Origin of the sequence: Acidovorax sp., assembly GCF_027492855.1 — a bacterium.
Taxonomy (GTDB): Bacteria; Pseudomonadota; Gammaproteobacteria; order Burkholderiales; family Burkholderiaceae_C; genus Acidovorax.
Genome location: NZ_JAPUDY010000051.1, coordinates 56,248 through 171,590 on the forward strand (window position 1 = coordinate 56,248; position 115,343 = coordinate 171,590).

A 115,343-nucleotide genomic window follows, 5' to 3' on the forward strand; every position below is an offset into this window, starting at 1 on the left:
TTCATGCCCGCCACGGGCAATTATTTCGACTTGAAGCAGAACGCCTTCCGCGACGACCGCCGCGACGTGCTCGCATCCACGCGCGCCGCGCTCGACTACCTGCAAAAACTCCACAACATGTTTGGCGACTGGCACCTGGCCCTGGCCGCCTACAACTGGGGCGAAGGCAGCGTGGGCCGGGCCATTGCCCGCAACCAGAAGCAGGGCCTGGGCACCAGCTATACCGATCTCACCATGCCGGCGGAAACCCGTTTGTATGTGCCCAAGCTGCAGGCCGTGAAGAACATCGTGGCCAACCCCGATGCCTTCCGCACCGAGTTGCCGCTCATCGAAAACCACCCGTACTTCCAGAAGGTAGACATCACGCACGACATCGACGTGGCCCTGATCGCCACGTTGGCGGGCATCCGCGAGGAAGACTTCCGCGCACTCAACCCCTCCTACAAGCGCCCCGTGATCCTGGCGGCAGGCACGCCCCAGGTCTTGCTGCCCTGGGACAACGCCAAGGTGTTCCGCCGCAACCTCGAAGCCCGCCGCGAAGGCCAGTACGCGAGCTGGACCGTGTGGTCCGTGCCTACCACCATGAGCGTGGCCGATGCCGCGCAGCGCGCGGGCATGAGCGAGAGCGACCTGCGCCAGGTGAACAACATCCCGCCGCGCATGCTGATCAAGGCGGGCTCGGCGTTGATGGTGCCGCGCGCCACCACCACGCGGCAAGACGTATCGTCCCACCTGGCGGACAACGGGCAGCTGGCCCTCACCCCCGAGGTCGTCACGCGCCGCACCACGGTGCGCGCCCGCAAGGGCGAAACCGTGGCCAGCATTGCGCGGCGCTACAAACTTGCCGCCGCCAGCGTCGCAGACTGGAACGATGTACGCGCCAACGCGGCCTTCAAGGTGGGGCAATCGGTGGTCGTGTACCTGCCGGTTCGGCAGGCGCGGGCCAGTGTGCGCGCGTCTTCAGGCAGCAGCAGCAAACGTGCTGCAGCAGCCCCCTCGCGCAAGGGCGGCCAGCCCTCGAAGGTCAAGCGCCGCTGATAGTCACTGTATAGGCCGCCATGGCCCGCCGCTCAGCGGCTCAGAACCTGAGGGTGTGCATGCCCAGCAACCCCAGGATGCCCATGATGATGAGATAGAGCGCCACGATGGTGCTGAGCAGGCGCGGCATGACGAGGATGAGAATGCCCGCGATCAGGGAAACGAGCGGGCCGATGCTGAGGCTCAGCGACATGACAAAGTCCTTGGTGAATTGACGAAATAGAAAGAAGGCAGCTTGCAGGTTGCAGCGCGGAGTGCGCCGCGCCAGCGCCATGGCCCACCACTGTAGTCCAAGCCCCCTACTCCGCCTGCGGGGTTGACCCCGCCAAACGGCTCAGACGTTGTACTTCTGGCGCGCCTTGCGCACCAGATCATTGGTGAAGGTGCGCGCCAGTTCCACCTTGGCTTCGGCCAGTTCAGGCTTCACCCGCGAGAGCACGCGCAGCGCGGTGGCCGGGCCATCGTCCGGCATCATGCCGTTGGGCGAGAAGGTCTCCCGCACACGATCAAAGGCCGCCAGGTACAGGCCTCGGTCGCCCATCAGATAGGCGGCAGGCACCGCCTTGACCAAATCGGCCGGAGCCGCCGTCTGCAGCCACTTGAGCGCGTGCACCATGCCGTTGACCAGCGCCTGGGCCTGCGCGGGCTGCTTCTGGACAAAAGCCTGGGGCGCGCAAAGGCAACCGCCGGGCATGGCGCCGCCCAATATCTCTTGCGCGGCCTTGAGCGAGCGCAGGTCGCCCACGATGCGCGTGTCCGCCTTCTGCTCCAGCAGCGTCATGATCGGGTCGGCATGGCACAGCGCATGCACCTGGCCCGAACGCAGCGCGTTCATGGCGTTGGCGCCCGATCCCACGCCCACAAACGTCACGTCCCGTGGCGAGACCCCTGCGCGCACCAGCATCAGGCTGGCCGTGAGGTGGGTGGACGAGCCGATCGACGACACGCCAATGCGCCGCCCCATCAAGTCACCCAGGTCTTTGTATGCAGGCAGCGACCGCAGCGAAACCCCCAACGCCAGCTGGGGCGCACGCCCCTGCAGCACCAGCGAGCGGTAGGCCTGCCCCCGCGCCTGCGCCCGAAGCACATGCTCGAAAGCCCCCGAGCAGACATCGGCCACGCCGTCCTGCACCGCCTGCAATGCCAGCGCACCGGCAGAGAAGTCATGCACCGACACGTCCAGCCCCTCAGCCCGGAAGTAGCCCAGAGAGTCCGCCAGGGCCAGCGGCAGGTGGTAGAGCGCGCCCTGCCCCCCCACCGCCACGGTGATATGCCCCAGCGCCGTGCCATCCGCTTGCGCCCGCAGGGCTGCAGGCGCGAACACCGCGGCCGCCGACACGGCGGACACGGCGCCAAAAGCGCGGCGGCTGAGTTTGGGCAAAGACATCGGATCAGGACAAAAGGCAATGCTGCATTGCAGCAATCGTGCCGCAGAGAGCGTGCCACCGCATCAGGGAGATTCCCTGCGGGTTTCTACGTAAGGAGGAAAAACCAGCGCCGCTGCGCCGCGACGCCGCTGCGGGCCACGCGCTCAGCGATACCCGATGAAGAGAATCGCCACATTGACCAGGAAACCCGCCGCCCACACAGCGCTGCGGACCGTGGGCATGTCGGAGACATACATCATGATGTAGAAGATACGCAGCATGACAAACAGCAGCGCCAGCATGTCGAGCAGCGTCTGCCCTGCGCCCAACTGGTGCGCGATGATGACGGCGCCGATAAAAAACGGCAGCGCCTCAAAACTATTGGCCTGGGCCGCATTGGCCCGCCCGCGCCAGTCGGTCTGCCTTGCCATCCAGGCGCGCGGGTCGTGGTTGTCAAAACCGCCGTCCTTGCGCGCCTTGCCCCGATTGCCGCTCTTGGCCAGCCAGGCACAACCCATGGGCAGCAGCACGGCGATCAGCACGCACCAGTAGGCCACTGTGAACCGCGCAACATGCATGGTGGTATTCATTTTTTAAGCCTTTTTGGCCTCTAGCGCTTGATAGACAAGCGCTACCAGCTATTAAATTGTGAGTATTCTAGCGGCCAACAGATGCAGTGGGATACGGCGCTGTCACCGGCGGTCCACCAGCGCATGCGCGATGGTGCCCAAATCCACGTACTCCAGCTCGCTGCCCACAGGCACCCCGCGCGCGAGCCGCGTCACGTGCAGCCCCCGGCTCTTGAGCGCCTCGCTGATCACATGGGCCGTGGCCTCGCCCTCGGCATTGAAATTGGTGGCCAAAATCACCTCCTGCACCTCGCCATTGGTAGCGCGCTCCATGAGCTTTTGCAGGCCGATGTCCTTGGGGCCGATGCCATCGAGCGGGCTGAGCCGCCCCATCAGCACAAAATAAAGCCCTTTGAAGGCCCCCGTGCGCTCCAGCGCCGACTGGTCCGCCGGGGTTTCGACCACACACAGCCGCGTGGCGTCGCGCTCCGGATCCAGACAGGTGCTGCACACCTCGGCCTCAGTAAAGGTATGGCAGCGCGCACAGTGCTGCACCGTGCCCACCGCCTCCGAGAGCGCCCGCGACAACGCCAGCGCCCCCTCGCGGTCATGCTGCAGCAGATGAAACGCCATGCGCTGCGCAGACTTCACCCCCACCCCCGGCAGACGGCGCAGCGCCTGGATCAAGACATCAAGGGAGTTGGTGGTGGACATGGGTTAGCAGGCGATGCGAATGAGCGGGGAAAGAGCGGTGCCAGGCTTCGACAGGCTCAGCCCGAACGGTGGTTGGGGCACTAAGCAAACTCTCAGAAGGCTTTCACACCCCGCCCTCAAGGGCGTAGCGAGCGCCTGCCAGGCTAGGCGGACGGAGCACAGCAACCGGAACGTACTTCCTGTACGTGAGGATTGCGAGCACCGCCCAACGACGCATGGCTGGCGCGCAGTAGCCAACCCTCAGAAAGGGAATTTCATGCCGCCGGGGAGGCCTGGCATGCCTTGGGTGAGCTTGCCCATCTTCTCCGACGAGGTCTCTTCCGCCTTGCGCACCGCCGCATTGAACGCCGCCGCCACCAGGTCTTCCAGCATGTCCTTGTCTTCGGCCAGCAGGCTCGGGTCGATGGTGATGCGCTTGACGTCGTGTTTGCAAGTCATCACCACCTTCACCAGGCCCGCGCCCGATTCGCCCTCGACCTCGACAAAAGCCAGCTCGTCCTGCGCCTTCTTGAGGTTGTCCTGCATGGCCTGGGCTTGTTTCATCAGGCCGGCAAGTTGTCCTTTGTTGAACATGGTGTGGTTTCCTTTGCTTCTTTCTGGTTGATCGATTCCCACGAGGGGACTGAGATTCGGAGTCCGAAATTCACAGTATTGTGCTGTGCACCGTCGGCGCGCCGTCGAAACTGCCGCGGCCTAGGCCAGTGCCCCCGCGCAAGGGCCGCCCCGCCGCGCTGGGGGCGTCCCCCTCCCGCGAAGCGAGAGAGGGGGAAGGCGCGAAGCGACTCAGGGGGTGCTTCATCTCACGCGGGTTTGATGCTGCCGGGCACGATTCTCGCGCCGTAGTCGCGCATCAGCGACTGAACAAAAGGGTCGTTGTTCACGATTTCCTCGGCGCGGCGCTGGCGTTCGGCGGCGGCGGCGGCGTTGCGGCGGGCGGGGCTGTCGATGACGTTGCCCACCTCCACGCTGATCTGGGTGGCATGGCCCGCAGCCTCCAGCGCAGCACGCAGGCGCTCGCGCGCCGTGGGCTGGTTGAGCGACTCGCGCTCGACGCGCAGCAGCCAGTGTGCGCCGTCGCGGGCGACCAGCTGCGACTGCAGGGCCAGCTCCCGCACCAGGGCCGTGATGGCCTCGGCCGCCACCATCTGCCGCACCGTGGCATGCCATACGTCGCCCTCCTCGGTCGGCGTATAACGCGCGGAGACAGGGGTCGGCGCAGACAGCGGCAGCGGTTGCAGCCGCTCGCCGGGCTCGGGCGATTCACGCACCGGGATTGCTACAAATTCAGGAGCTGCTTGCGCTTTACCAGCGGGCGCCAGGGCCCTATTTCTATCAAAATCACCCGTGCTACGCACCGGCAACGTGGTCGTGGCAGTTGTCGCCGCCGCGCCCACGGCACCGGGTTCATCCGAGCCCGGCCAGGGAGGCGGTTCGGAGGCCTCGGGCACATCGGAAGGCATGTCGTCTTGCGCCACAGCCGTATCCGATGGCTGCGCAGTCTGCGCCAAGGGCGCGGGCACTGGCTCGGCAACAGCCGATGGGATCTGCGGCGCGGGCGTGGCAAAAGCGACAGGCGCTGCAGCCGCAGGGCGAGCCGCAGGAGCCGGAGCAGGCCTCCCCGCCGCACCCGAAACCGCCGCTTCAGGCCGCGTCAGAGTTTTTTTTTCAGCCGGTTCGCCAACACCACCTTCTGGCTTGAAGGCCAGCAGGCGCAGCAGCACCATGGTCAGCGCCGCGTATTCGTCCGGCGCCAGGCCCAGCTCGCCGCGCCCGTGCAGGCACAGGCTGTAGAGCAACTGGGTTTCGTCGGCGGGCATCAGGGCCGACAAGCGGGCTGTCTCTGCCGCCTCGGGGTCGTCGGCGTCCACGGCGCCTGCCATCTGCGGCACGGCCTGGAACACGGCCATGCGCTGCAGCACGGCGCTCATTTCTTCAAGCGTGGAGGCGGCCGACAGGCCATTGAGGCGCAGTGCGTCCGAGGTCTCCACCACCGTCTTGCCATCGCCCTGTGCCAGGGCCTCGATAAGGCGGAACACATAGGAGCGGTCCACCGCGCCCAGCATCTGGCGCACACCCGCCTCCTGCAACTGGCCGCTGCCAAAGGCGATGGCCTGGTCGGTGAGCGAGAGCGCATCGCGCATGGAGCCCCGCGCCGCGCGCGACAGCAGGCGCAGGGCCTGGGGCTCGGCCGACACGTTCTCGGCGGCCAGCACCTGCGTGAGGTGCGACAGCACGGTCTCGGGCGCCATGGGGCGCAGGTTGAACTGCAGGCAGCGTGAGAGGACGGTGACCGGCACCTTCTGCGGATCGGTCGTGGCGAGCACGAACTTGAGGTACTCGGGCGGCTCTTCCAGCGTCTTGAGCATAGCGTTGAACGCCGTGTTCGTGAGCATGTGCACTTCGTCGATCATGAAGACCTTGAAGCGCCCCTGCACCGGCTTGTACACCGCCTGCTCCAGCAGGCTCTGCACCTCATCCACGCCCCGGTTCGAGGCGGCGTCCAGCTCGGTGTAGTCGACAAAACGGCCGCTGTCGATGTCGGTGCAGGCCTGGCACACGCCGCAGGGTGTGGCGGTGATGCCGCCCTGCCCATCCGGCCCCTGGCAATTGAGCGACTTGGCCAAGATGCGCGACACCGTGGTCTTGCCCACGCCGCGCGTGCCTGTGAACAGGTAGGCGTGGTGCAGGCGCTGCTGGGTCAGCGCATTGCTGAGGGCCTGCACCACATGCTCCTGCCCCACCATTTCGGTGAAATTGCGGGGGCGGTACTTGCGGGCGAGCACGAGGTAGGACATGCGGGTGATTCTACGGGCTGGGCCACACGCACCCGGCGGCGCCAGGGCAAACAACAAATCCCCTTTCGGGAAATCAGTGCGCCCATCCGACGTACAATTGCCAGTGACGGGCCTCCTCGCATGGTGAAGCGGCCAACCGGGTCAGGTGGGGAACCAAGCAGCCCTAACTGTGGAGTCAGTGCCGGGGGTAAGGCTCGTCAACTTTCTTTTTCAAGGCGAATCAAGGCGCCAAAACGCAATCTGCAACGGATTGCCCGGCCTTTCTTCCCAACGCCGCAATCTCTGACCTACGCGGGCACGCCCAAAATCACGCTTGACGCCTTGAACAGGGCCGATGCTGCAACACCCTCAGCAAGGCCCAGCGATTCGCTGCTTTCGTTGGTGACGATGGCCGCCACCGCGCCGCCGTCCGGCAGGCCGATGGTGACTTCGGTGTTCACCGCCCCCTTCTGCACGCGCAGCACCGTTCCATGCAGCCGGTTGCGCGCGGAGAATTTGGCGCCGCCGTCCTCCGTCACCACGATGATGGTCGATGCCTTGACCAGTGCAAACGCCTCGGCCCCAGGCGCCAGGCCCAGGTCCACGGCGCTTTCGTGGGTCACGATGGCCACGATCTTCTGCATGCCGGGTATGTCCAGCTCGATCTCGTCATTCACGGCACCGGCGACCACGCGCGACACCTTGCCAAAAAACTGATTGCGTGCGCTTGTTCTCATGCCCATCCTCCGTATCAACAAAAAATCGTCGAGCACACCATCCGCCTGGTCGCTGAGCTGGTCCACAAAACGGCGGTGCGCGCTCTCGATGCGCCCGAAGTTGCGCACCAGTTGGTCGCCCCGCTGCGTGAGCCGCGTGCCCCCGCCGCCCTTGCCACCCACCAGCCGCTCCACCAGCGGCTCGCCGGCCAGGTTGTTCATGGTGTCGATGGCGTCCCAGGCGGCCTTGTAGCTCATCTTCATGGCCTTGGCGGCCTGGGTGATGGAGCCACATTCGGCCACCCGCGCCAGCAGCTCAATGCGGCCGGGGCCGCCCAGGTTTTGGCCGCCCACCGTCATCCAGACGGTGCCGCCGAGTTCAATGCGTTGTGGGTCGTTGGAAGGCATCGGGCGAGTGTAGGCCAGGGTTTGCAGGGCTACGCAGGCGCAATCTGTACCCCGATGTCGGCGGGCGGCGCATGGTGCAGGCTGCTGGTGACCAATGCATCAACGCCGGTGGCCGCATAGTCGGCGGCATTGCCAGCGTGCACGCCACCGGCCGCCAGCAGCGCCAGGTGCGGGTGCTGTTCACGCAGCGGTGGGCACCATTGGCGCAGTTGTGCGGGCGTGGCTTTGTCGAACTGCACCACATCAGCACCGGCCTGCGCGGCACGCAATGCCTCGTCCAGCGTGTAGGCCTCGATCACACATTTCTTCTCGGCCAGTGCCGGTGTCACTGCGGCCAGGCGGGCCTGCAGTGCGTCCCAGCCACCCATCAATGCGCGGTGCTGCGGAAACACCAGCACCGTCTCGCCCACGCTGAGCCGGTGCGGAAACGCACCGCCGCTGAGCGTGGCCTTGAGCGCAATGCGGCGCAAGCCGGGCGCATGCTTGCGCGTGGTCAGCACCGCCACGCCGGGGGCAACCTGCCGCACCGCCTGCACCAGGCTGGCCGTGGCACCCGCCACGCCGCAGGCATATTCGAGCAGGTTCTGCGCCACCTTCCAGGCACGCAGCAGGCCCGCTGCCTGGCCGGTGGCGGCCAGCAGCACATCCCCCGCCGCCACGGGCGTGCCGCTGGGCAGGCAGCGCTGCACCTGGCCGCCACAGTGCTGTACCACACGCGCTGCCTCTTCGGTGCACGCAGCCACCGCATCGCCGCGCACCGTGAAGTCCATACGCGCCTGCCCCTCACCCAGGGCCAGCAGATGGGTGGTCAAGTCCAGTAGCGGCGCGTCTTCGGCAATCCAGGCGTCGATGGCGGCATGGTCGAAAAAAACGGAATGCATAAATCACACCTGCTGCGGCAAACGCAAGTTGACGCGCTCCACCGTCTTGCCAAAAAAGTGATAGCCCGATCCACCTTCGGCCAACACATCAAGCAGGGCATCGGGATGGAGCACACGCGTACCCCCCACCACGGTGACGCCACGCCGTGCGTAAGGCTCGCAGACCAAGGTGGCGGTCGGGCCGATGACGGCGGCCTCGGCCCCCGGCCGCAGCAACTGCAGAAGACCGTCGAGGGTGCCGTTGATAAGCGTGGTGCCGGTCGTGATGAAAACATCGGCGTGCGGGATCACCTCGGGTGCCCGTTCTGCGGGCACATAAAACGGCAGCTCCTCGGGCTTGAGCGTGGAGTGATCGAGTTCCAGCACGTTGAACGGCTGCCCGCGCCTGCGCAGCTCGCGCATATAGGGTGGAAAGGCCCCCACCAGGGCCACCTGCTGGCCAGGCTCCAGCAGCAAGGCGTCGAATGCATCGCCGCCATGCAGTTGTGCATCGGCTGGCGGTCCATCGCGCAGCCACAGGGTTTCGGCCAAGGCATTGAGGGTGGCGATGGCCAGCGCGCGGCGCAGGTCCTGCGCGCGGTACAAGTCGTCCAGGAAATCCACGGCGCGGCGCCCGGCAATCTTGCCCGGCGTGGGCATCGCCATGGCCGAACTGGGGCAGCACACAGCCTCAGGCACGCTTTTGATGGGCGTGGCGCACAGACCGCCCGCGCCATTGTTGAGTTTCACGCCGGTGAAGAAGATGCCCACAACGGCACGCTCGATCACCAGGGTTTCGACCTGATCGCCCAGGCGCTCGCACACAGCGGCGTGCAGTTCAGACAAGAGCGAGGTCACCTGGGGCTTGTTGGGGGTTGCGATATTTGGCATGGCGCACTTTCAACAATCGTATTCATCGCCTGGGCGGCGAGCGACATGGAAAAGACCGGGATTTTTCTCCCACGAAATAAAGGCCCAGCGCATCGGCACGCCCTGGCGCTGCTCTGGTGAGGCGCCCTCGTACCAGGCGCGCAGGCGTTCCGTCTCGTCGGCATTCAGCCCGCCCATCGACCACGCCACGCGGCGCGCGAAGTCGTCGAAATCGGTGGCATCGGCCAGGCGGTTTTCGTGGGCGATGTAGTCCAGGCGCGGGTGGATGCCCATGCGGTGCAGTATGTTGATCAGATAGATGTAGTCCGGCACCGTGGGCATGCGGCGGCCCACAGCGGCCTGTATGGCCGGGTCGGTGAAGTCGCCGCCGACCAGGTGCGTGAGGTACACGCGAAGGCGCGCCTTGGCATGCAATTGGGCCAGCGCGCTGGCGATGTCTTCCACCGTGGTCGAGCGCGAGGCCACAACGATGTCGCACACGGGCACGTCGCTCCAGTCGTCCTCCCAGGCGCGGTGTAGGGTCTGCACCACCTGGCCCATGCCCATTTCGGCCGCCTTGGCCTGCATGACGCCCAGCATGGCGGCGCTGTAGTCCAAGCCCACCACGCGCTCCAACTGATCGGCCACCGCCAGGCCGATGGTGCCGGGGCCGCAGCCCACGTCGAGCAGCGAGATAGCGCCGGTCAGATCCATGCGCGCGACGAACTCGGCGGCGTAGTTGCTGCGCAGTGCCTTGCTGGCCATGCCGGGGGCACGCTGGTCCCAGTCGCTGGCGTTTTTGCGTGTGCGGGTGGTGGTGGCCAGGTGGTCGCGATAAAGGCGGGCGAAGTCGATGGCGGCAATGGTCATGGTGGAGTGGTTTCAGTTTGAATGGCAGCGCCCAGGCTGGCCGCCACAGCGCTGGCGCTCACGCCGTACAGGGCGGCCAGGCGTTCGGGCGTGGCGGTGCTTGCGGGTGTGCCCACTGCCGCCAGGCGCCCGCCGCCCAACAGGGCGATGCGGTCGGCAATGCGCAGCGCGTGCTCGGGCTGGTGCGTGGACATCAGCACGGCCATGCCCTGCTGGCGCAGTTGGCCGATGTGCTCCAGCACACGGATCTGGTTGCCGAAGTCGAGGCTGGCGGTGGGCTCGTCCATCACCAGCAACACGGGCTCTTGCGCCAGGGCACGCGCAATCAGCACCAGTTGGCGCTCGCCGCCGCTGATGGCCGTGTAGATGCGCTGGTGCAAATGCGCCACGCCCAGCGTTTGCAAACAGTGCAGCGCACAGGCGCGGTCATGGTGCGAAGGCTGGGCAAAACGCCCGATGCGCGCAGCCCGCCCCATCAGCACCACGTCTTCGACGGTGAAGGGGAAGATGCTGGTGTGCGCCTGCGGCACATAGCCCACATGGCGCGCAAAGGCGGTGCGCGACCACGCGGCCACGGTGTCGCCCAGCACACGCACCTCGCCCGCCTGCGGGGGCAGCAGGCCCAGCAAGGTCTTGAACAAAGTGGTTTTGCCGCTGCCGTTGGGGCCGAGCAGGCACAGCACTTCGCCCGGCGCCATGGCAAAGCCGATGTCCTGGCCCACACGGCGCCTGCCGTGGCCGATGGCCAGGGCGCTCACTTCCAGCACGGGAGCGGCGTCCATCACTCGCCCCGCCCCGGCCGCGCCAGCAAGAACAGGAAGAACGGCGCGCCGACCAGCGCCGTCAGGATGCCCAGCGGCAGCTCGATGCTGGCCACGGTGCGCGCCAGCGTGTCGGTAGCCACCAAAAAGCCCCCACCCAGCAGCAGCGAGGCAGGCAGCAGCCGCGCAAAGTTGGGGCCCACCAGGAGCCGCGCCACGTGCGGCACCACCAGCCCGATCCAGCCGATGATGCCGGTGAGCGACACCGCCGCCGCCGTGGTCAGCGTGGCAGCCGCCACCAACAGCAGGCGTAGGCGCCGCACCGCAATGCCCAGCGCCTGGGCCTCTTCATCGGCCAGGCCGAGCAGGTTCATGCGCCAGCGCAGCAAGGCCATGGGCACCAGGCCGAGCAGCAGCATCGGCGCCGTGACCGCCAGGTCTGCAGGCGTGACGGCGTTCAGGCCACCCAGCAGCCAGAAGGTGATGGACGGCAACTGCGTGGTGGGGTCGGCCAATATCTTGATGAGCGAGATGCCCGCGCCCAACAGCGCGCCCACGGCGATGCCCGCGAGCACCAGCACCAGCACCGGGTCGTGCCTGCGCACCAGGCCCGCCACGCCGACCACCGCGCCCACGGCCAGCAGGCCACCCACAAAAGCCAGCACCTGCACCACGGCCAGCGGCAGGCCCATGAAGATGCCCAGCACCGCGCCCAGGCCCGCCCCGGCCGACACACCCAGGATGTCGGGCGAGACCAGCGGGTTGCGGAACATGCCCTGGTAGGCCGCGCCCGCCGCCGCCAGCGCAGCGCCCACCAGCAAGCCCGCCGCCACGCGCGGCAGGCGGATGTTCCAGACCACCGTGTCCACGGCGGGTGGCAGGCCCGAGGGGGTGCCCGTCAGGCGCGCGGCGATAGAGCGCAGCAGGTCGGCCGGTGGAATCGGAAATTTGCCCAGCGAAAACGCCGCCACCAGCACGGCCAGCAACAACGCGCAGGCCAGCAGCCAGCGCAACGGCATCGCACCTGCCGACTCTTGCTTTTCAGCCATTGTTTGCTATAAAAACAATAGCTTCTTGCGCTTTATCAATAAGCACTAGAGGCCATTTTGATGCATGAATCACCGTACATCCTCCAACAGTGTTGCGGCGGCTGCCAGCGTGAGATCGGTGCCGTAGAACAAGCGGTAGAAGCGTTGCGCGGCCTGCGACAGGGTTTCCTGCGCGCGCACGGCGGGGTGCGCGGGGTGCAGGCGCGCCAGCAGCCAGTGCACACCAATGAGCCGGTTGACGCCGGGCGGGCCGTCGAGCCAGCCAAAGGGCAGCACCGGCGCGCAGTGCACGCGGCCGGTCTGCACGGCGCGGATGGCGCGCCACAGCGGATCGCTGCGCACGCGGTGTGCAAACTCGGGCTCTTGGGTGACGATGACCTCAGGGTTCCAGGCCAGGATCTGCTCCAACGACACGCGCGTGATCGAGCCCTTGCCAGCGGCCGCCGCCACATTACGGCCACCGGCAAAGTCCAGCAGCTCCACGTTGATGGAGCCGTCCAGCCCGGTCTCCAGCCCGTCGGCGCCGCGCCCGTAGTACACGCCCGGGCGCTGCGCTGCGGGCACGCTGGCGCGCACCTGCGCGGCCAGGGCGATGGTGGCGTCTGCATACGCGGCCAGGCGCTCGGCATGCTCAGGCACACCCAGCAAGCGGCCTACTTCGCGCAGTTGTGCGGCATGTTCGGCCAGGCGGCCCTGCACCAAGAGGGTGGGCAGGCCGGTCTGCTCGCTCACGCGGCGCGCGGCCGAGACATAGGTGGCATCAGCAGTGCCTGCGTCCAGAATCACGTCGGGCCGCAGTTGCAGCAGCGTCTCGACCGACACCGTGCTGCCCCGCCCGGCCAGGCGGCCCAGAAACGGCAGCGCACTCGGCACCGGGCCCAACGCCGCGCGTGCGGCTGCGTTCAGTTGCATCGGCCAGCCCAGCAACTTTTCGGGCGCCAACGCGGCCACCAGCACCCCGGCGGGGGCACCAGCGGCAAAGACGCGCTGAATGCGCGCAGGTGGCGGCAGCGCGCCAAAGGTGGCGGCGATGGTGGTTGTGGAGGCAACCGCGTTCTGGGGCGCCTGCGACCGGGCCCAGGCGGGCCACAGCGCGGCGGCAGCGGCGGTTTGCAGCAGTTGGCGGCGTTTCATGCCGGGCTTTCCCGTGCTGGCGTGGTGCTGGCCGTGGGCGCATCTGCCTGCAGTCGATCAAACCAGTCGCACAGTGCCTGCAGGGGCTGCGGCATGGGCAGCTCCTGCCCCAGCGGGCCTGTCAGCGCACGCCAGGCTGGCAAGTGCGCAGGCGCAACGATGGTCAGCACCGGAATACCCGCTTCCGCCAGGGCGGCGATTTCGGCCACGAAACCGCCGCCCTGCGCCTCCAGCCCCCCAAAACGATTGATGACCACAGCGTCCACCCGGTCTGCCAGCGCCTGGCGCAGCACGCTGCTGGCCTGCGCCACGCCCGCCGGGTCGAGGCAGCAAGACCGGGCCTGCGGCCCCAGGTCTTGCGAGATGTCGAAGGCCTGTGCGCTGCGCACGTCCAACAGTTGCATGCGTTTGCCGCCTCGGGGCCAGGTGGTGAAGTGCTGCCGCAGGCCGCCCACGCGCCAGCCTGCGTGCTGCAGCGCCTGCACCCAGGCGGCTTGCAGCGCGTCAGCGTCGGTGTCGGAAGAGGTGCTGGCATCGGCCTGCACGATGGCAGCCAGGCGCGCGAATGGCTCTGGCTCGGTCGCAGTGGTGGGGTTCATGGTGCCTTTTCTACCAGCGGCGGTGCCTGGCGGACATGCGCTGGCGCAACCGGCACGCTGGCCGCGCCAAACAGCCACGGCCCGCCAGCTGCGCGGTCGGCCTCGGCCAGCGCGACCTGCCCCTCGGGCGACACCAGGTAGTCGGCCAGGCGCAGCGCCTGGCGCCGGGCCTGCGCACCGGCCGGATGGCGCGGGCCGGGGGTGAGCACCACATAAGGGCGGCGCATCTGCGGGTCGCCCTTGAGCAGCACCTGTATGCCGGACGCGGCCATCTTGCCAAAGGCCACCGGGATGTGCCCCACCACGGCATAGGCGCCCAAATCAACCGCCTGCTGCAACACGGCTTGCGGCGTGGCGCCGGTGTCGATGTGCGCCCAGCGCGCATCAGGCCGGATGCCCGCGCGCCGCCACAGGCGCTGCACCACGGTGTAGCTGCCGGGGTCGCGAAAAGCGATGAAGGGCGCAGCGGTGTCGGCAATGCGGCGCAGGGCGTCTTGCCCGTCGCGCGCGCTGCGCACCTGGGCCGGGTCGGCGGCGGGGCCGACGAGCACGTGTTCGTTCCAGGCCCACACGCGCACGGGCGCCGCGTGGCCGCTGGCCTGCAGGCCCAGGGCTTCGTCGCTGGCATGGATGAGCAGCACCTCGGCATCGCCGCGCTCGAACACCGGCACCACGCCTTCTTTGGGGTTGGCGGCCACGGTGTCCACCTGCAGCACAAGCGCCTGCCCCGCCTGCTGCGCCAACCGGGGCCATACGCCGCTGAGCACCAGGCCACCAACAGCGGCCACGCGCACGGTGGGCGGGGGTGCTGGCGCAGACTGCGCCGCCACGTTGGCAGGCCCCAAGGCCAGCAACGCGGCGGCGAGCGCAACCCCCCTCCCCACCAGACGGGTCTTAAAAACGGTAAGTGCCATGGATGAACCAGCTTCGACCAGGCATGGGCAGGCCGTCGCCCAGCTCATACCATTTGTCGCCCAGGTTGTTCACGCCAAAGTCCAGCGCCATGTCCTTGCGGGGCTTCCAGGTGGCCTTGACGCCCAGGATGGCAAAACCGCCCAGGTCGCGGTAGCTGCTGCGGCCCGAACCCGCGAAGGGCACCGTGCGACCCTGCTCGCTCTCGACGGAGGCGCGCACTTCCCAGGCGTCGCTGGGCGTCCAGTTCAGGGCGGCGTACAAGCGGTGGCGGGGCGTGTCGGTGAGGCGCACGCTGGCGTCGCTCAGGTTGCGCCGGGCCAGGTAGGTATAGGCACCGCCCACGGCCCAGTGGCTGCCGAGCGACTGCTGCAGCGACAGCTCCAGCCCGGCGCTGCGCGCCTTGCTGATGTTCTGCACCTGCTCGCAGGTGGTGCTACCCCTGCCGCAGGTGCCCACCGGGGCGGCGACGATGGCGTTTTGCATCAGGTCGGTGATGCGGCTGTAGAACACGGCCACCTGCCCCTGGCCACCGGCCCAGGGCGAGCCCTTCAGGCCCGCTTCGAGGTGGTTGGCGACCTCGGGCTTGAGGTCGGGGTTGGGCAACGCCCGGCCCATGCGCGCGGAGTAGCGGTCCTTGATGGTGGGAAAGCGCGTTTTGTGCGAGGCCACGGCGTACACCTCGGTGCCGCGCGTGTCCAGCGTATGCGTCAGCTCCAGCACGCCGTTGGTGGCGCTTGTTGCGCCCAGTGGCCAAAAATAAACCTCCTTGGCATCGCGCTTGTCGTGCGACAGGCCCGCGCGCAGGCGCCAGTTGGGCGCCAGGGCGATGGTGTCTTCCAGCGCCAGCGAGGTGGTGACGTCACGGTAGTTTTTGGTGTCGGACGAGGGGTTGCTGTCCTGGTGCTTGTCTTCCTTGACGTGCAGCGCCACACGCAGCTCGTGGTTGTTGAGGCTGTAGTTGGCCAGCTCCAGCGCCACGCCGTTCGAGGTGTCGTTGTAGACGCTGGGAAAGCTGGTGTTGTTCAGCGCCTGCGCATACGTCCCGTCGGTGAAGGCATCGAGCTTGTTCTTGTAGGTGTCGTGGAACACGCGCGCCTTGAGCACGTTGTTCTGGCCCAGGCGTGTGCTGCTGATGAAATACAGGCTGTCCTTGTCCCAATACGGCCACTGCCAGTAGCGGATGCCGCTGGTGGAGCGGCCGGTGTACACCGGGTTGCCCTTCTCGCCCTCCTGGCGCACATAGCCCAGCGCGTATTCGTCGGTGGCGTTGGGCGTGAGGCCCAGCTTGAACGACAGGCGCTGGTCGGTGCGGTAGGCGTTTTCGCGCTGGCTGCCGGTGTCGGTAGGCTGGGCCTTGTAGTCCTTGAAGCCCTTGGGCAGCGGAAAGCTGTCGGCATCAAGGGCCGAAGCCCCCAACTGGAAGTACCACATCCCCTGGTTGGAGCCGATGTTGACCGCTGCCTTTTTCTCACTGCCCGAGGCCAGGCCCAGGCGCACATCGCCCTCCCACGCCCGCACCGGCTTGCGCGTGACCAGGTTGATGGCGCCGCCCAGCGTGTTGGGGCCGTACAGCAGCGAGGCACCGGCCTTGGCGACGCGGATCTCGGCCAGATCGAAGGTGGTGAAGCGGGCGAAATCGACATAGCCGTCGTAGGGCACATACAAAGGCACACCATCGACGAACACCGGCACCTGGCGCGCATCGAAACCGCGCAGATAAACCAGGTCTTCGTTGCGGCTGTTGCGGCTGAGCGCCATGCCGGGCAGCAGCGACACGGCCGCGCCCACCGTGTCGCGGTTGTCGCGCTCGATCGCAGCCTTGTCCAGCACCGCCTCGCTGCTGGGCGCGGGCTCGGCGCGCGCGCCGACCACCGTCACCGTGCCCAGCTCGAACGTGCCATCCGCCGCGCGGGCCAACCCCGCCGAGACCAAAAGCGCCAGCAGCAAAGGAGCTGCCCCACCTGCGGGCCGCAGCCCTCGCCCCATCGCCGTTGTTGTCGCTGCCATCGCACCCCTTCCTATCGTTATATACAAAAATACATAGCGGTCGACAAAAAAAAGCCACGGCGTTCAAAACCCGTGGCAATACCCCATCGCCAACGCAATATACGTAAATATATAACGAATACCAACAAACGCCTGTGGCCGAAATTTGCTCTGGATCAATTCATGTGCGAGGTTGCAGCCAGCGCAGCGCGCCCTCGCCCGCTACCCGGCCACTGGCCATGCTGGCGGTGAGCAGGTAGCCGCCGGTGGGGGCCTCCCAGTCCAGCATCTCGCCCGCGCAGAACACGCCTGGCAGAGCCGTGGCCATGAGGCGCGCATCCAGCGCCTCGAAAGCCACACCGCCAGCGGTGCTGATGGCCTCGTCCAGCGGGCGCGCAGCCACCACGGTGATGGGCAGGGCCTTGATGGCGTGGGCCAGGGCCACGGGGTCGTTCATGCCGTCCTTGCCCAGGTGTTCGTACAGGATGCCGGCCTTGATGCCGTCCAGGCCCAGGCGGCTCTTGATGTGGCTGGACAGCGAACGCGAGCCGCGCGGGTGGCGCACCTCCACCAGCACGCGTTCGGGGCTGTGGTCGGGCAAAAGATCAAGGTGGAACGTGGCATGGCCGTGGGCTTCGACCTCATCGCGCAGCAGGTGCGATGCGGCGTAGACCAGGCTGCCCTCCACCCCCGTGGCCGTGACCACGAACTCACCCCGGCGGCTGAAGCCATCGCCTTGGCTGTTGGTGAAACTGAGCGCCACGGTCTTGAACGGCTGGCCTGCAAAACGCTCCACAAAATGGGGCGTCCAGCCCACGGCGGGCGCGGGTGTGCGGCCCAGCAGCTCTTGCAAAAACGCGCGGCGCGTCTCACCCACGGGCGCATCGGCGCGCAACACGTCAAACCCGCAGTTGGACGGACGCAGTGGCGCCACGGCCACGCCGCGCTGCGCCAGCAGCGGCGCCCAGGCACCGTCCGACCCCAGGCGCGCCCAGCTGCCGCCGCCCAGCGCCAGCACCACGGCCTTGGCCGCCACCGGAACCTCGCCCGCTGGCGTAGCAAACCGCAGGGCGCCATCGTCGGCCCAGCCCAGCCAGCGGTGGCGCATATGGAACAACACACCCTGCCCGCGCAAGCGCTGCAGCCACGCGCGCAGAAGGGGCGCGGCCTTCATGTCGGCGGGGAACACGCGGCCCGAGGTGCCCACAAAGGTCTCCACCCCCAGACCCTGCGCCCAGGCGCTCAGCTCAGGCCCGCCAAAAGCCTGGATCAGCGGCTCGACCTGTTTTTCGCGCCCGGCGTAACGGCCTACAAAGGGCTCGTGCGGCTCGGAATGCGTGAGGTTGAGCCCTCCCTTGCCTGCCAGCAAAAACTTGCGTCCCACCGAAGGCATCGCATCAAACACATGCACGGCCACACCCGCCTCTCCCAGCACCTCGGCCGCCATGAGGCCCGCCGGGCCGCCGCCGACGACGGCCACGTCGCAGAGCAGGGCTGCAGTGGGAGCAGCGGGTGAAGAGGAAGACATGGAGGAAACGGTATGGAACACAGGAGGGCCTTGCAAAATGGGGGGGCGCGAAATGCCGATTCGCTCAACCCGTTCGCCCTGAGCCTGTCAAAAGACTTTTTCCAGGGAGCGCCCTGGCTTCGACAAGCTCAGCCCGAACGGTTTTTTGATTCATTGAAGGCATTCGGCGCTGCTGGGGCATTGAACCGAAGCGCCGCTCAAAACAGAGAGCCTTGCGAAGAGTCTTTAGCCCCCGTTGCAGCAGCGGGGGCGAGAGTATGCCCCACGGCGGGAGTCCGGGCAGCCAACGGGCCTACCGCACCCGCAGCGGATGCGCCGTCCAGCAGCACCATGCGCCCATCACCCGTGAGAAAGGCCGCGTGCACCGCCTCGCCCGGCATCAGCGCCTGCACGGCCTCGCGGTAGCGCTGCAACTGCACCATCAGCGCCTGCTGGCGCTGGGGCTGGGCGGCGCTTTTGTAGTCCAGCACCCACCAACCGGCTGCGGCGTCGCCTGCCTGTGCGGCGCGGCGCAACACCAGCCGGTCGATGCGCAGGCTCTGGCCCTGGTAGTGCAGCGGGGCTTCGTTGATGGCGGTCTGCACCCAGGCCGGGTCCCACGCCCAGGCGCCCTCGCCCGCCAGGATGCGTTGGGCCATGCGCGCGGCCAACTCGGCGGCGGCGGGGGCGATGTCGTGGTCATGGCCCAAGCGGGTGATGCGCGCGGCGGGCCAGCCGTGGGCGCGCACATCGGCCAGCGGCGCGCCCGCCACGCCGGCTTGCTCCAGCAGTTGGTGCATGGCGTCGCCCTGGCGCGACAGCGGGGTAGAGTCGCCATCGCCCGGCATGGCCACCGGGGTCTCGCTACCCACCGGGGCGGCGGCCTGCACGCGGGCGCTTTGCAGGGCCTCGGGCAGTGGGGGCAACACGGCGATGGTGAAGGTATCGGTGGCGGCGCCCGCGCCATCCACCGACGTCGGCGCGGCAATGGCGGCTGCGTCCACCTCGGTCACCAACGGGGCCAGCCGGTTCCACCAACTGCCAGGGGCCGAAGTGCCGGGCTGCACGGACGACAGCGCCAGGCAATGCTTGGCGCGCGTCATGGCCACATAAAGCATGTTCAGCTCTTCACGGCTGCGGGCCTGCTGCTCGGCGGCGAGGGCATCCACCGCGCTGGGTGGCGGGTTCGATTCGCTGGCCAAAAAGACGAAGGCCGAGGGCACGGCCTGCTCGCCGGGCCAATCCACCAGCACGCCCATGGTTTCGGCTTTTTGTGAACGGGTGTCGGTGTCGAGCAACAGCACGCAGTCGGCCTCCAGCCCCTTGGCGCCGTGCACGGTGAGCAGGCGAATGGCCTGCGCATCGGCCCGGCCAGGCGCACGCACGCCGCCTTTTTTCATGGCCCGCACAAAGGCATAGGGCGTGAGGTAACGGCCGCCATCGTGCTGCAGCGATGCCGCCAGCAAAGCGCGCAGATTGGCCAACACGGCCTGGCGCTGGGTGGCGGGCGCGGCGGCGGCAAAGCGGGCCAGCACATCGCCATGCTCGTAGATGGCCTGCAACGCATCGTGCGGCGGCAGGCTGCCCACCCAGGCCTGGTATTGAGTCAAAACGGGGCCTAGCGCTTGGTATTCAAGCGCAAGAAGCTCACTTTTTAATAGCAAATCAAACCAACTACGGCCCGCATGCTCGGGCTGGCGGCGCAGCACGGCCAGGGCCACCAGGGCGTCGTCATCCAGGCCGAACAGGGGCGACTTGAGCGCGCGGGCCAGCGACAGATCGTGTGTGGGCGAGACAAGCGCATCCAGCAGCGCCACCATGTCCTGCACCTCGGGCGCGTCGAACAGGTCGGCTTTTTCGGGCTGTACGCAGGGCAGGTGCAGGGCGCGCAGCGCGTCTTGCATGGCGGCCAGGCGGTCGCGCTTGCGGGCCAGCACCAGCACCTCTTTGGGCGGCGTGCCGCTGGCAATCTGCGCGGCCACCCAGGCGGCGGCCTGGGTGCATTCGCGCATGCGCAGGGTTTCCTCGGCCTCGTGGCGAGGCTCGGTCAGGCTGTCGCGCCAAGCCAGCGGGTCGCGGCCTGTGCCTTGGCTGTTGTCGTCCGCATCGGTGATGGCGGGCAGGCGCAGCAGCTGGCCGGGGTGCTTGGATTCTGTGGTGTGGTCGCGAAAGCCGCTGGTCTCGTGCTGCGCCTGGGCCTCGCCCATCACGGCGTTGACTGCGCCAATCACGCCCTGCGCGTTGCGGCGCGTGTGATCGCAGCTGAGCAGGTCGCCGCCCAGGCCATCGCGCACAAAGGCCTGCGCGGCAATGAACACCTGCGGCTCAGCACGGCGAAAGCGGTAAATGCTCTGCTTGGGGTCGCCCACAATGAACACGCTGGGCGCCTTTTGCCCGCTGTTACCGCCGCCCGCGCCCGCGTAGCCCGACAGCCAGGCATGCAGCGCCTGCCACTGCAGCGGGTTGGTGTCCTGGAACTCATCGACCAGCAGGTGGCGAATGCGCGCATCCAGCCGCTCCTGCACCCAGCCGGAGAGCACCGGGTCGGCCAGCATGACCAGGGCGGTGCGCTCCACATCGTTCATGTCCACCCAGCCATGCTGCTGCTTGACGCCCACAAACTGCGCCATCAGGCAGCGCGCCAGCCGGGCCATGCGCTGTTGGTGTTGCCAGGCCTCGTGCTGGCGGCGGGCGGTGAGCAGGCGCAACAGCTCGGGCTCGGCCTCTTGTGCGGCGGGGAACTTCTCCAGGTTTTTCGACAGGCGGTCTTCCTTGGCCACAAACAGCGCTTTGCGCAGCATGTCGAGCCGCTGGTTCAGGTCGGTGCAGGTCAAGGCGTCGATGATGGCGTCGGCCGCCTTTTGCGGGGTCTTGTTGGTCTCAGCGCCCAGGGCGCTGGCGCGGCTGCGCCAGCGCTGCTGGCAGGCATCGCTTTGCAAGGCCTCAGCAGGCTCGCCAAAAGCAGCCAACTCAGGGTAGGCCTGCTGGAACGGCGGCACCGAGGCATCGACCACACCCGCTTCGTCGGCCAGGTCAAACTCCACGCGCTTGGCCAGCGCCGCTGCCAGGGCCTTGTGGGTTTGCGAACGGCCGTGGCGGGCCACCACGGCTTCGTAGTCAGAGCGCAGGCTGGCGCTGTCGGCCACGGTCTGCAAAAACGGCGGCCAAACCTCGCGCACGGCCTCGGCGTCGTCTTCGAGCAGCTCGAAGTGCGCGGGCAGGCCTTGCTGTTGCAACAGCGCCAGTGGCGCCGTGCCCAGCAGCGCGGCAAACCAGCTGTGAAAGGTGCGGATCTGTACCGGGCGGCCCGCGGTGAGCAGCTGGCGGTATAAATTTTGTAGCGCCTCGCGCTTATCCGACGCGCCCTGGGGGCTGATTCCCCTTGCAATCAGCTCGGCAGTGAGTTCCTCCAGCGGCTTGTGGCTGAATTCTTCCAGCCACTCCTGCAAACGCTGGCGCATTTCACCGGCGGCTTTTTTGGTGAAGGTGATGGCCAGGATCTCGTGCGGCGCGCAGCCGTCGAGCAGCGCACGCAGCATGCGCGAAACCAGCATCCAGGTCTTGCCCGCACCCGCGCAGGCTTCGACGGCCACGCTGCGCGCAGGGTCGCAGGCGATGGCGTAGAAGGCCTCGCGCGAGACGGGGCGGCCGTTGTGTTCGTAGGCGGCCTGTTTCATCGCCGGGCCGCCCCAAGATGAAATGCGACCCCCTTGGGGGGCAGCGACCACACGAAGTGAGGGAGCGTGGGGGCTCTATTCATTCCCAAAAGTCCTTTCGACACAGCCCGCGCACGGCGCAGTAGTCACACACCGAGCCCTCGCCCAGCGCAGGCAGCGGCGCGCCATCGGCAATACGTGCCATGTCGTGCTGGATGCCTTCGACCAGCACATCGCGCAGGAGCACCACCTCGTCCTGTTCGTGCATCTGCGTCTCTCCGCGCTCGCCCACGTTCACATAGGCTGCGCGCAAGGTGTCGTGGCTCAGCAAAGCGGCGTAGAAGGCTAGTTGTGGGTCCTCGGTCCCGGCCTTGATGCGCTGGCGGGTGACGCTGTCGCTTTCGGTCTTGTAGTCGATCACCAACACCGTGGGCTCACCGGTGCTGGAGACGCCATCAATGCGGTCGATGGTGCCGATCAGCTCCAGGCCGCCCAGCGGCTGACGTGCCTTAACTTCAGCTTGGCGGAATGTGGCGCCCTGCTGCTCGTGCACACCCAGCCAGTGCTGGTAGCCGTCGCGCAGTTGCTCCCAACCTGCGGCAAAAGGCAGAAAGTCGCCGTCTTGCAGGTGCTGTTCGCGGGTGACGACCTCGGCAGCTGCATCCATGCGGGCACGGCGCTGCGGCAGGTCGTCGGTCGGATCGGCCAGCAAGGTTTCGTGAAACCGCTGCAGCACGGCATGCAGCCAGGTGCCGAAGTCGCGCTTGTCGACTTCAGCGCCCAGCTCGTCGGCCTCGCGCAGACCCAGTTGGCGCTGGGCGAAAAAGCGGTAAGGGCAATGGCGCAGGTCGGAATACGCGGTGGACGACAGATGCGCCACCGGCAGTGCCTGACCCACGGGCAGGGGGCGCAGCGTGGGCGTGGCGGCCACTGTGCGCGCGGCACGGTCGTCAGCGCCGAGCGTGGCGGCGCCGTCCAGTTGCAGGGCCAGCACCAGGGCACTGGCCAGCAGCGGCTCGCCGCCCTCGTCGCCCGTGCGCCACAAAACATCCACCACGGGGGTGCGCAGGGCGTGGGCCCAGGCAGCGCGCTGGGCGGCTTCGAGCGACTGGCGCGTGGGCAGGCCCCAGGCTTCGCGCTGGGTTTGCGACCAGTCGCCCGTGGGCTCAGGGGCGGCCTGCAGGCGCTTTTCGTCGCAGCCCGGCAGCACGGCGGCGGCAAACGGGCGGGCCAGCAACTGCGGCATAGGCAACACCACCACGGGCGCATCGGCGGCTTGCGCGGCCACGTAGCGCCCTGCTTCGAGCACGTCTTTGACCCAGCGGGTGAATTCGGCCAGCGTCATGCGGCGGCCTGCGTTGTCGTCACCCCAGCCCTCCAGCTCAGCCTGCTGGCCGTCTTGCAGGCGCAGGGCGGCCAACACGCGCATACCGGCGGGGTCGGCCGAGAGACCTTGCCATTGGCCGGCCTGCTCCAGCACAGCGCGCAGGGCAGGCAGCCATTGCGCCAGCGGGCGCGCAGCGCGCAGGGTGTCGCGCCAGGCCTCGACAGTGGCCACAGTGCGGGCCAGGTGGGGTTCTGCGCTCAGGTCGCGCGTAGCGGCGGCGCCCCAATGCTGCACCGCGCCTTTGCGCAGCCACTGCTCCAGCCGGCTCACATCTTCGGAAGCCAGTGAGGGCGTGTGCTTGATCCAGTCCAGCACGGCATCGGCTGAAGCATTCCACTCCCCGGCCTGCAGCGCGGCCATCGTCCGCGCGGCGGCACGCGTGGTGGACAGAATCCAGCCACCTTCATCGCGCACCAGCACGCCGCTGCCGTCCAGGTGGGCGAGCACGCGGCGGATCAACGCCCGGTCGGTGGCAGCCAGCGCCACAGGTACCCGGCCTTGGCGGATGTGGGCCAACACGCAGGCGGCGGCGCGGTGGGCTTCGTCTTCGGCATCGGTGGCGGCTTGCAGGGCGATCCGTGGCGGCTCGAAAACCCCACTGGCCAGGGCGGGCAGCGCAACGCAGGCGCCCTGCTCGCCCCAATGGGCCAGCAGGGCCTGGGGCAACGCGTCAGACTGAAAGCCCTCCAGCACCACCAGCGCATCCACCGCAGCACGCACACCGGGCTCGAACAGCACATCGGTGGCGTGGCGCGAGGCCAGCACCCATTCCAGCGCCAGGCGCGCCACCAGGGCCTCGTAGTGCCGGCTGCTGCCCTCGTCTGCGGTGGCCAGCAGTTTGCGGGCCTCGTCGCCCCAGGCCGCGCGCTGCGCGGGTGGCACGGCCGCGACGGCGGGGGCCAGCTGGGCGGCGGCTTCTTGCAGGGGCGTGGCCAGCATGTCGCGGTGCGCGCCCTGCCCCACGCGGTCGAGCAGGGCGCGGGCCGTGAGGATGTCACGCGCCACATCGCCCGCAAAATCATCCGCCGAGGGCTCGAAACCCTGCAATTGGTGCGCCCAGCTGCGGGTGGTCTCGAAACGCGGAGCAAAACCCTGCGGAAACTGCTGCGCCCAGTGGCGCTGCGCCCAGGGCATGAGCTGGGCATAGGGCACCAGCACCACGGTACGGGCCAGGTGCCCCCCCTGGGCCTGAACATGCCCGGCCACCTGGGCCAGCGCCCGCTGCCACAGCGCGGCGCACGGGGCGGCATAGTCGGCGCCCTGATCGCTTTTCGCTATGACTGTCATAGCGTCGCAAGCCCCGGCCATACCGGCGTACGTGGTATTGGTTTCTGTCACAATGCCCTGACTTTAAACGTACACCGGTCCCAACCCGCTCAAAAACAAGGAATCCGCCATGGCCAGCGAACTCATCAAACATGTCTCTGACGCCAGCTTTGAAGCCGACGTGCTGAAAACCAGCACCCCTGTGTTGGTGGACTACTGGGCCGAATGGTGCGGCCCCTGCAAGATGATTGCCCCCATCCTGGACGAAGTCGCTGGCACTTACCAGGGCAAGCTGCAGATCGCCAAGATGAATGTGGACGAAAACCGCGAAATCCCCGCCAAGTTCGGCATTCGCGGCATCCCCACGCTGATGCTGTTCAAGGACGGCCAACTGGCTGCCACCAAGGTCGGCGCCATGAGCAAGGCGCAACTGACCGCCTTCATCGACCAGCAACTGGCCTGACCTCCGGCGCCCCGCCCGCATGCTGCTTGCGGGGCGTTTTTTGGGGTGCATGTGGCGCAAGGCCGGTCATCTTGACCGCCTTCATTACGGCCCCATGAAGCCCCTGGATTTTTTCCTGTCATAATTCCCCACAGATCACCGGCCTGCACGCATTGGCAGCCGGGCCAAGATCCCCCGGCGAGCCGGACCTGCAAACAGCAGCCCGTCCGGCCCAAGCCCAACTTCTCATTTTCCCCAAGATTCTTATCAGCTCCGCCTCAGGAGTCATTCCATGCACTTAAACGAACTCAAGGCACTGCACGTGTCTGAAGTCCTGAAGCAGGCCGAAGAACTCGAAATCGAAAACACGGGCCGGATGCGCAAACAGGAGCTGATGTTTGCCATCATCAAAAAGCGCGCCAAGGCGGGCGAACAGGTGTTTGCGGATGGCGTGCTGGAAATCCTGCCCGACGGCTTCGGTTTTCTGCGCAGCCCCGACACCAGCTTCACGGCAAGCACGGACGACATCTACATCTCGCCCAGCCAAGTGCGCCGCTTCAACCTGCACACCGGCGACATGATCGAAGGCGAAGTGCGCACCCCGAAGGACGGCGAGCGCTACTTTGCCCTGACCAAGCTTGACGCCGTCAACGGCGGCCCGCCAGAGCAGAACAAGCACAAGGTGATGTTCGAAAATCTGACGCCCCTGTTCCCCAAGGAGCAGATGCGCCTGGAACGCGAGATCAAGGGCGAAGAGAACATCACCGGCCGCATCATCGACATCATCGCGCCCATCGGCCGCGGCCAGCGCGCACTGATCGTGGCCCCGCCCAAGAGCGGCAAGACGGTGATGATGCAGCACATCGCCCACGCCATCACGGCCAACAACCCCGACGTGCACCTGATGGTGCTGCTGGTGGACGAGCGCCCTGAAGAAGTGACCGAAATGCAGCGCACGGTGAAGGGCGAAATCATTGCCTCCACCTTCGACGAGCCCGCCGCCCGCCACGTGCATGTGGCCGAAATGGTGATCGAGCGCGCCAAGCGCCTGGTCGAGCTCAAGAAGGACGTGGTGATCCTGCTCGATTCCATCACCCGCCTGGCCCGCGCCTACAACAACGTGGTGCCGTCGAGCGGCAAGGTGCTGTCGGGCGGTGTGGACGCCGCCGCGCTGCAGCGCCCCAAGCGCTTCTTCGGCGCTGCGCGCAAGGTCGAGGAAGGTGGCTCGCTCACCATCATCGCCACCGCCCTGGTCGATACCGGCAGCCGCATGGACGAAGTGATCTTTGAAGAATTCAAGGGCACGGGCAACTGCGAAATCCACCTGAACCGCCGCCTGTACGAAAAGCGCGTGTTCCCCGCCATCGAACTCAACAAGAGCGGCACGCGCCGCGAAGAGTTGCTGCTGGCACCCGAGATCTTGCAAAAGACCCGCATCCTGCGCCAGTTCATGTACAACATGGACGAGATCGAGTCGATGGAGCTCATGATCAAGAACATGAAGGCCACAAAAACGAATGTGGACTTCTTCGACATGATGAGGCGCGGAGGCTGATTTTCAGCCTGTGCCATAATAGAGGGCTTTTTCTTGCGGAAAGTACATCGGAATGGCCGGTGCGGCTCCCGCAGTTGACTCAAAGGAAGATCATGAAAGAAGGCATTCACCCCAACTACCGCGAAGTTCTGTTCTCGGACCTGTCCAACGGTTTCAAGTTCGTGACCCGCTCGTGCGTGAACACGAAGGAAATGGAAACCTTCGAAGGCAAGGAATACCCGCTGTTCAAGCTGGACACCTCCTCCGAATCGCACCCCTTCTACACCGGCACGCAAAAGTCGGTGGACAACATGGGTGGCCGCGTCGAGCGCTTCCGCAACCGTTTCGGCAAGACCGCAGCGAAGTAATTCGCCCCTGCGTTCCCGCCAAAAAGGCAGCCCGGGCAACCGTGCTGCCTTTTTCTTTGTTTTTGCCCTTATTCTCGGTGGCTCCTTCGCCCTGCTGCCCACTGACGCGTGACCCCACCCACCCCCGCCATCGTTACCCAGAATGCCGTGAAGCCCCTCCCCCGCTGGGCGCGGTTGCTGCTGTGCATTGCCTACGTGGTACCAGGCTTCGTCGGGCGTGACCCTTGGAAGAGCGCCGACGTCACGGCCTTTGGCTACATGCTGGAGCTGGCCCAGGGCCGCACCCCGTGGCTCGCCCCCCTGCTGGGCGGCATGCCACCGGAGACCGAGGGCCTGCTGCCCTACTGGATCGGGGCGTGGGCCATGCAGATCGCACCGCCCTGGCTGCCAGCCGAAGTGGCGGCGCGCATTCCTTTTGCGGGCCTGCTGGCCCTCACGCTCATTGCCACCTGGTATGGGGTGTACTACCTGGCACGCAGCCCCGGCGCCCAACCCGTGGCGTTTGCGTTTGGCGGCGAGGCCCCGCCCCTGGACTACGCCCGCGCCATCGCCGACGGCGCGTTGCTGGCGTTGATCGCCTGCCTGGGCCTCGCACAACTTTCGCACGAGATCACCAGCTATCTGGTGCAGCTCAGTTGCACCGCACTGCTCTTCTTCGCGGTGGCCGCCATGCCGCACCGCACCGTGGCACCCGCCCTGGCGCTGGTTGCCGGCATGCTCGGACTGACACTGGCAGGAGCCCCGGCGCTGACCGCCTTGCTGGGCGCGGGCAGCATGGTGCTGGTGGTGCTGGCCCCTGGTGGCCGTGCCGACCGCCGATGGCACTGGGCGCTGGCGCTGATGGCCGTGACGCTGGCAGCCGCCTGGCTGGCCTGGGCGCTGGACCTGTGGCGCTGGCGCATTGTGGGCGCCGGTGCGGGTGGCAAGGAATGGCAAAGCCTGGTGCGCCTGCTGATATGGTTTGGCTGGCCCGCCTGGCCGCTGGCGTTGTGGACGCTGTGGCGCTGGCGCAAGCAGATCATCAGCCGCCAGGGCCACCGGCACCTGCTGGTGCCGCTGTGGTTCGTGGCCGTGTCCATCGCCGCCACCATCACCACGCAGCCCGCCGACCGGGCCTTGCTGCTGAGCCTGCCTGCCATGGCCTCGCTGGCGGCCTTTGCGCTGCCCACCCTGCGCCGCAGCGTGGGCGCACTGATCGACTGGTTCACCCTGCTGTTCTTCACCGTGTCCGCACTGGCGATCTGGGTGATCTGGATTGCCATGCAAACCGGCGTGCCCGCCAAACCTGCGGCCAATGTGGCCAAGCTCGCGCCGGGGTTTGAGCCCCAGTTTTCAGCCCTGGCGCTGGTGGCGGCCCTGGCCGCCACCGTGGGCTGGTGCAGCCTGGTCTGGTGGCGCGCATCGCGCGACCGTGCGCCCATCTGGAAAAGCCTGGTGCTGCCCGCCGGGGGCGCCGTGCTGGGCTGGGTGCTGCTGATGACGCTGTGGCTACCGCTGCTGGACTATGCGCGCAGCTATGGCCCCCAGGTGCGCAGCGTTGTGGAGGCCCTTGGCCCCACGCCGGGATGCATCCAGACCGTGGGGCTCAACCGCGCCCAGGTGGCCGCCTTGCAATACCACGGCCAGCTCTCGCTGCAGCGCGCCGGCTTGCAGGATGAGTGCGAGTGGCTGCTGGCGGACATTGCTTCGTGGCCTGCCTCCGAGCGCATGGTCAATGCCGCGCGGTGGGAGCCCAAGGCCACCCTGCCCCGCCCGACGGACAAGAACGACCACCTCCTGCTGTTCCGCCGCACAGGCCCGGCACGCTGATGTCGGAGCAATCCACCATCACCCGGCATGCACTCACCGTGCTGGCCGGGCAACTGGCCGTCATGGCGTTCGGCGTGACGGACACCATCGTCGCGGGCCGCTACAGCGAATCCTCGCTCGCCGCGCTGTCCGTGGGCTCGGCCATTTTCATCAGCGTCTATGTGGCGCTGATCGGTGTGCTGCAGGCGCTGCTGCCCGTGTGGGCCGAGCAGCGCGGCGCGCGTGAGACCGAAGCCGTTGGCCGGTCACTGCGCCAAGCCCTGTATCTGTGTGGCGCGGCCTCGCTGATCGGCATGGCAGTCTTGTTGTCCCCCGGCCCCATCCTGCGCTGGACCGAGGTGCCGCCCGCCCTGCGCACCGAGGTGGAAAACTACCTGGCGGTGCTGGCGTTGGCGCTGCCCCCGGCCCTGCTGTTTCGCATCTACAGCACCCTGAACCAGGCCCTGGGACGGCCCCAGTTGGTGACTTGGCTGCAGGTGGGCTCGCTGTTCATCAAGCTGCCGCTGTCGGTGTGGTTCACGTTTGGTGGTGCGGGCCTGCCCGCGCAGGGCGTGGTGGGCTGCGCCTGGGCCACACTGGTGGTCAACTGCAGCATGCTTGCACTGGCCATCTGGCTGCTGCGCACGCAAGACCTTTACGAACCCCTGGGCCTGTGGCGCCGCATGGAGCCGCCGCACTGGCCCACCATCGCGGGTTTTGCGCGGCTGGGTATTCCGGCGGGGCTGGCCGTGATGGTCGAGGTGACATCGTTCACGCTGATGGCGCTGTTCATTGCGCGCCAGGGCACCACCGCCTCTGCAGCCCACCAGATCGCCTCCAACCTGGCCGCCGTGCTCTACATGGTGCCGCTGTCGCTGGCCATCGCCACCAGCGCGCGGGTCAGCTACTGGCTGGGCGCAGGCAACCCCGTGCAGGCCCGCCAGGTGGTATTTATAGGTTTTAGGCTCTCAGCGCTTATGGGATTTGCGCTAGCAGCTATATTATTAATAGCAAAAGATCACATTGGCAGTATTTACACGGCCAACGCCAGCGTGGTGGCAATGACAGGGGGCGTGCTGGTGTGGGTGGCTGCGTACCACGCGGCCGATGCGCTGCATACCCTGTGCGTGTTCGTGCTGCGCTGCTACCGCATCACACTGGCCCCGCTGGCCGTGTACTGCGCTTTGTTGTGGGGCGCGGGCCTGGGCGGCGGCTATTGGCTGGCCTACACCGGCCACGGCCCCTGGGCGGGGGTGCCATCGCCCACACCGCTCTGGGCTGCCAGCGCCGCTGCGCTGGTGGTGACGGCTGCGCTGTTTGTCGCCATGCTCTGGCGAGCCATCAGCCCGGCAGGGCAAAACCGCGCAGCCGGTTCGCCGGGAAGGTAACCGAAAACACCGAGCCCTTGCCCAGGGTACTGGCGATGTCCAGCGTGGCGCCGTGGCGCTGCAGCACATGTTTGACGATGGCCAGCCCCAGGCCTGTGCCGCCGGTCTCGCGCGAGCGGCTGCGGTCCACCCGGTAAAAGCGCTCGGTCAGACGCGGAATATGTTCAGGGGCAATGCCGGGGCCCGTGTCCTGCACCGAAAAAACGGCGCGACCATCACCCTTGCGTTCCCACAACACGGTGATGAAGCCACCTGCGGGCGTGTAGCGCACAGCGTTGTTGACCAGGTTGGACAAGGCGCTTTGCAGCTCGGCGGGCACACCCGCGATGTCGCCCTCGTTGTGCAAGACCTCGGCTACCGGGAACCGGATCTCGTGCATGCGCTGCTGGTTCTGCGTGAGCAGGGATGACAGAGCGCGGCCCTCCTCCTCGCAACGCTGCATCAGCGACTGCACCGGCGTCCACTCGGTCATGCCGGGCAGTGGACTGCCCTCCAGGCGCGATAGCGTGAGCAGGTCTTTCACCACGCTTTGCATGCGCTGGGCCTGCTGCGCCATCATGCCCAGGTAGCGGGATCGCTCATCGGCACTCAGGGGCAGGGTCTGCAGTGTTTCGACAAAACCCGTCAGCACCGTGAGGGGCGTGCGGATCTCGTGCGACACGTTGGCCACAAAGTCGCGCCGCATGGCATCGGCCTGCTCCAGCGCCGTGACATCGCGCGACAGCAGCAAAGTGCGCCCGTCGCCATAGGGGTGCAGATGCACCGAAATGCGCACTGGCCGCGAGGGCGTGCTCAGGCGCCCCTCCAGCACCACGTCATCAGAAAAATCCTTGGCGGCGAAGTAGGCTGTGAACTCGGGGTTGCGCAGCAGGTTGCCAATCGACTGCATCACATCGCGCTGGGCATCAAAACCGAACTGGCTGGCCGCCATCTGGTTGCACCACTCGATGCGCCCCTGGGCATCAAGCAGCACCACGCCGTTGGGCGATGCCTGCAGGGCGGCCAGAATCTCCTGCAATCGGCCTTCGCTTTGATGGACCAAGGCCTCCTGCTTGCGCAGCAGGCGCCGCGCGCGGTCTGCGGCCTCGCCCCAGATACCGCGCATGGACGGAACCGCCGCCAGGTCGCCCGTGCGCAGCCAGCGCAGCACACGCGCGCCGCGCGACAAGTCCCAGATAAACCATATCCAGGCAGCCACGGCCGCACCCAGTGCCGCGCCCCAGGGGCCGCTGTACCACCAGCCCACAGCTCCACCCGCCAACTGCCACAGCAGGAAATACGAAATACGCCACAGCATGCGGATAACAAAGCCTTCTCAGAAAACCAGGGACGCAGCACACGCGCCCATTGACCGCATCAAAACCACCCCATCAGGCCTGTAATTGCACCTGCGGCTGGGCCGTCAGCCGATAACCCGCGCCGCGCACGGTTTCCACCATCACGGACGCAGCACCCAAGGCTTCGCGCAAGCGCTTGACATGCACATCCACCGTCCGCTCTTCGATGAAAACATGGTCGCCCCACACCTTGTCGAGCAACTGGGAGCGGCTGTGCACGCGCTCGGCATGCTTCATCAAAAAATGCAGCAGCTTGAACTCGGTAGGGCCGACCTTGAGGGGCTGCGCCTGGAACGACACGCGGTAGGTCGCGGCATCCAGCACCAGCTCGCCAATGGTCACGCTGTCGCTCACCTGCTCGGGCGCGCGGCGGCGCAGCACGGCCCGGATGCGGGCCAGCAGCTCCTGCGTGGAAAACGGTTTGGTGATGTAGTCGTCGGCGCCAGCATCCAGCCCCGCGATCTTGTCGGGCTCGTCGCCACGCGCAGTGAGCATGAGGATGGGGATGGGCTTGGTGCGGCTGTCCGCACGCCATTTGCGGGCCAGCGACAGGCCGCTTTGCCCAGGCAGCATCCAGTCAAGCAGGATGACATCGGGCAGCACAGCATCGAGCTCGCGCTGGGCAGAGTCGCCGTCTTCCGCCCAGAAGGGCTGGAATCCGTTGTGGCGCAAGTTCACTGCAATCAGCTCGGCGATGGCAGGTTCGTCCTCCACGATGAGGACACGGGGGAGCTTTCTCATAAATGTGCCAACGCCCTCTGTTACAGCACGGTCGACTCGATCTCGTCGAGGGCAGTGTGGCGCACATCCTTGCCTTTGACCAAATAGATAATCAGCTCGGCCACGTTCTTGGAATGGTCTCCGATGCGCTCGATGGCCTTGGCCAGGAACAGCAGGTCCAGGCTGGGCGAGATGGTGCGCGGGTCTTCCATCATGTAGGTGATGAGCTTGCGCACGAAGCCGTCGAACTCCTTGTCGATGAGGTCGTCTTCCTTGAGGATGGCCACGGCGGCCTTGACGTCCAGCCTTGCAAATGCATCCAGCGTCTTGCGCAGTTGGCCCGAAGCCAGATCGGCCGCCACACGCAGATCGCTGGAGGGCAAGGAGCGCGGCGCACCACCTTCAATGATGGAGCGCACCATGCGCGCCATCTTGTTGGCCTCGTCGCCCATGCGCTCCAGGTTGGCCGTGGCCTTGGAAAAGGCCAGCAGCAGGCGCAGGTCGCGCGCTGTGGGCTGGCGGCGGGCGATGATGGAGGACAGCTCCTGGTCGATCTCGACCTCCATCGCATTCACACGGGTTTCCATGGAGGCAACGGTTTCCACGGCCTCCAAACTGAACTGGGACAGGGCATAGACCGCCTGGCGGATCTGCGACTCCACCAAGCCGCCCATTTCCATGACGCGGGCGGAGACGCTGTTGAGTTCGCTGTCGAACTGCGAGGAAAGGTGTTTGTCGGGCATTGGGTGTACAACCTCACGGTTATGAATCAAATCTGGCTCCAGCGCTTATTTATCAAGCACAAGCAGCTATCAATAACATAGCAATCAACCGATCAACCGAAACGGCCGGTGATGTAGTCTTCGGTTTCCTTGCGCTCAGGCTTGAAGAAGATCTGTTCGGTGGCGCCAAACTCGATCATCTCGCCCAGGTACATGTAGGCGGTGTAGTCGCTGCAGCGCGCGGCCTGCTGCATGTTGTGCGTCACGATGGCGATGGTGTAGTCGTGCTTGAGCTCGTCGATCAGCTCTTCGATCTTGGCGGTGGACAATGGGTCCAGCGCCGAGGTGGGCTCATCGAGCAGCAACACCGAAGGCTTCACCGCCACGCTGCGCGCAATGCACAGGCGCTGCTGCTGGCCGCCAGAGAGCGACAAACCGCTTTGGTGGAGCTTGTCCTTCACCTCGTTCCACAGCGCGGCCTTGGACAGCGCCCATTCCACGCGGTCGTCCATCTCGCTCTTGCTCAGGCTCTCGTAGAGCTTCACACCAAAGGCGATGTTGTCGTAAATGGACATGGGAAACGGCGTGGGCTTCTGGAACACCATGCCGATGCGCGCGCGCAGCAGGTTGATGTCCTGCTTGGGGTCCAGAATGTCCTGGCCGTAGAAGCTGATGGAGCCCTCGGCACGCTGGCCGGGGTACAGGCTGTACATCCGGTTGAGCGTGCGCAGCAGCGTGGACTTTCCGCAGCCCGAAGGGCCGATGAAGGCAGTCACCTTGTGCTCGGCGATGTTGAGGCTGACGTTGCGCAGGCCCTGGAACTTGCCGTAGTAAAAACTCAGGTTGCGCAGCTCCAGCGCATTCTTGCTGGCGATGGCGGTAGCGGTGGCATTCATTGTCGAATCCTGAAAATAGAGGCGATCTGGTCGATGGACGGGATCAAACCCGGTTTTTCTCGCGCAGGAAGACCCGCGCCACGATGTTGAGAATCAGCACCGACAGCGTGATGAGCAGCGCCCCGCCCCAGGCCAGGCGCACCCAGTTTTCGTAAGGGCTCAGCGCAAACTGGAAGATCACCACGGGCAGGTTGGCCATGGGCGCATTCATGTTGGTGCTGAAGAACTGGTTGTTGAGCGCCGTGAACAGCAAAGGCGCCGTCTCGCCGCTGATGCGGGCCACGGCCAGCAGCAGGCCGGTCATCACGCCGCTGCGGGCCGCACGCAGGGTGACCATGGTGGACACCTTCCAGCGCGGCGCACCCAGCGCAAAGGCCGCTTCGCGCAGGCTGCCGGGCACCAGGCGCAGCATGTTCTCGGTGGTGCGCACCACCACGGGCACAGCAATCAGCGACAGTGCCAAGCTGCCAGCCCAGCCAGAGAAGTTACCCACCGTGGCCACGGCAATCGCATAAACGAACAGACCCAGCACGATGGAAGGTGCCGACAACATGATGTCGGTGACGAAGCGGGTGAGTTCGGCTGTCTTGCTGCGGTCGCTGTATTCCGCCAGGTACACACCTGCCAGCACGCCGATGGGGGTGGAGACCAGCACCGTGAAACCCACCATCATCAGGCTGCCCACGATGGCATTGGCCAGGCCGCCACCTTCCGAGCCAGGGGCCGGGGTGGACTGGGTGAACATGTTCCAGTCCAGTGCGGCAAAGCCGTTGGACAGCAGCACGCTCAAAATCCAGAGCAGCACGAACAGGCCCAGCACCATCGCGCCCAGGGACAGGGTCAGGCCGATGGCATTGGAGCGCTGGCGCTTTTTGTAGAGTTGTTGGTTGAATTCCATGGGCATATCTCAATAGCGAGGATTCATCGACTCGGGGTCAGAGGCCCTTGGCCTTCTCGGCGCGCAGCAGCATGATCTTGGCGGCGGACAACACCACGAAGGTGATCACGAACAGCAGAAAGCCCAGTGCGAACAAGGTGGACAGGTGAAAATCCGCCGCCTCGCCAAACTCGTTGGCCAGGGTCGAAGCGATGGAAGTGCCTGGCGAGAACAGCGACGTGGGCATGCGGTTGGCATTGCCGATCACAAAGGTCACCGCCATGGTCTCACCCAGCGCGCGGCCTAGGCCTAGCATCACGCCGCCAATCACACCCTTTTGTGTGTAGGGCAGTACCACGCGGCGCACCACTTCCCAGGTGGTGCAGCCCAGGCCGTACGCGGACTCGCGCAGGATGGGCGGCACGATCTCGAACACATCGCGCATCACGGCCGCCACAAAGGGCAGCACCATGAAGGCAAGCACGATGCCCGCCGCCAGGATGCCAAAGCCGTTGGTGCTGCCACCAAACAGAAAGCCCACCAGCGGCATGGAGCCCAGCAGCTTTTGCACGGGCATCTGAAAGTAGTCGGCAAACAACGGTGCAAACACGAACAGGCCGAACATGCCGTAGATGATGGATGGCACGGCCGCCAGCAGCTCCACCGCAGTGCCCAGGGGGCGGCGCAGCCACACCGGGCAGGTTTCGGTCAGAAACAAAGCGATGCCAAAGGCCAACGGCACTGCGATCAGCAGCGCAATGCCCGCGCTGGCCAGGGTGCCCACGATGGCGATGGCGGCACCGAATTCTTCGTTGACGATGTCCCACTCCACACGCCAGATGAACTGGACGCCGAACTTGTGAAAAGCCGGCCATGCGTAGATGAAAAGCGAGACGATGATGCCGAGCAGCGCGGCCAGCACCAGCAAGGAGAGGCTCTGGGTCAACCGGTGGAAGAAGATGTCCTGCAGGCGCTGGCGTCTGGCAATCGACACCATGGTTTTAGTGGGGACGTCCGTCGTCTTGACGGACACAGGTTGCGAACTCATGGTGGTTCCCACGCTCATGTTGACTCCCATCTGGCTTCTGGAAGCCCCAAAAACCAGCACCCATCGGCCAGGCGCGCCGGCCGATGGGGGGTATTCTGGGGCAAACGACCTTATTTCTTGATTTGCGACCAGACCTTGGAGCGGATCTCGGCGGTCAGGCTGTCTGGCAGGGGCACATAGTCCAGATCTGCCGCCATGCCCTTGCCGCTCTTGAACGCCCATTCAAAGAACTTCAGCACCTCGGCCGACTGGGCCTTGTCTGCCGGGTCTTTGTACATGAGGATGAACGAGGCCGTGCTCACCGGCCAGCTGTTGGCGCCCTTGGCATTCACCATCGAAATACCCATGCCCGGCGTGCTGAACCAGTCAGCGCTGGCGGCCGCCGCTGCAAACGTGGTGTCGTCGGGGCTCACGTACTTGCCGTCTGCGTTCTGGAGCTGCAGGAAGTTCATGTTGTTCTTCTTGACGTAGGCGTATTCCACATAGCCCACAGCGCCCTTCACGCGGGTCACGTTGGCGGCCACGCCCTCGTTGCCCTTGCCGCCCACCGAAGAGGCCGCAGGCCACTTCACGGCCGCGCCCTTGCCCACGGAGTCAGCCCATTCCTTGCTGACGGACGAGAGATAATCGGTCCAATTGAAGGTGGTGCCAGAGCCGTCGGCACGGTGCACCACGGTGATGTTCTGGTCGGGCAGTGTCTTGCCGGGGTTCAGGGCGGAGAGCTTGGCGTCATTCCACTTCGCGATCTTGCCCAGGAAAATGTCGGCCAGCACAGGGCCGGTCACACGCAGCTCGCCGGGCTTGAAGCCTTCCAGGTTGATCACAGGCACCGTGCCGCCGATGATGGCGGGGAACTGCACCATGCCGTCTTTTTCAAGATCTGCGCCCGACACGGGTGCGTCCGTGGCGCCAAAAACAACGGTCTTGGCGCGGATCTGGCGAATGCCACCGGAGGAGCCGATGGACTGGTAATTAAGGCCCGTGCCCGTTTCCTTCTTGTAGGCTTCGGCCCACTTGGCATACATAGGGAACGGAAAGGTTGCGCCTGCGCCGGTGATGTCCGCCGCAAAAGCACTGCCGACAGCCATGGAAGCCAGTGCTACTGCGACGGTTTTGAGAAATGTGCGTTTCATTGATGACCTTTCGGCTAGGGTTAACAGGAACAGCACGAACTCTAGGGCCCCAAGATGACAATTCAGTGACACACAAGGGCCGTCTTCGGGTCATTGCCACAAACGCACCAGGCTGCACCCTGGGCCGTCACTCATTTGTCATAAATTCGGCACAGACTCCCAAGGCTCATTTCCCCCTCCCACCAGCGACGGCCGCAGGGTTTGGCCACCGAAAGCTCGCGGTACGATGCTGAACGACGCTTCCACCAAAAAAACATGCAGAACGGCACACGCCTCGCCGCGGTCGACCTCGGCTCCAACAGCTTTCGCCTTGAAATCGGGCGCTATGAATTCGGTCACATCCAACGGGTGGAATACCTCAAGGAAACCGTGCGCCAGGGCAATGGACTGGACGAAGACCGCAACCTGACACGCGATGCCATGGAGCGCGGCTGGGCCTGCCTGGCGCGGTTTGGCGAGCGGCTGGCCGGGTTCCCCCGCGCGCAGGTCCGGGCCGTGGCCACGCAGACCCTGCGGGAAGCCCGCAACCGCGAGGAGTTTCTGTCGCGCGGCAGTGAGGTGCTGGGCTACCCCATCGACGTGGTGTCCGGCCCCGAAGAAGCCCGCTTGATCTACCAGGGCGTGGCGCGGCTTCTGCCGCAATCGGACGAGCGTCGGCTGGTGATCGATATCGGAGGGCGCTCCACCGAGCTGATCCTCGGCCAGCAGTTCACTCCCCATGCGGTGGCGTCATTTCGCGTGGGCAGCGTCGCCTGGTCCCAGCGCTACTTTGCCAACGGCGAGTTCACTGCCAAGGCCTTTCTGGCCGCCGAGATCGCGGCCAAGGCAGTGCTGGACGAAGCCCTGGCGACCTTCAGGCCAGACGCCTGGGAGGTGGCCTACGGATCTTCAGGCACGGCAGGCGCCGTGGGGGACGTGCTTGCGGCCGCAGGCGGTCCCGAAGGGCTCATCGCCCGCGATGGCCTGAACTGGCTGCATGACCGCATCCTGCGCGCGCAAAACGCCGACCGGCTTCGCATGGAAGGGCTCAAGGAAGAGCGGCGCGCGGTCATCGGGGGCGGCATCAGCGTGCTTCGCGCCATTTTTGACCTGCTCGAAATCGACGAAATGCAGGTGGCGCAGGGCGCGCTGCGCCAGGGCGCCCTCTATGACCTGCTGGACCGCGAGCAGCCAGGCACCGATCTGCGCACCACCACCGTCAACGGGCTCATGCAGCGCTTTGGTGTGGACATGGAGCATGCAGAGCGGGTAGCGCGCACGGCCTGCGCGTTGTTTGACCAGGCAGCGCCCGCCGACAGCGAGCGTGCGTCGCGCAAGCTCGACTGGGCCGCCCGCTTGCACGAAATCGGTTGCCTCGTATCGCACAGCGACTACCACCGCCACGGCGCCTACATCCTGGACAACACCGACGCTGCAGGCTTTGCCGTGCCCGAACTGCATCACCTGGGAGTGCTGGTGCAGGGGCAACGCGGCAAGGTTCGCAAGCTCGGCGCGGACCTGGACGACCCGACTTTCGTGCTGCAACTGCTGAGCCTGCGGCTCGCCGTGGCCCTGTGCCACGCGCGCCGCGACCCGGACACCACGGGCCTGCGGCTGCAGCGCAACGGACAACGCTTTTGTGCCAATGCCCGGCCCGGCTGGGCCACGGCCTACCCACAATCGGCACACCTGCTACGCGAAGAGGCGCAGGCCTGGCAAAAAACGCCCTGGGAGCTGTCCCTAGACCTGCCTTGAACAAGGCCGCTTTTTAGCTACAGAAACTCGGGCGACTGCACGGCCAGCAAGACCGTCTGGCCCTGGTCCAGTCGCTGGCGGTGGCGCAGCCACCACACCGAGCCCTTGCGGACCGCGCATTCCTGCACCTTGAGCTCCAGCAACTGTGCAATGGCCTGCCCCAGCACCGGCTGATGCCCGACCACCAACACCGCCCCTTTGGCGCGGGGCCACTGGGCCAGTTCCAGCAGGTCCTCAATGCTTCCGCCCGGCTGCAACTCTGCCCTCATCTTGAACTTTCTCCCCAAGGCGCTGGCCGTCTGTTCGGTCCTCCGCGCGGGGCTGGCCAGCACACGCAAACCTTCAGGCAACTGGCGGTCCAGCCAAGCGGCCATGCGCGCCGCCTGCTTCTCCCCCCGGGAGGTCAGAGCCCGCGCCAGGTCGTCGCCACCATCCGCCATCTCTTCTGCTTCTGCATGACGCCAAAGAATCAGGTCCATCACGCCGCCCTCTGAGCGATGCGCGAAATCGGGGAGACGGGTCCGTAGCGCACCATCAAGGCATCCTGCGCGCCCAGCCCATCCACCGGGCGCGGCGCACGGTCATAGGTGCCGCGTGCATTCAACGTCCAGGCATCCCGGTCATCGTGCAGGTAGGCCACCAGGCATTCATCCACGATCTGCTGGCGCAGGCCGGGGTCGGTGACCGGCCAGGCCAGCTCCACGCGGCGCATCATGTTGCGGTTCATCCAGTCGGCGCTGGAGAGATAAAGGTCTTCTTCCGCACCTGCACGGAAGTAGAAAACCCGCGTGTGCTCTAAAAAGCGGCCAATCACCGAACGCACGCGGATGTTGTCCGTCACCCCTGGCACCTGCGCCGCCAGCATACAGGCACCGCGCACGATAAGGTCAATGCGCGCCCCGCGCTGGCCTGCCAGGATCAGGGCACGTATCAGCGACTCGTCCGTGAGCCCGTTCATCTTGGCGACGATGCGCGCGTCCTCACCACGGCTCGCCGCCAACCCCACCTGCTCGATTTTCTCGTTCATGCGGCGGTGCAAATGAAAGGGCGCAAGCATGAGCTTGCGCAGCTTGGGCGGGCGATTTTGGCTGGCCAGATGATTGAACACCCCATCCATGTCGGCGGTGGTTTCCTCGTCTGCCGTGAGGTAGCTCAGGTCCGTATAGAGCCTGGCGGTGCGCACGTTGTAGTTGCCTGTGGAAAGGTGCCCATAGCGCCGCAACTGTCGCCCTTCCCTGCGCGTGACCAGCAGCATCTTGGCGTGCGTCTTGAGCCCCACCACGCCATACACCACCTGCGCGCCAATCGACTCCAGCGCCTCGGCCCAGTTGATGTTGGCCTCTTCATCAAAGCGCGCCTTCAGCTCAACCACCGCCATGACCTCCTTGCCCCGCCGTACCGCCTCCGAAAGCAAGTCCATCAGCTCCGAATCAGCCCCAGTGCGGTAGATGGTCTGCTTGATGACCAGCACCTGGGGGTCATTCACCGCCTCACGCAAGAAGGCCAGCAGGCCGTCAAAACTCTCGAATGGCTGGTGGATCAACACATCCCGCTGGCGCAGTTGCTCCATGATGGAAACACCGGGCTGCAGTTGCCGTGGCCACGAGGAACTCCAGGCAGGAAACAGCAAAGCGGGGTCGTTCACCAAATCCACCAACTGCGTCAGGCGCACCAGATTCACGGGGCCATGCACTCGGTACAGGGCCGCAGCCGGCAGGCCGAACTGTTCCAGCAAAAAGTCCGACAAAACCTGGGAGCAACCGGCAGACACCTCCAGCCGCACGGCTTGCCCATAGTGGCGATGCTGCAGCCCTTGCCGCAGGGCGGTGCGCAGGTTGCGCACGTCCTCCTCGTCCAGCGCCAGATCGGAGTGGCGCGTGACGCGAAACTGCGAGAACTCGGTCACCTCACGGCCCGGAAAAAGGTCCTCCAGATGTGAGCGCACCACGCTCGACAAGCTCACGAACAGCGCCTCCTTGGGCGCCACCTTGGCAGGCATGCGGATCAGGCGCGGCAGCGCGCGCGGCACCTTGACGATGGCGATTTCATTCTCGCGGCCAAAGGCATCCCGCCCCTTGAGACGCACGATGAAATTCAGAGACTTGTTGGCGACCTGCGGGAACGGATGCGCGGGGTCCAGCCCCACAGGAATCAACAGCGGGCGGACTTCGCGCGCGAAGTAGTCGTGCACCCAGCGTTGTTGTTCGGGTGACCGCTCACTATGGCCGACGATGCGGATGCCATGTTTGGCAAAGGCGGGCACCAGGGCATCGTTGTACAAGGTGTATTGCCGCTCCACCAGATCGTGGACCTTGGCCGAAAGCGCCTCGAACGAGTCCGTGGTGTAGAGCCCTTTCGTCTCCCCTTTCTTGGCAGCGGTGATGTGGGGGGCCGCGCGCACCTCGAAGAACTCATCGAGGTTGGAGGACACGATGCACAGGTAACGCAGGCGTTCCAGCAAGGGAACGTCGGTGCGCACCGCCCAATCGAACACCCGCTCATTGAACGCCAGAATGCTGTGGTCGCGGTCCAGAAACATGGGCGGTGGCGCGCCAGCGGCATCGGGCACACGACCGCTATCGGGCATGGGGGCCGGAGATGAATCTGCTACGGCGCCTGAGCGCTCGCGTTGCAAGGAAGCGGCATCGGAAGGAAGCAAGGGCAACATGGATATGCAAACGCGGCAAGTGCAGGGTGGCTCCAGTATTCAGCGGCCGAATGACAACGATGTGACAGTCTGCGTAACAGACACAAACGACAAACGCACCGGGATTGGCACTGCACACGGGCACGAGGTATTGCTGAAACAATTGTGCAGTCTGGACCCCAGTGAAGTCCAGCGCGCTGCGGTGTACATCAAGCCCCCAGAAAGTGCTTCCGATAGCGCGGGTGCAGATCTGCCAGGCGCATCAGCATCGGCAGGTCTGCGGTGTTGAAGTCGGGGTCCCAGGCGGGGGCGCCCAGCACGCGCGCGCCCAGACGCAAATAGCCCTTTATCAGGGCGGGTGCCTCCACGACAGTGGAGCCATCCAGATGCTCCACCGGCAACGGCAAACGCGGCAGCACGTGGTATTCAATCGGTGCAAGATGGGTAGCGCGCACCTGCTGCCAGATGCTGGCCGCAGCATCGCCACTCACCACACCGTTGTGGAGCATTGGAATGCTGGCACAGCCAATCATGGTGTCAAGCTGGTTGCGCACCATGAAGCCTGCCAGTGCACTCCACAGGGCCATGATCACGCCACCATGGCGATGGTCAGGATGCACACAGCTGCGGCCCAACTCCACCATGCGGGGGCGCAGGGTGCGCAGGCGAGTCAGGTCAAACTCCGTGTCGCTGTAGGTGCCCCCCACCCGTCTGGCCTGCGCGGGCGTGAGCACACGGTAAGTCCCAATGACTTGCTGGCTCTGGACATCGCGCACCAGAAGGTGCTCACAGTAATCGTCGAACAGGTCCACATCGTGGCCGGGAATGGGGGTCGTCAATCGAGCGCCCATTTCAGCCGCGAAAACATCGAACCGGAGCCGCTGCGCCTCCCGCACCTCATCCAGATGCCTCGCCCAGGTGATCTGAATGGCGCCACGCTCATGGGCGGACGTTACAGATCCAGAGACCACCACCACGCGACCGTGGGAAGGCCCATTGGCAAGGGCGTCAGAAGCAAGGGGCAGCGTCAGGCGGGGCAGTTCGTTCATGATGAAACATCTCTTTCGGTGCGAACGGGGACGGCCGGAAACTCCAGCCACTTGGAAAATCCGTTTCCCTGGGCTGGAGTGTGAAATTGACGCGTGACGCCACCATGTCGAAAACATTTCAACAAAATGACAACGATCTTCACACCCGACACTCGGTCCCTTACCGTCTGCGGGCCTGCATAATTGGTCCAGGAAATCGCACCTGTGCCAGTACCTACACTCACTCTTTCTCGCCGCCCCATGACCGCTTTTTGGGCGGTCTTTGTATTGACGGCGGTCTGCGCAGGGGCCTTGGTCTGGACGCTGGAACGCCAAGACCACGCCCAGCAACGCACTCAGGCCGCAGACATGGCCGGCGACCATGTGCAGGCGCTGCAGCGCGCCATAGAGCTGGCGCTTTCGGCCAACAATGCGCTGGTGGCCCTGGTTCGCCAGGGACAGGGCAATGTCACCCAGTTCGAGGAAGTGGGCACGCAGATGTTGCCGTTCTACCCTGGCATTGCAGCCATGGGCCTCTCGCCCGGCGGCGTCGTGCGACAGGTGGTGCCGCGCCAGGGCAACGAAAACGTGATTGGCTTTGACCAGCTCAAAGATCCACGGCAAGGCCCTGAGTCCATCCGCGCACGGGATACAGGCCTGCTCACGTTGGCGGGCCCCATTGAGCTTGTTCAGGGAGGTCTGGGTGTGGTGGGCCGCCAGCCGGTGTACCTGGATGACAGCAAGGGAAAGCGCAGCTTCTGGGGGTTCACCTACGTCACCATCCGCCTGCCCGAGGTACTTGCAGCCACCCGGTTGCCTCAGCTCACCGAGCGCGGCTACCACTATCGTCTGTGGCGCGTGCGGCCCGACAATGGCGAGGAGCAGACCATCACGGCCTCCAGCCCGCCGCCCGCAAGCGATGCCGTAGGCCGCTCCCTGACCCTGCCCAATGGGCAATGGACGCTGAGCCTCGCGCCTGCCAATGGCTGGGGATCCCCTGCCGTGCTGGCTCTGCGCTGCACAGTGGGGCTGCTGTTCGCGCTGATCATGGCCTACCTCGCTCGCCTGCTTGTTGCGCTGAAGTCCCACGAGCGTGGACTGGCCTTCCAGGTGGCCCAGCGTACCTCGGAAATCCAGGCCACCCAGCAACAGTTGCGGGCCACCATCGACGCCATTCCAGACCCGCTGTTCGAGATCGACCAAAACGGCCGCTATTGCAGCGTACATAGCCAGCGCGCCGAGTTGCTGATGGCGCCTGCCGACCAGTTGATCGGGCGCAACGTGACCGATGTGCTGCCAGCGCTGGCTGCGCTGTCGGTGATGGACGTATTGAAGGAGGCCCAGGCACAGGGATGGTCCACAGGGCGGCAAATTGTGCAGGATCTGCCAGACCTCGGGGCCACCTGGTTTGAGTTGTCGGCGGCCCGCAAGGCTGGCTCCGCCGACGCTGTACCCCGCTTCATTCTCCTGTCGCGAGACATCACGGAACGCAAGCGGTCTCAAGAGCAATTGCTGCTAACCGCCCAGGTTTTTAACCAGAGCAGCGAAGCGATCGTGATCGCCGATGCCTCCCACACCATCGTGCGCATCAACCGGGCGTTCAGCCGCATCACCGGGTATTCCGAGTCCGAAGCAGTGGGCCAATCCATGCGCCTGCTCACCGTGGCCGAGCCCACACGGGACTTCAATGCCGATGCCCTTTACGCCCAACTCGCTCAGGAAGGACGCTGGGAGGGCGAGGCTTGGGGCCGACGCAAGGACGGGTCCGCCTATCCACAGTGGTTGTCCGTAAGCAGTGTGCGTGATGGCAATGGCGCCACCACCCATTCGATCACGCTGTTTCGCGACATCACCCTGCAGCGTGAAGCCCAAGACCGCATCGAGCGTCTGGCACATTTCGACCCGCTGACCGATCTGCCCAACCGCGCCCTGTTGGCCGAGCGGGCCAGGCAGCAGATCAGCGATGAGCAGACCAGGAATGGCACGCTGGCGGTGCTGTTCCTGGACCTCGATCACTTCAAAAATGTGAATGACTCGTTGGGCCACCGCATCGGCGACATCCTGCTCATGGCCGTGGCGCGTCGGTTGCAATCCCTGCTAAGCCCCCAGGACACCGTCTCTCGCCTCGGGGGTGACGAGTTTCTGCTGTTGCTGCCGTCGGCATCCGCAGCCCAAGCGGCCGACATGGCGAACAAACTGCTGGCCGCCGTGGCCCAGCCTTTCCAGATCGACCCGTACGAACTCACCACCACGCTATCCGTGGGCATTGCGATGTACCCGGCCGACGGTGGTTCATTCGACACCTTGTACCAGCGCGCGGATGCAGCCATGTACCGGGCCAAGCAAAGCGGGCGCAACCAATATGGCTTCTTTACAGCCGACCTGGAGGCGCGCACCGCCCGCGCCCTGCAGATCGAGAATGCCTTGCGCCGTGCCTTGGAGCGCAACCAGTTTGAACTGCACTACCAGCCCCAGGTTGCACTTGCCACACGCCGGGTCGTCGGGGCCGAGGCCCTGCTGCGCTGGCGCCACCCCGAGCTGGGCATGGTGTCCCCTGCCGAGTTCATCCCCGTGGCAGAGAGCAGCGGCATGATCATTGCGATTGGCGAATGGGTGCTCCACACTGCAGTGAACGATGCCAAGCGGTGGCTGGACATGCAACTGCCCCTGCGGGCCATCTCCGTCAACCTCTCTGCCGTGCAGTTTCGCCACCCGCAGCTTCCCGAGATGGTGACGCGCTGTCTAAAACAGGCCGGGCTGCCCGCACGTCGGCTTGAGCTGGAGCTGACCGAAGGTGCGGCCGTAGACGACCCAGCGGCCGCGCTCGCCATGATGGATCAGTTGCACGAACGGGGTGTGCGCCTATCGATGGACGACTTCGGCACCGGGTATTCCTCGCTGAGCTACCTCAAGCGTTTTCAGATCTACAAGCTGAAGATCGATCAATCGTTTGTGCGCGACCTGGACGACGACGCCAATGACCGCGCCATCGTGAGCGCCATCATTCGCATGGCACAGGCGCTGGGCATGCAGACCACGGCCGAAGGGGTGGAAACTGACGGACAGCTTGATTTTCTACGGCAACAAGGCTGTGACGAAGGCCAGGGCTACTTCTTTAGTCGCCCCCTGCCCGCAGACGCATTCGAGGCCTATCTGCGCGAGCAGATGGGCAACAGTCAACAACATCCATAGCACCCAATTGCGGCACCACCTCCTGCGTGATATTTCCTCAGCCGGGACACAAGGTGACGCTGCTACAATTTGGTACAAATTTTGAGGCCATCTGGCCCACCGCCCGTACTGGTTTCTATGCCTCCGCCGTACAGCGCTCCGGAACTGCAGCGTCCTGGAGTTGCCCACGATACCCCCCTGCAACGCACACTGCGCGAACAACAAATCCTGCTCGACAACGCAGGCGTTGGTATTGTTTTTTTGCGCCAGCGCAGCGTGGTCCGCTGCAATCAGCGGTACGCAGAAATCTTTGGCTACACCACCCCCGCACGCCTGATAGGGCTCAACACCGAAGCCTTCTATCCCAATCGCGACGCATTCAGGGATCTGGGCCGCGCGGCCTATCCCGTGCTGGTACAGGGGCAGTCGTTCCGCGTGGAACGCCAATTGCGCCGCTGCGATGGCACCCTTTTCTGGGGAAACCTCACGGGGCGGCTCATCAACCCGCACGACACCGCCGAGGGCTCCATCTGGATCCTGGATGACATCGACGAGCAAAAGCGCGCCCAGGCTGCCTTGGGTGCGGCGGTACGCGAAAAGCAGTTGTTGTTCGACAACGCCATGGTCGGCATCGTTTTTCTGCGCGACCGCCACATGACCCGATGCAACGGGCACTTCGAGCAGATGCTCGGTTTTCAGCCCGGCGAACTCATGGGCAGCTCGTCACGCCGGTGGTATACCTCCGACGCAGCCTGGGAAGAGGTAGGCCGCCGCTGCTACCCGCACCTGGCCGCCGGGCAAACCTACGAAGGCGAAGTGGAACTGTGCCGCAAAGATGGCACGCCCGTGATCTGCGAAGTGCGCAGCAAGCCCATCGACCCTGCCGATCCTTCCCAGGGGTCCATCTGGATCACGATGGACATCACGGATCGCAAGCACGCCCAGGCCATGCTCGCTCTTGCGCATGAAGAGCTGGAACAGCAGGTGCAGGACCGCACCCGTGAACTGCGCGAGACGGTGGACAACCTGCACCGTGAGATCAACGACCGCAAAGCCGACCAGGAACGCATCTACTGGCTGGCCCACTACGACGCACTCACCGGCCTGCCCAACCGCACACTGCTGGCCGAGCGGGCCCTGCAGGCCATTCGGGTAGCTCAAGAGAACAACACGCCGCTGGCCGTGATCTTTCTGGACCTGGACCACTTCAAGCAAGTGAACGACTCTCTGGGACACCGTGTGGGCGATGCACTGCTGATCGAGATCGCCAAGCGGCTGCGTGCGGTAGTGCGCGACAGGGACACCGTATCGCGCCTCGGTGGCGATGAGTTCATTTTGGTGCTGCCTGGCGCCAACGCGCATGGAGCCGCCCGTGTGGCGGGAAAGCTGCAGGAAGCGTCGCGCCAGCATTACCAGATCAATCACCACGAGCTGACCATGGCTCCATCCATGGGGATTGCTCTGTTTCCGCAAGACGGCACCGATTTCGACACGCTCACCCAGTCGGCGGACGTGGCCATGTACCGCGCCAAACTCGATGGCCGCAACACCTTCCGGTTCTTCACCCCCGAAATGCAGGCCCAGTCGGTACGCGCTTTGCAGCTTGAAAACGCGTTGCGCCGAGCGCTGGAGCGCGACCAGCTTCGGCTGCACTATCAGCCCCAGATGAGCCTGACCACAGGCACCGTGCGCAGCGTGGAGGCACTGCTTCGCTGGCAGCACCCGGAGCTGGGCAACATCTCACCCGCAGAATTCATCCCCATCGCAGAAGACAGCGGGCAGATTCTGCAGATTGGCGAGTGGGTGCTGCGCACCGCATTGGCGCAGCTCAAGGCCTGGCGGACCGGGGGGTTTCCAGAGCTCTCGATGGCGGTGAACCTCTCCGCCATCCAGTTTCGCCAGCCCCGGTTGCCCGAACTCGTGAGCCGCATATTAGCGGAATTTGACCTGCCCCCCGACTCGCTGGAGCTGGAGCTCACCGAAGGCGTGGCCGTGGACGACCCGCATGCCGCCGTGGCCACCATGGATCAACTGCACGCGCGGGGCGTTCGGATGTCGATGGACGACTTTGGCACCGGCTACTCGTCGCTGAGCCAGCTCAAACGATTCCAGATCTTCAAGCTCAAGATCGACCAGTCTTTCGTACGCGATCTAGGAAACGACAATAACGACCGCGCCATCGTGAGCGCCATCATCCGCATGGCGCAGGCGCTGGGCATCCGCACCACGGCCGAAGGGGTTGAAACGGAAGACCAACGGGCCTTCCTGCACTCCCAAGGATGCGATGAAGCCCAGGGCTACCACTTCAGCACGCCGTTGCCGGCGGCTGAGGCGGAAGCCTTTATGCGCCAGCACCTCGGCTAAGAAAATGTGAAACAGTCACCCCGCGCGGGCAGCATCCGCCAGCCGCTGCGCGCAAGAGTTGGCCAGTTGCGCATCCGACGCCTCCACCATCACGCGCAGCAACGGCTCGGTGCCACTGGCGCGGATGAGCACGCGGCCCGATGCGCCCAGCTCCTGCTCGACGGCCTGGGTTGTGTCAGCCAACAAGCGGTTGGACTTCCAGTCCTGCCCCGGAGCCAAACGGACATTGAGCAGCACTTGCGGGTACAGCGTGACAGCGCTGAGCAATTGCGCCAGCGTCTGCCCACTGCGCACGCAGGCTTGCAGCACCTGCAGGGCGCTCACCAGGCCGTCGCCTGTGGTGTGGCGGTCCAGGGCCAGCAAGTGGCCGGAGCCCTCGCCCCCCAGCACCCAATGGTTGCGCGCCAACTCTTCCAGCACATAGCGATCACCCACCTTGGCGCGCACGAACTTCACACCCCGTTCCCGCAAGGCCACCTCGATCGCCATATTGGTCATCAGGGTGCCCACCACGCCGGGCACATGCTCATCGCGCCCCATACGGTCTGAGGCCATCAGGTACAACAACTCATCGCCGTTGTACAAGCGCCCCGTGGCGTCCACGACCTGCAGGCGGTCCGCATCGCCATCCAGTGCAATACCGTAGTCCGCATGGTTGGCGCGGACAGCGAGCACCAGGGCGTCGGGGTGCGTGGCTCCCACTTCCTGGTTGATGTTCAAACCGTCGGGCGCACACCCGATCGACAGGACTTCTGCACCCAACTCATGGAATACCTTGGGGGCCACCTGGTAGGCAGCGCCATGGGCCGCGTCCACCACGATCTTCAACCCCTTGAGGGTCAAATCCTGCGGGAAAGTGCTTTTGCAGAATTCGATGTAGCGTCCCGCTGCATCATCCAGCCGCCGCGCCTTGCCCAAGCTGGCGGAATCAGCCCACACCGGCGACTCGCCCAGAGCCTCTTCCACGGCCAGCTCCCAGGCGTCCGACAGCTTGGTGCCTTGCGCGCTGAAGAACTTGATGCCGTTGTCGGGATAGGGGTTGTGGCTTGCGCTGATGACCACACCCAGACTGGCCCGCTGGGCGCGGGTCAGATAGGCCACGCCGGGCGTCGGCAACGGGCCCAGCAGCACCACATCCACCCCCGCAGAGTTAAAGCCGGACTCCAGCGCGCTCTCGAGCATGTAGCCCGAAATGCGGGTGTCCTTGCCAATCAGCACCGTCGGGCGCTCTTCCGTCTGGCGCAACACCCGGCCCACGGCATGGGCCAGGCGCAGTACGAAATCCGGCGTGATGGGCGCTTGCCCCACCGTGCCACGAATGCCATCGGTTCCAAAATACTTGCGCGTCATGTTGTAGCGTCTCCTCGTGTTGATCTCATTGTTGCCCTCATTACAGGCGGCGAGGCACTCCATCATGCCTTGCGAATTTCCGCCTTTTTTCGCACGGTCAGCCAGCCCGCTGCATGGCCGACCATACCGCCAGCGCCGCCACCGTCTCTTTCACATCGTGCACACGCACCACCGATGCGCCCCGCTCCACCGCCAGAACAGCGGCGGCCACGCTGGGCACCATGCGCTGCTCCACATCCCACCCCGTCACAGCACCCAAAGACGACTTGCGCGACCAGCCCGCCAGCAACGGGTAACCCGCAGCCAGCAAGGTGCCCTGCCGGGCCAGCAGGGCAAAGTTCTGCTCCACCGTCTTGCCAAAACCAATCCCAGGGTCCAGAACAATTCGATTCTTTTGAGCCCCTAGCGCAAGCAGATCAAGCGCCTGCAGCTCTAAAAATGATAGCACCTGTGACACAACATCACCCTCCATGGGAGCGAGTTGCATGGTCTGCGGGTCACGGTGCATATGCATCAGGCACACCCCACATTGCGGGTGTGCGGCCACCACGTCCAACGCGCCAGGCTGCCGCAAGGCCCAAATGTCGTTGATGATGTCCGCACCCAAATCAAGCACGGCCTGCATCACGGCGGGCTTGTAGGTGTCCACGGAAATCGGTGCGCCCAAAGCCACGGCTTCGCGCACCAGCGGGACGACACGGGCCAGTTCTTCATCCAGCGGCACGGCCGGACTGCCAGGCCGGGTGGACTCTCCCCCGATATCCAGGATATCGGCCCCCTCTTTGAGAAGCTGCTCACAGTGCCGCAGGGCCGCCACGGTGGAGCCATGGCGGCCACCATCTGAAAAGGAGTCAGGGGTGGCGTTGACGATGCCCATGACCTGGGGCCGTTCAAGGTCAATGGAGAAACGGGAGGTCTGCCAGATCATGGATTCATCAAAAGAAGCACGGATGTGCCATCGACGCAGCACCTAAGCCAAAGCAATCGCCATGAAAAACGGGGCACAAAGGCCCCGTTGAAACGGCTGGAGACGCAACAGGCCCCTCAGGCGGCCGTGGGCGCGGTGTCCGCTGCCACCGCTGGTGTGCCGCCGCTGGAGTTGTCGCCCCCCGAGGGCGGCGTGCGTGGCGTCCAATCCTTGGGAGGACGGGGCTCTTTGCCAGCCATGATGTCATCAAGCTGTTCGGCATCGATGGTTTCCCATTCGAGCAAGGCCTTGGCCATGGCGTGCATCTTGTCGCTGTTCTCTTCGATCAGGCGGCGGGCCAGATTGTACTGATCATCAATGATGCGGCGCACTTCCATGTCCACCTTTTCCATGGTCTGCTCGCTCATGGTGGTGGTCTTGGTCACCGAACGGCCCAGGAAGACTTCGCCTTCATTTTCCGCATAGACCATGGGGCCCAGGGCATCCGTCATGCCGTAGCGGGTGACCATGTCGCGCGCAATGTGTGTGGCGCGCTCGAAGTCGTTGCTGGCACCGGTGGTCATCTGGTTCATGAACACTTCTTCGGCGATGCGGCCGCCGAACAACATGCTGATCTGGTTGAGCATGTACTCGCGGTCGTAGCTGTAGCGGTCCTGCGCAGGCAGGCTCATCGTCACGCCCAGAGCACGGCCACGGGGAATGATGGTGACCTTGTGCACCGGATCGCACTTGGGCAGCAGCTTGCCGATCAGGGCGTGGCCGGACTCGTGGTAGGCCGTGTTGCGGCGCTCTTCCTCGGGCATGACCATGCTCTTGCGCTCGGGGCCCATGAGGATCTTGTCCTTGGCCTTTTCAAAGTCCTGCATCTCTACGGTGCGCGCGTTGCGGCGTGCCGCCATCAGCGCGGCCTCGTTGCACAGGTTGGCCAGGTCGGCACCGCTCATGCCAGGTGTGCCTCGGGCAATGATGCCGGGGTTCACGTCCTGCCCCACGGGGATCTTGCGCATGTGCACGTTCAGGATCTGCTCGCGGCCACGGATGTCGGGCAGCGTCACATAGACCTGGCGGTCAAAACGACCGGGGCGCAACAAGGCGGCGTCCAGGATGTCGGGGCGGTTGGTGGCAGCCACTACGATCACGCCCAGGTTGGTTTCGAAACCATCCATCTCAACCAGCATCTGGTTCAGGGTCTGTTCACGCTCGTCGTTACCACCACCCAGGCCCGCGCCACGCTGGCGACCCACTGCGTCGATTTCATCGATGAAGATGATGCAAGGGGCGTTCTTTTTGGCGTTCTCGAACATGTCACGCACGCGGGCAGCACCCACGCCGACAAACATTTCGACGAAGTCGGAGCCCGAAATGCTGAAAAACGGTACCTTGGCTTCGCCAGCGATGGACTTGGCCAGCAAGGTTTTACCGGTGCCTGGAGGGCCAACCAGCAGCAAGCCACGCGGAATACGACCGCCAAGCTTCTGGAATTTCTGAGGGTCTTTCAGGAAGTCCACGACTTCCTTGACTTCTTCCTTGGCCTCGTCGCAACCCGCCACGTCGGCAAAAGTAACCTGGTTGGTGTTCTCGTCGAGCATGCGCGCCTTGCTCTTGCCGAAGCTGAAGGCACCGCCCTTGCCGCCACCCTGCATTTGGCGCATGAAATACACCCACACGCCGATCAGCAGCAGCATGGGACCCCAGCTGACCAGCAGGGTCATGAGCAGGGAGCCTTCCTCGCGGGGCTTCACGTCGAATTTGACGTTGTGGTTCAGAAGGTCGCCCACCAAACCGCGGTCCAGCACAGACGCGTTCGTGCGAATCTTGCGGTCGTCGGTCGTGATGGCAACAATTTCACCACCGCTCAGGCCTTCGGGAATGGTGGCGCTCTTGATACGGTTGTTCCGGACTTCGTCGAGAAATTCGGAATAGCCAACATGCCCAGAGCTGGCGCCACTGCGGGTGTCAAACTGCTTGAACACCGTGAACAGCACCATGGCAATGACCAGCCATACGGCAATTTTTGAAAACCACTGATTGTTCAAGCGGGGCTCCAGTTGCAGAGAACAGAAAACGGACACACTGCCGTCACGGCGTATGTTTGGCCCATTTTAGGTCTTTCAAGCCGACGGGCCATCCTTATTCCCACTCACAGCCATGGAATCAGCACGGGCTTTGCCGCCGTATTTCACGAAATATTGACCTGAAGTGCGGCTGCTCAGGCTGATTTCTTGAGCCCCATGCCCACCAAAAAGGTCTCAGACGACTTGTCGCGCGAAGCCTTGGGTTTGAGCGGTTTGACCACCTTGAAGGTCTGCTTGAACAAGGTCACCAGATCGCCGTAACCGCTGCCGTGAAACAGCTTGACCACCAGCGCCCCGTCCGGTTTCAAATGGTTGCAAGCAAAATCCACCGCCAACTCCACCAAATGGGCAATGCGGGCCGCGTCTGCAGACTCGATACCCGATAGGTTGGGAGCCATGTCGGACACCACCACATCCACCACCCGGCCTTCGAGCGCCTGCTCCAGGCGCTCCAGCACATCGGGTTCGCGAAAATCGCCGTTGAGGTAGGTAACGCCCTCGATGGGCTCCATGGGAAGGATGTCCAGCGCGATGATGGCACCGTTGAGCTGCCCCGCTGCTGCGCCAGAAGGCGACATGCGGCGGCGCAGATACTGGCTCCAGGCGCCCGGCGTAGACCCCAAATCGACCACGGTGTAGCCGGGCTTGATCAGCCCGAGTTGCTCGTCGATTTCTTTCAACTTGTAGGCGGCACGGGCGCGATAGCCCTCTTTGTGTGCCAATTTGACATAGGTGTCATTGACGTGGTCATTGAGCCACGCCTTATTGACCTTCTTGCTTTGGGTTTTGACTTTCATTACTTTTTTCTTCCTGCCTCGATAATACGGCCCATGCCCCAAATTCAACTGACTCCCGCAGAGCGCCGGGAACAACGCGCCAATGCCCACCACCTGGACCCCGTGGTCCTGATCGGCGGCGATGGACTCACGCCTGCCGTCCAAAAGGAGATCGATGCCGCCTTGAACGCCCACGGGCTGATCAAGGTGCGCGTTTTCAATGACGACCGCACAGCCCGCGAGCTGATGTACCAGCAACTCACAGCCGATCTCAACGCGGCCCCTATCCAGCACATCGGCAAGCTGCTGGTGCTGTGGCGCCCCCAGCCGGCCAAGGAGCGCGTGATCGACGAAGACCGTATGCCCGGCCCCCGTGACGTCAAGGTGCTCAAGTACAGCAAGCGCGGCGGCCAACGCCCCGAAATCAAGCAACTCCGCGTGCTGGGCAACCAGCGCCTCACCTCCGGCGGCCAGATCAAGCGCGCCAAGCCCAAACAAAAATCCATCAAGAAGCGCCAGGCCGACTGATGAGTCCTGCGGCAGCATCTGCGGTCCCGGATGGCATGGCGCCCACCCGCTACATCCTTTGCATGAAATGGGGCACAAAATACGGCCCCGAGTATGTCAACCGGCTGTATGCGATGGTTCGGCGGCACCTCACCGGCGACTTCCGCTTTGTCTGCCTGACGGATGACGGCACCGGCATCCGCAGCGAAGTGCAATGCCTGCCCATCCCCCCGCTGGATTTGCCCCCCGGCATTCCCGAGCGGGGTTGGACCAAGCTGGCCACCTTCAGCCAAGACCTGCATGGCCTCAAGGGCACGGCTCTGTTCCTTGATGTGGACGTGGTCATCACCGGCAGCCTGGATGAGTTCTTCACCCAGCCCGGCGATTTTCTGATCATCCACGACTACAAGCGCCCCTGGCGCATCACCGGCAATTCGTCGGTGTACCGGTTCGAGTTGGGCGCACATCCTGACGTGCTGGAGTACTTTCGCGGGCATTTTGCTGAAATTCGCACGCAGTTCCGCAACGAGCAGGCCTATCTGTCCGACTTTCTGCACCGGCAAGGCAAACTGCAATACTGGCCCGAGGCTTGGTGCCCCAGCTTCAAATACCACGGCATTCCTCCCTGGCCCACCAACTACTGGCAAGCGCCCTTTGTGCCGCCAGGCGCGCGCATCGTGATTTTTCATGGGGAATGCAACCCACCGGATGCACTGGCAGGGCGGCGCAACCGGCGCTTTCGCTACATCCGGCCCGCCACCTGGGTGGCAGAGCACTGGCACGAATAGGCGCACAAAAAGCAATCGGCAGCCCGCCTGGCCCCCTGCCCCGTCAGGCGCTGCCCGAGGAGCTCTCTACAGGGATGGAAGCCGCGTCGTGGCGCAGGGTCTGCCAGAACACGGCCAAAGCGCAGCACCATTGCAGTGCATACATCACTGTCCCCACGCTATGCCACAGGCGCAGGTCTTGCCGGGCCACGATGCGGGGCGCCACGCCAAACTGGTTGAGCAGCGCCAACAACATGCCACCCAGTATAAAAACCATAGCAGCCTGCGCCCATGGATACTGCGCTACGGCATGTTTTGGCCTGGATATCAAAAGCAGCACCAGGCAACAGGCCACGGCCACCCAGGTTTGGGCGGCAAACAACTTGGCGGCCATGTTGCCTGCGATCGTGGGAGACGGCAGGTTGGCAAACAGCAGAGGCACCACCAGAAAGCCGATCGTGGTCAAGCTGACCCACCAGAGGGCGGCGACCAGAGCGGGAAGACGGTGACGCATGCCTTGCACGGTGGCGCTCACAGGTAGCTGACGGCCACCACTTCGTAACGGCGGATGCCACCGGGCGCCTGTACTTCGGCTGTGTCGCCCTCTTCCTTGCCGATCAGCGCCCGCGCAATGGGGCTGGAGATGTTGATCAGGCCTTGTTTCAAGTCCGCTTCGTCTTCACCCACGATCTGGTATTTCACGGTATCGCCGGAATCCTCGTCCTCCAGTTCGACCGTGGCACCAAAGACCACTTTGCCGCCGCCATCCACACCACTGGGGTCAATGACTTGCGCCACTGAGAGCTTGCCCTCGATCTCCTGGATACGGCCTTCGATAAAGCCCTGGCGGTCCTTGGCCGCGTCGTAGTCGGCGTTTTCGCTGAGGTCGCCCTGCGCGCGGGCCTCGGCAATGGCAGTGATCACCGCAGGCCGTTCCACGGTCTTGAGGCGATGCAGCTCCTCCTTGAGCTTTTCTGCGCCGCGCTTGGTAATTGGGATGGTGGCCATGTTTTCAGTCTCCATAGGTCAACAAGGCCGGTGCCCGCCCTGAGGGGGCAGCACCGGTCGGTCAGCCCGCATGCAAACAATGCCATGCGATTGGCGACCCAATAAAAGGAAACCGCCGCACGTTGCCGCGCGGCGGTGTTGTTCAAGAGTGAATTATGCCGCTTTTAGCGGGGATTCAAGCCGCCAGTTGGGCATGCAGCTCCTGCACTGAATACACATCAAGGTTGTCGAGGTGCTTCATGCCCTCCACTGCAGCTTCGGCGCCGAAGATGGTGGTGAAGGTGGTCACACGGGCCAGCAGCGACGAGGTGCGGATCGCCCGCGAATCGGCGATCGCGTTGCGGCGCTCTTCCACCGTGTTGATGACCATCACGATCTCGTCGTTCTTGATCATGTCCACGATGTGCGGGCGGCCTTCGGTGACCTTGTTGACCACCTGCACGGGCACGCCCGCTGCCTCGATGGCCGCAGCAGTGCCCTTGGTGGCCACCAGCTCGAAGCCCAGCGCCACCAGTTGGCGGGCAATGTCCACCGCGCGCGGCTTGTCGCCGTTCTTCACGGTGAGGAAGACCTTACCGGCGGTCGGCAGTTTGGTGCCCGCGCCGAGCTGGCTCTTCACGAAGGCTTCGCCAAAAGTCTTGCCCACGCCCATGACTTCGCCGGTGGATTTCATCTCGGGGCCGAGGATGGTGTCCACACCAGGGAACTTCACGAACGGGAACACGGCTTCCTTCACACTGAAGTACGGCGGCGTGACTTCTTTGGTGATGCCTTGCGAGGCCAGGGTCTGGCCCGCCATGCAGCGGGCTGCCACCTTGGCCAATTGGATGCCGGTGGCCTTGCTCACGAAGGGCACCGTGCGCGAGGCGCGCGGGTTCACTTCGAGCACGTAGATCACGTCCTTGCCATCCATCTCCTGGATGGCGAACTGCACGTTCATCAGGCCCACCACGTTCAGGCCTTCGGCCATCGCGGCGGTCTGGCGCTTGATCTCGTCGATGGTGGGCTGCGACAGGTAGTACGGGGGCAGCGAACAGGCGGAGTCGCCGCTGTGCACGCCTGCCTGCTCGATGTGCTCCATCACGCCGCCGATGAAGGTGACGCCTGCCGAGTCACGCACGCAGTCCACGTCGCACTCGATGGCATTGCTCAGGAAGCGATCCAGCAGCACGGGCGAGTCGTTGCTCACCTTGACGGCTTCGCGCATGTAGCGCTCCAGGTCGCGCTGCTCGTGCACGATTTCCATTGCGCGGCCACCCAGCACATAGCTGGGGCGCACCACCAGGGGGTAGCCCAGGGCAGCGGCCTTTTCCAGGGCTTCGGGCTCGGTGCGCGCCGTGGCGTTGGGCGGCTGGCGCAGGTTGAGGTCACCCAGCAGTTTCTGGAAACGCTCGCGGTCTTCGGCGGCATCGATCATGTCGGGGGAGGTGCCAATGATCGGCACGCCTTCGGCTTCCAGGCCCAGGGCCAGCTTCAAGGGCGTTTGGCCGCCGTACTGGACGATCACGCCGACCGGCTTTTCCTTGTCCACGATCTCCAGCACGTCTTCCAGCGTCACGGGCTCGAAGTACAGGCGGTCGGAGGTGTCGTAGTCGGTGGAGACGGTCTCGGGGTTGCAGTTGACCATGATGGTCTCGTAGCCATCCTCGCGCATCGCCAGCGCCGCGTGCACGCAGCAGTAGTCGAACTCGATGCCCTGGCCGATGCGGTTGGGGCCACCGCCGAGCACCATGATCTTCTTGTTGTTCGTGGGCTCTGCCTCGCACTCCGCAACGCCGCCGTGCGTGGCGACTTCGTAGGTGGAATACAGGTAAGCCGTGTTGGTGGCGAACTCGGCGGCACAGGTGTCCACGCGCTTGTACACAGGGCGCACCTTGAGCGCGCGGCGTGCTTCGCGCACGGCCTTCTCGGTGGTCTTGAGCAGCTTGGCCAGGCGGCGGTCGGAGAAGCCCTTTTGCTTGAGCGTGAGCAGTGTGCCAGCATCCAGCGCCGCCAGGGCGCCCTCGCCCTTTTCGGCCACCAGTTTGTCGATGTCCAGCTCGATCTTCACGATCTGCTCGATTTGCACCAGGAACCACTTGTCGATCTTGGTGAGGTCGAACACTTCATCGACCGACAGGCCCATGGCGAAGGCATCGCCCACGTACCAGATGCGCTCGGGGCCAGGCTCGCCCAGCTCCTTTTCAAGCACTTCGCGGTCCTGGGTTTTCTCGTTCATGCCGTCCACGCCCACTTCCAGGCCGCGCAGGGCTTTCTGGAAGGATTCCTGGAAGGTGCGGCCCATGGCCATGACTTCGCCCACCGACTTCATCTGCGTGGTGAGGCGGCTGTCGGCCGTGGGGAATTTTTCGAACGCGAAACGCGGGATCTTGGTGACCACGTAGTCAATCGAGGGCTCGAACGATGCGGGCGTGGCGCCGCCCGTGATTTCGTTCTTGAGCTCATCGAGCGTGTAGCCCACGGCCAGCTTGGCCGCGACCTTGGCGATGGGGAAGCCCGTGGCCTTGGAGGCCAGCGCTGACGAACGCGACACGCGCGGGTTCATCTCGATCACGACCATACGGCCGTCCTTTGGGTTGATCGAGAACTGCACGTTGGAGCCACCCGTGTCCACGCCGATTTCGCGCAGCACGGCCAGGGACGCATTGCGCAGGACCTGGTATTCCTTGTCCGTCAGCGTCTGCGCGGGGGCCACGGTGATCGAGTCACCCGTGTGCACGCCCATGGGGTCGAGGTTTTCGATGGAGCAGATGATGATGCAGTTGTCCGCCTTGTCGCGGACCACTTCCATCTCGTACTCTTTCCAGCCCAGCAGCGATTCTTCGATCAGCAGCTCGTTGGTGGGCGAGGCTTCGAGGCCGCGCTTGCAGATGGTCTCGAACTCTTCGGGGTTGTAGGCGATACCACCGCCCGTGCCGCCCAGCGTGAAGCTGGGGCGGATCACGGTGGGGAAGCCCACGCTCTTTTGCACGGCCCAGGCCTCGTCCATGCTGTGGGCAATGCCGGAGCGCGCGGAGCCCAGACCGATCTTGGTCATGGCGTCCTTGAACTTCAGGCGGTCTTCGGCCTTGTCGATGGCCTCGGGTGTGGCGCCGATCAGCTCGACCTTGTACTTTTCGAGCACGCCGTGGTGCCACAGATCCAGCGCGCAGTTCAGCGCGGTCTGGCCGCCCATGGTGGGCAGGATGGCGTCGGGGCGCTCCTTGGCGATGATCTTCTCGACCGTCTGCCAGGTGATGGGCTCGATGTAGGTGACGTCGGCGGTGGCCGGGTCGGTCATGATCGTCGCAGGGTTGCTGTTGATCAGAATGACCTTGTAGCCCTCCTCGCGCAGGGCCTTGCAGGCTTGCACGCCGGAGTAGTCGAACTCGCAGGCCTGGCCGATGATGATCGGGCCAGCGCCGATGATGAGGATCGATTTGAGGTCTGTGCGCTTTGGCATTATTTTTTCTCCATCAGCGCGGTGAAGCGGTCAAACAGGTAGGCGATGTCGTGCGGGCCGGGCGACGCCTCGGGGTGGCCCTGGAAGCAGAACGCGGGCTTGTCGGTGCGCGTGAGGCCCTGCAGCGTGCCGTCGAACAGGCTGATGTGCGTGGCGCGCAGCGTGGCAGGCAGCGTGGCCATGTCCACGGCAAAGCCGTGGTTCTGGCTGGTGATGCTCACACGGCCGTTGTCCAGGTCCTTCACGGGGTGGTTGGCGCCGTGGTGGCTGTTGTCCATCTTGAAGGTCTTGGCACCGCTGGCCAGGGCCATGATTTGGTGGCCCAGGCAGATGCCGAAGGTGGGCACGCCCGCGTCGATGATCTGGCGCGTCGCTTCGATGGCGTAGTCGCAGGGCTCTGGGTCGCCAGGGCCATTGGAGAGGAACACACCATCAGGCTTCATCGCCAACACGTCGGCCGCTGGTGTCTTGGCGGGCACCACGGTGAGCTTGCAGCCGCGCTCGGCCAGCATGCGCAGGATGTTCTTCTTCACGCCGTAGTCATAGGCCACCACATGGAAACGCGGCGCGGCCAGCTTGCCGTAGCCTTCGCCGAGCTTCCATTCGGTCTGGTCCCAGGCATAGGCGGCGGGCGTGGTGACGACCTGAGCGAGGTCCAGGCCCTTCATGCTGGGCGCGGCCTTGGCGGCAGCCAGGGCTTCATCGATGCGCGCTGGCGTCACGGCCTCACCGGCCGCCAGCCCCAGGATGGCGCCGTTCTGGGCCCCCTTGTCGCGCAACAGGCGGGTCAGCTTGCGGGTGTCGATGTTGGCGATGGCCACGGTCTTTTCGCGCACAAGGTACTGCGAAAGCGTTTCCGTGGATCGGAAGTTGCTGGCCAGAAGGGGCAGGTCTTTGATGATCAGGCCTGCGGCATGGACCTTGTCGGCTTCGATGTCCTCGGTGTTCACCCCGTAGTTGCCAATGTGCGGATACGTGAGCGTCACGATCTGCTGGCAGTAGCTGGGGTCGGTGAGGATTTCCTGGTAGCCGGTGATGGCGGTGTTGAACACCACTTCGCCGACCGTGGTGCCGGTGGCACCAATCGAATTGCCGATAAAGACCGTGCCGTCTGCGAGCGCCAGGATGGCGGGCGGGAAGTTTCCCTTGAGAGACAAAAGCACTGGGTTCTCCGGATGGTTACGGTCGCCCGGCGCCTGCAGGCCACTCGCACACAAAAGTGCGGTCGTGCCAGTGGCTGCTCTCAGATGGGTTGTTGCTTTGGGTGCGGTCGGGCGACGCTGTTGCGAGAAAAGCTCCCGATTATACCCTCGCCCTTCACCCCGCCGGCATTGCGGGCCATTGTGTTCAGAGCGGGCTCAACGGGCCGCGCCGCTCGTGTGCAAACAGATCGCCGCAGCCGCTGCCACGTTCAGCGACTCCTCCCCACCCGGCTGGGCGACGCGGATGCGCAAGGCCGCCTGGGCCTCCAAGGCGGGCGATACGCCCTGCCCTTCATGCCCCAAAACCCAGGCGCAAGGCCAGGGCAAGGCGGCGCGGTGCAGGTAGTCGCCCGCGTGCGAGCTGGTCACCAAAAGGGGCACTTGCAGCGACTCAACATCAGAAAGCCCCACGCCCTCGATCAGATCCAGCGCGAAATGCGCCCCCATACCAGCCCGCAGGACCTTGGGTGACCACAGCGCGGCGCTGCCCTTGACGGCCACCACCTGCCGAAACCCGAACGCCGAGGCGCTGCGCAGGATGGAGCCCACGTTGCCCGCATCCTGCACCCGGTCGAGCACCACGGTTGCCGCGTCAGGCTGCAAGGCGGCAGGCGCAGGCAGGTCGAGGATGAAACCCATGCGCGCCGGGGATTCCAGCCCGCTGATGTCGGCAAACAGTGCATCGGCAAGCACTATTGTTTTGATAGCTGCTTGCGCATATTCCACTTGCGCCAGGGGCCAAAAAGACTCTGAAAATACGGCCACCGTCGCCCGCAGCCCCCGGGCCAGCGCGGCGCGGCACAGGTGGTCGCCCTCCAGCCACACACGGCCCTGCTTGCGGTAGGCCGTGGTGTCCTGGGCCAAGCGCCGCAAATCCTTGACGAAGGCGTTGTCGCGGGAGTGGATGGCGATGACGGACGAAGAGGTCATGAAAAGTCTCGCGGCAGGCTGTCAGGCACGCAGGTTCTGGGCCACAGGGGCAAACGAGCGCCGGTGATGGATGCAGGCGCCATGCTCGCGCAGGGCCGCCATGTGCACGGCCGTGCCGTAGCCCTTGTGCCCCGCAAAGCCGTACTGCGGAAACTCGTCGTGCACCTGCTCGCACCAGCGGTCGCGGTGCACCTTGGCCAGGATGGAAGCCGCCGAAATAGCGGGCACCAGCGCATCGCCCTTGACGATGGCCTCGGCCGGTACGTCCAGCAACGGCAGCCGGTTGCCATCCACCAGCACCATGACGGGCTTGAGCCGCAGGCCCAGCACGGCGCGGCGCATGGCCAGCAGGGTGGCCTGCAGGATGTTGAGGCGGTCGATTTCTTCCACGCTGGCCTCGGCAATGCTGCAGCACAGCGCCTTGGCGCGGATCTCGTCGTACAGCTTTTCGCGGCGCGCCGGGGTGAGCTTCTTGGAGTCGGCAAGGCCCGCAATCGGGTGCAGGTCATTCAGGATGACGGCGGCGGCCACCACCGGCCCCGCCAGGGGGCCCCGGCCAGCCTCATCCACACCGGCGACCAGGCCGGGCGGGTGCCATGGCAGGCAGGCCTGCTCAGGCGGCAGCGGAGAGGATTTTCTGGATCGCATCGGCAGCCAGTTGAGGGGTATTGCGCAGCAGGCTTTGGTGCAGCGCCGTAAAGCGTTGCTCCAGGGCCGTGATTTTTTCAGGATGGTTGCGCCTGGCGTCCAGCCACTCCAAGGTGGCCGCGCACAGCGCCTGCGGCGTGGCGGCGTTCTGGATCAATTCGGGCACCACGAACTCGCGGCACAAGATGTTGGGCAGCCCCACCCAGGGCTGCAATTGCTTGCGGCGCATGAGCCACCAGCTCAAGGGATGCATGTGGTAGCCGATCACCATGGGGCGCTTGAACAGCGCGGCTTCGAGCGTGGCGGTGCCGCTGGCGATCAACGTGGCATCGCAGGCAGCCAGCACGGTATGCGACTGCCCGTCAATGATCTGCACCGCTTCTCCCAAGCCAGAGGCCTGCGCCGCCTGCACGATGCGGTCCCGCAAGGCTGGCACGGCAGGCACTATCAATTTAATAGCTGGTCGCGCTTGTCGAATAAGCGCAGCAGCCTCAAAAAAGGGTCGAGCGATGTATTCGATTTCGGATGACCGGCTGCCCGGCAGGATGGCCAGCACCTCGTCCGAATCCTGCAGCCCAAGCTGGGCCCGGGCCACGGAGCGGTCGGGCACCATCGGAATCACCCCCGCCAGGGGATGGCCCACGTAGGTGGCCGCTATGCCGTGCTGCGCCAGCAACTCGGGCTCGAACGGGAAAATGCACAGCACATGGTCTGCGCTGCGGCGGATTTTCTCAACCCGGTCTGCGCGCCAGGCCCAGATGGACGGGCATACGAAGTGCACCGTCTTGATGCCCGCCGCCCGCAAATCGGCCTCCAGCCCCAGGTTGAAGTCGGGCGCATCCACGCCGATGAAAACGTCAGGGCGGTCTTGGAGCAAGCGCTCGCGCAGTTGCTTGCGAATGCCCAGCAGCTCGCGCAAGCGGCGCAGCACCTCCATGCTGTAGCCATGCACCGCCAGCTTGTCGCTGGGCCACCAGGCGGCAAAGCCTCGGCGCGCCATCTGCGGGCCACCGATCCCTGAGGATTGCAGGCCCGGCCAATGGGCCTGCATGCCGTCGATCAGCAGGCCGGCGAGCAAATCGCCCGAAGTCTCGCCCGCCACCATGGCGACGCGGGGGGATGTATTCATGGCGCCCCCTCAGCGCGCAATGCCGCGCGTGGAGGCATCCAGGAAGGCCAGCGCCAAAGCAATGTCAGCGGCGGCTTCCGGGTGGGCTGCGGGCAATTCAGCCATGGCAGCGCGTGCGGCTTCCAGCGTCAACCCTTGGCGGTACAGCACGCGGTGCATCTGCTTGATGCCCGCTATGCGCTCTGCCGAGAAACCCCGGCGGCGCAAGCCGACGATGTTCAGGCCGCGCACCGACAGCGGATTGCCGTCGACCAGCATGAAGGGCGGTACGTCCTGCGATACGGCACTGGCAAAACCGACCATGGCATGGGCACCGATCGATACGAACTGGTGGATGCCTGTGAGCCCACCAATCGTGACCCAGTCGGCAAGGTGGACATGGCCCGCCAACGTGGTGTTGTTGGACAGCGTGGTGTGGTTGTCAACGCGGCAGTCGTGCGCGATGTGCGTGTACGCCATGATCCAGTTGTCGCTGCCCACGCGGGTAACGCCACCCGCCCCCGGCACGCCGAGGTTGAAGGTGCAGAACTCGCGGATCACGTTGCGGTCGCCGATGATGAGCTCGGTCGGCTCGCCCGCGTATTTTTTGTCTTGCGGCACCGCGCCCAAAGACGCGAACTGAAAGATGCGATTGTCCACGCCGATGGTGGTGCGCCCCTCGATCACGCAGTGCGCACCCACCGTGGTGCCTGCGCCGATCGACACATGCGGGCCGATCACGGCATAAGGCCCTACCGTCGCTGATGGATCAATGCAGGCGCCCGCCTCGACGATGGCAGTGGGATGAATGTTGCTCACGGTCCAACAGGTTTGAACAGGGTTGGTCTGTCAGCCCACGCTGCGCATGGTGCACATGAGTTCAGCCTCGCAGGCCACTTCTTCGCCCACGCTGGCCACACCCTTGAACTTCCAGATGCCGCCGCGCACGCGATCGATGGTGATGGTCAGAATCAGTTGGTCGCCCGGCTCCACGGGGCGCTTGAAACGGGCGCCGTCGATACCGACAAAGTAGTAGATGTTGTTTTCATCGGGCACCTTGCCCATGGCATCAAAAGCCAGCAGCCCGGCCGCTTGGGCCAGGGCTTCAAGGATCAGCACGCCGGGCATCACGGGGCGCCCAGGGAAATGCCCGCCGAAGTAGGGTTCGTTGAAGGTGACGTTCTTGATCGCCTTGATGCGGGTGTTGCTCTCCAACTCGATCACCTTGTCCACCAGCAGGAAGGGATAGCGGTGGGGCAGTTGCTTGAGAATTGCGTGAATATCCATCATCGAGTTGTTCTTCCGTTCATGCTGCTTTGAGGGCCTGCTCCAGCGCCTTGATGCGCTCTCGCAAGCTGTGCAGTTGTTTGAGTGTTGCAGCGTTCTTTTCCCAGCGCGCATTGTCGTCGATGGGAAACATGCCTGTGTACTGGCCAGGCTGGGTCAGCGAGCGGGTAACGACCGTGGCCGCAGAAATATGCACGTTGTCGGCCAGCTCCAGGTGCCCCAGCACGATCGCACCGCCCCCCACGGTGCAGTGCGCACCAATGGTGGCGCTGCCCGCCACGCCCACACACCCGGCCATGGCTGCGTGTTTGCCGATGTGCACGTTGTGGCCGATCTGGATCAGGTTGTCGAGCTTCACGCCGTCTTCGATCACGGTGTCCTGCAGCGCGCCACGGTCGATGCAGGTGTTGGCTCCGATCTCTACATCGTCGCCAATGCGCACGGCTCCCAGCTGCTCGATCTTGACCCACTGCCCCTTCTCAGGCGCAAAGCCAAAGCCGTCGGCCCCAATCACCACGCCCGCATGGACAATACAGCGCGCGCCGATGCGGCAGTCCTCGCCCACCGTCACGCGCGACTTGAGTACAGTGCCTGCGCCAATCTGCGCGCCACGCTCGACCACACACAATGGGCCGATGGTGGCCGTAGGGTGCACCTGCGCCGCCGGGTCCACCACCGCACTGGGGTGAATGCCCACGGGCCGCGCGGGCGCATTGCGCTGCCGCCACAACTGGGTGGCCCGCGCAAAGTACACATACGGGTTGTCCGCCACGATACACGCGCCCCGCGCCAGCGCCACGTCACGCATGGCTGGCGCCACAATGACACAGGCCGCCCGGGAGGCGGCCAGTTGCTGCTGGTAGCGGGGATTGCTCAGGAAACTGAGGTCCCCTGGGCCAGCAACCTCCAGTGGCGCGATGCGGGCAATGGCGGTGTCACGCGCCCCCCCCTCCAACGAGCCGCCGAGCGCATCAACAATGTGCCCGAGTAGCAAGCCGCTCACACGCCACCTGTCCGCACAAGCTTATTTGGCGCCAGCAGAGGCATTCAGCGCCTTGATCACCTTGTCGGTGATGTCATGCTTGGGGTTGATATAGACGGCCTCTTGCAGGATCACGTCATATTTTTCAGCCTCGGCCACTTGCTTGACCACCTTGTTGGCGCGCTCCAGAACTTGGGAGAGTTCTTCGTTCTTGCGGGCGCTGAGGTCTTCCTGGAACTCGCGGCGCTTGCGCTGGAAGTCACGGTCCTGGTCCACCAACTGGCGCTGGCGCGTGGTGCGCTGGCTCTCGGCCATGGTGGGGGCTTCGCGTTCGAATTTTTCCGTGGCCGTTTTCAGCGTGTTGCCCAGATCGACCAGTTCCTTCTCACGGCGGGAGAATTCCTGCTCCAGCTTCGCCTGCGCGGCCTTGGCGGTGCTGGCCTCGCGGAAGATGCGATCGGTGTTGACGAAACCGGCTTTGAACTCTTGTGCTTGAGCAGGGGCCGCGACGGCGATGGTGCCAAGCAGCAGGGCCAAAGAGAGATGGCGAGAAAAGGATTTCATTAGAAAGACGTTCCGATTTGGAATTGCAGTTTCTGGATTTTATCGCCGGCAAACTTGCGCACCGGCTGCGCAAATGCCAAACGCAGCGGGCCGAGTGGCGAAATCCAGCTCAAACCCAGGCCCACGGAGGCACGCATGTCACTGAAGGTGACTTTATCGTTCTCTCCGTACACATTGCCCACATCGACGAAAGTAAAGACGCGCAGAGTGCGGTCGTTCCCTGCGCCTGGGAAGGGTGCAATCAGTTCAGCATTCAAGGTGACCTTCTTCGGGCCGCCCAACGAAGCGCCCGTCACGTCACGCGGCCCCAGCGTGCCCTGCTCGAAGCCACGCACCGAGCCCAAGCCCCCCGAATAGAAGTTCTTGAACACCGGGAACGGACGGCCGTTCATGCCCTTGCCATAGCCCAACTCGCCGTTGAAGGCGACGGTAAAACGCTTGTTGAGCGGCACGTATTGTTGGTACTGGTAGTTGCCTCGCACATAGCGTGCATCCCCCGCCACCGACCATTCGGAATTCAGACGCTGGTAGCGGCCCGAGTTGGGGGCCAGGGCGCTGTCCCGGTCGTCGCGCGACCAACCCACCGTGAGGGGAATGGAGGTGCTGCTGTAGCCGAACTTGTCGGCATAGTGCAAATAGGTGGCTGGAATATTCGTTCCGGGCCTGATCTTGGTCTGCTCCAGGCCACCACCGAAAAACACGGTGTCGGTTTCGCTGAACGGAATCCCGAACCGCGCCGAAGCACCTGTGGTGACCAGCTGGTAGTTACCGCCCTGGTCTTCATACGGCTTGTCGGTGCGGTAGTACACGTCCAGCGTGCGCGAAATCCCGTCGGCCGTGAAATACGGATTGGTGGTGCTGAACACCAGCGTGCGGCGGTATTTGCTGGTGTTGACGTCGATGCCGAGGTAGTTGCCGGAACCGAAGATGTTCTCCTGCTTGATACCGAACGAGAGCGATGCCTTTTCCGCGCTGGAGAAGCCCACACCCATCTGCAGCGAGCCCGTGGGTTTTTCGGCCACATTGATCACCAGGTCCACCTGATCGGGAGAGCCAGGCACTTCCTGCGTCTCGACATTGACCTCGGTGAAAAAGCCCAGGCGGTCCACGCGGTCGCGCGACAGGCGAATCCTGTCGCCGTCGTACCAGGACGCTTCGTACTGGCGGAATTCACGGCGAATCACTTCATCGCGTGTGCGGTTGTTGCCGCTCACGTTGATGCGGCGCACATAGGCGCGGCGCGCGGGCTCGGCCTGCACCACGAAGTTGACGCGGTTATTTTCGCGATCGATTTCCGGCACGGCCTCGACCCGCGCGAACGCAAAGCCGAAACGGGCAAAGTACTCAGAGAACGCCTTGGTGGTTTCCGTCACCTGGTCGGCGTTGTAGGGCTCGCCGGGGCGGATGGTCACGAGCGACTTGAACTCGTCTTCGCGGTCCAGGTAGTTGCCCTCCAGCTTGACGCCCGACACCACAAAACGCTCGCCTTCGGTGACGTTGACGATGATGGAGATGTCCTGCTTGTCCGGCGAAATCGCTACCTGCGTGGAGTCCACACGGAACTCCAGATAGCCGCGTTGCAGGTAGTACGAGCGCAGCGTTTCCAGGTCGGCATTGAGCTTGGCGCGCGAGTAGCGGTCGGACTTGGTGTACCAGCTGAGCCAGCCGCCCGTGTCCTGGTCGAACAAGCCCTTGAGCGCGGATTCGCTGAAAGCCTTGTTTCCCACGATGCGCACTTCCTTGATGCGTGCGGGTTCGCCCTCCACCACGGTGAAGGTCAGGTTCACACGGTTGCGCTCGATCGGCGTCACCGTGGTCACCACTTCAGCGCCATACAGGCTTTTGTTGATGTACTGGCGCTTGAGCTCTTGCTCGGCCCGGTCGGCCAGCGCCTTGTCATAAGGGCGCCCATCCGCCAGGCCCACATCGCGCATGGCCTTTTTGAGCACGTCCTTGTCAAATTCACGGGCACCCGCGAAGTCCACGTCGGCAATGGTGGGGCGCTCTTCCACCACCACCACCAGCACGTTGCCACTCGCCTCCAGGCGAACGTCCTTGAACAGGCCAAGCCCGAACAGGGCGCGGATGGCGGCAGCACCTTTTTCGTCGTTGTAGTCATCACCCACGCGCAGGGGCATGGATGCAAACACGGTGCCGGGCTCCACACGTTGCAGGCCTTCGACGCGGATGTCCTGCACCTTGAAAGGCTCCAGGGCCCATGCCGCATTGGCGGCAAAAACCATGGCTGCAACGGCCGATGCGGTACGCACGCCCAGGCGATTGATGTGTTTTTTCATGAATGAAGCTGGAGCCGCCCTGCAATGCAAGCGCGGCAAAAGGTTAGCCAAAGAGCCGGGTGATATCGTTGAACAGGGCTATGGACATCATGAGAAGCAGGACCGCAACGCCTCCACGCTGCAGACGCTCCATCCACGCATCCGACACTCCCCTGCCCGTGATACCCTCCCAAAGATAATACATCAGGTGCCCACCGTCCAAGACAGGCAGCGGCAGCAGGTTGAGCACGCCCAAACTTACGCAGATCAGTGCGAGAAAAACAAGGTACTGGGTCAGGCCCAGGCTGGCCGAGCGCCCCGCGTAGTCGGCGATCGTCAAAGGGCCGCTCAAATTCTTGAGGGATGCTTCGCCAATGACCATGCGCCCCATCATGCGCAGCGTCAGGATCGACACATCCCAGGTCTTGACCAGGCCACCCCAGGCGCCCTCCAGCACACCGTATTCGACCGTGACGAACTCCGGTGCGGCACCCACGTAGGCACCAATACGCCCCACGGTGGCGCCCGGCTCCGGCTTGGCCTCGGGCAACACGTTCAGCGTGAGCGACTGCCCGGCGCGGTCAATGCGCCATGCCTGCTCCAGGGGTTCGTTGCCCCGCATGGACTGGCGGATCAACTCACGCAGTTGCTGCCCGTCCACCACGTCGGTGGTGCCGATCTTGAGCACCACGTCGCCCTGGCGCAAGCCTGCGCGGGCTGCTGCCCCATCGGGCATGACCTCACCCAGAACCGGGCGCGTCCACGGGCCCAGAATCCCGATCTTGCGAAACAACTGCGCATCGGCCTCACGGCTGTCGATCTTGGACATGTCCAGCAGGATTTCACGGTGCGCAGCACCCGCCTGCGGCTTCACATCCAGGCGCACAGTCTGCCCTTCGAGCGCCCCACGCGTCAGCAGCCAGCGCAGATCCTCAAACGAGCGGACAGGCTCCATGTCGTCCGAGCCCAGCGCGGCGCGTTCAACCAGTTCTCCGCCCCGCAGGCCCGCAGCCTGCGCCACGGAGCCCGCCACCGGGCTGGCCAGCAGCGCGCGGGGCTCTTCGACCCCATTCCAGTTGACGATGGAGTACAACAACACCGCCAGCAGCAGGTTGGCCACCGGCCCCGCCGCCACGATGGCCGCCCGCGAACGCAGAGGCTGGGTATTGAAGGCCAGATGGCGCTCTTCGGGCGGCACGGGCGCCTCGCGCTCGTCCAGCATGCGCACATAGCCCCCCAGCGGGAAGGCGCCCAGCACGAATTCCGTGGACGAACCCTTGGGCTGCCAGCGCAGCAGCGGATGGCCAAAGCCCACCGAAAACCGCAGCACCTTCACGCCACATGCCACGGCCACTCGGTAGTGCCCGTACTCATGCACCGCAATCAGAAGGCCGAGGGCCACGATGAAGGCAACGAGGGTCAACAGCATGGGCAGATGATTCCGTGAGTGGAGCGCAAAAATACTCAGGCCGCCAGTCGGCCTGCGGCATGCTCTGCGGCATGACGGGCCTGGGTGTCCAGATCCAGCAGCGCCTCAAGCGAATCCGGATTGGAGGGCGACACCGCATCCAAAGTTGCAAGGTTGACCGCATGAATATGGTCAAAACGCAGGCGGCCAGACAAAAACGCGCCCACGGCCACCTCATTGGCAGCATTCAGGACGGCGGTCGTGCCTTCAGTGGCCTTCAGCGCCTGCCAGGACAGGTGCAACCCAGGGAAACGGATGGCATCGGCGTCTTCAAACACCAGCGCACTCAGCGTCGAAAAATCCAGTTTGCTCGCACCGCTGGCAATTCGCTCGGGCCAGGCCAGGCCACAGGCGATGGGCACGCGCATGTCCGGCGTACCCAACTGAGCAAGGATGGACGCATCCTTGAACTGCACCATCGAATGGATGATCTGCTGCGGATGGATCACCACCTTGATCTGGTCCGGGTGCAGATCGAACAACCAGCGTGCCTCGATCACTTCGAGCGCCTTGTTCATCATGGTGGCCGAATCCACCGAGATTTTGCGGCCCATCGAAAAATTGGGGTGCGCGCAGGCTTGGGCCGGGGTGATCTCGGCCAGGGTCGCGGGATCGCGCTGGCGAAACGGCCCGCCCGATGCAGTGAGCAAAATGCTGTCCACCCGATCGGGCCAGGTGCTGGCGTCTTCGGGCAGGCACTGGAAGATGGCGGAATGCTCGCTGTCGATGGGCAGCAGCGTGGCACCGCCCTGCCGCACCGTCTGCATGAACAGCCCGCCGCCCACCACCAGGGCCTCCTTGTTGGCCAGCAGCAACCGCTTGCCCGCGCGGGCGGCAGCCAGGCAAGGCGCCAGGCCAGCAGCCCCCACGATGGCGGCCATGACGGCATCCACCTCTGCATGGGATGCTATCAATTCAAGAGCATCTTGCGCTTGAAGAACAAGCGTCGGAAGGTTGTTTGCCTTCAATTTTTCCGCCATAAGCGCCGCATGGGGCGCACTGGCCATCACGGCGTAACGGGGACGGAACTGCGCGCACTGCGCAAGCATCAGATCCACTTGCGTGGCCGCACTCAAGGCAAACACCTCGAAACGGTCCGGATGGCGGGCCACCACGTCGAGCGTGCTGGTGCCAATGGAGCCGGTGGAGCCGAGGACGGTGAGTCGTTGTTTCTTCATCATGGGGTCGTCAGGCTCGTGAGCATCATGGCCAAGGGCAATGTCGGCAGCAAGGCATCCACCCGGTCGAGCACGCCGCCGTGCCCTGGCAGCAGGCCGCTGCTGTCCTTGACGCCCGCGCTGCGCTTGATGAGCGACTCCACCAGGTCACCCGACACGCTCATGGCCACCATGAACAGTGTCGCGATCACCAGCAGCCACCAGCCCTGTTGCGCCATGCGGCTGTAGAAGCTGGGCACGGCCGCCTGCCAATGGGCATCGGCCGCCACCCAGATGAAGGCCATGGCCACCACGCCCGCCAAGCCGCCCCACACACCTTCCCAGCTCTTGCCGGGGCTGATGGAGGGCGCCAGTTTGCCCTTGGTGAAGCGCAGGCCAAAGGCGCGGCCCGCGAAATAGGCAAAGATGTCGGCCACCCACACCAGAAGCAGCACCGACAGCAGAAAATTGATGCCCACGTTGCGCGCCTGCACCACGGCCAGCCACGCCAGCCACAAGGCCAACACCCCTGCCACCAGGCGCACGGCCGCAGGAATGCGGGGCCAGCCCGGCACACCGGCCTTGAGCAGCCAGGCCGTGGCCAGCACCCAGAGCCCGCCGCCCACGACCCAAAGTGCGGTCAACGGACGATCCACCCAACCCAAGGCCCAAGACCCCGCGCACAGGGCGACACATGCCGCGCCCACCGCGACCGAACCCGCCTGGCCAAAACCGCTCAGGCGGCCCCACTCCCACGCGCCAGCGGCCATGAGCACCAGCACCACGATGGTGAAGGGCACGGTGGATGGGTAAAAAAGCGCCGGCAGCAAAATAGCCAGCAGGACCAGGGCTGTGATGACACGCTGTTTGAGCATGGGGCCTTTCAGCCCGGCATCGGATGGGGATGCGCGGACAGGATCTGTGCGGAGGTTTTGCCAAAACGGCGCTCGCGGCTGCCGAAGGCGGCAATCGCCTCGTCCAGCGCCGACTCGTCGAAATCCGGCCACAACCGGTCACTGAAAAAGAACTCGGAGTATGCGGCCTGCCACAGCAGGAAGTTGCTGATCCGCATTTCGCCCCCGGTGCGGATCACCAGATCCGGGTCGGGCACATGGGCCATGCCCATCGCGCCATGCAGGCTGGCCTCGGTGATGGGCTCGCCGCGCGCGGCCAGTGAAGCCGCAGCCTGGGCGATGTCCCAGCGGCCGCCGTAGTTGAAGCACACGTTGAGCACCAGCCGGGTGTTGTCGGCCGTGGCGGCCTCTGCTTGCGCAAGGCCATCCCGCACCTTGGGCGACAAGCCTCCACGCTCGCCCACGAAGTACAGGCGCACGCCGTCCTTCTTGAGCTGCGGCACTTCGCGCGCCAGCGCCATGGCCAGCAGCTCCATGAGGCCGGAGACCTCATCGGCCGGGCGGTTCCAGTTTTCGGAGGAGAACGCAAAAACAGTCAGCACACCCACGCCGCGCTGCACGCAGGCGCGTGCGCAGCGGCGCAGTGAGTCAACCCCTTGTTTGTGGCCCGCTAGGCGCGGCAAAAACCGGCGCGTGGCCCAGCGGCCGTTGCCATCCATAACGATGGCGATGTGGTGTGGCACCACCGGAGATACGGGCATGTGAACGTTCAAGCCTTCAGGGCTTAAACCGCCATGATTTCCTGCTCTTTGGCGGTCACCAGCGCATCGATCTCGGCGATGTGCCTGTCGGTAAATTTCTGCACGTCGGCTTCGGCACGTTTCTGGTCGTCTTCCGACGCCAGCTTGTCCTTGACCAGTTTCTTGACGGATTCGTTGGCATCGCGGCGCAGATTGCGCACGGCGATCTTGGCGCCCTCGCCTTCGGTGCGGGCCAGCTTGGTCATTTCCTTGCGGCGCTCTTCGCTCATGGGAGGCATGGGCACGCGGATCAAGTCGCCCATGGAAGCCGGATTCAGGCCCAGGTCGCTTTCGCGGATGGCCTTTTCGATCTTGGCGCCCATGCCCTTTTCCCAGGGCTGGACGCTGATGGTGCGCGAATCGATCAGCGCCACGTTGGCTACCTGGGAGAGGGGCACCAGGGAGCCGTAGTACTCGACCTGCACCGTATCGAGCAGCGCGGGATTGGCGCGGCCGGTGCGGATCTTTTGCAGGTTGTTCTTGAAGGCCGCGATGGATTGGTCCATCTTGGTCTCTGCATTTTTCTTGATGTCGGCAATCGTCATGTTTTCTCCTCGGGGCCGACCTGCATCCAGTGCAGGCCCGTCCATCGTCGTCGTCAAGCGTAAACCAGCGTACCTTCGTCTTCACCCATCACCACGCGCTTCAAAGCGCCGTGTTTGATGATGGAAAACACCTTCACCGGCAGCTTCTGGTCGCGGCACAGGGCAAACGCGGTCGCATCCATGATGCCCAGATTGCGGGACATGGCCTCGTCAAAGCTCAGCTTCGTGTAGCGCGTGGCCGTGGGGTCCTTCTGGGGGTCGGCAGTATAAACGCCGTCCACCTTGGTGGCCTTGAGCACCAGTTCGGCACCGATCTCGGCGCCGCGCAGGGCCGCCGCCGTGTCGGTAGTGAAAAAGGGGTTGCCCGTGCCAGCCGCAAAGACCACGACCTTGCCCTCTTCGAGGTATTGCAGCGCCTTGGGGCGCACATAGGGCTCAACCACCTGCTCGATGGCGATGGCGGACATCACACGGGCCACCAGGCCTTGCTTGTCCATGGCGTCGGCCAGGGCCAGGGCGTTCATCACGGTGGCCAGCATGCCCATGTAGTCGGCGGTGGCACGGTCCATGCCGACCGAGCCGCCCGCGACGCCACGGAAAATATTACCCCCACCGATCACCACCGCCACCTGCACGCCAAGGCGGGTGACTTCGGCGATCTCCTCGACCATGCGCACGATGGTGGCACGGTTGATACCGAAGGCGTCATCCCCCATCAGCGCCTCACCAGACAGCTTGAGCAAGATGCGCTTGTGGGCTGGTGCGGCGTTGGACATGGGAAATTTCTCCGGTAGGTGGTGCAGGGCTTGGGTGGGGTTGTTGCAGGGAACGATCAGGCAGCGGCCTTGGCGGCAGCCACTTGGGCAGCCACTTCGGCGGCGAAGTCGTCCACCTTCTTCTCGATGCCTTCGCCCACCACGTAGAGCGTGAAGCCCTTGATGGTGGTGTTGGCGGCCTTGAGCATTTGGGCCACGGTCTGCTTGCCGTCAGCGGCCTTCACGAAGACCTGGTCGGCCAGCGAGACTTCCTTGAGGTACTTCTGCACGGCGCCGTCGATGCGCTTGGCGGTGATTTCGGCGCTTTGTGCGGGCTTGCCAGCAGCTACCAGCTCCTTGTTGGCTTCATCAGCCTTGCCTTCAGCGACCGAGCGCTCCTTGGCGATCAGGTCGGCAGGCACGTCGGCGCTGGTCAGGGCCACGGGCTTCATGGCGGCCACGTGCATGGCCACGTCCTTGGCGGCAGTGGCGTCACCTTCAAACTCGACGACCACGCCAATGCGCGAACCGTGCAGGTAAGCCGCCAGGTTGGAGCCGCTGAAACGCTTGAAGCGGCGGAACGACATGTTCTCGCCGATCTTGCCGATCAGGCCCTTGCGCACGTCTTCCAGCGTGGGGCCGAAGCTGTCTTGTTCGTAGGCCAGTGCACCCAGGGCAGCCACGTCAGCAGGGTTGTGCTCGGCCACCAGCTTGGCGGCGGCGTTGGCCAGTGCGATGAAGCTGTCGTTCTTGGAGACGAAGTCGGTTTCGCTGTTCACTTCGACCAGGGCGCCGGTAGTGCCGTTGATGAAGCTGGCGACCACGCCTTCAGCGGTGACGCGCGAAGCGGCCTTGCCAGCCTTGGTGCCGAGCTTGACGCGCAGCAGCTCTTCGGCCTTGGCCATGTCGCCGTCGGCTTCCGTCAGGGCCTTCTTGCATTCCATCATCGGGGCGTCGGTCTTGCCACGCAGTTCGGCAACCATGCTTGCGGTAATTGCAGCCATCTTTATTCCTTCAGTGTTCAGTTCAGTGGGTTCAGATTCGGGCTAAAAAAAAGGGGGCTCACCAGGGGCCCCGCTTTTGTTCGCGACGGATCGCGCAGCCGGGTATCAGGCGGCGGCTTCTTGCACTTCCACGAATTCGTCGGTGCTGCTTTCGGCGGTGGCGGCCTTCACGACTTCGTTCACGGCGTTGGCACGGCCTTCGATGATCGCGTCAGCGATACCACGGGCGTACAGCGTCACGGCCTTGGCCGAGTCGTCGTTGCCGGGGATCACGTAGTCGATGCCTTCGGGCGAGTGGTTGGTGTCAACCACGCCGATCAGCGGAATGCCCAGCTTCTTGGCTTCGGCCACGGCGATCTTGTGGAAGCCCACGTCGATGATGAAGATGGCGTCAGGCAAAGCAGCCATGTCCTGGATGCCGCCGATGTCCTTTTCGAGCTTTTCGATTTCGCGGGAGAACGTCAGTTGCTCCTTCTTGCTCAGGCTGTCCAGGCCAGCTTCTTGCTGGGCCTTCATGTCCTTGAGGCGCTTGATCGAGGTCTTGACGGTCTTGAAGTTGGTCAGCATGCCGCCCAACCAACGCTGGTCCACAAAAGGCACGCCAGCGCGCAGGGCTTCGGTGGACAGGATTTCACGGGCTTGGCGCTTCGTGCCGACCATCAGGATGGTGCCGCGGTTGGCAGCCAGTTGCTTGGCGAACTTTTGGGCTTCCTGGAACAGTGGCAGCGACTTTTCCAGGTTGATGATGTGAATCTTGTTGCGATGGCCGAAGATGTAGGGGGCCATCTTGGGGTTCCAGAAGCGGGTTTGGTGACCGAAGTGGACACCGGCTTCCAGCATTTCGCGCATGGTAACGGACATAAAAATACTCCAAAGGTTAGGTCTAAAATCAGCCCCAATATTTGCTGCGCCGTGTTCCTCACGAACGCTGCAACACCTTGACAGGGCTGGTTTGCGATTGGTCTTGCCACAGCCGCAACACTCACGATGACTGCACGTTGCATGCACCGCTTGCGCCGCTACTTCCAGCAAAACCCAAAGATTCTAGCACACCATGCTCGCTGACCTGATCACCACTCGCGACCAACTGCGGGCCGGCACCACCACCGCGCCCGCCGAGCTGGAGCGCTGCATCAAAGCCGCACAGGCGCCTTCTAACACCCACAGTTTTGTGCGCACCCTGTTCGACGCGGCACGCACCACAGTGGTGCAGCGCGACCTGGCCCACCTGCCCCTGGCCGGGCTGGCGGTGTCGGTCAAGGACTTGTTCGACATCGCGGGCCAGGCCACCCCGGCAGGCTCCACAGCCCTGGCCGATGCCCCTGCGGCCGCGAAGGATTGCCCTGCGGTGGCCCGCTTGCGGGCGGCGGGCGCCAACCTGATCGGCCGGACGAACATGGTGGAATTCGCCTTCTCGGGCGTGGGCGTCAACCCCCACTTCGGCACACCAGCGGCGTGGGATGCACGCTTTGGCGCCCTGCCCGGCGCGCCACGCGTGCCGGGGGGCTCGTCCTCTGGCGCCGGGGTGTCGGTAGCCACGGGGGCGGCTTTCATCGGCCTGGGGTCGGACACCGGCGGGTCCATCCGGATTCCTGCGGCGCTCAACGGCATCGTGGGTTTCAAAAACACCACCCGCCTGGTGCCAACCACCGGCGCCGTGCCGCTGTCCACCACGCTCGACACCGCCTGCGCCATGACGCGCACCGTGCGCGACGCCATCGTGGTCCACGAGGTACTGGCCGCCCGGCGCGTCACGCGCAGCCTGGCGCCCCTGTCCCAATACCGACTCGCCGTGCCATCCACCCTGTTCCTGGACGGGCTGGACGCCACCGTGGCCCGCGCCTTCGAGCGCAGCCTGGATACCCTGCGCCAGGCCGGTGCACACATCGACACCATTGCCCTGCCCGCCGCGCTGGAGCAGCCCGCCTACGGCTTTGCGGCCCCCGAAAGCTACGCCTGGCACCGCGAGCTACTGCAGCGCGCGGGTGACTGCTACGACCCCCGTGTGCGCATGCGCATCGAAAAAGGCGTCACCCTGATGGCTTGGGAATATGTCGATTTGCTCCAGGCGCGCCAGCAATGGATCGCCCGGATGCTCGCCGACATGGAAGACTACGACGCCCTGCTGTCCCCCACGGTCCCCATCGTGGCGCCTGCCATTGCCGATGTCGCGCCAGCCAACGGCGCGGACAAGGCGCAGGACGCCGCGAGAGACGCCGAGTTCTTCCGCGTCAACAACCTGCTGCTGCGCAACACCAGTGTGGTGAACCTGCTGGATGGCTGCGCGCTGTCCCTGCCCTGCCACGTGCAAGGGGAACTCCCTGTGGGCATGATGGTCTGGCATGGCGCCCTGCGAGACGACACAGTGCTGAACGTGAGTCTGCAGATCGAGAAGTTGCTACAAATACAATAGCTACCAGCGCTTGACAATAAAGCGCTAGAGCCCAAAAATACCCATATTCATGAAGATTGCCATCGTGGGCGCCGGGATCATCGGCGTCACCACTGCGTACGAACTGGCCCACGACGGCCATGAAGTCACCGTCTTTGAGCAGCGCAGCGCCGCGGCCGAAGAAGCCAGCTTTGCGACGGCGGGCCTGCTCGCCCCCCACCTGCTCAGCCCCTGGGCCGTGCCCGGATTCGGCCATGTAGTGCGGCTGATGGGCCCCCAGGCCACGCTGCGCCTGGCGGGTGGGCTGACCCGCGACAACTGGGCCTGGCTGCGCCGCTGGCGCAGGGCCACACGTGCCAACAGCGCTCCGGCCGCCACCCTGGAGCGCTTGGCGCAATACAGCCAGGGGCGCCTGCAGGCCATTGCCAGCCAGCACGAACTCGACTTCGAAGCCAGCGAAGGGCGGTTGGTGCTGCTGCGCACCGAGCAAGAGCGCGCCCAGCTCCAACCCGCGTTGCAGGTGCTGCGCGACAGCGGCGTGGCCCTGTGCGAAATCGACGCCGACACGGCACGCCAGATCGAACCCGGCCTCTCGCCCGAGGCGCCGCTGGCAGGCGCCATCCACCTGCCCGACGCCCGCGCGGGCAATTGCCGCCTGTTTGCGCAGATGCTGCGCCAGGGCACCCAGGGCGCAGGCGTGCACTTTGTGTTCAACACCCGCGTCGAGCGCATCAGCAGCAGCCCCATCGGCGTGGCGCTGCAGGGCGAACCTGACTTGCGCCGTTTCGACGCCGTGGTGCTGTGCGCAGGCATGGCCTCGGCCACGCTGATGCCTGCACTGGGCCTGCACCTGCCGATGGCGGCGGTGTATGGCTACTCGGTCAGCGCGCCGCTGCGTGAAGCCACCCACGCCCCCCGCGCCAGCGTGGTGGACGCGGCCCAGCAAATCTCCATCACCCGCCTGGGGCAGCGCGTGCGCATTGCGGGCGGCGCCGAGCTGGCAGGTGCAGACGCCGAGCACCACACCGCTACCTTGCAGCGCCTGTACCGCACGCTCAACGACTGGTTTCCGGGCGGTGCACAACTCTCATCGGGCCTGCAGATCTGGCGCGGTGCCCGCCCCTTGCTGCCCGACGGCGCCCCCGTGGTGGGCGCCAGCGGCGTGCCTGGCCTGTGGCTCAACACCGGCCACGGCGCTAGCGGCTGGGCCCTGGCCTGCGGCAGCGCACGGGCCGTGGCCGACCTGATCGCCCAGCGCGAACCCGAGGTGTCGCTCGAAGGACTGGGGATGCGGCGGTTCTGAACCCCAGGGCTGCGGCGCACAATGGCGAGTGCACTGCCGCGCACCTCGCCCCATGTACCGCATCACCGCCCACCAGCCCCACCCCCTGTTCAACACCGCCGCCACGCGCCGCCTGGAGCGGGAGGCGGCCGCAGCCCTGCCACCACACACCCTGATGCAGCGCGCCGGCCTGGCCGTGGCACGGCTGGCCCAGGCCCTGGCGCCCCATGCCCGCACGGTGTGGATCGCCTGCGGCCCCAGCAACAACGGCGGCGACGGGCTGGAGGCCGCCATGCACTTGCAGCGCAGCGGCCGCCAGGTGGTCGTAACCTGGCTGGGCCACCCAGACACCGCCCCGGCAGACGCCAAAGCATCCTGGCAACGCGCCCAGGCCGCTGGCGTGTTGTGGGCCGATGCCGTCCCCGCTGATCTCGGCCCGAACGACCTGTGCATCGACGCCTTACTGGGCATAGGCGTTTCCTCATCGCCCAACGCACCTGCCCGCGAACCCGACGCACGGCTGCAAGCCTGCCTGCAGGCGCTGCAACACAGCCCCGCGCCGGTCTTGGCCGTGGACCTGCCCAGTGGGCTGGACGCCGACACCGGCCAGTTCGCACCGGGCTTTGCCCCTGGCGCCACAAGCCCCCACAACAACCACCACCCGCGCCCGGCGCGCCATACGCTGAGCCTGCTGACCCTCAAGCCCGGCCTGTTCACCACCGCCGGGCGCGATGCCGCGGGCCAGGTGTGGCTGGACGACCTGGGCGCAGCCACCGGGCACGAGCCCCCCAACGCCTGGCTCTGCGGCCCCGCGCTGGCAGCCCCCCGCGCCCACGCCAGCCACAAGGGCAGCTATGGCGACGTGGCCGTGGTGGGTGGCGAGGGCCTGGCGGCGCGCGGCATGGGCATGGCGGGCGCCGCCCTGCTGGCCGCATCGGCGGCGCTGCACAGCGGCGCGGGCCGGGTGCTGGTGGCTCTGCTCGACAACGGCCATCTTCAGCTCGACCTGGAGCAGCCCGAGCTGATGTTCCGCCGCTTCGAGGTCCTGGAGCTGGAGCAGCTCACCGTGGTCTGCGGCTGTGGCGGCGGGCAAGCCGTGGCGCCCGTGCTGCCCAAGCTCATCACCCGCGCGGCCCGCCTGGTTCTGGATGCCGACGCGCTCAACACTATCGCCACTGAAGCGGCCCTGCACGCGCTGGTGGTGGCACGCGGCCAGCATGGGCAGCCCACGGTCATCACCCCCCATCCGCTGGAGGCAGCCCGCCTGCTGGGCCTCACCACCGCCGAAGTCCAGGCCGACCGGCTGGGCGCCGCGCAGCAACTGGCGGACCAGTTCAACTGCGTGGCTGTGCTCAAAGGCTCAGGCACCGTGATCGCCGCGCCCGACCGCGTGCCCGCCATCAACCCCACGGGCAATGCACGGCTGGCCACCGCAGGCACAGGCGATGTGCTGGCGGGCATGGTGGGCGCGCACCTGGCCGCCGGTGCCAGCGCCCTGCGCGCAGCGAGCGAAGCCGTGTACCAACATGGCCAGGCGGCCGATGCCTGGCCAGCGGGCCAGGCGCTGACAGCCAGTGCACTGGCGCGGCACGTGGGCGGTTGATGGGCGGGTACCGGGAGTTACCCGAGCAGCGTGACCTGCCGCAGCGGCTTGAGCACACTCGATGGCGTCATGCCAAAGGTCTGGCGGAACATGCGGCTGAAATGCGCCGAGTCGGCAAAGTCACCATGCAGTGCCGCATCCGTCAGGCGCGGGCTGACCGCCAGCCCGGCCATGGCCAGCCGCACCTGCGACCACACGCGGTAGCTGCGCAGGCTCACGCCCATTTCGGCGCGGAACAAATGATTGAAGCGCGAAGCGGACAGTTGCGCCACAGATGCCAGCCCCGCCCGCGCCAGGCGCCCCTGCTCCTCTTGCGGGCGGCGCAGGAACTGCAGGCTGCGGGCCACGCGCGGGTCGAGCGGGGGGCCGGCCTCCAGCAGGTGGCAATGCAGAAGGGACGGTAGATCAAAGGCGTGTAGACAAGCGTCCATAGCGGCACGGGTGCGCACGGGCGCCGCCACATCCAGCAACACCCCGCCTTGCCGCTGGAAAATGTTGCGCAGGCTGCGCGCCTCCAGCGAATCCGGCTCCAGGTACACCAGCGCCACCACCTCGCCGCAAGGGTCGAACAGATGCTCCACGCCCGCATCCACCAGCGCGCTGTGGCAGGTCTCCACCCGCCCCGGCCCCCAGTGCAAAGCAAACCGGCCCGAGAGCCCCATCAGCAACACAGGCGATGCATGGCAATGCCAGCCCGTGGCCGGGATCTCACCCATATACAGCGCCCGGTCAGCGCCCAGCGTCAGGGTGTTCGTTCGCTGCGGCATAGCCCAAACCTACAAGTCTTGAAGCACGGCTCTCGGTAGCCTTGCCCGGGCCATGTGCGTGCCGCCAAGCACGGCGCGCTGCGGCAGGCCAACGCCCGCACGTCGCCCTTACTTTTCTTTCTGGAGACTGGGTCTTGAAACGCATTGCCTTCTTTTCTGTTGCCGCCGCCCTCGCCCTCAGCGGCGTGGGTTTCTACTACGGCGCCCCGTCGCTGCTGGAGGAGCCCCTGCTCCACCTCAACCGCAGCCTCTCGGGCATGGAGGAAAAAACCACCACCGCCGCGCTACACACCATCCACTACCTGGACAGCGGTGCGCCATCCCAGCCAGCGCCCACAAACCCAGGAACGACACCCCTGGTGCTGCTGCACGGCATTTTTGCGGAGAAGGACCATTGGGTGGATTTTGCGCGTCCCCTCACCGGCCAGTACCGGGTGGTTGCCCCAGACTTCCCCGGTTTTGGCGAGAGCACGCGGCTGGACGACCAACCCTATGACTACGCCGCCCACACCCAGCGCCTGGGCGCATTGCTGGACACGCTGGGCATCGAAAAGGCCCACCTCGCAGGCAACTCCATGGGCGGCACCATCGCCGCGCTGTTTGCGCTGCAGCACCCCGAGCGCGTGGCCAGCGTGGCCTTCATCGGCGCACCCCACGGCATCCGCTCGCCCAAGCCCAGCACCATGGACCGGCTCATCGACACCGGGCAGCGCCCGCTGGTCGCCCACGACGCCGCTGCCTTCGGCGCCATGATGGACCTGGTGTTTGAAAAGCGCCCCTTCCTGCCCTACCCCATCCTGCACGCCACCGAGCAGGCAGCGCTGCGCAACGCGCCATCGAACACCCGCCTGTGGGACGCTCAGCTCAAGGACCGCTACCTGCTGGAACAACGGCTGGGCGATCTGCAGAAGCACCCCGTGCTCGCGCTGTGGGGCGACAGCGACCGCGTGTTCGATCGTTCGGGCCTGCTGTCCTTGCAGAAGCTGTTGCCCCAGGCACAACTGGAAGCCCTGCCCGGCATCGGCCATCTGCCCATGATGGAAGCTCCCGCCGACACGGCGCAGCGGTATGCGCGTTTTCTGGAGGGCTCTGCCTCATCCAACGCACCGGCACACCAGAAAATTCAAATAAAAATAGCTGCTACCGCCCGTCCATCAAGCGGTAGCAGCTATTAATTAGTGAGCAATCTGATGCAGTAGCGAGCGCCCTGGGGGTCGTGAGCGATCATCCCCGGTGTGGCTTGCGCGCCTTGCCTTTGCTGGACTTGCCCGCTACCGCTTTCTTGACCGAAGCCTTCAGCGACTGGATGGGCGAACGCGCCGCACGCTCGCGGGTCAGGCCCGCCTTCTCGGTGACCGACATCGCAGCACCTTTGTCTGCCTTGCGGCCACTCGCACGGCCACCGGCCTTGCGTGCGCCGCCGCCTGCGCCGTCAGGGCCCATGCCCTTGTCCTTGAGCGCGCGGCCCAGCAGCTCCTCGCCCTCGCGCACCAGACGGAAGTCGATCTTGCGCCCGTCCAGATCGACGCGGCTGACCTGCACCCGTACACGTGCACCGATGGCATAACGGATACCGGTGCGCTCGCCACGCAGTTCCTGGCGTGCTTCGTCGAACTTGAAGTATTCGCCGCCCAGCTCGGTGATGTGCACCAGGCCTTCGACGTACATCGCATCCAGAGTGACGAAGATGCCGAAGCTGGTCGCTGCGCTGACGACGCCGCTGTATTCCTCGCCCAGGTGCTCGCGCATGTATTTGCACTTGAGCCAGGCTTCCACATCGCGGCTGGCCTCGTCGGCACGGCGTTCGTTGGCACTGCAGTGCAGGCCCGCAGCCTCCCAGGCCTGAACCTCGCGGCTCGGTGGTTTCACCTCTTTGCGCGGCTGGGTGCCAGGCGCGGCCACGCGCGCGGCCAGGCGCTTGGCGAGCTTGGCGTGCGCCTCGCCGGGGGTGGGCAGCGACGGCAGCTTGTACTGGGTCTTGCTGAGAATGGCCTTGATGACCCGGTGCACCAGCAAGTCCGGGTAGCGCCGGATGGGGCTGGTGAAGTGCGTATAGGCGTCGAACGCCAAACCAAAGTGGCCGCTGTTGATGGGCGTGTAGATGGCCTGCTGCATGGAGCGCAGCAGCATGGTGTGGATCTGCTGCGCGTCGGGCCGCTCCTTGGTGGCCTCGGCAATCGCCTGGAACTCGGCGGGCTTGGGATCGTCGCCAATCGTCATGCCCACGGCCATGGCCTTGAGGTAATTGCGCAGGATCTCCTGCTTCTCGGGCGTGGGGCCTTCGTGCACACGGAACAGGCCGGGCTGGCCGCCCTGGGCGATGAAGTCGGCGCTGCACACGTTGGCGGCGAGCATGGCTTCTTCGATGAGCTTGTGTGCATCGTTGCGGGTGCGCGGCACGATTTTTTCGATGCGGCCGTTTTCGTCGCAGACGATCTGCGTCTCGGTGGTTTCAAAATCCACCGCGCCACGCTGCTTGCGCGCAATGAGCAACGCCCGGTACACGTCGTGCAGGTTCAACAAATCCTTCACGCGGTCCTTGCGCTTGCTGGCCTCGGGGCCGCGCGTGTTGGCCAATATCGCCGCCACCTCGGTGTAAGTAAAGCGCGCGTGGCTGAACATCACGGCCGGGTAAAACTGGTAGGCATGCACCTCGCCCTTGGCCGTGACCAGCATGTCGCAAACCATGCACAGGCGCTCCACATCGGGGTTGAGCGAGCACAGGCCATTGCTGAGCTTCTCTGGCAGCATGGGGATCACGCGGCGCGGGAAATACACGCTGGTGGCGCGGTCATAGGCGTCGATGTCGATGGGGCTGCCGGTCTCCACATAGTGGCTCACGTCGGCAATGGCCACAAGCAAGCGCCAGCCCTTGCTGCGCCCAACCTTCGCGGGCTCGCAGTACACGGCGTCGTCGAAGTCGCGCGCGTCTTCACCGTCGATGGTGACCAGAGGCACGTCGGTCAGGTCCACGCGGCGCTTCTTGTCCTGGGCGCGCACCTTGTCGGGCAGCTCTTTGGCTTGCGCCAGGCCTTCCGCCGAAAACTCGTGCGGCACGCCATACTTGCGCACAGCAATTTCGATCTCCATGCCGGGGTCATCGACCTCGCCCAGCACTTCGGTGATGCGGCCCACGGGCTGGCCGAACAGCGCGGGCGGTTCGGTCAATTCGACGACGACGACCTGCCCAGGTTTGGCCGCGCCAGTGGCGCCCTTGGGGATCAACACATCCTGGCCGTAGCGTTTGTCCTCGGGCGCTACCAGCCAAACACCGCTTTCCTGCAGCAGGCGGCCAATGATGGGCTGGGGCGGGCGTTCGATGATCTCGACCACGCGGCCTTCGGGACGGCCACGGCGGTCTTGGCGCACGATGCGCACGCGCACACGGTCCTTGTGCAGAACAGCGCGCATTTCGTTGGGGGGGATGTAAATGTCGCCTTCGCCATCGTCGCGGATGACAAAACCGTGTCCATCACGGTGCCCCTGCACGCTGCCTTCAATCTCGTCCGACAAATGCGCGGACTGCGCGCCGGGGGTGGTTTTTTTGTTATACAATCTGAGTCTTTCCTGAAATGCCCAGGTGGCGGAATTGGTAGACGCACTAGTTTCAGGTACTAGCGAGTAACATCGTGGAGGTTCGAGTCCTCTCCTGGGCACCAAGTTTAACGAGAACCAGTGCTGGTTTTCAAAATATTCAAGCCGCTGTACCCACAGCGGCTTTTTTATTTTTCAAGCACTCCCATCTGGCACCCTTCCCAGCTCTCTCAAACCAGTGTGCGAAGCTACATTCGCAGAGCGAGCCAGCCCCTCCCCGCATGCACGCGCAACGCCATCACGCACCATTTCAAAAATTTCGGCAAACTGGCCAGAGCCTTCGAAAAAGCGTTCTATAATTCAAAGCTGATCTGAAAGCCCAGGTGGCGGAATTGGTAGACGCACTAGTTTCAGGTACTAGCGAGTAACATCGTGGAGGTTCGAGTCCTCTCCTGGGCACCAAACATAGAAAAAGGCCGTTGCAATCGCAACGGCCTTTTTTGTTTTTGGCACCGCATGATTCTGCCAATGCCAGAGCCGCCAAGGCGGCCCCGCCATCCGCGCATACGCAGCGCACCCGCAAGGGCCGCTGCGTACAAGACCCGCCCGCTTACTTGCGAAGCAGCGTCTTCAGCACGTTCTGCAGACGCCGCGCACTGGCCGCATCGCTGGCACTGGCCAGCACACGGGCGACATCCTGGCCCCAGGTTTGCACGGGGGCTGGGTCGTTGCGGCGCGTCAGCAGCTGCAATTGCAGCATCCGCCGTGCAGCGATGTGTTCGGCTGGCGTCGGCGCTTCTGCGGCCATCTCCAGGCGCAACAGTGCTTCGGACGCATCACCCTGGGGGGCCGATGACAGTGCCTGGGTCCACGCACCGCGCACAGAGGCCGCCACGCGGCCACCCAGGTCCTGCGTGCTCGGCACCTGGGCCTGGTCACGCTTTTCCCAGGCGGTCATCAACTGGGTAAGCGTCTCGCCATGGGCCTGGGCCGCGAGCTTTTTCAATGCCAGTTGCGCATGCTCCATGGCTTCGCGCTGGGCCCGGAACGCAGCATCACCCAAACGAGGGCCACGGTCTTCGTAAGCGGGACGATCCCCCATGCGGCCGCCACGGTCGTTGCGATCGCCAAAGCGGCCATCGGCGCGCGGGCCACGGCCAGCGTCACGGTCACCAGGGCGGCCATCGCGGCGGTCACCTGGGCGCGCACCACGCCCAGGGGCTGCTGGTGCGTCTTTTTTCATGCCAGGGCGGTCGTCGCCGCGCACGGCCACCACAGGGCGGGCGGGCTTGGGTGGGGCTACCGGGGCAGCAGCAGGGGCTGCTGCTGCTGCTTCGCCGTCAGCAGCCACGCCTGCCGCTGACGCCTCACCATCGCCAGATGCCGCAGCGGCCTCATCGGCCTGTGCCACCGATGCGGCGGCACTTTGTTCGGTTTTCTGCGCAGAGGCTGCCGCTTCGGCGGCCTGCGCCTGGCCACGCAGCGCCGCCTCCAGAGCCTGCACGGCGGCGCGGATCTGCTGCGCATCGCCCGTGGCATTGGCGGCTTCAAGGGCCTTGGAGGCGTCCAGCACCACGCGATCGCGTGCGCTCAGTTCGGTCACGGCCTTTTCGCGGTCGGCCGACTTGCGGTTGAAGGCTTCGTCGATGGGCTTGCGGAAAGCATCCCACAGCTTTTGCTCGTGTTTGCGATCCAGTGGCACGGTTTGCGCCTCAGACTGCCAACGCTGCTGCAGCGCCTTGACGGCATCAATGCGCAACGTGGGTGCAGCACCCAGCACCACGGCCTCTTCGATCATGGCGTGGCGGCGGGCCAGGCTTTCTTTTTGCGCGGCCTCCAGCGGGGCGGCGGCCAGGGCAATGGCCTGCTTCCACAGCGGCTGCAGCTCGGCAAACAGCTTTTCGCCCACATGGCCGCCCTCGCGCCAGCGGTCGCCAAACTGGTACAACGCGCGGTTGACGCCCTTCCAGTCGGTCGATGCGGCATGCTCTTGCGCCCAGGCCTTGACTTCTTCAATCAGGGCCAGGCGCTGCGCCTTGTGTTCAGCCGCCTCGGTGCGGATCTTGTCCAGCCAGGCCTCGACGACCTTGTGCGCGGCGTTGCAGGCCTCGTCGAATTTCTTCCACAGGGCGTGGTTGGGCGCCCCGCCCTGGTCTGCCTGCTTCCATTGGTCACGCAGGTTGCGCAGGGTTTCCTGCATCTTTCGGCCACCCAAGGCCTGGCCCTCGGGGCGGTTGATCAGTGCCTCGGCCTTGGCGACCAGGTCTTCACGCACCTGGTCGGCGCTCCAGCGCTGCCAGCCTTCCAGCTCACCGGCCGCCACCAGCGCCGTGTGCACTTGCTGCTCCAGCGCGTTGTCGATGTGTTTACCGTTCACCTTGAGCACGGCCCGCAATGCGGCAGCCGCACCGGCGCTGGCCTTGCCGTGGCCTTCAGCGGTTTCTTTTTCCAGCGTCGCCAAGGCCTCGCGCACGGTCTGAGCAGCCTTTTCCACCACCTCAGGGGCTACCTTGGGCTTTACAGCGCGGGCGGGCTTCGCGGCGGCTGCAGCAGCCGATGCCTCGGTCGGCAGGCCCCGCGCGGCACGCAGCTCATCGGCCCACACGGGCACGGGGGGCAGCGGTGCAGCAGCATCTTCGGCAGCGGCAGCGGCCTGGGCCACGGCGGGCTGGAAAGCCTCCCACACCACCAGCAATTGGGTGCGCGATGCGTCCAGCAGCGGTGGAAAGCGGGCTTCCACGCTCGCCCAGCTCGCGTCGCCCGTCAGCTCCTGGGCCTGCTCTTGCCAGCGTGCGACGTCGGCGCGCAAGAGCTCCAGCGCAGCATGGGCATCGCGCCAGGGCTTGGTCGAGAGCACTTCGATGCGCTGGGCCAGCAACACGGCGGCTTCGCGCTGAACCTGCACGCGGTGCTGCAGGTCTTCGATCACTTTCACGCGATCTGCCACTTGCACCTTGAGCAGCGACAGCGGCTCGCGCGACAAGGGCGCACCAGCCTTCGCGGCATCCCGCTGCCAGGCCAGGGCATCTGCAATATTAAGCTTGGGAGCCGCCAGCAGCGCCTGGGCCTTGTCGGCCCACTCGGCGGCAATGGCTTCTTGCCCCTTTGCTCGGCGGATTTCGTCCAGGCGCTCGCGCACGGCACGGGCCGCGCCCTTGTCACGACCGCTCAGTTCCTTGAAAACCTCTTGCAATTGCTCGTGCGCGGGCTGGGTCGCCAGCCAGTCACGGATGCGGGAGGCGCGCTCGCCGGAGGTGGCGGCAGAAAAAGCGCCGCCGGTCAGCGCATCGAGCGGGTGCGGCTCTTGGGTTTTGGCCGGGGCCGGATTCACTTCAGGTGCGTCGGACATTTTGCTGCGGGAAAAAAAAGGAAACATGGATCCAATGGATAACAAAAGCGCCCCAAGCGCACTGCCTGAGGACTTGCCAAGGCAATCGCACCATCAAGTGCATACCGAGACAATAAAAGAGCTATTTTCACCGGGTTCGGCCAACAAGCTGCCGCAGGGTGCGGCGCCAAGCCCATCGGAATGATCTGGCACAAGGCCTTGGACGGGTGGATTGACTGCTGCAGCCCCTCGCAGAAGCAGCCTCCGCCGCTCCTCGCGCATCGCCGTCACTCCAGGGAACAACCCCCATTATCTATATTAGAAGCAATCCCCCAAAACCAAGAGCCTGGGCGTGCGCCAAAAAGAAGAAAGCCCGACAGACAGGGCCTTACGGCCTGCCCGCCGGGCTTGACGGCTGACACAACGGTCTTTGCCATCGGTCGCGATGCGGAGATGAAGGTCCACATGGCGCGGAGGCAAGGTATTGCCTCCAAGGGTTGCCATGAAAGCGGCATCTGCTGCACCTCGGCACTGAATGCCCTCGGAGGGAGACTTCGCTTTGTCTGGCGATGCCTGAACTAGACAGGCACCCCCACCTTACCAAAGTCGCGGGTCCCACTCAAATCGGATTCTCAATGACGGCCAGACGGCCGATTGAATTTGGCTTGAACGCCTGGCCTCAGCTTTCCGCGCCAGGCGTCCCCAGCCCCTGAAAAGCACTCGATAGCTGTGGTTTTTTACATGTTTTTAACAACTTAAATGTCTAATAATTGAAATTGTTAGTATTGACTATGCATTTAGTGAACTTCTAGAATCCGCCAGCCCCAAAACAGGCTAGTAAAAACCCCAACCCGCTGCCGAACCCGGCTAAGTCAAACCAGGGCAATAAAGCACCCCACGATGTGCAGCTCGAACTTGATGGCGTACCAATCCAGGCGACTTGCCGGGAAGGTTGCAGTCCTCGCGACTGCACCACTCTCCCGTTGCGCCTCAGAAAGGAAGAGCTATGACAGCGTCAGGAAAAATAGTCTCCGGCGTGCGAACCTTCGCGGCCGACGTGACCGAAGGTTTTCTTGAAATCACCCACAACAGCTTTGCCCTCATCGGCCTGGCCGTTGCCTTTGTCATCATTGCCCTCACCGCCCGGCCCGATCTGCGCCAGGCTGGCGAAGGGCACCTCATGGGCTGGCTGCAGGCCCGCCAGGTGGAAATGCTGGGCATGTCCATCGAGCCCGAAGCCAGTGAGCGCGCCACGGCGGCCAACCCCAAGGATCTGCCCAAGGAGCAGGCGGCGGTGGCCTTCTGGCTCAGCAAGAAGTACCGCGTGGCGCCCGAGCCACTGAGCGTGCTGGTGGCCGAGGCCTATGACATCGGAGCCCGCTCCAAGATCGATCCCACGCTGATCCTGGCCATCATGGCGATCGAGTCGAGCTTCAACCCATTTGCGGAGAGCCCCGTGGGCGCCCAAGGGCTCATGCAGGTCATGACCCGCGTGCACACCGACAAGTACCAGAGCTTCGGAGGACACTTGGCGGCCTTCGACCCCGTGACCAATCTGCGCGTGGGCGTCAAGGTCTTGCAGGAGTGCATTGCACGCGCCGGTTCGCTCGAAGGCGGCCTGCGCTACTACGTGGGTGCAGCCAACCTGCCCGATGACGGCGGTTACGCCGCCAAGGTGCTGGCCGAGCATTTCCGCCTGCGCCAGGTGGCAGGCGGGCGCACGATGCCAATGAACCCGCCCCCATCGCTGTCCACCCAGGCACCTGCACAGAGCATCCCTGCGGTAGCGCCACCTGCTGCATCGCCTGCGGCCGTGGACAAAGTGGCCTTGTTGTCAGGTCTGTAACGACGGCCGGCGCCCAGCGGCAGCCACGCGGTGGATACGCCGCCGTCGGCTACACTAACGGGGTACGCGACTGGCGATAGGCGCGGCATCCGACACACAGGGTGCTGCCGCTGACGTGGAAACCAGCAAGGGCTTGCCTCTTGTGAACCACTGGGAAGCGTGCCGCACGGGGCTCATCCCCTCTGCGTTCAGCCGTTCGCCTGGGCAGCCCTTGTTTCAAGGGACACAAGTTCATAGGACTGCCAACATCATGTACGACCGCAATATCCTCGTCGAACAAACCGACCCCGAGCTGTTTGCCGCTATCCAGGCTGAAAATGCCCGGCAAGAGCATCACATCGAGCTGATCGCCAGCGAGAACTACGCCTCCCCCGCCGTGATGTGGGCGCAGGGCACCCAACTGACCAACAAGTACGCCGAAGGCTACCCAGGCAAGCGCTACTACGGTGGCTGCGAGCATGTGGACGTGGCCGAGCAACTGGCCATCGACCGCGTCAAGCAAATCTTCGGTGCCGAGGCCGCCAACGTGCAGCCCCACTGCGGCGCATCGGCCAACGAAGCCGTGTTCCTGGCCTTCCTCAAGCCTGGCGACACCATCATGGGCATGAGCCTGGCCGAAGGCGGCCACCTTACCCACGGCATGCCGCTGAACATGTCGGGCAAGTGGTTCAACGTGGTTTCCTACGGTCTGGATGCCAATGAAGCGCTGGACTACGACGCCATGGAGAAGAAGGCGCACGAGACCAAGCCCAAGTTGATCATCGCCGGAGCCTCGGCCTACAGTCTGCACATCGACTTCGCTCGCTTTGCCAAGGTGGCCAAGGACGTGGGCGCGATCTTCATGGTGGACATGGCCCACTACGCGGGCCTGATTGCCGCTGGCGTGTACCCCAACCCCGTGCCCCACGCCGATGTGGTCACCTCCACCACGCACAAGAGCCTGCGCGGCCCGCGCGGCGGCATCATCCTGATGAAGGCCCAGCACGAAAAGGCCATCAACAGCGCCATCTTCCCCGGCCTGCAGGGCGGCCCGCTGATGCATGTGATCGCGGCCAAGGCCGTGGCCTTCAAGGAGGCGCTGCAGCCCGAGTTCAAGACCTACCAGGAACAAGTGGCCAAGAACGCCAAGGTGGTGGCCGAGACGCTGACCGCACGCGGCCTGCGCATCGTGTCGGGCGGCACACAAAGCCACGTGATGCTGGTCGACCTGCGCGCCAAGGGCATCACCGGCAAGGAAGCCGAGGCCGTGCTGGGCGCCGCTCACATGACCATCAACAAGAACGCGATTCCCAACGACCCTGAAAAGCCGATGGTGACCAGCGGCGTGCGCATTGGCACCCCCGCCATGACCACGCGCGGGTTCAAGGAAGAGGAAGCCCGCATCACGGCCAACCTGATCGCCGACGTGCTGGACAACCCCCGCGACGAGGCCAACATCGCCGCCGTGCGGGCCAAGGTCAATGCGCTGACCGCCCGCTTCCCCGTGTACCGTTAAGCCCGGTCACAAGCGCCCATGAAGTGCCCCTTCTGCAGCCACCTCGAGACGCAAGTCGTCGAGACGCGGGTGTCTGAGGATGCGGTCTTCATTCGCCGCCGCCGCCAGTGCGGCGCGTGCGACAAGCGCTTTACCACCTACGAGCGGCCGGAAGTTAACTTCCCGGCCATCGTGAAGAAGGACGGCCGCCGCATCGAGTACGACCGCGGCAAGCTGCTCGCGTCGTTCAACCTGGCGCTGCGCAAGCGCCCCGTGAGTACCGTCCAGATCGACAGCGCCATTGAGCGCATCGAGGAAAAACTGCTCAACCTGGGCCAGCGCGAAGTGATCTCCAGCCGCATCGGCGAGCTGGTGATGCGCGAGCTCAAGAAGCTCGACAAGGTGGCCTACATCCGCTTTGCCAGCGTGTACCGCAGCTTTGAAGACATCGACGACTTCCGTGCCATGGTCGATGAAGTGCGCAAGTAAGCGCGCGCCCCATCGCTCCTGCACCTCACTCGTAGTCTTTTAGGCACCTAGCGCTTATCCACATTGCACATTAAGCTATAAAAAATATAGCAAACTAATACCACAATGTGATTGAGCAAGCGGCTGGCGCCCGCCCATGGCGCGGCCGTCGGGCACAGGGCGGATGACACCGCCCCAGCGCCGCACTACAGAAACGATGCCTGGATAGGCGGCACCGGCGGCACCACATCGCCGCACTGGGCGCGGTGGCGCAGGGCGTGGTCCATCACCACCAGCGCCAGCAGCGCCTCGGCGATGGGCGCGGCGCGGATGCCCACGCAGGGGTCGTGGCGGCCCTTGGTGATGACCTCGGTGCTGTTGCCATGCACATCGATCGACTCGCGCGGGCTGATGATGGAGCTGGTGGGCTTGATCGCAATGCTCACTTCCAAGTCCTGCCCGGTGCTGATGCCGCCCAGCACGCCACCGGCGTTGTTGGTGCGAAAGCCTTGCGGCGTCATCGAGTCGCCGTGCATCGTGCCCCGGTGAGCCACGCTGGCAAAGCCGGCGCCAATCTCCACGCCCTTCACCGCGTTCAGGCCCATCATGGCGTGGGCGATATCGGCATCTAACTTGTCGTACAGCGGCTCGCCCAGCCCTACCGGCACGCCGGTGGCCTGCACGCGAATGCGGGCGCCGCACGAATCCCCGGCCTTGCGCAGGGCATCCATGTAATCCTCGTATTGCTGCACGTCGGCCACGGGGGCAAAGAACGGGTTGCCGCGCACATGGTCCCAGCTCTCGAACGGGATGGCCAGCTCACCGAGCTGCGTCATGCAAGCGCGAAACTGGGCGCCGTACTGCTGCGCCAGCCACTTCTTGGCCACGGCCCCGGCCGCCACCGTCGGCGCGGTCAGGCGGGCCGACGAGCGGCCGCCGCCGCGCGGGTCACGGATGCCGTACTTGTGCCAGTAGGTGTAGTCGGCATGGCCAGGGCGGAAGCTCTCGGCGATGTTGCTGTAGTCCTTGCTACGCTGATCGGTGTTGCCGATCAGCAGCGCGATGGGCGTGCCTGTGGTCTTGCCCTCGTACACGCCGGAGAGTATCTCCACCGCGTCGGGCTCGTTGCGTTGCGTGACGTGGCGGCTGGTGCCGGGGCGGCGCCGGTCGAGGTCGGCCTGGATGTCGGCCTCGGCCAGCGGCATGCCGGGCGGGCAACCGTCGATCACGCAGCCAATGGCCGGGCCGTGGGATTCACCGAAGTTGGTGACTGCGAATAGGGTGCCAAAGGTATTGCCGCTCATGACGCCGGATTATCCCAGAGCCGAAGATGCCATAGCGCCGCCCAAGGATCATGCTGCGACGCAGCATCAGCAATAAGACTGTCACCGTGTGAGGAATGAGTGACACAAACCGGAAATACAGGGCATGCCACGCTTGGCATCGCCTGACACGCTTGCTAGGATCAGTCAACAATTTTTGGGATGTTCATGCCCACCACCGCACCGCCAACTCCCGGCTCGTCCTCTCCCAACGCTGCGCAACCCCCCTCAGCGTTGCCGGATGCGCCCCTTCGCAGGGCGCTGGATGCCAGCGACAACGCGATTGTGATGACCAACAGCGCTCGGCGCGTGGTGTACATCAACCAGGGGTTCACGCGCCTCTTTGGTTTTGAGCCGGACGAGATTGCCGGAAAGCTCCTCAGCCAAATACTGCTGGGGCCACACTCCGACCCTTCCCTGCTTGCCAGCATCCGCGACAACGTCGCCACACACGGCCGGTTCCACATCGAAACACTGCTGTACAGCAAGACCGGGCAACCGCGCTGGGTGTCGATGATGATCAATGCATCCACCGATGCATCGGGAGGCCCCGGCGGCAGCATTACCGTCTTGACGGACATCACGCTGACCAAGATGCACGAGGTGTTGCAGACACGGGTGCTGGAGGGCATGGTCAGCGATCCCCCCTTGCGCGATCTGATGGCGCTGGTGTGCCGCGAGATCGAACGCATTGCGCCCGAAGTGACCGTGTCCATTCTCGCCGTGGATGCACAAGGCAAGCTGCGCCCTTTGGCAGCACCTGGGCTGCCCCTCGATATCTGCAACGCCATTGACGGACAACCCATTGGTCCGCGTGCGGGCTCTTGCGGCACGGCAGCCTATCTGAACGAATCTGTGGCCGTCACCGACATCACCACGGACCCTTTGTGGACCGACTTTCATACGCTGTTCACGCCCATCGGCCTGCGGGCCTGCTGGTCCAGCCCCATCCGCAACCACCAGGGCAAGCCAGTGGGTACGTTTGCTTTGTATTTTCGCGAAGCGCGAGAACCCGACATACTGCACCGGCGTCTGGTGGATGTGTGCTTGCAGCTATGCGCCCTTGCGATCGAGCGGGACAACGCGCAGCAGCGCATCCATCAATTGGCTTTTTTTGATGCGCTGACGGGGTTGCCCAACCGCGCCCTGTTCCGCAGCAGTGCGGAGCGCGCGCTGGTTAGCCTGCGGCACGACGCGCACTCCGGCGCCCTGCTGTTCGTGAACCTGGACCGTTTCAAGCAGGTGAACGACACCCAGGGCCATGCGGCGGGCGATGCGCTGCTGTGTGAGGTGGCAACGCGGCTGACGCAATGCCTGCGTGCACGCGACCTGATCGGCAGGCTGTCAGGCGACGAGTTCGTGCTGCTGCTGTCCGAGTGCTCCACCGAGCAGGCCGTGCAAATGGCCCACCGCATGCTGGAGACGATTGTCCAGCCCCTTAACATCGACGGGCAGATCAACCAGCCCCATGCCAGCATCGGCATTGCCATGTTTCCGGACGATGGAGACACCATCGACACCCTGCTGCGCCACGCCGACCAGGCCATGCACCAGGCCAAGAGCGACCACCGGCACAGCCTGCAGTTGTTCAGCCCCGAGATGAACCGCCGCGCGCAAGACCGCGCATCGCTGGAGCGCGCCTTGCAGCAGGCCCTGGCAGAGCGCGGCCTCACCCTGCACTACCAGCCCCAGGTGCTCAGCAGCTCGCCCGGCACCATGCATGGCGTGGAAGCCCTGGCACGCTGGAACCACCCCAGTTGGGGCATGGTGCCGCCTTCGCAATTCATCCCCGTGGCCGAAGAGACGGGGTTGATCCACGGCCTGACCCTGTGGCTGCTGGACGAAGCCTGCAGGCAACTCGCCGCATGGCGTGCCGCTGGCCACAGTGTGCCCTGCGTCGCCGTCAATCTATCGGGCCGCAGCTTTCACAGGCCCGAGTTCGCCCAGGAGATCGGTGACGCCCTGACGCGCCACGGTCTGCGCACCAGCGATTTGCTGCTGGAGATCACCGAAAGCGTGATGATGGACGTTCGGCCCATAACCTTGACCAACATCAACACACTGCACACACGGGGTTTCAAGCTGTCGCTGGATGACTTTGGCACCGGCTATTCGAGCCTGAGCTATCTGCACCGTCTGCCCATCAGCGAGCTCAAGCTGGACATGGCCTTTGTGCGGGACCTCACCACCAGCCCCACGGCACGCGCCCTCACGGTGTCGGTGCTCAGCATTGCCCACAGCCTGGGCATGGTGGTGGTGGCCGAAGGCGTGGAAACCACGGGCCAACAGCAGTGGCTACAGGCCCATGGATGCCCGGTCATGCAGGGCTATTTGTTTGGTAAACCACTGCCGCCAGATGAGATCGAGGCCTGGCTGTGCGCCCAGAAGGCGTGAACGAATTCAGCGTGCCCGAGCGGGACACGTTCTGAGAAACGGGAATCAGCCGCGAGGATCGTCCTCGGGCCAGTCACGGATGTAGGCCTTGAGCATCTTGTTCTCGAAGTTCTGGCTGTCCACCACGGCCTTCGCCACGTCGTAGAAGCTGATCACGCCCATCAGCATCCGGCGGTCCATCACGGGCATGTAGCGCGCGTGGCGGTCCAGCATCATACGGCGCACCTCGTCCATGTCGGTTTCAAGCGTGCAGGTCAAAGGCGCATCGTCCATGGCCGTACGCACCTGCATCGTGCCCACGCTGCCGCCGTTCTTCACCACAGCCTGGATCACCTCGCGGAAAGTGAGCATGCCCACCAGATCGCCGTGCTCCATCACCACCAGGGAGCCAATGTCGCGCTCCGCCATCAGGCCCACGGCCCTGGCCAGCGGCTCGTCCGGCGAGGCGGTGTAGAGCGTGTTGCCTTTGACGCGAAGGATGTCGCTGACTTTCATGGTGCTGGGTCTCCGGGAGGGCGGTAAGCGGGAGGAAAAAGAAAGAGAGGGATGAAAATGGCCGAAGCGCGCAGCAGGCACTTGGCGCCACGGGCAGATTGCCAGCAAATATAGCCCACAATGCCCGCCTGCATTGACAACTTGGGAGACACACAGATGCCCGGTTACTCCGACCCCGGCTTTGACACGCTGGCCCTGCACGCAGGCGCAAGCCCCGACCCCGCCACCGGCGCGCGCGCCGTGCCCATCCACCTGACCACTTCGTTCGTCTTTGAATCGAGCGACCATGCGGCCGCTTTGTTCAACCTGGAGCGCGGCGGGCACGTGTACAGCCGCATCAGCAACCCCACCAACGCGGTGCTGGAGCAGCGCGTTGCAGCGCTGGAAGGCGGCGTGGGCGCCATTGCCACGGCCAGCGGCCAGGCCGCATTGCACCTGGCCATCGCCACGCTGATGGGCGCGGGCAGCCACATTGTGGCCAGCACGGCGCTGTATGGCGGCTCACAGAACCTGCTGCACTACACGCTCTCGCGTTTTGGCATCGAAACCACTTTCGTCAAACCCGGCGACATCGATGGCTGGCGCGCTGCCGTGCGCCCCAACACCAAGCTGTTTTTTGGCGAAACCGTGGGCAACCCCGGCCTGGATGTGCTGGACATCCCCACCGTGTCTTCAATAGCCCACGAGGCTGGTGTGCCACTGCTGGTGGACTCCACCCTCACCTCGCCCTGGCTCATCAAGCCGTTCGAGCATGGCGCCGATTTGGTCTATCACTCGGCTACCAAGTTTCTCTCGGGCCACGGCACCGTGGTGGGGGGCATCGTGGTGGACGGCGGCAGCTTTGACTGGGACGGGCCGAAATCCGCTGGCAAATTTGCCGAGCTGACCGCACCCTACGACGGCTTTCACAACATGGTGTTCACCGAAGAGAGCACCGTGGGCGCCTTTTTGCTGCGCGCGCGCCGCGAGGGCCTGCGCGACTTCGGCGCCTGCATGAGCCCACACACAGCCTGGCTCATCCTGCAAGGCGTCGAGACCCTGCCGCTGCGCATGCAGCAGCACATGCGCAACACCGAGAAGGTGGTCGAATTTCTGGCGGCGCAATCCTTTGTATCCCGAGTGGGCCACCCCATGCTGGCGTCGCACGGGAGCCACGCCCTCGCGCAAAAGCTGCTGCCACGCGGCGCGGGCTCGGTGTTCAGCTTCGACCTCAAGGGCAACCGCGAGCAGGGCAAGAAGTTCATCGAGACCCTCAAGGTCTTCAGCCACCTGGCCAACGTGGGCGACTGCCGCAGCCTGGTGATCCACCCGGCCAGCACCACACACTTTCGCATGACCGACGAGGCGCTCGCCAACGCGGGCATCACGCAGGGCACGATCCGTCTGTCCATCGGCCTGGAAGATGCCGACGACCTGATCGACGACCTCAAGCGCGCGCTCAAAGCCGCCGAGAAAGCGGGGGCCTGACCATGTTCATCCAAGTCAACGACGCTGCCATCTATGCCTACACCGGCGGCAAGGCGTTCGATGTGGCCAAGCCCACCGTCGTCTTCATCCACGGCGTGCTCAACGACCACAGCGTGTGGGCTCTGCAAAGCCGCTACATGGCCAACCACGGCTGGAACGTGTTGGCCATCGACCTGCCCGGCCACTGCAAGAGCGGCGGCGAAGCGCCCGCATCGGTGGAGCAGGCAGCCGACTTCATCGGTGCCCTGCTCGACGCAGCGGGCGTGCAGCGCGCGGCGCTGGTGGGCCACAGCTGGGGCTCACTCATCGCCATGGAGGCCGCCGCGCGGCTCAAGGACCGTATCAGCCACCTAGTGCTGGTGGGCACGGCGTTTCCCATGAAGGTGTCGCCCGCGCTCATCGAGGCCTCGCTGAACGATCCCGAAAAGGCCATGCGCATGGTCAACGTGTTTTCGCGCAGCACGCTGGCCGCGCCGCCATCGGCCCTGGGGCCAGGTACCTGGGTATTTGGCGCGGGCATGGCGCTCGGGCGCAGGGTGCTGCGCAGCAACCCGACCGTCAATGTATTCCACCGGGGTTTTGTGGCCTGCGACAGCTATGCAGGCGGCGAAGCGGCCATGGCACAACTCACCTGCTCGGTGCTGTTTGCGCTGGGCGCACAGGACCAGATGACCGCACCCAAGGCCGCACAGGGCCTGATCAGTGCGGCACGGGCCGCAGGCCGCACGGTGCAGGTCGCCAGCCTGCCCGTCGGGCACAACCAGATGACCGAGGCACCCGAGGAAACGCTCGCCGCCATCCACGGCTTTCTGGCACGCTGAGAGGCGAAACCCGGCGCACTGGCAGGTGCGCCGGGTTTCGCAGCCCGAAGACCCATTGGCGACAGCGCACCGGCGTTCCCCCGCTGGTGCCCCAGGAAGCTGCGGCGTATAACAACAGCACCGCAGGCCGCCGCCAGGAGACATCAACGCCATGACAAGCCAGACTGCCACCCCGCAACCCACCCCAGGCGCCGACCCGCGCGCCTTCAAGAGCTTTGCAGAGTTCTACCCCTTCTACCTGAGCGAACACAGCAATCGCACCTGCAGACGCCTGCATTTCGCAGGCTCCACGCTCAGCCTGGTCTGCCTGGCCATGCTGGTGGCCACGGGCAAGCCGCAGTACCTGCTGTACGGTCTGCTGTGCGGCTACGGCTTTGCCTGGGTCGGGCACTTCGGCTTCGAGAAGAACAAACCCGCCAGCTTCAAGCGGCCGCTCTACAGCTTCATGGGCGACTGGGTGATGTACAAGGACATCTGGACGGGCAAGGTGCCGTTCTGATTCAAGTAAAAATGACTGCTAGCGCTTTAAGAATAAGCGCGAGAAGCTATAAATTTTATAGCAAACCCAACACCATCAATTGCTCAAAGCCCAGGCCCACCGTCGTCCAATACGTCGGCCAGATGCAAGGCCTGCAGGCTTGAACGGTCCCACAGAGGCTCCAGGCTCGGCGCTCGCTCCAGCAGCAGCTTTTGAACCAGCGGTGCCAGCCACGTGCTGGCGGGGTCAGCCAGCAGCACGCAGCGGGGCTCGGGCACATCGGCGGCGTCCGGATGGGTGGCTGCCTCTGCCACCTCCCCCACCCAATCAAGCTCCGTGAGCGCCTCCAGCACGGGTTCGAGCTGCAGCACATCCACCCGCAGCAGTTGCGCCAACTGGCTGCGACGCAGCCCTTTCATGGGCAGGCTGCGCGCGCGGTGCAGGCGCTGCACCACCTCGATGGCAAGCTGAAAGGTCCAGCCCGGCACGTTGCCGCGCCGTGCCACACCCGCCAGCAGGCTGGGCAGGTAGGCCGTGACCACCGCCCCCAGCAGCACGATGACCCAGGCCACGTAAATCCACACCAGCAAGATCGGCAGCGTGGCGAACGCGCCGTACACCACCGAGTAGGTTGGCACCTTGCCCAGGTACAGCGCCAGCACTTTCTTGGCCAGCTCGATACACACCGCCACAAACAACCCACCCGTCCAGGCGTGGCGCCACTTGACCGGCGTGTTGGGCACGTAGTGGTAGAGCGCCGCCATGCCGCCTGCCAGCACCACGAACTGGATGGAGTCGAACAGCAACTGCACGCCATCGGGCAGGCGCTTGACTAGCCCTCCCGAGGCTGACAACACATACGACGTGATCGCCAGGCTGGCCCCCATGAGCAGCGGGCCCAGCGTGATGGCCGCCCAGTAGATCAGCACCCGCTGCCCCAACGGGCGCAGGCGCTGCACGCGCCAGATATCGTTGAGCGTGCGGTCGATGGTGAGAATCAGTGCCAGCGCCGTGGCCAGCAAGATGGAAAAGCCCGCCACCCCCAGGCCGCTGGCTTTGGAGGCAAACTGGTTCAGATAGCCCAGCACTTGGCGCGCAATGCTGTCGGGCACCAGGCTGCTCACCAGCCAGCCCTGCAGCGCATCCTGCAGCTTGCCGAAGATGGGGAAAGCCGTGAACACCGCCAACGCCACGGTGAAGAACGGCACCAACGCCAAGATGGTGGTAAAGGTCAGGCTGCTGGCCGTGAGCCCCAAGTGGTCCGCACGGAAACGCTCGCGCAGCGTCTGGGCCGTGGTAGCCCACGGAAAGTGCGACAGCTCGGTCACCAGCGCCTCAATACGGGACGCTACTGTCTGGAGCGTACTATGCACTTTTACGTACCCACGAAAGTCGGGGAAAGGCCCGGCAACTAGGCGCAGGACGCGCTGCGGTATGGATACCGCAAGCGTTCTGCAACAACGTGGCCGGGCCTTTCCCCGGCGTTCCCGAAGGGTTGGGCCAAAAGACCAGCGCTCGCGGCGTTGCAGCCCTTGCCAAGGCCCCGGCCTTGGCGGCGGCCTGCGCCTTGCGATCACAGGCCTTTTGGCCCAACGTGGATACGTAAAAGTGCATAGCACGCTCTAGGGAAAAAGGCATGGCCGATATGATGCCACCCCAATGACCTCTGCCCCCGCCTCCCCCGACGCCCGCCCCCAAACTTTCGACCACGGTGTTGCAGCCACACGCTGGCTGGCCACCGGCAGCCTGCTGGCGCTGATTGTTCTGTGCCTTGCGTGGGAGCTGGTGCTGGCCCCCGTGCGGCCCGGCGGCTCCTGGCTGGCCGTCAAGGCCCTGCCTTTGTGCATCCCGCTGGCGGGCATCCTCAAGAACCGCATGTACACCTATCGCTGGGTCAGCCTGGTGATCTGGCTGTATTTCATCGAAGGCGTGGTGCGGGGCTGGGGCGACAAGCCTCCCTCCCAGTGGCTGGCCTGGGGCGAAGTGGCCCTGTGCCTGGTGCTGTTTACGGCCTGCACGCTGCATGTGCGGCTGCGCCAGCGCAATGCCAAAGCGGCTGCTGCAGCGGCCAACCCAGTCCATTGAATTGAAGAAAGCCCTCGCCGTGACCACTCTACTTGACACCTTGCGAACCCTCGTCGGCCCCAGCCACGTGATCACCGAGGGCGACCTCACCGCCTGGGAGCAAGACTGGCGCCGCCGCGTGCGCGGCAAGGCCCTGGCCGTGGTGCGCCCAGCAAACACGCAGGAGGTGGCTGCCGTGGTCAAAGCCTGCGCGGCTGCGGGCACCGCCATCGTGCCGCAGGGCGGCAACACCGGCCTGGCCGTGGGCTCTACGCCCGACGGCTCGGGCACGCAGGTGGTGCTCAGCCTCACGCGCATGAACGCGGTGCGCAGCGTGGACACCGACAACCTCACCATGACGGTGGAGGCGGGCTGCATCCTGCAGAACCTGCAGGAAGTGGCGCAGAACGCGGGCGTGCTGTTCCCGCTGTCGCTCGCGGCCGAAGGCAGTTGCACCATCGGCGGCAATCTGGGCACAAACGCCGGCGGCACGCAGGTGGTGCGCTATGGCAATGCGCGCGAGCTGTGTCTGGGCCTGGAGGTCGTCACCCCCCAAGGCGAGGTGTGGGACGGCCTCAAGGGCCTGCGCAAGGACAACACCGGCTACGACCTGCGCGACCTGTTCATCGGCAGCGAAGGCACGCTGGGCATCATCACCGCCGCGACGATGAAGCTCTACCCCCAGCCCGCCGCCCGCCTCACCGCCTGGGCAGCCGTGCCGTCGATGGAACATGCCGTGGCTCTGCTGGGCCTGGCGCACAAGCAACTGGGCGCGGGTCTCACGGGTTTTGAGGTGATGGGCCAGTTTGCGCTGAGCCTGGTGGGCAAACACATGCCGCAACTGCGCGTGCCGTTTTTGGGCGATGAGAGCGCGCCCTGGTGTGTGCTGCTCGAAAACTCCGACAGCGAATCCGAGGAGCATGCCCGCGCGCGTTTCGAGGCACTGCTGGAGACCGCATTCGAGATGGGCTGCGTGACCGACGCCGTCGTGGCCGAAAACCTCACGCAGGCACACCAGCTCTGGCACATCCGCGAAAGCATTCCGCTCGCGCAGGCCGAAGAAGGGCTGAACATCAAGCACGACATCTCGGTGCCGACCTCGCGCATCCCCGCCTTCGTCGTGCACACCGATGCCGTGCTGCAGCGCGAAATCCCCGGCGTGCGCCTTGTGAACTTCGGCCACCTGGGCGACGGCAACCTGCACTACAACGTGCAAGCACCGGCCGAAGGCGACGCCAAGGCCTTCCTGCGCGAGCACGAGGCGCACGTCAACCACCTGGTCTATGAAGCCGTGGCCGCGTTCGGCGGCTCATTCTCGGCCGAGCACGGCATTGGCGAGCTCAAAGCCGACAAGCTCGAAAAATACCAGTCGCCCGTGGCGCTCTCCATGATGCGTGCCATCAAGCAGGCACTGGACCCGCAGGGCATCATGAACCCTGGGCGGGTGCTTCAAGAAGTTCAGATGCAGGAGCAAGCAAGATGACTGCCCCTGCACCCATCACCATCCGCTCCGCCACACCGCAGGATCTGGCCGCCTGGCGTCCGCTTTGGGATGGCTATAACGCTTTCTATGGTCGCTTTGGCGCCACAGCGCTGCCCAAGCACATCACCGAAACCACCTGGCAGCGGTTTCACGACCCTGCGGAGCCCGTTTTCTGCCTGGTGGCGCAGGACACTGCCACCGGCGAGCTGCAGGGCCTCGCGCACTGCGTCTTTCACCGCAGCATGACGCGCATCGAGCCCGTGTGTTACCTCAGCGACCTGTTCACGCGCGAGTCTGCGCGGGGCCGAGGCGTGGGGCGCGCACTCATCAACGGCGTGTACGGCGCGGCCCGCGCCGCTGGGTCTTCACGCGTGTACTGGCAGACGCACGAGACCAATGCTGCCGGACGCCTGCTGTACGACAAACTGGCAAAAAACCATGGCTTTATCGTGTATTCGCAGGAGTTGTAAGCGCTATGGTGGCACTGCGACCAAGCTCCAGCCGCCCTCTTCTTCCCATTCGATATCCGCATCGACATGAAGCGCGTCAGGCGGCACAGCACCGTCAAGAACGCAGACAGAAAGCAGCACCGCGTGATCAGCCGCTGTTTTTCCTCTCCATGATCTGGCCTGCGCCAAAGCGTGGCCCTCGCCATGGTCGGCTTGGCGGCATTCAATGCCGCGTATGGAGGCGAAGTTCACCCCAGTGCCAAGGCACTTAAAGTAAGCCTCCTTCAAGCTCCACCACTGCAAAAAGAGCCGATACCGAGACCGCTCACAGTCAATAGTCCGCAATTGCCGCATTTCCCAGTCTGAGCAGGCCATAGCAGCCAGTGCCAACACATCGCGCTTCACCACGCGAACGTCCCTTACCTCCAAATCAATCCCCACCGGCTGAGGCCCCGTAGCGCAGGCCAGATAAGCACCGCTATGGGACAAGGAAAGGTGGGTGGATGCGGCGGCTTCCGCCCCATGATGGCTCACGCTCAGCGTTGGGGGGCAGCCCTCTTGTCCGTCCAGTCTCCAGTGCTCCGCATGGATACCGTGTACTGTGGCCAGTAGCTGGCGCAGGGCATACCTGCAAGCTACAAACTCCTGGTGTCTGGACGATTTGCGCATGCCGCTCAATCGGGACTGCTCACTCTGCGTGAGCCACCCCGGCGCCAGCAGTTGCGCATGTTCCCACATGCGCGGCTGCGCAGCCAGCAAGAAACGGAGAGGGACTGCAGGCGTAGCAGTGGCAGCTGCAGCCCTTGGCTCAGCTACCAATGGGGTGTTCACGGCGCCGTGCGCGCGTAGGTACCCTTCAGCGTCACGCCGGTCAGGAAACCGCCTGCATAACATTCAAAGTTGACCGGGTCCTTGAAGGTCTTTTCTTTGTAAAAGCTGTGCAGATCCACCACGGCATTGGCGCCCAGCTTCTTGGCGTTTTCCTGCAAGGTGATCAGGCCCGACAACGCCGCCCAGTGGCATGCGAACACGGGCGTCTTGCCACCCGAGGTGGTGCGGCGGTTGACGTGCTCCTCACCCAAATGAGGCGTTACCAACTCCGGCGTCGGTGCACCCGAGAGATAGAACTTGACGCTGCCATCGAGCTTGCCCTGCTCGAGCCCCATACGCACGGCCTCTTCCAGCGGTTCCAATTGCACCTTGTCGCGCGCATGTGCCACATGTGCCAGGTTTGCAGCCGCCAGCACGGTCAGTGCCAGGGCCCATGGTTTCATTCTCTTCATAAATGGTCGTCCGATGGCTCTCACAGACGAGAGCGGTTGTGGATTCCGTTTCATTTCGCCTTTTCTTGGCTTCAGACCGGCCCGATGCGCTTGATGAGATTCTGAATCCAACGGTTGTAGTTAGGGTGAATCTTGCGAACCCCGTCTTGCTCCGCATAGTTCAGGTTGAAGCTGCTCAGATAGTCGATCTTGTAGCCCGACGGGTCGTAGCGCACGACCACTGCCGCCTGGTGCTTGCCCTGCTTGTCGTAGCTGAGTTCCACCAGGCCTGGCTCCTCGCGGGTGACCGCCCAGCCCTGCGACTGGCCGCCAGCCACGATGCGATCACGCACCTGCCGCGCGTCGAGCGGGGTAGCGGATACGGACAGCACCTTGGGTGCGTCATACAAATCTGCCGTGCGGGCGATAGCTGCGCCGCTGTGCAAAGCGAGCGCCAGCACCAACGCTCCGCTCCAACCCATTGTTTTCTGAATTTTCATTTTCTATTCACTCCAACGTTTAAAAATCAAGGATGTATTGATGCCGCCGAACGCAAAATTGTTGCTCATCACCACGTCCGTCTGTAGCGTGCGCGCCTCGCCCATGATGAAGTCCACCGCGCCACAACGCGGGTCGGGTTCGGTGAGGTTGGCGTTTTGCGCGAACCAACCTTCGCGCATCATCTGTAGCGTCATCCAGGCCTCCAGCGCGCCGCAAGCACCCAGGGTGTGGCCCATGTAGCCCTTGAGCGTGCTCACAGGCACCGTATTGCCGAACACCGAATGCGTGGCATTGCTTTCGGCGATATCGCCTTGGTCCGTGGCCGTGCCGTGAGCATTGACATAGCCAATGTCCTTGGGAGAAAGGCCTGCATCAGCCAGCGCCATGCGCATGGCCTGGGCCATGGTGGCAGGGTTGGGGTGGGTGACGTGGGTGCCGTCGGAGTTGGTGGCAAAACCGATGATCTCGCCCAGAATCTGCGCGCCACGCGCCTTGGCATGTTCAAGCTCTTCAAGCACGAAGGTGCAGGCCCCCTCGCCCAAAACCAGGCCATCGCGGTTCGCGTCAAAGGGCCGAGGGGTGAGCCCCGGCGTATCGTTCTTGGTGCTGGTGGCAAACAGGGTGTCGAACACTGCCGCCTGCGTGGCATCGAGTTCTTCAGCACCACCGGCCAGCATGGCCAGTTGCTTGCCGCTCTGGATGGCCTCATAGGCATAGCCCAGACCCTGGCTGCCGGAGGTGCAAGCGCTCGACGTGGGAATGATGCGGCCCGTAGTGCCGAAGAAAACGCCCATGTTCACCGCAGCCGTGTGCGACATCATCTTGATGTAGGTGTTGGCGTTGATGCCCTCGGTGCTCTTCTCGGCCATCATGCGGCCGAAATCACCAATGGCGGCCGGCGTACCAGCCGAGGAACCGTATGAGACGCCCATCTGCCCGCTCTTGACGAAGGGGTCGCCCAGCAGACCCGCATTTTCCAGCGCAATCTCGGTAGCACGCGTGGCCATCAGTGCCACGCGGCCCATGCTGCGCATGGTCTTTCGGTTGTAGTGTGCTGGCAGCTCAAAGGGCGCCACGGTGCAGCCCAGTTGGGTGCTCAGGCCTTCGTAGTCCGCCCACTCGTGCATCACGCGGATCACATTGCGGCCACTTAGCAATTGGCTGCGCACGGCGGCCCAGTCGTTGCCCAGCGGGCTGAGCGCGCCGATGCCCGTGACAACCACTCGGCGCTTGTTGCTTGTTGGTGAATTGCTCATCCGACCATCCCCCCATTGACCGAGATGACCTGGCGCGTGATGTACGACGCCTCCGGGCCCATGAGGAAGGCAACCACGCCAGCCACCTCGTCCACCGTGCCCATGCGACGCATGGGAATCATCGCGAGCGCTTGTTCCAGCACTTCTTCGCTGACCATTTCCGTGTCGATCAGGCCCGGCGCCACACAATTGACGGTGATGTCGCGCTTGGCCAGCTCGATCGCCAGCGACTTGGTCGCTGCGATCACTCCGGCCTTGGCCGCGCTGTAGTTGGCCTGCCCACGATTGCCCATGAGCGCCGAGACCGATGCCAGTGTGACGATGCGCCCAGCCTTGCGTCGGCGCACCATCGGCATGACGACGGGGTGCAGCACGTTGTAGAACGCGTCAAGGTTGGTGTGCACCACACGGTCCCACTCCTCGCCGGTCATGGCGGGGAAGGCGTTGTCCATGGCGATGCCGGCATTGCACACCACGCCGTAGTAGGCGCCATGGGTTTCCATGTCAGCCTCCAGCGCAGCGGCGCAGGCGGCGCGGTCAGCCACGTCGAACTGCAGCACGCGCGCGCTACGGCCCAGGGCCTGTATCTCGGCCACGGCGCTCAGCGCTTGCTCCATGCTGCTCCTGCAATGCACCACGATATCGTGGCCCTCCCTGGCCAAGCGCAGCGCAACGGCCCGGCCTATGCCCCGACTGGAGCCGGTCACCAGAACGGTGGAGGCCGCAGGCGGCGGTGTGGTCGTTTTCTTCGTCAGCTCATTCATTCTCGGTATCGATTGCCTGTTGTCTGTTGTGTATCCGGCTTGGCCATGGCTGGGTTAGCCTGCTCACGGGCCCACTGCGGGAGTTGGGGAAATATAGGCGCTGCCGTCTCCCGGTTCAAAAACGGAGATGCGCGCGGTTGCTATCGCCTTGCCTCCTTCGGCATCGATGCGGCAATCGAACATGCCCAGGCCGTTGTCGCCCAGCAGTTCGCAGCGCACGCTCACGGTGAGTCGCGAGCCTGGTGCAAAGAAGGCCTGCGCCGTCTCGTACTTGCGCGATCCAAGCAAAAAGCCGATCTGAACCTCCCGCCCCTTTTGCCGCGCGCGCCAACCAGCCCATGCCGCCACCGTCTGCGCCATGTATTCCATCCCTACCCAGGACGGCATGCCTGCATCGTGCAGGAACAAACCATCACGCGGCACCGTGACCTCGGCCACGGCCGTTTCGTCGTCGGAAGCCAGCAAACGGTCCAGCAGCAGCATGGCGCCGCGATGAGGCACATAGTTCTCTATGGGAAGGAGTTCACTGCTCATCAGGTTGTCGTCACTCATCAGGCAGCCTCCAACAGCAAGCTGCAGTTGCTGCCGCCAAAGGCAAAGGAATTGCTCATCACGGCACGGGCGGCGCGTCCAAGCCGTGCGCCGGGCGCCACAGCAGCCAGGGTCGGCATGGCCGGATCAGCCGCACCATCCCACCAATGCACGGGCAAGACCCCTTCGGGGTTGTCCTGCAGCACATGCCAGGCCACCGCAGCCTCGAGCGCGCCAGCGGCCGCCAGGGTATGGCCCGTGAGCGGCTTGGTGGAGCTTACCGCGACGCCGTTGCCCAAAACAGTCTGTACCGCTCGGCTTTCCATGGCGTCGTTGTGTGGCGTTGCCGTTCCGTGCAGGTTGACGTAGTCCACCGCAGAAGGCGCCATGCCCGCACGTGCCAGCGCCTGCTGCATGGCGGCCACCGCGCCCTGGCCCGTGGGGTCGGGCGCGGACATATGGTGTGCATCCTGCGATTCGCCCCAGCCCGCCAGGCGCACGGGGCCGGACTCGCGGCTCAGCACGAAAAACGCAGCCGCCTCGCCCAGGTTGATACCTTTGCGGTGCACCGACAACGGATTGCAGCGCTCGGCAGATACGGCCTCCAACGCGCTGAAACCACCCACGGTGAAACTGCCCAACGCATCTACGCCGCCAGCCACCACCACATCCGCCATACCGGACTGCAGCAACCGCGCCGCCGAAGCCAATGCTTTGGCGCCCGAAGAGCAGGCGGTGGAGATGGTGTGTGCAGGCCCACGCACACCCAAGTGTTGCGCAAGGAATTCAGCCACATTGCCCATCTCCTGCACAGCGTATGCAAAGCCCTGCGGAAATCGGCCTTCACAGTGCAGATGGCGGGCTGCCGCCTCGCCTTCGTCCATGCCGCCCGTGCTGGTGCCCACCACCAGCGCCACGCGCGTCGGACCCCACTGATCAATCGCCTGACGGATCAAGCCCTGCAACGCCAGCGCAGCGCCCCAAGCCATGGCGTTGTTGCGTGAACGCTGGTGCTGCGGGGCAAAAGCCAGGTCAGGCAACGCTGCCGCCTCGGGCAGACAGCCCAGGGGCAAAGTACGGCCGCGGGAGTAACGGTCTGTCCACTGCAAGGTGCCTGGATCCGTGGCAGCGAAGAGATTCGCGCGCATAGCTGCCGCATCCAACCCCAGCGCGCTGTAGGCCGATGCGGCGTTCAGGAAGACATGCGAACGAGCCATCACAACGGCTTCTGCACCAAAGCGCACAGTCGAGAACCACCGGGCGACTCAACGCGCAGGGAGAAAGGCCCGGAGGGGTAGATGATCTCAACGGCTGAGTTGCCAATGAACTGCACGCGCACATGCTCTGCGCCATCGCGCAGCAGGCGGCGCCCCACCTCAGATGCCTCGACCTGCCACGGCGCCTGCATGCCCTGTTGAACTACCTGCAAAGGCCAGAAAGCCAGCTGCAGGTCGCTCAGCACTTGCTCGGGTGCCAGTTGCGCAGGCCAGTGGCGCGAGAGCTGTTTGTCCCACTTGCGGCCATCCCACACCATGGTGCCCATGCCCTGCCCCATCACAAAAAATGCCAGGCGCACGGCCTGGGTGTCCACCTCCAGCAGGGCTTCCAATTGCTGCGCGGGCTTTCCGGGCTGCTCTACCGTGAGGCGCTGCTGCACAGCGACTTCGCAGCCCAGGGCCGAGGGAGGAAGGGCCAGCAAAGGGCTGCGCGCGGCATCAGGAGCGGGAGGCGAAGCACACCCGGCGACCAGCAGCGCCAACAGTGCGGCTGCCCAGCCGCGTGGCGTGACGAAGCTCATGCGGGTACAACTCCTGGTTGTGGTGTCGCTTGCTGTTGCTGCAGCCGACACAATTCGCCCAGCACCTGCAGTCGGCGCTGCGGCTCTGCGACGTAGGGGTTCTTGCTATCCCATGCGTAGCCAGCCAGGATGGAGGAAATCATGCGGCGGATCTCAGGGCTGTGCTGATCGTGAAAAATCACGTCCTGAAAGCCTCCGTCGTACCAGCCCTTCACGAAAGCACGAAAGGTGTTCACGCCCGCCTGCAGCGGCACGGCATAGTCCTGCTGCCAATCTACTTCCTCGCCACGCCAGGTGCGGGCGATGCAACGTGCGGCCAAACTTGCCGAGGTGACAGCGATAGTGACGCCGCTGGAGAACACCGGGTCCAAAAACTCACCCGCGTTGCCTAGCAATGCAAAGCCCTTGCCCCATAGCGAAGTCACGTTGGCCGAATAGCCCGTGATGGAGCGGCCCGGCGTGTCCCATTTCGCATGGCGCAGCACATGGGCCAGGCTCGGGGTTTCGGCGATGATGGCGCGCAAGCGCTCGACCTCGCTGCCCTCGTACCGCGCCAGAAAATCAGGTGTGGCCACCACGCCCTGCGAACAGCGGCCATCAGAAAAGGGGATGGTCCAGAACCACACATCGTGGTGCACGGGGTGCACTGAAATCAGGATCTTGCTGCGGTCCATGTCACCGTGCGCAATGCCGTCCTCGATGTGAGTGAACAGCGCACCACGCACAGGAAAATCCGACGGACGCTCCAGTTGTAGCAGGCGCGGCAAGGTGCGCGCAAAACCGCTCGCGTCAAGCAGAAAGCGCGCCTGCACCCTGTATTCCTCGCCCTGGGGCGAGCGCGCGGTCACCTGTGGCTGGTCGCCCGACACGTCCACCGCAGTCACGCTGTGGCCATAGCGAATCTCGGCTCCGGCCTTCTCGGCGGCGTCAGCCAGCACCTTGTCAAAGTGGCCGCGCTGCACCTGGTAGGTAGTGCCCCAGCCACACGAGAACTTGTCGCGAAAGTCAAAGTCCGTGCGCAGATCGCCCTTGGCAAAAGCCGCGCCATTCTTGTACTGAAAACCTGCCTCCACCACGTCTTGCAGCATGCCGGCCTCTTCGATGTAGGCCATGCTTTGGGGCAGCAGGCTCTCGCCGATCGAAAAACGAGGGAAGGTCTCTTTCTCCAGGATCAGGACCTGGCGGCCCTGCTGGCGCAGCAGACCGGCAGCCACGGCACCCGAGGGGCCCGCGCCGACAATCAGCACTTCGGTCTGTTCCATTCGATGTTGCATCAATCAATGTTCCTTGTTATTCACGCACGCTGCCCACCTGGCCGCGAAAAAGCGGCGCCAGCACCAGCACCAGTGGCAGGCCCAGCATCAGCGTGAGACCAAAGGCCTTGAGCGCCGGGGTCTCAGACAGCCCCAATAACCCAAACGACAGCCAGGTGCTGCCCGCGCCGATCACCACCGCCAGCCAAGCATGGGGGTCGTCTTCATGCTCTTGCAGAAAGATACCGTAGTCGATGCCTACGCCCAGCAGCAGCATGAGCGCCAGCACATTGAACAGTTGCCAGGGCGCGCCAAAGGCCGTGAGTGCACCCACCACCACCAGGCTGGCCAGCACGGTGGGCATCCAGGCACGCCAGGCCTTGCGGCCAAATCGCAGCCACAAGGCAGCCAGCACCAACGCGTGACCCAGCAGCAACAGCTCGGTCATTGAAATCCGGTAGCGCTGCAGCAGACCGGAGATCTCGGCTGGCTTGTCCACCCAGGTCACGCCCGCCAGTCCCTGCGCGGCACCCGCCAGTGCAGGCAGCGAATTCACGTCCTTCACGCCGCGCAGCACCACCAGGCTACGGTAAGTTCCGTCACGCTCGCCCAGCCACAGCGGCCGCGCGGCGGCCGAGATAGGCTGCGCCAGCCAGGTCTGCACCGTGAGTGGGGCGAGCGAGGGTGTGCTTGTGTACGCAAAGCTTTCGCCCAGCTCGGCGTTGATGCCCTTGAAAACGGCCTCGGTGGCACGAGCGACCAACTGCGCATCGCTGTCTTGGCGCTGGGCCGAGGGCACCCAATCCGACACGCCGCTGTAGCCCACCAGCACCTGGCGCGCCACCAACACATCCAGCCGGCCCTTGAGCTCTTCTTCGCGCTGCAGCACCTGCTCGGGCGCCTGCCCCTGCACCAGGTAGAACTGGGCGGGGCTATGCAGGCCCAGGATTTCGCCCACCTGGCGCTGCTGGGCCACGAGCGATGGGGATGCGTTCTGCAGTTGGCGCACATCGTCCTGCGCGCGCAGGCCGCCGAGCAGCCACAACAACAATACGAGTGCCATACACACAGCCACCGAACCAGGAAGCGCATGGCGCCAGCGCGGCCAGGCCGCAAGGGTTTGACCAATGCGCTGCGCCACGCGGCTGTGTGGCATGGTGCCGCGATCCAACCAAGGGAACCAGCAGACCACGGTGAGCAAAGCAGCCATAAGGCCTACCACAGAGAACACTGCCATCTGCCGTAAGCCCGGAAAGGCCGCAGCGCCCAGCGCCAGGTAGGCAATCGCGCTGGTCCCCAGCGCCAGCCACAACGCGGGCATCAGCCCGCGCATCAGCCCATGCGGTGTGCGCCCAGGCGCGCCCTGGCGGCTGGCGAAGTAGTGGATGCCATAGTCTTCGGCCACACCCACCAGACTGGCGCCGAACACCAGGGTCAACAGGTGGACTTGCTCAAAAAGCAGCGCCGTGACCGACAGCGCCACCGCGCAGCCGACCAGCAGCGACACACCCACCAGCGCCACCGGTCGCAGCGACCGAAAAGCCAACCAGGCCAGCAACAGCACGCCAGCGAGCGAGCCCCAGCCGATGGTATTGATCTCCCAGTTGGCCTGCACCGCTGCCGCCTCGGCATGCAGAGGCACGCCGGCCACCACCATGCGGGCGCCGGGCCACTTCATCTGCACATCGGCCAGCGCACCCTGCAGAGCGTTGCCCAACACCGGCTCACCCGAGAGGCGAAAGGCCGAGCCCTCCAGAGTGAACTGCAGCACAGCCCATTGCAGGCCATCGGCCGCCACCCACAGCTCGCCATCGCGCGGGCGGGCCTGGCTTTGCGCACCACGCGCTGTCCACCACTGCGCCCACAGGCCCAACGGGTCGCTCACCCAATCAGACAGGCGGGCCTGCACGGCGGGCTGGTACAAATCCTGCAACGCTTTCTGCACCAAGGCAGCGTCAGGCGCACCCGCCAGTAGTGCACGCTGCTCCGGCGTGAGCAGGCGCTCGCGCCAGGGTTGGTAGAAGGCGAGCGCGGCCTGCATGGAGGTCTTTTGCGCAATAGCATCCTCGCGCAAGCGCGTGCCAACCCGCGCGGCCAGGTCTTGGCGGAACACCTGCGCTGCCGCTCGCGAATGCTCCCACTCTCCCGTTCCCACAAGCACCACCACCTGTCGCGACATCTGCGCCACCAGTTGCTCTGTGGCCAGAACCACATCGGGCGCTTGCTCGTTCACAGGCAACAAGGCCATCACGTCGGTATCAATGCCATCGTGTTTCCAGAACTGCCACTGGTGTACGCCCACGGCGACGAGCACCAGCAGCCAGACTAGCGCAGCGGTGCGCCAGAACCAGCCGGGCGGCGCGTCGTTCGTGGATGGGGGGTGGGGCGTCATTCGAACTGCGCCGCGTCCTGGGAGCGCAAGACGTTCTCGGCCACCGGTGCGAGGATGCGTATCACGCTGCTATCGCCGCGCGCCTCCTGCAGTTTGACCTCCTGCACAAACTGGTTGCCCTGCAGATCCACGGCGCTGAGCCACTGGGCCAGCATGGGGTCGCGCGGCACCAGGTGCAGCGACCAACCCTTGGCCACCACCTGCCCTGTGACCTCGAAGTGCTGTGCCAATTCGACCAGGTTGGCTGACATCACGGCAAACAACATGGCGTTGACGGTGCGCAGCACGGGCTCATCCTGCGCGCGCATCTGCATGGTGACCTTGCCGTCGCTGCCGCGCGACTGCAGGCTGTCGGGCTTGACCACCAGCACCGACTCAAATGGCCGCAGCACATGCCACACAATGCCCTTGCCGCGCGCCACGATGAAGTCACCGCCCGAGCGAAGAGGCTGTTTGAAACCCTTGACGGTTTTGAGTTGCTCAAAGCCGCCACGCACCACGGGCGCATCCTGTACGCGTTGGCGCACCTGGGCGAGCAATTCCTGTGTGGCGGGCTCCGTAGCCTGGACTGCTACCGACGTGAACAGGGCACACAACGCCAAGGCAAACATCCTCATCCATCGGGCGAAGTTCATGGTGCCACCCCCAGCCGCTCCCACAACACCGGTGGACAGACGAAACACATGGCACGTGTTGCCATGTCCACCGCTACCTGGATGGTGTGAGCACTGTTGACCTTCTGCCCTGTGGCTGCATCGCTGAGCAGGTAGTCGATGCGCAAGCGGTTCTCCCACTCGGTGATGGTGGCGCGCACCTTGAGCACCTGGCCAAAAGTGGCCGGGCGCACGTACTTCAGGCGCATGTCCACCACAGGCCAGGCGTAGCCAGAGTCGCGCATGCGCGGGTAGTCGTAGTCGAATTTGGCGAGCAACGCGCTGCGCGCCAGCTCGAGAAATCGCACGTAATGGCCGTGATAAACGATCTCCATCACATCAATGTCGTAGAACGCAGGCGTGATTTCGATCTCATGGCTGAGCCGCTCGCGCGAGGTCAGCTCTTTCTCAGTAGGCATGCGATAGCCTCCAGGCAAACGTGGGGAGAGGGATATTCATGCGGTAGGTGCGGGGGGCGCGGAGGCAGCGCCTTGGTCCCAGAAAGGGAAAAAATTAAACCAGTCGTACGGCGCCTTGCGCAGCATGCGTTCGAGCTGCTGCGCAAACAGGCCCGCATACTCCGCCAGCGCCTGTTCGCGCCGGGCACGGGGCAGCAGCACACGCTCGGCCAGCGGAACGAACTCCACGGCATAGCCCGCGCCATCGTGCACGCAACCCATGAAGTACAGCGGACATTCGAGCACGGAGGCCAGCACATAAGGCCCACAAGGGAAGGCCGCCTGGTGTCCGAGAAACGGGGCGTGCGTGACGCGGCTCTCACGCACGGGCACGCGATCACCGGCAATGGCGATGAGTTCGCCGCGCACCACGCGCTCGCTGAGCATCATGGCCGTGGCAGCATTGAACTCGGTCACCTGCAACAGTTGCACGCCGCTGCCGGGCGCCAGGCGCTGCAGCAGGCGGTTGAAGCGCTGTGCATGGGCCGTGTGCACGAGAACGCTCAAGCGCAAACCGGACCGCTGCTCGGCAATAGCGCGACACAACTCGATGCAGCCCATGTGCGCGGTGACCACCACGGCGCCCTGGCCACGCTGCAGCAGCGCAACCAGGGACTCATGGCCGGAAAACGACACGCGATCGAAGCGGTAGCGCCCGGTCAGTGCGAGCAGCTTGTCCAAAATCACTTCGGCAAACACACGAAAGTGCCGCTGACTCTGGCGCCAGCCCGGCGTTGTGGACCACAAGCCGTTAGCTGCCTGCATGCGCTGCAGGTATTGCAAAGACGCGCGGCGCGCCACCGGGCTCGCCAGCCAGTAGTAAGCCACGATGGGGTACAAACACAGCAGAAACGGCCAGCGCCCGAGAAACCGGTGCACCTGGTACAGCAGCCACATGCCCGCGACAAAGGTGCTCTCGCCCATCTGCGCCCAATGGGGTGCATTGGAGGCCGCCGTTTTGGCATCGGACGTCGGCGCCGTCATGCAGCACTCCCTGAACGGCGCCATCCCGCAAGCTTGCGCGCCAGCAGCACGGGGCTGCGCAGCAGCATGCCGCCAAACAACCGAGCGTGCATACCCGAGATGAGCAGGTTGTCGCGCCACACGCGAAAGTGCGAAAGCCCGTCCTGCGGATAGGTCACGGCCGTGCGCTGGGTGACAAAAGGCACCCCTTTCCAGTGCATGCGCACGAGGATCTCGGTGTCGAACTCCATGTGCTTTCCGATACGGGCGCCATCCATCACACCGATGGCGTCGCGCAGCGGATAGACGCGCAAGCCACACATCGAATCCTCAATGTCAAACGACAACGTGTTGATCCATACCCACACATGGGTGGCATAACGGCCATACAGGCGCGCCCTGGGCACACTGGCGTCGTAGCGCGGTGCCCCGCACACCATGGCGCTGGGCTGCGCGCGGGCCAACGCAATGAAGGCGGGAATATCGGCCACGGCGTGCTGGCCATCGGCGTCTATCTGCAGTGCGTGGCTATGGCCCTGCGCCAGCGCGTGGCGCATGCCTGTCATCACGGCGCCGCCCTTGCCCTGGTTCTGAGCAAGGCGCAGCAGCGTGACCTGCGCGCCGTGCTGCACAACCAGTGCGTCGAGCACTTCCGCGCAGCCAGGCTCTGAGCCATCGTCCACCAGGATGCAGTGCAGCCCCGCAACGAGCACCCCCTGCACCATGCCGCCAATGGTCGTGGGATGGTTGTAGACCGGAATGATCGCAACGGGATTGAACAGTACGGATGCGGTCATGTGCCCCCTCCCTGCACCAGGCGCCCGCTGGCGTGCGCACCACGCTCCGAGGTCAACGCGAACTGCAGGCTGCCTTTGTCGGGGCTCCACTGCAACTGCACCTCGACCCGGTCGCCGGGCAGGATGGGTTGCTGGAACTTGACCACCTCAGCCCGCAAAAAAGCGGCGGGAATCCCGAAAGCCTGCATACCCAGGGTCACCACCCAGTGCAACTGCGCCACACCGGGCACGATGGAGGCGCCGGGAAAATGTCCGTCCAGCACGCGCAGTTGCGCGTCCACCTGCAGGCTGGCTGCGGCTTGCAGCTCGCCACGCACCGTCCACTCGGGTTGCGGCATGAGCGGGCGGAACAAGGCCAGCAGGTCGTGCTGCGTGGTCTTGCCTTGCGCGTTCTGCGGCAGGCGCAACACATAGCGCCAACTGCGCGGCAGGGCCACACGGTCCACGCAGGGCTCCAGCAACGCGCGCAGCGTTGCGCCCACAGAGCGGCGTCCTTGCTGCTGCAGTGCCTGCCAACCAGCGTCGCTAAGCTCAAGCACCATGCCCACACGGGCGGAAGCCGGGGGCGATTCGAGAACCACGGCCTTGGCTGCAGTCACCCAGTTGCTGGCGAGCACTGCGTTCTCCATGGCCGTCAGGGAAATGCGCTTTTCCGCGATCTTGACGATCCGGTCGGCACGGCCCTGCAGCACAAAGCCAGCGCCACCTTCCTGTGGCAACGCACGGTCCGCAGTCTCCCACCAGGCATCCGCGTCCGGCAAATGCCCCGAACGCACCGAGAGGCAGCCACTGTCGGCCAGGCGCACCTCCACACCCGGCAAGGGTTGCCAGACATCGCCCTGCTCTGCCCGGCGCCGCCAGGCGATACCACCGGTTTCGGAGCTGCCGAAGACTTCGGTGGGCGAGTGGCCCAACAACGCTAGGCAGTGCGCCGAGGCCTCAGGTGGCAATGGGCCACCCGATGAGAAGACG

At 64.8% G+C, this 115,343-nt stretch carries 99 protein-coding genes, 2 tRNA genes, 1 other RNA gene and 1 riboswitch (2 of these 103 only partly in view); of the genes, 28 read left to right on the plus strand and 74 right to left on the minus strand.

Going from position 1 to position 115,343, the window contains the following annotated elements; all coding sequences use genetic code 11:
* Positions 1–1,038, plus strand: partial view of a transglycosylase SLT domain-containing protein gene (locus tag Q0105_RS09895; protein ID WP_298211263.1) — the 3' portion only. It extends 480 nt beyond the left edge of the window; 1,038 of the gene's 1,518 nt are visible here — the last part of the coding sequence; its start codon lies beyond the left edge, outside the window; its stop codon occupies positions 1,036–1,038.
* A 40-nt stretch (positions 1,039–1,078) separates the two neighbouring features.
* Here the strand turns inward: Q0105_RS09895 and Q0105_RS09900 are convergent, their stop codons facing one another.
* The 6 genes from Q0105_RS09900 to dnaX form a co-directional block, all read right to left on the minus strand.
* Entirely contained in the window at positions 1,079–1,231 is a 153-nt protein-coding gene (locus tag Q0105_RS09900; protein WP_015013605.1) for a DUF3096 domain-containing protein, read from the minus strand.
* Positions 1,232–1,372: 141 nt separating this feature from the next.
* The gene (locus tag Q0105_RS09905; protein ID WP_298211265.1) at positions 1,373–2,425 is read right to left on the minus strand and encodes an ABC transporter substrate-binding protein; all 1,053 of its coding nucleotides are present in this window, start codon (positions 2,423–2,425) and stop codon (positions 1,373–1,375) included.
* A gap of 144 nt (positions 2,426–2,569) precedes the next feature.
* Positions 2,570–2,995 carry an MAPEG family protein gene (locus Q0105_RS09910; RefSeq protein WP_298211267.1) on the minus strand — a complete coding sequence of 142 codons (426 nt, stop codon included), beginning with the start codon at positions 2,993–2,995 and terminating at the stop codon, positions 2,570–2,572.
* A gap of 102 nt (positions 2,996–3,097) precedes the next feature.
* On the minus strand, positions 3,098–3,688 hold the full coding sequence (gene recR / locus Q0105_RS09915; protein ID WP_298211269.1) for a recombination mediator RecR: 591 nt from the start codon (positions 3,686–3,688) through the stop codon (positions 3,098–3,100).
* A 240-nt stretch (positions 3,689–3,928) separates the two neighbouring features.
* Entirely contained in the window at positions 3,929–4,261 is a 333-nt protein-coding gene (locus tag Q0105_RS09920) for a YbaB/EbfC family nucleoid-associated protein (RefSeq protein ID WP_100410802.1), read from the minus strand.
* Positions 4,262–4,488: 227 nt separating this feature from the next.
* Positions 4,489–6,483 (minus strand): DNA polymerase III subunit gamma/tau, encoded by a 1,995-nt coding sequence (gene dnaX, locus Q0105_RS09925; RefSeq protein ID WP_298211274.1) that lies wholly within the window; start codon positions 6,481–6,483, stop codon positions 4,489–4,491.
* Between the two features lie 105 nt (positions 6,484–6,588).
* On the opposite strand from dnaX, the gene ffs reads away from it, so the two are divergent.
* Positions 6,589–6,685: signal recognition particle sRNA small type (gene ffs / locus Q0105_RS09930), an RNA gene on the plus strand.
* An 85-nt stretch (positions 6,686–6,770) separates the two neighbouring features.
* Here ffs and Q0105_RS09935 read toward each other — a convergent pair.
* The 13 genes from Q0105_RS09935 to Q0105_RS09995 all read right to left on the minus strand — a co-directional run bounded on the left by Q0105_RS09935 (position 6,771) and on the right by Q0105_RS09995 (position 24,467).
* Complete coding sequence (locus tag Q0105_RS09935) at positions 6,771–7,586, minus strand: TOBE domain-containing protein (protein ID WP_298211276.1); 816 nt, start codon at positions 7,584–7,586, stop codon at positions 6,771–6,773.
* A gap of 29 nt (positions 7,587–7,615) precedes the next feature.
* Positions 7,616–8,467 (minus strand): ModD protein, encoded by an 852-nt coding sequence (modD, locus tag Q0105_RS09940; RefSeq protein WP_298211278.1) that lies wholly within the window; start codon positions 8,465–8,467, stop codon positions 7,616–7,618.
* Positions 8,468–8,470: 3 nt separating this feature from the next.
* Positions 8,471–9,337: a DUF364 domain-containing protein gene (locus Q0105_RS09945; RefSeq protein ID WP_298211280.1), complete on the minus strand. Its 867-nt coding sequence runs from the start codon at positions 9,335–9,337 to the stop codon at positions 8,471–8,473.
* Positions 9,338–9,346: 9 nt separating this feature from the next.
* Positions 9,347–10,186: a class I SAM-dependent methyltransferase gene (locus Q0105_RS09950; protein ID WP_298211282.1), complete on the minus strand. Its 840-nt coding sequence runs from the start codon at positions 10,184–10,186 to the stop codon at positions 9,347–9,349.
* Entirely contained in the window at positions 10,183–10,968 is a 786-nt protein-coding gene (locus tag Q0105_RS09955) for an ABC transporter ATP-binding protein (RefSeq protein WP_298211284.1), read from the minus strand. Before Q0105_RS09955 ends, Q0105_RS09950 begins: the two co-directional genes overlap by 4 nt.
* Positions 10,968–11,966 carry an iron ABC transporter permease gene (locus tag Q0105_RS09960; protein WP_298211603.1) on the minus strand — a complete coding sequence of 333 codons (999 nt, stop codon included), beginning with the start codon at positions 11,964–11,966 and terminating at the stop codon, positions 10,968–10,970. Before Q0105_RS09960 ends, Q0105_RS09955 begins: the two co-directional genes overlap by 1 nt.
* A gap of 99 nt (positions 11,967–12,065) precedes the next feature.
* A complete protein-coding gene (locus Q0105_RS09965; protein WP_298211286.1) occupies positions 12,066–13,130 on the minus strand; it encodes an iron ABC transporter substrate-binding protein in 1,065 nt (354 codons plus the stop codon).
* Entirely contained in the window at positions 13,127–13,729 is a 603-nt protein-coding gene (locus Q0105_RS09970) for a DUF2478 domain-containing protein (RefSeq protein WP_298211288.1), read from the minus strand. The genes Q0105_RS09965 and Q0105_RS09970 overlap by 4 nt, the downstream gene beginning before the upstream one ends.
* On the minus strand, positions 13,726–14,643 hold the full coding sequence (locus Q0105_RS09975) for a tungsten ABC transporter permease (RefSeq protein WP_298211290.1): 918 nt from the start codon (positions 14,641–14,643) through the stop codon (positions 13,726–13,728). The genes Q0105_RS09970 and Q0105_RS09975 overlap by 4 nt, the downstream gene beginning before the upstream one ends.
* Positions 14,624–16,651, minus strand: a complete 2,028-nt coding sequence (locus Q0105_RS09980) for a TonB-dependent receptor (protein WP_298211292.1) — start codon at positions 16,649–16,651, stop codon at positions 14,624–14,626. The genes Q0105_RS09975 and Q0105_RS09980 overlap by 20 nt, the downstream gene beginning before the upstream one ends.
* A 160-nt stretch (positions 16,652–16,811) precedes the next feature.
* Positions 16,812–18,158 (minus strand): TIGR03862 family flavoprotein, encoded by a 1,347-nt coding sequence (locus Q0105_RS09985; RefSeq protein ID WP_298211294.1) that lies wholly within the window; start codon positions 18,156–18,158, stop codon positions 16,812–16,814.
* 197 nt (positions 18,159–18,355) lie between these two features.
* On the minus strand, positions 18,356–21,814 hold the full coding sequence (locus tag Q0105_RS09990; RefSeq protein WP_298211296.1) for a UvrD-helicase domain-containing protein: 3,459 nt from the start codon (positions 21,812–21,814) through the stop codon (positions 18,356–18,358).
* Between the two features lie 79 nt (positions 21,815–21,893).
* Positions 21,894–24,467, minus strand: a complete 2,574-nt coding sequence (locus Q0105_RS09995; RefSeq protein ID WP_298211298.1) for a PD-(D/E)XK nuclease family protein — start codon at positions 24,465–24,467, stop codon at positions 21,894–21,896.
* A gap of 109 nt (positions 24,468–24,576) precedes the next feature.
* Here Q0105_RS09995 and trxA point away from each other — a divergent pair, with 109 nt between their 5' ends.
* The 5 genes from trxA (at position 24,577) to Q0105_RS10020 (ending at position 29,966) form a co-directional block, all read left to right on the plus strand.
* Positions 24,577–24,909, plus strand: a complete 333-nt coding sequence (gene trxA / locus Q0105_RS10000; protein ID WP_295941403.1) for a thioredoxin TrxA — start codon at positions 24,577–24,579, stop codon at positions 24,907–24,909.
* Between the two features lie 271 nt (positions 24,910–25,180).
* Positions 25,181–26,443, plus strand: coding sequence for a transcription termination factor Rho (gene rho / locus Q0105_RS10005; RefSeq protein WP_063459546.1), 1,263 nt, complete (start codon positions 25,181–25,183; stop codon positions 26,441–26,443).
* Positions 26,444–26,535: 92 nt separating this feature from the next.
* Complete coding sequence (locus Q0105_RS10010) at positions 26,536–26,790, plus strand: type B 50S ribosomal protein L31 (protein WP_008906759.1); 255 nt, start codon at positions 26,536–26,538, stop codon at positions 26,788–26,790.
* 108 nt (positions 26,791–26,898) lie between these two features.
* On the plus strand, positions 26,899–28,599 hold the full coding sequence (locus Q0105_RS10015; protein ID WP_298211304.1) for a hypothetical protein: 1,701 nt from the start codon (positions 26,899–26,901) through the stop codon (positions 28,597–28,599).
* On the plus strand, positions 28,599–29,966 hold the full coding sequence (locus Q0105_RS10020) for an MATE family efflux transporter (RefSeq protein ID WP_298211306.1): 1,368 nt from the start codon (positions 28,599–28,601) through the stop codon (positions 29,964–29,966). Before Q0105_RS10015 ends, Q0105_RS10020 begins: the two co-directional genes overlap by 1 nt.
* Here the strand turns inward: Q0105_RS10020 and phoR are convergent.
* From phoR to pstS, 7 genes are all read right to left on the minus strand, one after another.
* Entirely contained in the window at positions 29,920–31,263 is a 1,344-nt protein-coding gene (gene phoR / locus Q0105_RS10025) for a phosphate regulon sensor histidine kinase PhoR (protein ID WP_298211308.1), read from the minus strand. The genes Q0105_RS10020 and phoR overlap by 47 nt on opposite strands.
* Positions 31,264–31,336: 73 nt before the next feature.
* Entirely contained in the window at positions 31,337–32,044 is a 708-nt protein-coding gene (gene phoB, locus Q0105_RS10030; RefSeq protein WP_298211310.1) for a phosphate regulon transcriptional regulator PhoB, read from the minus strand.
* Positions 32,045–32,064: 20 nt separating this feature from the next.
* Positions 32,065–32,766: a phosphate signaling complex protein PhoU gene (phoU, locus tag Q0105_RS10035; RefSeq protein WP_298211313.1), complete on the minus strand. Its 702-nt coding sequence runs from the start codon at positions 32,764–32,766 to the stop codon at positions 32,065–32,067.
* Between the two features lie 92 nt (positions 32,767–32,858).
* Positions 32,859–33,641: a phosphate ABC transporter ATP-binding protein PstB gene (gene pstB / locus Q0105_RS10040; protein ID WP_298211315.1), complete on the minus strand. Its 783-nt coding sequence runs from the start codon at positions 33,639–33,641 to the stop codon at positions 32,859–32,861.
* A gap of 43 nt (positions 33,642–33,684) precedes the next feature.
* Complete coding sequence (pstA, locus tag Q0105_RS10045; protein ID WP_298211317.1) at positions 33,685–34,539, minus strand: phosphate ABC transporter permease PstA; 855 nt, start codon at positions 34,537–34,539, stop codon at positions 33,685–33,687.
* A gap of 37 nt (positions 34,540–34,576) precedes the next feature.
* Positions 34,577–35,596 carry a phosphate ABC transporter permease subunit PstC gene (pstC, locus tag Q0105_RS10050; protein WP_298211319.1) on the minus strand — a complete coding sequence of 340 codons (1,020 nt, stop codon included), beginning with the start codon at positions 35,594–35,596 and terminating at the stop codon, positions 34,577–34,579.
* An 80-nt stretch (positions 35,597–35,676) separates the two neighbouring features.
* Positions 35,677–36,699, minus strand: coding sequence for a phosphate ABC transporter substrate-binding protein PstS (gene pstS, locus Q0105_RS10055; RefSeq protein WP_298211321.1), 1,023 nt, complete (start codon positions 36,697–36,699; stop codon positions 35,677–35,679).
* Positions 36,700–36,954: 255 nt separating this feature from the next.
* Between pstS and Q0105_RS10060 the strand changes: the two genes are divergently transcribed.
* Positions 36,955–38,433: a Ppx/GppA phosphatase family protein gene (locus tag Q0105_RS10060; RefSeq protein ID WP_298211322.1), complete on the plus strand. Its 1,479-nt coding sequence runs from the start codon at positions 36,955–36,957 to the stop codon at positions 38,431–38,433.
* A 17-nt stretch (positions 38,434–38,450) separates the two neighbouring features.
* Here the strand turns inward: Q0105_RS10060 and sixA are convergent, their stop codons facing one another.
* The 3 genes from sixA to Q0105_RS10075 all read right to left on the minus strand — a co-directional run bounded on the left by sixA (position 38,451) and on the right by Q0105_RS10075 (position 42,129).
* Positions 38,451–38,912 carry a phosphohistidine phosphatase SixA gene (sixA, locus tag Q0105_RS10065; RefSeq protein WP_298211324.1) on the minus strand — a complete coding sequence of 154 codons (462 nt, stop codon included), beginning with the start codon at positions 38,910–38,912 and terminating at the stop codon, positions 38,451–38,453.
* Positions 38,912–41,020, minus strand: a complete 2,109-nt coding sequence (gene ppk1, locus Q0105_RS10070; RefSeq protein WP_298211326.1) for a polyphosphate kinase 1 — start codon at positions 41,018–41,020, stop codon at positions 38,912–38,914. Before ppk1 ends, sixA begins: the two co-directional genes overlap by 1 nt.
* 269 nt (positions 41,021–41,289) lie before the next feature.
* A complete protein-coding gene (locus Q0105_RS10075; protein WP_298211328.1) occupies positions 41,290–42,129 on the minus strand; it encodes a GNAT family N-acyltransferase in 840 nt (279 codons plus the stop codon).
* 240 nt (positions 42,130–42,369) lie between these two features.
* Here Q0105_RS10075 and Q0105_RS10080 point away from each other — a divergent pair, with 240 nt between their 5' ends.
* Both Q0105_RS10080 and Q0105_RS10085 read left to right on the plus strand, forming a co-directional pair.
* Positions 42,370–45,300, plus strand: coding sequence for an EAL domain-containing protein (locus Q0105_RS10080; RefSeq protein WP_298211330.1), 2,931 nt, complete (start codon positions 42,370–42,372; stop codon positions 45,298–45,300).
* A 117-nt stretch (positions 45,301–45,417) separates the two neighbouring features.
* Positions 45,418–47,643: a bifunctional diguanylate cyclase/phosphodiesterase gene (locus tag Q0105_RS10085; RefSeq protein ID WP_298211332.1), complete on the plus strand. Its 2,226-nt coding sequence runs from the start codon at positions 45,418–45,420 to the stop codon at positions 47,641–47,643.
* Positions 47,644–47,658: 15 nt separating this feature from the next.
* Here the strand turns inward: Q0105_RS10085 and glmM are convergent, their stop codons facing one another.
* The 4 genes from glmM to Q0105_RS10105 all read right to left on the minus strand — a co-directional run bounded on the left by glmM (position 47,659) and on the right by Q0105_RS10105 (position 52,793).
* Entirely contained in the window at positions 47,659–48,993 is a 1,335-nt protein-coding gene (gene glmM / locus Q0105_RS10090) for a phosphoglucosamine mutase (protein ID WP_298211334.1), read from the minus strand.
* A gap of 97 nt (positions 48,994–49,090) precedes the next feature.
* A complete protein-coding gene (folP, locus tag Q0105_RS10095) occupies positions 49,091–49,921 on the minus strand; it encodes a dihydropteroate synthase (protein WP_298211336.1) in 831 nt (276 codons plus the stop codon).
* Between the two features lie 116 nt (positions 49,922–50,037).
* The gene (gene ftsH / locus Q0105_RS10100) at positions 50,038–51,957 is read right to left on the minus strand and encodes an ATP-dependent zinc metalloprotease FtsH (RefSeq protein ID WP_298211338.1); all 1,920 of its coding nucleotides are present in this window, start codon (positions 51,955–51,957) and stop codon (positions 50,038–50,040) included.
* A gap of 173 nt (positions 51,958–52,130) precedes the next feature.
* The gene (locus Q0105_RS10105) at positions 52,131–52,793 is read right to left on the minus strand and encodes an RlmE family RNA methyltransferase (RefSeq protein WP_298211340.1); all 663 of its coding nucleotides are present in this window, start codon (positions 52,791–52,793) and stop codon (positions 52,131–52,133) included.
* Positions 52,794–52,826: 33 nt separating this feature from the next.
* Here Q0105_RS10105 and Q0105_RS10110 point away from each other — a divergent pair, with 33 nt between their 5' ends.
* Both Q0105_RS10110 and Q0105_RS10115 read left to right on the plus strand, forming a co-directional pair.
* A complete protein-coding gene (locus tag Q0105_RS10110) occupies positions 52,827–53,300 on the plus strand; it encodes a YhbY family RNA-binding protein (RefSeq protein WP_298211342.1) in 474 nt (157 codons plus the stop codon).
* Positions 53,300–54,067, plus strand: coding sequence for a glycosyltransferase (locus Q0105_RS10115; RefSeq protein WP_298211344.1), 768 nt, complete (start codon positions 53,300–53,302; stop codon positions 54,065–54,067). Before Q0105_RS10110 ends, Q0105_RS10115 begins: the two co-directional genes overlap by 1 nt.
* 43 nt (positions 54,068–54,110) lie before the next feature.
* Here Q0105_RS10115 and Q0105_RS10120 read toward each other — a convergent pair whose 3' ends face one another.
* From Q0105_RS10120 to rpsB, 20 genes are all read right to left on the minus strand, one after another.
* Positions 54,111–54,560, minus strand: a complete 450-nt coding sequence (locus Q0105_RS10120; protein ID WP_298211345.1) for a DUF4149 domain-containing protein — start codon at positions 54,558–54,560, stop codon at positions 54,111–54,113.
* 17 nt (positions 54,561–54,577) lie between these two features.
* Positions 54,578–55,054, minus strand: coding sequence for a transcription elongation factor GreA (gene greA / locus Q0105_RS10125; RefSeq protein WP_094287859.1), 477 nt, complete (start codon positions 55,052–55,054; stop codon positions 54,578–54,580).
* 175 nt (positions 55,055–55,229) lie between these two features.
* Complete coding sequence (gene carB, locus Q0105_RS10130) at positions 55,230–58,496, minus strand: carbamoyl-phosphate synthase large subunit (RefSeq protein ID WP_298211349.1); 3,267 nt, start codon at positions 58,494–58,496, stop codon at positions 55,230–55,232.
* A complete protein-coding gene (gene carA, locus Q0105_RS10135; RefSeq protein ID WP_298211351.1) occupies positions 58,496–59,659 on the minus strand; it encodes a glutamine-hydrolyzing carbamoyl-phosphate synthase small subunit in 1,164 nt (387 codons plus the stop codon). Before carA ends, carB begins: the two co-directional genes overlap by 1 nt.
* A 195-nt stretch (positions 59,660–59,854) precedes the next feature.
* Positions 59,855–60,628: an RNA methyltransferase gene (locus tag Q0105_RS10140; RefSeq protein ID WP_298211353.1), complete on the minus strand. Its 774-nt coding sequence runs from the start codon at positions 60,626–60,628 to the stop codon at positions 59,855–59,857.
* Positions 60,629–60,649: 21 nt separating this feature from the next.
* Complete coding sequence (rnhB, locus tag Q0105_RS10145; RefSeq protein ID WP_298211355.1) at positions 60,650–61,276, minus strand: ribonuclease HII; 627 nt, start codon at positions 61,274–61,276, stop codon at positions 60,650–60,652.
* Positions 61,242–62,405, minus strand: a complete 1,164-nt coding sequence (lpxB, locus tag Q0105_RS10150) for a lipid-A-disaccharide synthase (protein WP_298211357.1) — start codon at positions 62,403–62,405, stop codon at positions 61,242–61,244. The genes rnhB and lpxB overlap by 35 nt, the downstream gene beginning before the upstream one ends.
* Before the next feature lie 9 nt (positions 62,406–62,414).
* Positions 62,415–63,203: an acyl-ACP--UDP-N-acetylglucosamine O-acyltransferase gene (gene lpxA / locus Q0105_RS10155; protein WP_298211359.1), complete on the minus strand. Its 789-nt coding sequence runs from the start codon at positions 63,201–63,203 to the stop codon at positions 62,415–62,417.
* Positions 63,204–63,233: 30 nt separating this feature from the next.
* On the minus strand, positions 63,234–63,674 hold the full coding sequence (gene fabZ / locus Q0105_RS10160) for a 3-hydroxyacyl-ACP dehydratase FabZ (RefSeq protein WP_063459515.1): 441 nt from the start codon (positions 63,672–63,674) through the stop codon (positions 63,234–63,236).
* 16 nt (positions 63,675–63,690) lie between these two features.
* Positions 63,691–64,665: a UDP-3-O-(3-hydroxymyristoyl)glucosamine N-acyltransferase gene (gene lpxD / locus Q0105_RS10165; RefSeq protein WP_298211606.1), complete on the minus strand. Its 975-nt coding sequence runs from the start codon at positions 64,663–64,665 to the stop codon at positions 63,691–63,693.
* A 30-nt stretch (positions 64,666–64,695) separates the two neighbouring features.
* A complete protein-coding gene (locus tag Q0105_RS10170; RefSeq protein WP_298211363.1) occupies positions 64,696–65,217 on the minus strand; it encodes an OmpH family outer membrane protein in 522 nt (173 codons plus the stop codon).
* On the minus strand, positions 65,217–67,514 hold the full coding sequence (gene bamA, locus Q0105_RS10175) for an outer membrane protein assembly factor BamA (RefSeq protein WP_298211366.1): 2,298 nt from the start codon (positions 67,512–67,514) through the stop codon (positions 65,217–65,219). Before bamA ends, Q0105_RS10170 begins: the two co-directional genes overlap by 1 nt.
* 43 nt (positions 67,515–67,557) lie before the next feature.
* Positions 67,558–68,922: an RIP metalloprotease RseP gene (gene rseP, locus Q0105_RS10180; protein WP_298211368.1), complete on the minus strand. Its 1,365-nt coding sequence runs from the start codon at positions 68,920–68,922 to the stop codon at positions 67,558–67,560.
* Between the two features lie 35 nt (positions 68,923–68,957).
* A complete protein-coding gene (gene ispC, locus Q0105_RS10185; protein WP_298211370.1) occupies positions 68,958–70,139 on the minus strand; it encodes a 1-deoxy-D-xylulose-5-phosphate reductoisomerase in 1,182 nt (393 codons plus the stop codon).
* Positions 70,139–70,993: a phosphatidate cytidylyltransferase gene (locus tag Q0105_RS10190; protein WP_298211372.1), complete on the minus strand. Its 855-nt coding sequence runs from the start codon at positions 70,991–70,993 to the stop codon at positions 70,139–70,141. Before Q0105_RS10190 ends, ispC begins: the two co-directional genes overlap by 1 nt.
* Before the next feature lie 8 nt (positions 70,994–71,001).
* Positions 71,002–71,733 carry a polyprenyl diphosphate synthase gene (uppS, locus tag Q0105_RS10195; RefSeq protein ID WP_298211374.1) on the minus strand — a complete coding sequence of 244 codons (732 nt, stop codon included), beginning with the start codon at positions 71,731–71,733 and terminating at the stop codon, positions 71,002–71,004.
* A 23-nt stretch (positions 71,734–71,756) separates the two neighbouring features.
* Positions 71,757–72,317 carry a ribosome recycling factor gene (gene frr, locus Q0105_RS10200; RefSeq protein ID WP_298211376.1) on the minus strand — a complete coding sequence of 187 codons (561 nt, stop codon included), beginning with the start codon at positions 72,315–72,317 and terminating at the stop codon, positions 71,757–71,759.
* Positions 72,318–72,370: 53 nt separating this feature from the next.
* Positions 72,371–73,093, minus strand: a complete 723-nt coding sequence (gene pyrH, locus Q0105_RS10205) for a UMP kinase (RefSeq protein WP_008906712.1) — start codon at positions 73,091–73,093, stop codon at positions 72,371–72,373.
* A gap of 56 nt (positions 73,094–73,149) precedes the next feature.
* Positions 73,150–74,076, minus strand: a complete 927-nt coding sequence (tsf, locus tag Q0105_RS10210; RefSeq protein ID WP_298211378.1) for a translation elongation factor Ts — start codon at positions 74,074–74,076, stop codon at positions 73,150–73,152.
* A gap of 105 nt (positions 74,077–74,181) precedes the next feature.
* Positions 74,182–74,937: a 30S ribosomal protein S2 gene (gene rpsB, locus Q0105_RS10215; RefSeq protein WP_298211380.1), complete on the minus strand. Its 756-nt coding sequence runs from the start codon at positions 74,935–74,937 to the stop codon at positions 74,182–74,184.
* A gap of 193 nt (positions 74,938–75,130) precedes the next feature.
* Here rpsB and Q0105_RS10220 point away from each other — a divergent pair, with 193 nt between their 5' ends.
* Genes Q0105_RS10220 through Q0105_RS10230 form a run of 3 tightly spaced genes read left to right on the plus strand, consistent with a single transcriptional unit; the run spans position 75,131 to position 79,353 of the window.
* The gene (locus Q0105_RS10220; RefSeq protein ID WP_298211382.1) at positions 75,131–76,489 is read left to right on the plus strand and encodes an amidase; all 1,359 of its coding nucleotides are present in this window, start codon (positions 75,131–75,133) and stop codon (positions 76,487–76,489) included.
* A 49-nt stretch (positions 76,490–76,538) separates the two neighbouring features.
* Entirely contained in the window at positions 76,539–77,771 is a 1,233-nt protein-coding gene (locus tag Q0105_RS10225) for an FAD-dependent oxidoreductase (RefSeq protein ID WP_298211384.1), read from the plus strand.
* A gap of 52 nt (positions 77,772–77,823) precedes the next feature.
* A complete protein-coding gene (locus Q0105_RS10230) occupies positions 77,824–79,353 on the plus strand; it encodes an NAD(P)H-hydrate dehydratase (RefSeq protein ID WP_298211386.1) in 1,530 nt (509 codons plus the stop codon).
* A 17-nt stretch (positions 79,354–79,370) separates the two neighbouring features.
* Here Q0105_RS10230 and Q0105_RS10235 read toward each other — a convergent pair whose 3' ends face one another.
* On the minus strand, positions 79,371–80,120 hold the full coding sequence (locus Q0105_RS10235) for an AraC family transcriptional regulator (RefSeq protein WP_298211388.1): 750 nt from the start codon (positions 80,118–80,120) through the stop codon (positions 79,371–79,373).
* A 134-nt stretch (positions 80,121–80,254) separates the two neighbouring features.
* Here Q0105_RS10235 and Q0105_RS10240 point away from each other — a divergent pair, with 134 nt between their 5' ends.
* Positions 80,255–81,295, plus strand: coding sequence for an alpha/beta hydrolase (locus Q0105_RS10240; protein ID WP_298211390.1), 1,041 nt, complete (start codon positions 80,255–80,257; stop codon positions 81,293–81,295).
* A 49-nt stretch (positions 81,296–81,344) separates the two neighbouring features.
* On the opposite strand, the gene rnr is transcribed toward Q0105_RS10240, so the two are convergent.
* Positions 81,345–83,675 (minus strand): ribonuclease R, encoded by a 2,331-nt coding sequence (rnr, locus tag Q0105_RS10245; protein WP_298211392.1) that lies wholly within the window; start codon positions 83,673–83,675, stop codon positions 81,345–81,347.
* 19 nt (positions 83,676–83,694) lie between these two features.
* On the opposite strand from rnr, the gene Q0105_RS10250 reads away from it, so the two are divergent.
* Together Q0105_RS10250 and Q0105_RS10255 are read left to right on the plus strand one after the other, a co-directional pair.
* A tRNA-Leu gene (locus Q0105_RS10250) sits at positions 83,695–83,779 on the plus strand.
* A 252-nt stretch (positions 83,780–84,031) separates the two neighbouring features.
* A tRNA-Leu gene (locus Q0105_RS10255) sits at positions 84,032–84,116 on the plus strand.
* Positions 84,117–84,264: 148 nt separating this feature from the next.
* On the opposite strand, the gene Q0105_RS10260 is transcribed toward Q0105_RS10255, so the two are convergent.
* The gene (locus Q0105_RS10260; protein ID WP_298211394.1) at positions 84,265–87,030 is read right to left on the minus strand and encodes a DUF349 domain-containing protein; all 2,766 of its coding nucleotides are present in this window, start codon (positions 87,028–87,030) and stop codon (positions 84,265–84,267) included.
* Between the two features lie 958 nt (positions 87,031–87,988).
* Here Q0105_RS10260 and Q0105_RS10265 point away from each other — a divergent pair.
* The 3 genes from Q0105_RS10265 (at position 87,989) to nrdR (ending at position 90,791) form a co-directional block, all read left to right on the plus strand.
* Entirely contained in the window at positions 87,989–88,828 is an 840-nt protein-coding gene (locus Q0105_RS10265; RefSeq protein WP_298211396.1) for a lytic transglycosylase domain-containing protein, read from the plus strand.
* Positions 88,829–88,884: 56 nt separating this feature from the next.
* A riboswitch (ZMP/ZTP riboswitch) is annotated at positions 88,885–89,041 on the plus strand.
* Between the two features lie 37 nt (positions 89,042–89,078).
* Entirely contained in the window at positions 89,079–90,323 is a 1,245-nt protein-coding gene (gene glyA, locus Q0105_RS10270; RefSeq protein ID WP_298211398.1) for a serine hydroxymethyltransferase, read from the plus strand.
* 18 nt (positions 90,324–90,341) lie between these two features.
* Positions 90,342–90,791, plus strand: a complete 450-nt coding sequence (gene nrdR, locus Q0105_RS10275) for a transcriptional regulator NrdR (RefSeq protein ID WP_298211400.1) — start codon at positions 90,342–90,344, stop codon at positions 90,789–90,791.
* A gap of 185 nt (positions 90,792–90,976) precedes the next feature.
* On the opposite strand, the gene aroC is transcribed toward nrdR, so the two are convergent.
* Positions 90,977–92,074 (minus strand): chorismate synthase, encoded by a 1,098-nt coding sequence (aroC, locus tag Q0105_RS10280; protein ID WP_298211402.1) that lies wholly within the window; start codon positions 92,072–92,074, stop codon positions 90,977–90,979.
* A gap of 186 nt (positions 92,075–92,260) precedes the next feature.
* On the opposite strand from aroC, the gene Q0105_RS10285 reads away from it, so the two are divergent.
* Positions 92,261–94,486, plus strand: a complete 2,226-nt coding sequence (locus Q0105_RS10285) for an EAL domain-containing protein (protein WP_298211404.1) — start codon at positions 92,261–92,263, stop codon at positions 94,484–94,486.
* A gap of 45 nt (positions 94,487–94,531) precedes the next feature.
* Here Q0105_RS10285 and Q0105_RS10290 read toward each other — a convergent pair whose 3' ends face one another.
* Positions 94,532–94,981: a CBS domain-containing protein gene (locus Q0105_RS10290; protein ID WP_298211406.1), complete on the minus strand. Its 450-nt coding sequence runs from the start codon at positions 94,979–94,981 to the stop codon at positions 94,532–94,534.
* A 156-nt stretch (positions 94,982–95,137) separates the two neighbouring features.
* On the opposite strand from Q0105_RS10290, the gene Q0105_RS10295 reads away from it, so the two are divergent.
* The 3 genes from Q0105_RS10295 (at position 95,138) to Q0105_RS10305 (ending at position 97,768) form a co-directional block, all read left to right on the plus strand.
* The gene (locus tag Q0105_RS10295) at positions 95,138–96,448 is read left to right on the plus strand and encodes an O-acetylhomoserine aminocarboxypropyltransferase (protein WP_298211408.1); all 1,311 of its coding nucleotides are present in this window, start codon (positions 95,138–95,140) and stop codon (positions 96,446–96,448) included.
* Between the two features lie 2 nt (positions 96,449–96,450).
* Positions 96,451–97,269 carry an alpha/beta hydrolase gene (locus Q0105_RS10300; protein ID WP_298211410.1) on the plus strand — a complete coding sequence of 273 codons (819 nt, stop codon included), beginning with the start codon at positions 96,451–96,453 and terminating at the stop codon, positions 97,267–97,269.
* A gap of 151 nt (positions 97,270–97,420) precedes the next feature.
* Entirely contained in the window at positions 97,421–97,768 is a 348-nt protein-coding gene (locus tag Q0105_RS10305) for an Mpo1-like protein (protein WP_298211412.1), read from the plus strand.
* A gap of 83 nt (positions 97,769–97,851) precedes the next feature.
* Here Q0105_RS10305 and Q0105_RS10310 read toward each other — a convergent pair whose 3' ends face one another.
* Positions 97,852–99,120 carry a YihY family inner membrane protein gene (locus Q0105_RS10310; protein WP_298211414.1) on the minus strand — a complete coding sequence of 423 codons (1,269 nt, stop codon included), beginning with the start codon at positions 99,118–99,120 and terminating at the stop codon, positions 97,852–97,854.
* 286 nt (positions 99,121–99,406) lie between these two features.
* Here Q0105_RS10310 and Q0105_RS10315 point away from each other — a divergent pair, with 286 nt between their 5' ends.
* Genes Q0105_RS10315 through Q0105_RS10325 form a run of 3 tightly spaced genes read left to right on the plus strand, consistent with a single transcriptional unit; the run spans position 99,407 to position 101,764 of the window.
* Positions 99,407–99,832: a DUF2069 domain-containing protein gene (locus Q0105_RS10315; RefSeq protein ID WP_298211417.1), complete on the plus strand. Its 426-nt coding sequence runs from the start codon at positions 99,407–99,409 to the stop codon at positions 99,830–99,832.
* A gap of 19 nt (positions 99,833–99,851) precedes the next feature.
* Positions 99,852–101,294, plus strand: coding sequence for an FAD-binding oxidoreductase (locus Q0105_RS10320; RefSeq protein WP_298211419.1), 1,443 nt, complete (start codon positions 99,852–99,854; stop codon positions 101,292–101,294).
* Complete coding sequence (locus Q0105_RS10325) at positions 101,291–101,764, plus strand: GNAT family N-acetyltransferase (RefSeq protein ID WP_298211421.1); 474 nt, start codon at positions 101,291–101,293, stop codon at positions 101,762–101,764. The genes Q0105_RS10320 and Q0105_RS10325 overlap by 4 nt, the downstream gene beginning before the upstream one ends.
* Before the next feature lie 3 nt (positions 101,765–101,767).
* On the opposite strand, the gene Q0105_RS10330 is transcribed toward Q0105_RS10325, so the two are convergent.
* The 15 genes from Q0105_RS10330 to Q0105_RS10400 all read right to left on the minus strand — a co-directional run.
* Positions 101,768–102,232: a 4'-phosphopantetheinyl transferase superfamily protein gene (locus tag Q0105_RS10330; RefSeq protein WP_298211423.1), complete on the minus strand. Its 465-nt coding sequence runs from the start codon at positions 102,230–102,232 to the stop codon at positions 101,768–101,770.
* Between the two features lie 338 nt (positions 102,233–102,570).
* Complete coding sequence (locus Q0105_RS10335; protein ID WP_298211425.1) at positions 102,571–103,017, minus strand: excinuclease ATPase subunit; 447 nt, start codon at positions 103,015–103,017, stop codon at positions 102,571–102,573.
* 80 nt (positions 103,018–103,097) lie between these two features.
* Positions 103,098–103,505, minus strand: coding sequence for a hypothetical protein (locus Q0105_RS10340; protein ID WP_298211427.1), 408 nt, complete (start codon positions 103,503–103,505; stop codon positions 103,098–103,100).
* A 3-nt stretch (positions 103,506–103,508) separates the two neighbouring features.
* Positions 103,509–104,762: a beta-ketoacyl-ACP synthase gene (locus tag Q0105_RS10345; protein WP_298211429.1), complete on the minus strand. Its 1,254-nt coding sequence runs from the start codon at positions 104,760–104,762 to the stop codon at positions 103,509–103,511.
* Positions 104,759–105,526 carry a 3-oxoacyl-ACP reductase FabG gene (gene fabG, locus Q0105_RS10350; protein ID WP_298211431.1) on the minus strand — a complete coding sequence of 256 codons (768 nt, stop codon included), beginning with the start codon at positions 105,524–105,526 and terminating at the stop codon, positions 104,759–104,761. The genes Q0105_RS10345 and fabG overlap by 4 nt, the downstream gene beginning before the upstream one ends.
* Positions 105,527–105,589: 63 nt before the next feature.
* A complete protein-coding gene (locus Q0105_RS10355; protein ID WP_298211433.1) occupies positions 105,590–106,078 on the minus strand; it encodes a hotdog family protein in 489 nt (162 codons plus the stop codon).
* A complete protein-coding gene (locus Q0105_RS10360) occupies positions 106,078–107,274 on the minus strand; it encodes a beta-ketoacyl-ACP synthase (protein ID WP_298211435.1) in 1,197 nt (398 codons plus the stop codon). Before Q0105_RS10360 ends, Q0105_RS10355 begins: the two co-directional genes overlap by 1 nt.
* Entirely contained in the window at positions 107,274–107,855 is a 582-nt protein-coding gene (locus Q0105_RS10365; protein WP_298211437.1) for a DUF3261 domain-containing protein, read from the minus strand. The genes Q0105_RS10360 and Q0105_RS10365 overlap by 1 nt, the downstream gene beginning before the upstream one ends.
* Entirely contained in the window at positions 107,852–109,117 is a 1,266-nt protein-coding gene (locus Q0105_RS10370) for an NAD(P)/FAD-dependent oxidoreductase (protein ID WP_298211439.1), read from the minus strand. Before Q0105_RS10370 ends, Q0105_RS10365 begins: the two co-directional genes overlap by 4 nt.
* A gap of 28 nt (positions 109,118–109,145) precedes the next feature.
* Positions 109,146–111,500 (minus strand): hypothetical protein, encoded by a 2,355-nt coding sequence (locus Q0105_RS10375; protein ID WP_298211441.1) that lies wholly within the window; start codon positions 111,498–111,500, stop codon positions 109,146–109,148.
* Positions 111,497–112,135, minus strand: a complete 639-nt coding sequence (locus Q0105_RS10380) for an outer membrane lipoprotein carrier protein LolA (protein WP_298211443.1) — start codon at positions 112,133–112,135, stop codon at positions 111,497–111,499. Before Q0105_RS10380 ends, Q0105_RS10375 begins: the two co-directional genes overlap by 4 nt.
* Positions 112,132–112,572 (minus strand): thioesterase family protein, encoded by a 441-nt coding sequence (locus Q0105_RS10385; protein WP_298211445.1) that lies wholly within the window; start codon positions 112,570–112,572, stop codon positions 112,132–112,134. The genes Q0105_RS10380 and Q0105_RS10385 overlap by 4 nt, the downstream gene beginning before the upstream one ends.
* A 36-nt stretch (positions 112,573–112,608) precedes the next feature.
* On the minus strand, positions 112,609–113,595 hold the full coding sequence (locus Q0105_RS10390) for an acyltransferase (protein WP_298211446.1): 987 nt from the start codon (positions 113,593–113,595) through the stop codon (positions 112,609–112,611).
* A complete protein-coding gene (locus Q0105_RS10395; RefSeq protein WP_298211448.1) occupies positions 113,592–114,371 on the minus strand; it encodes a glycosyltransferase family 2 protein in 780 nt (259 codons plus the stop codon). The genes Q0105_RS10390 and Q0105_RS10395 overlap by 4 nt, the downstream gene beginning before the upstream one ends.
* Positions 114,368–115,343, minus strand: the 3' portion of a protein-coding gene (locus tag Q0105_RS10400; protein ID WP_298211450.1) for an AMP-binding protein. 737 nt of this gene lie beyond the right edge of the window; only the last 976 of its 1,713 coding nucleotides appear in the window; the start codon falls outside the window, past its right edge; it ends in the stop codon at positions 114,368–114,370. Before Q0105_RS10400 ends, Q0105_RS10395 begins: the two co-directional genes overlap by 4 nt.

Coding starts and splice junctions, on each gene's coding strand:
- Q0105_RS09900 (WP_015013605.1), bottom strand. CDS start 1,231: ATGTCGCTGAGCCTCAGCATCGGCCCGCTCGTTTCCCTGATCGCGGGC.
- Q0105_RS09905 (WP_298211265.1), bottom strand. CDS start 2,425: ATGTCTTTGCCCAAACTCAGCCGCCGCGCTTTTGGCGCCGTGTCCGCC.
- Q0105_RS09910 (WP_298211267.1), bottom strand. CDS start 2,995: ATGAATACCACCATGCATGTTGCGCGGTTCACAGTGGCCTACTGGTGC.
- recR (WP_298211269.1), bottom strand. CDS start 3,688: ATGTCCACCACCAACTCCCTTGATGTCTTGATCCAGGCGCTGCGCCGT.
- Q0105_RS09920 (WP_100410802.1), bottom strand. CDS start 4,261: ATGTTCAACAAAGGACAACTTGCCGGCCTGATGAAACAAGCCCAGGCC.
- dnaX (WP_298211274.1), bottom strand. CDS start 6,483: ATGTCCTACCTCGTGCTCGCCCGCAAGTACCGCCCCCGCAATTTCACC.
- Q0105_RS09935 (WP_298211276.1), bottom strand. CDS start 7,586: ATGCCTTCCAACGACCCACAACGCATTGAACTCGGCGGCACCGTCTGG.
- modD (WP_298211278.1), bottom strand. CDS start 8,467: ATGCATTCCGTTTTTTTCGACCATGCCGCCATCGACGCCTGGATTGCC.
- Q0105_RS09945 (WP_298211280.1), bottom strand. CDS start 9,337: ATGCCAAATATCGCAACCCCCAACAAGCCCCAGGTGACCTCGCTCTTG.
- Q0105_RS09950 (WP_298211282.1), bottom strand. CDS start 10,186: ATGACCATTGCCGCCATCGACTTCGCCCGCCTTTATCGCGACCACCTG.
- Q0105_RS09955 (WP_298211284.1), bottom strand. CDS start 10,968: ATGGACGCCGCTCCCGTGCTGGAAGTGAGCGCCCTGGCCATCGGCCAC.
- Q0105_RS09960 (WP_298211603.1), bottom strand. CDS start 11,966: ATGCCGTTGCGCTGGCTGCTGGCCTGCGCGTTGTTGCTGGCCGTGCTG.
- Q0105_RS09965 (WP_298211286.1), bottom strand. CDS start 13,130: ATGAAACGCCGCCAACTGCTGCAAACCGCCGCTGCCGCCGCGCTGTGG.
- Q0105_RS09970 (WP_298211288.1), bottom strand. CDS start 13,729: ATGAACCCCACCACTGCGACCGAGCCAGAGCCATTCGCGCGCCTGGCT.
- Q0105_RS09975 (WP_298211290.1), bottom strand. CDS start 14,643: ATGGCACTTACCGTTTTTAAGACCCGTCTGGTGGGGAGGGGGGTTGCG.
- Q0105_RS09980 (WP_298211292.1), bottom strand. CDS start 16,651: ATGGCAGCGACAACAACGGCGATGGGGCGAGGGCTGCGGCCCGCAGGT.
- Q0105_RS09985 (WP_298211294.1), bottom strand. CDS start 18,158: ATGTCTTCCTCTTCACCCGCTGCTCCCACTGCAGCCCTGCTCTGCGAC.
- Q0105_RS09990 (WP_298211296.1), bottom strand. CDS start 21,814: ATGAAACAGGCCGCCTACGAACACAACGGCCGCCCCGTCTCGCGCGAG.
- Q0105_RS09995 (WP_298211298.1), bottom strand. CDS start 24,467: ATGACAGTCATAGCGAAAAGCGATCAGGGCGCCGACTATGCCGCCCCG.
- trxA (WP_295941403.1), top strand. CDS start 24,577: ATGGCCAGCGAACTCATCAAACATGTCTCTGACGCCAGCTTTGAAGCC.
- rho (WP_063459546.1), top strand. CDS start 25,181: ATGCACTTAAACGAACTCAAGGCACTGCACGTGTCTGAAGTCCTGAAG.
- Q0105_RS10010 (WP_008906759.1), top strand. CDS start 26,536: ATGAAAGAAGGCATTCACCCCAACTACCGCGAAGTTCTGTTCTCGGAC.
- Q0105_RS10020 (WP_298211306.1), top strand. CDS start 28,599: ATGTCGGAGCAATCCACCATCACCCGGCATGCACTCACCGTGCTGGCC.
- phoR (WP_298211308.1), bottom strand. CDS start 31,263: ATGCTGTGGCGTATTTCGTATTTCCTGCTGTGGCAGTTGGCGGGTGGA.
- phoB (WP_298211310.1), bottom strand. CDS start 32,044: ATGAGAAAGCTCCCCCGTGTCCTCATCGTGGAGGACGAACCTGCCATC.
- phoU (WP_298211313.1), bottom strand. CDS start 32,766: ATGCCCGACAAACACCTTTCCTCGCAGTTCGACAGCGAACTCAACAGC.
- pstB (WP_298211315.1), bottom strand. CDS start 33,641: ATGAATGCCACCGCTACCGCCATCGCCAGCAAGAATGCGCTGGAGCTG.
- pstA (WP_298211317.1), bottom strand. CDS start 34,539: ATGGAATTCAACCAACAACTCTACAAAAAGCGCCAGCGCTCCAATGCC.
- pstC (WP_298211319.1), bottom strand. CDS start 35,596: ATGGGAGTCAACATGAGCGTGGGAACCACCATGAGTTCGCAACCTGTG.
- pstS (WP_298211321.1), bottom strand. CDS start 36,699: ATGAAACGCACATTTCTCAAAACCGTCGCAGTAGCACTGGCTTCCATG.
- Q0105_RS10060 (WP_298211322.1), top strand. CDS start 36,955: ATGCAGAACGGCACACGCCTCGCCGCGGTCGACCTCGGCTCCAACAGC.
- sixA (WP_298211324.1), bottom strand. CDS start 38,912: ATGGACCTGATTCTTTGGCGTCATGCAGAAGCAGAAGAGATGGCGGAT.
- ppk1 (WP_298211326.1), bottom strand. CDS start 41,020: ATGCCCGATAGCGGTCGTGTGCCCGATGCCGCTGGCGCGCCACCGCCC.
- Q0105_RS10075 (WP_298211328.1), bottom strand. CDS start 42,129: ATGAACGAACTGCCCCGCCTGACGCTGCCCCTTGCTTCTGACGCCCTT.
- Q0105_RS10080 (WP_298211330.1), top strand. CDS start 42,370: ATGACCGCTTTTTGGGCGGTCTTTGTATTGACGGCGGTCTGCGCAGGG.
- Q0105_RS10085 (WP_298211332.1), top strand. CDS start 45,418: ATGCCTCCGCCGTACAGCGCTCCGGAACTGCAGCGTCCTGGAGTTGCC.
- glmM (WP_298211334.1), bottom strand. CDS start 48,993: ATGACGCGCAAGTATTTTGGAACCGATGGCATTCGTGGCACGGTGGGG.
- folP (WP_298211336.1), bottom strand. CDS start 49,921: ATGATCTGGCAGACCTCCCGTTTCTCCATTGACCTTGAACGGCCCCAG.
- Q0105_RS10105 (WP_298211340.1), bottom strand. CDS start 52,793: ATGAAAGTCAAAACCCAAAGCAAGAAGGTCAATAAGGCGTGGCTCAAT.
- Q0105_RS10110 (WP_298211342.1), top strand. CDS start 52,827: ATGCCCCAAATTCAACTGACTCCCGCAGAGCGCCGGGAACAACGCGCC.
- Q0105_RS10115 (WP_298211344.1), top strand. CDS start 53,300: ATGAGTCCTGCGGCAGCATCTGCGGTCCCGGATGGCATGGCGCCCACC.
- Q0105_RS10120 (WP_298211345.1), bottom strand. CDS start 54,560: ATGCGTCACCGTCTTCCCGCTCTGGTCGCCGCCCTCTGGTGGGTCAGC.
- greA (WP_094287859.1), bottom strand. CDS start 55,054: ATGGCCACCATCCCAATTACCAAGCGCGGCGCAGAAAAGCTCAAGGAG.
- carB (WP_298211349.1), bottom strand. CDS start 58,496: ATGCCAAAGCGCACAGACCTCAAATCGATCCTCATCATCGGCGCTGGC.
- Q0105_RS10140 (WP_298211353.1), bottom strand. CDS start 60,628: ATGACCTCTTCGTCCGTCATCGCCATCCACTCCCGCGACAACGCCTTC.
- rnhB (WP_298211355.1), bottom strand. CDS start 61,276: ATGCGATCCAGAAAATCCTCTCCGCTGCCGCCTGAGCAGGCCTGCCTG.
- lpxB (WP_298211357.1), bottom strand. CDS start 62,405: ATGAATACATCCCCCCGCGTCGCCATGGTGGCGGGCGAGACTTCGGGC.
- fabZ (WP_063459515.1), bottom strand. CDS start 63,674: ATGATGGATATTCACGCAATTCTCAAGCAACTGCCCCACCGCTATCCC.
- Q0105_RS10170 (WP_298211363.1), bottom strand. CDS start 65,217: ATGAAATCCTTTTCTCGCCATCTCTCTTTGGCCCTGCTGCTTGGCACC.
- bamA (WP_298211366.1), bottom strand. CDS start 67,514: ATGAAAAAACACATCAATCGCCTGGGCGTGCGTACCGCATCGGCCGTT.
- rseP (WP_298211368.1), bottom strand. CDS start 68,922: ATGCTGTTGACCCTCGTTGCCTTCATCGTGGCCCTCGGCCTTCTGATT.
- ispC (WP_298211370.1), bottom strand. CDS start 70,139: ATGAAGAAACAACGACTCACCGTCCTCGGCTCCACCGGCTCCATTGGC.
- Q0105_RS10190 (WP_298211372.1), bottom strand. CDS start 70,993: ATGCTCAAACAGCGTGTCATCACAGCCCTGGTCCTGCTGGCTATTTTG.
- uppS (WP_298211374.1), bottom strand. CDS start 71,733: ATGCCCGTATCTCCGGTGGTGCCACACCACATCGCCATCGTTATGGAT.
- frr (WP_298211376.1), bottom strand. CDS start 72,317: ATGACGATTGCCGACATCAAGAAAAATGCAGAGACCAAGATGGACCAA.
- pyrH (WP_008906712.1), bottom strand. CDS start 73,093: ATGTCCAACGCCGCACCAGCCCACAAGCGCATCTTGCTCAAGCTGTCT.
- tsf (WP_298211378.1), bottom strand. CDS start 74,076: ATGGCTGCAATTACCGCAAGCATGGTTGCCGAACTGCGTGGCAAGACC.
- rpsB (WP_298211380.1), bottom strand. CDS start 74,937: ATGTCCGTTACCATGCGCGAAATGCTGGAAGCCGGTGTCCACTTCGGT.
- Q0105_RS10220 (WP_298211382.1), top strand. CDS start 75,131: ATGCTCGCTGACCTGATCACCACTCGCGACCAACTGCGGGCCGGCACC.
- Q0105_RS10225 (WP_298211384.1), top strand. CDS start 76,539: ATGAAGATTGCCATCGTGGGCGCCGGGATCATCGGCGTCACCACTGCG.
- Q0105_RS10230 (WP_298211386.1), top strand. CDS start 77,824: ATGTACCGCATCACCGCCCACCAGCCCCACCCCCTGTTCAACACCGCC.
- Q0105_RS10235 (WP_298211388.1), bottom strand. CDS start 80,120: ATGCCGCAGCGAACGAACACCCTGACGCTGGGCGCTGACCGGGCGCTG.
- Q0105_RS10260 (WP_298211394.1), bottom strand. CDS start 87,030: ATGTTTCCTTTTTTTTCCCGCAGCAAAATGTCCGACGCACCTGAAGTG.
- Q0105_RS10265 (WP_298211396.1), top strand. CDS start 87,989: ATGACAGCGTCAGGAAAAATAGTCTCCGGCGTGCGAACCTTCGCGGCC.
- glyA (WP_298211398.1), top strand. CDS start 89,079: ATGTACGACCGCAATATCCTCGTCGAACAAACCGACCCCGAGCTGTTT.
- nrdR (WP_298211400.1), top strand. CDS start 90,342: ATGAAGTGCCCCTTCTGCAGCCACCTCGAGACGCAAGTCGTCGAGACG.
- aroC (WP_298211402.1), bottom strand. CDS start 92,074: ATGAGCGGCAATACCTTTGGCACCCTATTCGCAGTCACCAACTTCGGT.
- Q0105_RS10285 (WP_298211404.1), top strand. CDS start 92,261: ATGCCCACCACCGCACCGCCAACTCCCGGCTCGTCCTCTCCCAACGCT.
- Q0105_RS10290 (WP_298211406.1), bottom strand. CDS start 94,981: ATGAAAGTCAGCGACATCCTTCGCGTCAAAGGCAACACGCTCTACACC.
- Q0105_RS10295 (WP_298211408.1), top strand. CDS start 95,138: ATGCCCGGTTACTCCGACCCCGGCTTTGACACGCTGGCCCTGCACGCA.
- Q0105_RS10300 (WP_298211410.1), top strand. CDS start 96,451: ATGTTCATCCAAGTCAACGACGCTGCCATCTATGCCTACACCGGCGGC.
- Q0105_RS10305 (WP_298211412.1), top strand. CDS start 97,421: ATGACAAGCCAGACTGCCACCCCGCAACCCACCCCAGGCGCCGACCCG.
- Q0105_RS10315 (WP_298211417.1), top strand. CDS start 99,407: ATGACCTCTGCCCCCGCCTCCCCCGACGCCCGCCCCCAAACTTTCGAC.
- Q0105_RS10325 (WP_298211421.1), top strand. CDS start 101,291: ATGACTGCCCCTGCACCCATCACCATCCGCTCCGCCACACCGCAGGAT.
- Q0105_RS10335 (WP_298211425.1), bottom strand. CDS start 103,017: ATGAAACCATGGGCCCTGGCACTGACCGTGCTGGCGGCTGCAAACCTG.
- Q0105_RS10340 (WP_298211427.1), bottom strand. CDS start 103,505: ATGAAAATTCAGAAAACAATGGGTTGGAGCGGAGCGTTGGTGCTGGCG.
- Q0105_RS10345 (WP_298211429.1), bottom strand. CDS start 104,762: ATGAGCAATTCACCAACAAGCAACAAGCGCCGAGTGGTTGTCACGGGC.
- fabG (WP_298211431.1), bottom strand. CDS start 105,526: ATGAATGAGCTGACGAAGAAAACGACCACACCGCCGCCTGCGGCCTCC.
- Q0105_RS10355 (WP_298211433.1), bottom strand. CDS start 106,078: ATGAGTGACGACAACCTGATGAGCAGTGAACTCCTTCCCATAGAGAAC.
- Q0105_RS10360 (WP_298211435.1), bottom strand. CDS start 107,274: ATGGCTCGTTCGCATGTCTTCCTGAACGCCGCATCGGCCTACAGCGCG.
- Q0105_RS10365 (WP_298211437.1), bottom strand. CDS start 107,855: ATGAGCTTCGTCACGCCACGCGGCTGGGCAGCCGCACTGTTGGCGCTG.
- Q0105_RS10370 (WP_298211439.1), bottom strand. CDS start 109,117: ATGGAACAGACCGAAGTGCTGATTGTCGGCGCGGGCCCCTCGGGTGCC.
- Q0105_RS10375 (WP_298211441.1), bottom strand. CDS start 111,500: ATGACGCCCCACCCCCCATCCACGAACGACGCGCCGCCCGGCTGGTTC.
- Q0105_RS10380 (WP_298211443.1), bottom strand. CDS start 112,135: ATGAACTTCGCCCGATGGATGAGGATGTTTGCCTTGGCGTTGTGTGCC.
- Q0105_RS10385 (WP_298211445.1), bottom strand. CDS start 112,572: ATGCCTACTGAGAAAGAGCTGACCTCGCGCGAGCGGCTCAGCCATGAG.
- Q0105_RS10390 (WP_298211446.1), bottom strand. CDS start 113,595: ATGACGGCGCCGACGTCCGATGCCAAAACGGCGGCCTCCAATGCACCC.
- Q0105_RS10395 (WP_298211448.1), bottom strand. CDS start 114,371: ATGACCGCATCCGTACTGTTCAATCCCGTTGCGATCATTCCGGTCTAC.